Annotated in this window: 105 protein-coding genes, 1 tRNA gene and 3 pseudogenes (1 of these 109 cut by a window edge); 58 read left to right on the forward strand and 51 right to left on the reverse strand. The window is 59.0% G+C overall.

The window, feature by feature from the left end; all coding sequences use genetic code 11:
- From ggt to AB4N82_RS00020, 4 genes are all read right to left on the reverse strand, one after another.
- A partial coding sequence (ggt, locus tag AB4N82_RS00005; RefSeq protein ID WP_460104090.1) for a gamma-glutamyltransferase occupies positions 1-1,589 on the reverse strand: 1,589 nt, incomplete at its 3' end.
- A gap of 249 nt (positions 1,590-1,838) precedes the next feature.
- Positions 1,839-3,098, reverse strand: a complete 1,260-nt coding sequence (locus tag AB4N82_RS00010; protein ID WP_032885511.1) for a cation:dicarboxylate symporter family transporter — start codon at positions 3,096-3,098, stop codon at positions 1,839-1,841.
- 112 nt (positions 3,099-3,210) lie between these two features.
- Positions 3,211-3,636, reverse strand: a complete 426-nt coding sequence (locus AB4N82_RS00015) for a VOC family protein (RefSeq protein ID WP_032885513.1) — start codon at positions 3,634-3,636, stop codon at positions 3,211-3,213.
- Between the two features lie 455 nt (positions 3,637-4,091).
- Positions 4,092-4,508 carry a LysR substrate-binding domain-containing protein gene (locus AB4N82_RS00020; RefSeq protein ID WP_233897001.1) on the reverse strand — a complete coding sequence of 139 codons (417 nt, stop codon included), beginning with the start codon at positions 4,506-4,508 and terminating at the stop codon, positions 4,092-4,094.
- On the opposite strand from AB4N82_RS00020, the gene AB4N82_RS00025 reads away from it, so the two are divergent.
- From AB4N82_RS00025 to AB4N82_RS00055, 7 genes are all read left to right on the forward strand, one after another.
- Positions 4,508-4,684: a hypothetical protein gene (locus AB4N82_RS00025; RefSeq protein ID WP_460104093.1), complete on the forward strand. Its 177-nt coding sequence runs from the start codon at positions 4,508-4,510 to the stop codon at positions 4,682-4,684. The genes AB4N82_RS00020 and AB4N82_RS00025 overlap by 1 nt on opposite strands.
- Positions 4,685-4,957: 273 nt before the next feature.
- Entirely contained in the window at positions 4,958-5,917 is a 960-nt protein-coding gene (gene ltnD, locus AB4N82_RS00030; protein ID WP_460105191.1) for an L-threonate dehydrogenase, read from the forward strand.
- Between the two features lie 9 nt (positions 5,918-5,926).
- Positions 5,927-7,219 carry a 3-oxo-tetronate kinase gene (gene otnK / locus AB4N82_RS00035; RefSeq protein WP_032885516.1) on the forward strand — a complete coding sequence of 431 codons (1,293 nt, stop codon included), beginning with the start codon at positions 5,927-5,929 and terminating at the stop codon, positions 7,217-7,219.
- Positions 7,216-7,854, forward strand: coding sequence for a 3-oxo-tetronate 4-phosphate decarboxylase (otnC, locus tag AB4N82_RS00040; RefSeq protein ID WP_032885517.1), 639 nt, complete (start codon positions 7,216-7,218; stop codon positions 7,852-7,854). Before otnK ends, otnC begins: the two co-directional genes overlap by 4 nt.
- Before the next feature lie 131 nt (positions 7,855-7,985).
- A complete protein-coding gene (locus AB4N82_RS00045; protein ID WP_032885519.1) occupies positions 7,986-9,446 on the forward strand; it encodes a GntT/GntP/DsdX family permease in 1,461 nt (486 codons plus the stop codon).
- 22 nt (positions 9,447-9,468) lie between these two features.
- Positions 9,469-10,251 carry a 2-oxo-tetronate isomerase gene (gene otnI / locus AB4N82_RS00050; protein ID WP_122753774.1) on the forward strand — a complete coding sequence of 261 codons (783 nt, stop codon included), beginning with the start codon at positions 9,469-9,471 and terminating at the stop codon, positions 10,249-10,251.
- A gap of 65 nt (positions 10,252-10,316) precedes the next feature.
- Positions 10,317-11,375 carry an alpha/beta fold hydrolase gene (locus tag AB4N82_RS00055; RefSeq protein WP_460103407.1) on the forward strand — a complete coding sequence of 353 codons (1,059 nt, stop codon included), beginning with the start codon at positions 10,317-10,319 and terminating at the stop codon, positions 11,373-11,375.
- Here the strand turns inward: AB4N82_RS00055 and AB4N82_RS00060 are convergent.
- Both AB4N82_RS00060 and AB4N82_RS00065 read right to left on the reverse strand, forming a co-directional pair.
- Positions 11,372-12,193 (reverse strand): DeoR/GlpR family DNA-binding transcription regulator, encoded by an 822-nt coding sequence (locus tag AB4N82_RS00060; RefSeq protein ID WP_032885529.1) that lies wholly within the window; start codon positions 12,191-12,193, stop codon positions 11,372-11,374. The genes AB4N82_RS00055 and AB4N82_RS00060 overlap by 4 nt on opposite strands.
- Before the next feature lie 84 nt (positions 12,194-12,277).
- On the reverse strand, positions 12,278-13,375 hold the full coding sequence (locus tag AB4N82_RS00065; protein WP_460103411.1) for an oxidoreductase: 1,098 nt from the start codon (positions 13,373-13,375) through the stop codon (positions 12,278-12,280).
- Between the two features lie 102 nt (positions 13,376-13,477).
- On the opposite strand from AB4N82_RS00065, the gene AB4N82_RS00070 reads away from it, so the two are divergent.
- The 9 genes from AB4N82_RS00070 (at position 13,478) to accC (ending at position 22,007) form a co-directional block, all read left to right on the forward strand.
- Positions 13,478-14,413: a LysR family transcriptional regulator gene (locus AB4N82_RS00070; protein ID WP_122764053.1), complete on the forward strand. Its 936-nt coding sequence runs from the start codon at positions 13,478-13,480 to the stop codon at positions 14,411-14,413.
- Positions 14,410-15,273 carry a LysR family transcriptional regulator gene (locus tag AB4N82_RS00075; protein ID WP_122756378.1) on the forward strand — a complete coding sequence of 288 codons (864 nt, stop codon included), beginning with the start codon at positions 14,410-14,412 and terminating at the stop codon, positions 15,271-15,273. The genes AB4N82_RS00070 and AB4N82_RS00075 overlap by 4 nt, the downstream gene beginning before the upstream one ends.
- A gap of 228 nt (positions 15,274-15,501) precedes the next feature.
- Entirely contained in the window at positions 15,502-15,927 is a 426-nt protein-coding gene (locus AB4N82_RS00080; protein ID WP_034105550.1) for a VOC family protein, read from the forward strand.
- Positions 15,928-16,087: 160 nt separating this feature from the next.
- Positions 16,088-16,867 (forward strand): 5-oxoprolinase subunit B family protein, encoded by a 780-nt coding sequence (locus tag AB4N82_RS00085; protein WP_122764052.1) that lies wholly within the window; start codon positions 16,088-16,090, stop codon positions 16,865-16,867.
- The gene (locus tag AB4N82_RS00090) at positions 16,864-17,805 is read left to right on the forward strand and encodes a 5-oxoprolinase subunit C family protein (RefSeq protein ID WP_032885538.1); all 942 of its coding nucleotides are present in this window, start codon (positions 16,864-16,866) and stop codon (positions 17,803-17,805) included. Before AB4N82_RS00085 ends, AB4N82_RS00090 begins: the two co-directional genes overlap by 4 nt.
- The gene (locus tag AB4N82_RS00095) at positions 17,798-18,568 is read left to right on the forward strand and encodes a LamB/YcsF family protein (protein WP_122764051.1); all 771 of its coding nucleotides are present in this window, start codon (positions 17,798-17,800) and stop codon (positions 18,566-18,568) included. The genes AB4N82_RS00090 and AB4N82_RS00095 overlap by 8 nt, the downstream gene beginning before the upstream one ends.
- Positions 18,569-18,808: 240 nt before the next feature.
- The gene (locus AB4N82_RS00100) at positions 18,809-20,155 is read left to right on the forward strand and encodes an MFS transporter (protein WP_095186404.1); all 1,347 of its coding nucleotides are present in this window, start codon (positions 18,809-18,811) and stop codon (positions 20,153-20,155) included.
- Between the two features lie 47 nt (positions 20,156-20,202).
- Positions 20,203-20,625 carry an acetyl-CoA carboxylase biotin carboxyl carrier protein gene (accB, locus tag AB4N82_RS00105; protein WP_122764050.1) on the forward strand — a complete coding sequence of 141 codons (423 nt, stop codon included), beginning with the start codon at positions 20,203-20,205 and terminating at the stop codon, positions 20,623-20,625.
- Between the two features lie 17 nt (positions 20,626-20,642).
- Positions 20,643-22,007: an acetyl-CoA carboxylase biotin carboxylase subunit gene (gene accC / locus AB4N82_RS00110; protein WP_260366527.1), complete on the forward strand. Its 1,365-nt coding sequence runs from the start codon at positions 20,643-20,645 to the stop codon at positions 22,005-22,007.
- 249 nt (positions 22,008-22,256) lie between these two features.
- Here the strand turns inward: accC and AB4N82_RS00115 are convergent.
- From AB4N82_RS00115 to AB4N82_RS00135, 5 genes are all read right to left on the reverse strand, one after another.
- Positions 22,257-22,332, reverse strand: a tRNA-Gly gene (locus AB4N82_RS00115).
- Between the two features lie 60 nt (positions 22,333-22,392).
- Positions 22,393-22,953, reverse strand: a complete 561-nt coding sequence (pgsA, locus tag AB4N82_RS00120) for a CDP-diacylglycerol--glycerol-3-phosphate 3-phosphatidyltransferase (RefSeq protein ID WP_032886611.1) — start codon at positions 22,951-22,953, stop codon at positions 22,393-22,395.
- A 32-nt stretch (positions 22,954-22,985) separates the two neighbouring features.
- Positions 22,986-24,809, reverse strand: a complete 1,824-nt coding sequence (uvrC, locus tag AB4N82_RS00125) for an excinuclease ABC subunit UvrC (RefSeq protein ID WP_122764985.1) — start codon at positions 24,807-24,809, stop codon at positions 22,986-22,988.
- Position 24,810: 1 nt separating this feature from the next.
- On the reverse strand, positions 24,811-25,452 hold the full coding sequence (gene gacA / locus AB4N82_RS00130) for a response regulator transcription factor GacA (RefSeq protein WP_032886613.1): 642 nt from the start codon (positions 25,450-25,452) through the stop codon (positions 24,811-24,813).
- Positions 25,453-25,603: 151 nt separating this feature from the next.
- Positions 25,604-25,969, reverse strand: a complete 366-nt coding sequence (locus tag AB4N82_RS00135) for a helix-turn-helix domain-containing protein (RefSeq protein ID WP_032886614.1) — start codon at positions 25,967-25,969, stop codon at positions 25,604-25,606.
- 82 nt (positions 25,970-26,051) lie between these two features.
- Between AB4N82_RS00135 and AB4N82_RS00140 the strand changes: the two genes are divergently transcribed.
- Complete coding sequence (locus AB4N82_RS00140) at positions 26,052-26,291, forward strand: DNA-binding protein (protein ID WP_122764987.1); 240 nt, start codon at positions 26,052-26,054, stop codon at positions 26,289-26,291.
- 35 nt (positions 26,292-26,326) lie between these two features.
- On the opposite strand, the gene AB4N82_RS00145 is transcribed toward AB4N82_RS00140, so the two are convergent.
- Complete coding sequence (locus AB4N82_RS00145; protein WP_095186524.1) at positions 26,327-26,752, reverse strand: GNAT family N-acetyltransferase; 426 nt, start codon at positions 26,750-26,752, stop codon at positions 26,327-26,329.
- The gene (locus AB4N82_RS00150) at positions 26,753-27,502 is read right to left on the reverse strand and encodes a carbon-nitrogen hydrolase family protein (protein ID WP_122681483.1); all 750 of its coding nucleotides are present in this window, start codon (positions 27,500-27,502) and stop codon (positions 26,753-26,755) included.
- A 146-nt stretch (positions 27,503-27,648) separates the two neighbouring features.
- On the opposite strand from AB4N82_RS00150, the gene AB4N82_RS00155 reads away from it, so the two are divergent.
- From AB4N82_RS00155 to dkgB, 3 genes are all read left to right on the forward strand, one after another.
- A complete protein-coding gene (locus AB4N82_RS00155) occupies positions 27,649-27,783 on the forward strand; it encodes a hypothetical protein (protein ID WP_256585361.1) in 135 nt (44 codons plus the stop codon).
- Between the two features lie 341 nt (positions 27,784-28,124).
- Positions 28,125-29,189, forward strand: coding sequence for a 3-deoxy-7-phosphoheptulonate synthase (locus tag AB4N82_RS00160; protein WP_032886619.1), 1,065 nt, complete (start codon positions 28,125-28,127; stop codon positions 29,187-29,189).
- A 172-nt stretch (positions 29,190-29,361) separates the two neighbouring features.
- Positions 29,362-30,180 (forward strand): 2,5-didehydrogluconate reductase DkgB, encoded by an 819-nt coding sequence (gene dkgB, locus AB4N82_RS00165; RefSeq protein ID WP_095186523.1) that lies wholly within the window; start codon positions 29,362-29,364, stop codon positions 30,178-30,180.
- Here the strand turns inward: dkgB and AB4N82_RS00170 are convergent.
- The 7 genes from AB4N82_RS00170 to AB4N82_RS00200 all read right to left on the reverse strand — a co-directional run bounded on the left by AB4N82_RS00170 (position 30,177) and on the right by AB4N82_RS00200 (position 40,098).
- Entirely contained in the window at positions 30,177-30,599 is a 423-nt protein-coding gene (locus AB4N82_RS00170) for an ANTAR domain-containing protein (RefSeq protein WP_122764988.1), read from the reverse strand. The genes dkgB and AB4N82_RS00170 overlap by 4 nt on opposite strands.
- Positions 30,600-30,733: 134 nt before the next feature.
- A complete protein-coding gene (locus AB4N82_RS00175; RefSeq protein ID WP_122764989.1) occupies positions 30,734-34,351 on the reverse strand; it encodes a transporter substrate-binding domain-containing protein in 3,618 nt (1,205 codons plus the stop codon).
- Position 34,352: 1 nt separating this feature from the next.
- Entirely contained in the window at positions 34,353-34,982 is a 630-nt protein-coding gene (locus tag AB4N82_RS00180; RefSeq protein WP_032886624.1) for a response regulator transcription factor, read from the reverse strand.
- A gap of 281 nt (positions 34,983-35,263) precedes the next feature.
- The gene (locus AB4N82_RS00185) at positions 35,264-35,980 is read right to left on the reverse strand and encodes an MgtC/SapB family protein (RefSeq protein WP_032886625.1); all 717 of its coding nucleotides are present in this window, start codon (positions 35,978-35,980) and stop codon (positions 35,264-35,266) included.
- 16 nt (positions 35,981-35,996) lie between these two features.
- A complete protein-coding gene (gene mgtA, locus AB4N82_RS00190; protein WP_460104102.1) occupies positions 35,997-38,702 on the reverse strand; it encodes a magnesium-translocating P-type ATPase in 2,706 nt (901 codons plus the stop codon).
- 442 nt (positions 38,703-39,144) lie between these two features.
- On the reverse strand, positions 39,145-39,738 hold the full coding sequence (locus tag AB4N82_RS00195) for a GNAT family N-acetyltransferase (protein WP_122764992.1): 594 nt from the start codon (positions 39,736-39,738) through the stop codon (positions 39,145-39,147).
- Between the two features lie 15 nt (positions 39,739-39,753).
- On the reverse strand, positions 39,754-40,098 hold the full coding sequence (locus AB4N82_RS00200) for an FKBP-type peptidyl-prolyl cis-trans isomerase (RefSeq protein ID WP_095186520.1): 345 nt from the start codon (positions 40,096-40,098) through the stop codon (positions 39,754-39,756).
- Between the two features lie 643 nt (positions 40,099-40,741).
- Between AB4N82_RS00200 and AB4N82_RS00205 the strand changes: the two genes are divergently transcribed.
- Positions 40,742-41,629: a nitrilase family protein gene (locus tag AB4N82_RS00205; protein WP_099603168.1), complete on the forward strand. Its 888-nt coding sequence runs from the start codon at positions 40,742-40,744 to the stop codon at positions 41,627-41,629.
- Between the two features lie 14 nt (positions 41,630-41,643).
- Complete coding sequence (locus AB4N82_RS00210) at positions 41,644-42,813, forward strand: hypothetical protein (RefSeq protein ID WP_206073153.1); 1,170 nt, start codon at positions 41,644-41,646, stop codon at positions 42,811-42,813.
- Positions 42,814-43,177: 364 nt separating this feature from the next.
- Here the strand turns inward: AB4N82_RS00210 and AB4N82_RS00215 are convergent, their stop codons facing one another.
- The gene (locus AB4N82_RS00215) at positions 43,178-44,146 is read right to left on the reverse strand and encodes a hypothetical protein (protein ID WP_122764993.1); all 969 of its coding nucleotides are present in this window, start codon (positions 44,144-44,146) and stop codon (positions 43,178-43,180) included.
- A 195-nt stretch (positions 44,147-44,341) separates the two neighbouring features.
- On the opposite strand from AB4N82_RS00215, the gene AB4N82_RS00220 reads away from it, so the two are divergent.
- Positions 44,342-45,838, forward strand: coding sequence for a PAS domain S-box protein (locus AB4N82_RS00220; protein ID WP_095186527.1), 1,497 nt, complete (start codon positions 44,342-44,344; stop codon positions 45,836-45,838).
- A 103-nt stretch (positions 45,839-45,941) separates the two neighbouring features.
- Positions 45,942-46,214 (forward strand): DUF1652 domain-containing protein, encoded by a 273-nt coding sequence (locus AB4N82_RS00225; protein WP_095186519.1) that lies wholly within the window; start codon positions 45,942-45,944, stop codon positions 46,212-46,214.
- Here AB4N82_RS00225 and AB4N82_RS00230 read toward each other — a convergent pair.
- Positions 46,177-47,370, reverse strand: a complete 1,194-nt coding sequence (locus AB4N82_RS00230) for an MFS transporter (protein ID WP_122764994.1) — start codon at positions 47,368-47,370, stop codon at positions 46,177-46,179. The two genes, AB4N82_RS00225 and AB4N82_RS00230, sit on opposite strands and share 38 nt — an antisense overlap.
- A 76-nt stretch (positions 47,371-47,446) precedes the next feature.
- Positions 47,447-47,755, reverse strand: coding sequence for an RcnB family protein (locus tag AB4N82_RS00235; RefSeq protein WP_032886633.1), 309 nt, complete (start codon positions 47,753-47,755; stop codon positions 47,447-47,449).
- A gap of 166 nt (positions 47,756-47,921) precedes the next feature.
- Here AB4N82_RS00235 and AB4N82_RS00240 point away from each other — a divergent pair, with 166 nt between their 5' ends.
- The 3 genes from AB4N82_RS00240 to AB4N82_RS00250 are packed head-to-tail and all read left to right on the forward strand — an operon-like array spanning position 47,922 to position 50,957.
- A complete protein-coding gene (locus AB4N82_RS00240) occupies positions 47,922-48,479 on the forward strand; it encodes a helix-turn-helix domain-containing protein (protein ID WP_032886635.1) in 558 nt (185 codons plus the stop codon).
- A gap of 11 nt (positions 48,480-48,490) precedes the next feature.
- Complete coding sequence (locus tag AB4N82_RS00245; protein ID WP_122764995.1) at positions 48,491-49,837, forward strand: glutamine synthetase family protein; 1,347 nt, start codon at positions 48,491-48,493, stop codon at positions 49,835-49,837.
- A gap of 22 nt (positions 49,838-49,859) precedes the next feature.
- A complete protein-coding gene (locus AB4N82_RS00250) occupies positions 49,860-50,957 on the forward strand; it encodes a DNA alkylation repair protein (RefSeq protein WP_339484132.1) in 1,098 nt (365 codons plus the stop codon).
- A 136-nt stretch (positions 50,958-51,093) separates the two neighbouring features.
- On the opposite strand, the gene AB4N82_RS00255 is transcribed toward AB4N82_RS00250, so the two are convergent.
- Positions 51,094-51,987, reverse strand: coding sequence for a LysR family transcriptional regulator (locus AB4N82_RS00255; RefSeq protein ID WP_032886642.1), 894 nt, complete (start codon positions 51,985-51,987; stop codon positions 51,094-51,096).
- Positions 51,988-52,116: 129 nt separating this feature from the next.
- Between AB4N82_RS00255 and AB4N82_RS00260 the strand changes: the two genes are divergently transcribed.
- The 6 genes from AB4N82_RS00260 (at position 52,117) to AB4N82_RS00285 (ending at position 59,897) form a co-directional block, all read left to right on the forward strand.
- Positions 52,117-53,763, forward strand: a complete 1,647-nt coding sequence (locus AB4N82_RS00260; RefSeq protein ID WP_099603175.1) for a GMC family oxidoreductase — start codon at positions 52,117-52,119, stop codon at positions 53,761-53,763.
- Positions 53,764-53,828: 65 nt separating this feature from the next.
- Positions 53,829-55,451: an MFS transporter gene (locus AB4N82_RS00265; RefSeq protein WP_122764997.1), complete on the forward strand. Its 1,623-nt coding sequence runs from the start codon at positions 53,829-53,831 to the stop codon at positions 55,449-55,451.
- A 226-nt stretch (positions 55,452-55,677) separates the two neighbouring features.
- Positions 55,678-57,627 carry a DNA topoisomerase III gene (locus AB4N82_RS00270; RefSeq protein WP_122764998.1) on the forward strand — a complete coding sequence of 650 codons (1,950 nt, stop codon included), beginning with the start codon at positions 55,678-55,680 and terminating at the stop codon, positions 57,625-57,627.
- 130 nt (positions 57,628-57,757) lie between these two features.
- Positions 57,758-58,198, forward strand: a complete 441-nt coding sequence (locus AB4N82_RS00275; protein WP_032886648.1) for a CBS domain-containing protein — start codon at positions 57,758-57,760, stop codon at positions 58,196-58,198.
- A 9-nt stretch (positions 58,199-58,207) separates the two neighbouring features.
- Positions 58,208-59,053, forward strand: a complete 846-nt coding sequence (locus tag AB4N82_RS00280) for an NAD-dependent protein deacetylase (protein WP_122764999.1) — start codon at positions 58,208-58,210, stop codon at positions 59,051-59,053.
- A gap of 514 nt (positions 59,054-59,567) precedes the next feature.
- Positions 59,568-59,897 carry a hypothetical protein gene (locus AB4N82_RS00285; protein ID WP_032886651.1) on the forward strand — a complete coding sequence of 110 codons (330 nt, stop codon included), beginning with the start codon at positions 59,568-59,570 and terminating at the stop codon, positions 59,895-59,897.
- Between the two features lie 61 nt (positions 59,898-59,958).
- Here AB4N82_RS00285 and AB4N82_RS00290 read toward each other — a convergent pair whose 3' ends face one another.
- On the reverse strand, positions 59,959-60,864 hold the full coding sequence (locus AB4N82_RS00290; protein WP_032886652.1) for a LysR family transcriptional regulator: 906 nt from the start codon (positions 60,862-60,864) through the stop codon (positions 59,959-59,961).
- A gap of 132 nt (positions 60,865-60,996) precedes the next feature.
- Here AB4N82_RS00290 and AB4N82_RS00295 point away from each other — a divergent pair, with 132 nt between their 5' ends.
- From AB4N82_RS00295 to AB4N82_RS00305, 3 genes are read left to right on the forward strand one after another with little or no spacing between them, the layout of a single operon-like run.
- Positions 60,997-61,695, forward strand: a complete 699-nt coding sequence (locus AB4N82_RS00295) for a CoA transferase subunit A (protein ID WP_032886653.1) — start codon at positions 60,997-60,999, stop codon at positions 61,693-61,695.
- 36 nt (positions 61,696-61,731) lie between these two features.
- Positions 61,732-62,391 carry a CoA transferase subunit B gene (locus AB4N82_RS00300; RefSeq protein WP_032886654.1) on the forward strand — a complete coding sequence of 220 codons (660 nt, stop codon included), beginning with the start codon at positions 61,732-61,734 and terminating at the stop codon, positions 62,389-62,391.
- An 11-nt stretch (positions 62,392-62,402) separates the two neighbouring features.
- Positions 62,403-63,584: an acetyl-CoA C-acetyltransferase gene (locus AB4N82_RS00305; RefSeq protein ID WP_095186510.1), complete on the forward strand. Its 1,182-nt coding sequence runs from the start codon at positions 62,403-62,405 to the stop codon at positions 63,582-63,584.
- Between the two features lie 41 nt (positions 63,585-63,625).
- On the opposite strand, the gene AB4N82_RS00310 is transcribed toward AB4N82_RS00305, so the two are convergent.
- Positions 63,626-64,048 (reverse strand): PaaI family thioesterase, encoded by a 423-nt coding sequence (locus AB4N82_RS00310; RefSeq protein ID WP_032886656.1) that lies wholly within the window; start codon positions 64,046-64,048, stop codon positions 63,626-63,628.
- 155 nt (positions 64,049-64,203) lie between these two features.
- Here AB4N82_RS00310 and AB4N82_RS00315 point away from each other — a divergent pair, with 155 nt between their 5' ends.
- On the forward strand, positions 64,204-65,043 hold the full coding sequence (locus AB4N82_RS00315) for a DUF4349 domain-containing protein (RefSeq protein ID WP_122765001.1): 840 nt from the start codon (positions 64,204-64,206) through the stop codon (positions 65,041-65,043).
- On the opposite strand, the gene AB4N82_RS00320 is transcribed toward AB4N82_RS00315, so the two are convergent.
- Positions 65,044-66,129: a DUF1615 domain-containing protein gene (locus tag AB4N82_RS00320; RefSeq protein ID WP_122765002.1), complete on the reverse strand. Its 1,086-nt coding sequence runs from the start codon at positions 66,127-66,129 to the stop codon at positions 65,044-65,046.
- A 245-nt stretch (positions 66,130-66,374) separates the two neighbouring features.
- Between AB4N82_RS00320 and AB4N82_RS00325 the strand changes: the two genes are divergently transcribed.
- The 5 genes from AB4N82_RS00325 (at position 66,375) to AB4N82_RS00345 (ending at position 72,946) form a co-directional block, all read left to right on the forward strand.
- A complete protein-coding gene (locus tag AB4N82_RS00325) occupies positions 66,375-71,201 on the forward strand; it encodes an RHS repeat-associated core domain-containing protein (RefSeq protein WP_460104110.1) in 4,827 nt (1,608 codons plus the stop codon).
- 25 nt (positions 71,202-71,226) lie between these two features.
- On the forward strand, positions 71,227-71,625 hold the full coding sequence (locus AB4N82_RS00330) for a hypothetical protein (protein ID WP_460104113.1): 399 nt from the start codon (positions 71,227-71,229) through the stop codon (positions 71,623-71,625).
- Between the two features lie 289 nt (positions 71,626-71,914).
- The gene (locus AB4N82_RS00335) at positions 71,915-72,334 is read left to right on the forward strand and encodes a hypothetical protein (RefSeq protein ID WP_122765004.1); all 420 of its coding nucleotides are present in this window, start codon (positions 71,915-71,917) and stop codon (positions 72,332-72,334) included.
- A gap of 34 nt (positions 72,335-72,368) precedes the next feature.
- On the forward strand, positions 72,369-72,641 hold the full coding sequence (locus AB4N82_RS00340) for an RNase A-like domain-containing protein (protein ID WP_241150287.1): 273 nt from the start codon (positions 72,369-72,371) through the stop codon (positions 72,639-72,641).
- Positions 72,638-72,946 carry a contact-dependent growth inhibition system immunity protein gene (locus AB4N82_RS00345; protein WP_032886662.1) on the forward strand — a complete coding sequence of 103 codons (309 nt, stop codon included), beginning with the start codon at positions 72,638-72,640 and terminating at the stop codon, positions 72,944-72,946. Before AB4N82_RS00340 ends, AB4N82_RS00345 begins: the two co-directional genes overlap by 4 nt.
- A gap of 218 nt (positions 72,947-73,164) precedes the next feature.
- On the opposite strand, the gene hemB is transcribed toward AB4N82_RS00345, so the two are convergent.
- The 3 genes and pseudogenes from hemB to AB4N82_RS00360 form a co-directional block, all read right to left on the reverse strand.
- On the reverse strand, positions 73,165-74,139 hold the full coding sequence (gene hemB, locus AB4N82_RS00350; RefSeq protein WP_095186450.1) for a porphobilinogen synthase: 975 nt from the start codon (positions 74,137-74,139) through the stop codon (positions 73,165-73,167).
- A gap of 116 nt (positions 74,140-74,255) precedes the next feature.
- Positions 74,256-75,098, reverse strand: a complete 843-nt coding sequence (locus AB4N82_RS00355) for a PhzF family phenazine biosynthesis protein (protein ID WP_122765005.1) — start codon at positions 75,096-75,098, stop codon at positions 74,256-74,258.
- Between the two features lie 3 nt (positions 75,099-75,101).
- A pseudogene (locus AB4N82_RS00360) lies at positions 75,102-75,800 on the reverse strand (glutathione S-transferase N-terminal domain-containing protein).
- A 256-nt stretch (positions 75,801-76,056) separates the two neighbouring features.
- Here AB4N82_RS00360 and AB4N82_RS00365 point away from each other — a divergent pair.
- Together AB4N82_RS00365 and AB4N82_RS00370 are read left to right on the forward strand one after the other, a co-directional pair.
- Positions 76,057-76,758 carry a hypothetical protein gene (locus AB4N82_RS00365; protein ID WP_032886668.1) on the forward strand — a complete coding sequence of 234 codons (702 nt, stop codon included), beginning with the start codon at positions 76,057-76,059 and terminating at the stop codon, positions 76,756-76,758.
- A gap of 44 nt (positions 76,759-76,802) precedes the next feature.
- A complete protein-coding gene (locus AB4N82_RS00370) occupies positions 76,803-77,858 on the forward strand; it encodes a permease (protein ID WP_032886670.1) in 1,056 nt (351 codons plus the stop codon).
- Here AB4N82_RS00370 and mnmH read toward each other — a convergent pair.
- The 4 genes from mnmH to AB4N82_RS00390 form a co-directional block, all read right to left on the reverse strand.
- Positions 77,848-78,981: a tRNA 2-selenouridine(34) synthase MnmH gene (mnmH, locus tag AB4N82_RS00375; RefSeq protein ID WP_122765006.1), complete on the reverse strand. Its 1,134-nt coding sequence runs from the start codon at positions 78,979-78,981 to the stop codon at positions 77,848-77,850. The two genes, AB4N82_RS00370 and mnmH, sit on opposite strands and share 11 nt — an antisense overlap.
- Positions 78,981-80,015 (reverse strand): selenide, water dikinase SelD, encoded by a 1,035-nt coding sequence (selD, locus tag AB4N82_RS00380; protein ID WP_095186453.1) that lies wholly within the window; start codon positions 80,013-80,015, stop codon positions 78,981-78,983. The genes mnmH and selD overlap by 1 nt, the downstream gene beginning before the upstream one ends.
- Before the next feature lie 94 nt (positions 80,016-80,109).
- A complete protein-coding gene (locus AB4N82_RS00385) occupies positions 80,110-80,859 on the reverse strand; it encodes a TerC family protein (RefSeq protein ID WP_032886672.1) in 750 nt (249 codons plus the stop codon).
- A 28-nt stretch (positions 80,860-80,887) separates the two neighbouring features.
- Positions 80,888-81,139 carry a hypothetical protein gene (locus AB4N82_RS00390; RefSeq protein ID WP_032886673.1) on the reverse strand — a complete coding sequence of 84 codons (252 nt, stop codon included), beginning with the start codon at positions 81,137-81,139 and terminating at the stop codon, positions 80,888-80,890.
- A 134-nt stretch (positions 81,140-81,273) separates the two neighbouring features.
- On the opposite strand from AB4N82_RS00390, the gene nhaR reads away from it, so the two are divergent.
- Positions 81,274-82,176, forward strand: coding sequence for a transcriptional activator NhaR (nhaR, locus tag AB4N82_RS00395; RefSeq protein WP_122765007.1), 903 nt, complete (start codon positions 81,274-81,276; stop codon positions 82,174-82,176).
- Positions 82,177-82,180: 4 nt separating this feature from the next.
- On the opposite strand, the gene AB4N82_RS00400 is transcribed toward nhaR, so the two are convergent.
- The gene (locus AB4N82_RS00400; protein ID WP_032886677.1) at positions 82,181-83,338 is read right to left on the reverse strand and encodes an MFS transporter; all 1,158 of its coding nucleotides are present in this window, start codon (positions 83,336-83,338) and stop codon (positions 82,181-82,183) included.
- A gap of 241 nt (positions 83,339-83,579) precedes the next feature.
- Between AB4N82_RS00400 and sstT the strand changes: the two genes are divergently transcribed.
- Positions 83,580-84,800, forward strand: coding sequence for a serine/threonine transporter SstT (sstT, locus tag AB4N82_RS00405; RefSeq protein ID WP_032886678.1), 1,221 nt, complete (start codon positions 83,580-83,582; stop codon positions 84,798-84,800).
- A gap of 63 nt (positions 84,801-84,863) precedes the next feature.
- Here sstT and AB4N82_RS00410 read toward each other — a convergent pair whose 3' ends face one another.
- On the reverse strand, positions 84,864-85,373 hold the full coding sequence (locus AB4N82_RS00410; protein WP_032886679.1) for a DUF1993 domain-containing protein: 510 nt from the start codon (positions 85,371-85,373) through the stop codon (positions 84,864-84,866).
- A 117-nt stretch (positions 85,374-85,490) separates the two neighbouring features.
- On the opposite strand from AB4N82_RS00410, the gene AB4N82_RS00415 reads away from it, so the two are divergent.
- Positions 85,491-86,138 (forward strand): YceH family protein, encoded by a 648-nt coding sequence (locus AB4N82_RS00415; protein ID WP_122765008.1) that lies wholly within the window; start codon positions 85,491-85,493, stop codon positions 86,136-86,138.
- Positions 86,139-87,179: 1,041 nt separating this feature from the next.
- On the opposite strand, the gene AB4N82_RS00420 is transcribed toward AB4N82_RS00415, so the two are convergent.
- Complete coding sequence (locus AB4N82_RS00420; protein ID WP_095186455.1) at positions 87,180-87,998, reverse strand: shikimate 5-dehydrogenase; 819 nt, start codon at positions 87,996-87,998, stop codon at positions 87,180-87,182.
- A 156-nt stretch (positions 87,999-88,154) separates the two neighbouring features.
- On the opposite strand from AB4N82_RS00420, the gene AB4N82_RS00425 reads away from it, so the two are divergent.
- The 3 genes from AB4N82_RS00425 (at position 88,155) to AB4N82_RS00435 (ending at position 89,211) form a co-directional block, all read left to right on the forward strand.
- Entirely contained in the window at positions 88,155-88,508 is a 354-nt protein-coding gene (locus AB4N82_RS00425; protein ID WP_032886686.1) for a hypothetical protein, read from the forward strand.
- Positions 88,509-88,741: 233 nt separating this feature from the next.
- Positions 88,742-88,936, forward strand: a complete 195-nt coding sequence (locus AB4N82_RS00430) for a hypothetical protein (protein WP_032886687.1) — start codon at positions 88,742-88,744, stop codon at positions 88,934-88,936.
- A gap of 92 nt (positions 88,937-89,028) precedes the next feature.
- Positions 89,029-89,211 (forward strand): hypothetical protein, encoded by a 183-nt coding sequence (locus tag AB4N82_RS00435; RefSeq protein ID WP_032886689.1) that lies wholly within the window; start codon positions 89,029-89,031, stop codon positions 89,209-89,211.
- 3 nt (positions 89,212-89,214) lie between these two features.
- Here AB4N82_RS00435 and AB4N82_RS00440 read toward each other — a convergent pair whose 3' ends face one another.
- Entirely contained in the window at positions 89,215-90,282 is a 1,068-nt protein-coding gene (locus AB4N82_RS00440; RefSeq protein ID WP_032886690.1) for an AI-2E family transporter, read from the reverse strand.
- A 160-nt stretch (positions 90,283-90,442) separates the two neighbouring features.
- On the opposite strand from AB4N82_RS00440, the gene trhP reads away from it, so the two are divergent.
- On the forward strand, positions 90,443-91,756 hold the full coding sequence (trhP, locus tag AB4N82_RS00445; protein ID WP_122765009.1) for a prephenate-dependent tRNA uridine(34) hydroxylase TrhP: 1,314 nt from the start codon (positions 90,443-90,445) through the stop codon (positions 91,754-91,756).
- Here the strand turns inward: trhP and AB4N82_RS00450 are convergent.
- From AB4N82_RS00450 to AB4N82_RS00460, 3 genes and pseudogenes are all read right to left on the reverse strand, one after another.
- Positions 91,753-92,574 carry a methyl-accepting chemotaxis protein gene (locus tag AB4N82_RS00450; protein WP_371260722.1) on the reverse strand — a complete coding sequence of 274 codons (822 nt, stop codon included), beginning with the start codon at positions 92,572-92,574 and terminating at the stop codon, positions 91,753-91,755. The genes trhP and AB4N82_RS00450 overlap by 4 nt on opposite strands.
- 36 nt (positions 92,575-92,610) lie before the next feature.
- Positions 92,611-93,432 (reverse strand): annotated as a pseudogene (locus AB4N82_RS00455) (cache domain-containing protein); the annotation flags it as partial.
- Between the two features lie 61 nt (positions 93,433-93,493).
- Positions 93,494-94,813, reverse strand: a complete 1,320-nt coding sequence (locus tag AB4N82_RS00460; protein WP_163034952.1) for a Na+/H+ antiporter family protein — start codon at positions 94,811-94,813, stop codon at positions 93,494-93,496.
- Between the two features lie 239 nt (positions 94,814-95,052).
- On the opposite strand from AB4N82_RS00460, the gene AB4N82_RS00465 reads away from it, so the two are divergent.
- A complete protein-coding gene (locus AB4N82_RS00465; RefSeq protein WP_032886695.1) occupies positions 95,053-97,200 on the forward strand; it encodes a methyl-accepting chemotaxis protein in 2,148 nt (715 codons plus the stop codon).
- Between the two features lie 13 nt (positions 97,201-97,213).
- Here AB4N82_RS00465 and AB4N82_RS00470 read toward each other — a convergent pair whose 3' ends face one another.
- From AB4N82_RS00470 to AB4N82_RS00485, 4 genes are read right to left on the reverse strand one after another with little or no spacing between them, the layout of a single operon-like run.
- Positions 97,214-98,566: a sensor histidine kinase gene (locus AB4N82_RS00470; protein WP_122765011.1), complete on the reverse strand. Its 1,353-nt coding sequence runs from the start codon at positions 98,564-98,566 to the stop codon at positions 97,214-97,216.
- Positions 98,563-99,231, reverse strand: coding sequence for a response regulator transcription factor (locus AB4N82_RS00475; protein WP_032886699.1), 669 nt, complete (start codon positions 99,229-99,231; stop codon positions 98,563-98,565). The genes AB4N82_RS00470 and AB4N82_RS00475 overlap by 4 nt, the downstream gene beginning before the upstream one ends.
- Positions 99,231-99,542 (reverse strand): PepSY domain-containing protein, encoded by a 312-nt coding sequence (locus tag AB4N82_RS00480; protein ID WP_032886701.1) that lies wholly within the window; start codon positions 99,540-99,542, stop codon positions 99,231-99,233. The genes AB4N82_RS00475 and AB4N82_RS00480 overlap by 1 nt, the downstream gene beginning before the upstream one ends.
- Complete coding sequence (locus tag AB4N82_RS00485) at positions 99,542-99,844, reverse strand: PepSY domain-containing protein (RefSeq protein WP_032886703.1); 303 nt, start codon at positions 99,842-99,844, stop codon at positions 99,542-99,544. The genes AB4N82_RS00480 and AB4N82_RS00485 overlap by 1 nt, the downstream gene beginning before the upstream one ends.
- Positions 99,845-100,002: 158 nt before the next feature.
- Between AB4N82_RS00485 and AB4N82_RS00490 the strand changes: the two genes are divergently transcribed.
- From AB4N82_RS00490 to codA, 5 genes are all read left to right on the forward strand, one after another.
- Complete coding sequence (locus AB4N82_RS00490) at positions 100,003-101,082, forward strand: patatin-like phospholipase domain-containing protein (protein WP_122765012.1); 1,080 nt, start codon at positions 100,003-100,005, stop codon at positions 101,080-101,082.
- 76 nt (positions 101,083-101,158) lie between these two features.
- Positions 101,159-101,515 carry a 6-carboxytetrahydropterin synthase QueD gene (gene queD, locus AB4N82_RS00495; protein ID WP_003173033.1) on the forward strand — a complete coding sequence of 119 codons (357 nt, stop codon included), beginning with the start codon at positions 101,159-101,161 and terminating at the stop codon, positions 101,513-101,515.
- A gap of 328 nt (positions 101,516-101,843) precedes the next feature.
- A complete protein-coding gene (codB, locus tag AB4N82_RS00500; RefSeq protein ID WP_122681507.1) occupies positions 101,844-103,112 on the forward strand; it encodes a cytosine permease in 1,269 nt (422 codons plus the stop codon).
- Positions 103,109-104,314: a PucR family transcriptional regulator gene (locus AB4N82_RS00505; protein WP_095186459.1), complete on the forward strand. Its 1,206-nt coding sequence runs from the start codon at positions 103,109-103,111 to the stop codon at positions 104,312-104,314. Before codB ends, AB4N82_RS00505 begins: the two co-directional genes overlap by 4 nt.
- Positions 104,315-104,341: 27 nt before the next feature.
- A complete protein-coding gene (gene codA / locus AB4N82_RS00510; RefSeq protein WP_122681509.1) occupies positions 104,342-105,577 on the forward strand; it encodes a cytosine deaminase in 1,236 nt (411 codons plus the stop codon).
- A gap of 9 nt (positions 105,578-105,586) precedes the next feature.
- Here the strand turns inward: codA and AB4N82_RS00515 are convergent, their stop codons facing one another.
- From AB4N82_RS00515 to AB4N82_RS00535, 5 genes and pseudogenes are all read right to left on the reverse strand, one after another.
- Complete coding sequence (locus AB4N82_RS00515; protein WP_122765013.1) at positions 105,587-107,737, reverse strand: lipase family protein; 2,151 nt, start codon at positions 107,735-107,737, stop codon at positions 105,587-105,589.
- Between the two features lie 14 nt (positions 107,738-107,751).
- Positions 107,752-108,526, reverse strand: a pseudogene (locus AB4N82_RS00520) (hypothetical protein).
- Positions 108,519-109,355: a DUF4123 domain-containing protein gene (locus tag AB4N82_RS00525; protein ID WP_122765015.1), complete on the reverse strand. Its 837-nt coding sequence runs from the start codon at positions 109,353-109,355 to the stop codon at positions 108,519-108,521. Before AB4N82_RS00525 ends, AB4N82_RS00520 begins: the two are co-directional and overlap by 8 nt.
- A complete protein-coding gene (locus tag AB4N82_RS00530) occupies positions 109,355-111,373 on the reverse strand; it encodes a type VI secretion system Vgr family protein (RefSeq protein ID WP_122765016.1) in 2,019 nt (672 codons plus the stop codon). Before AB4N82_RS00530 ends, AB4N82_RS00525 begins: the two co-directional genes overlap by 1 nt.
- A gap of 305 nt (positions 111,374-111,678) precedes the next feature.
- A complete protein-coding gene (locus tag AB4N82_RS00535; RefSeq protein WP_122765017.1) occupies positions 111,679-112,665 on the reverse strand; it encodes a diaminopimelate epimerase in 987 nt (328 codons plus the stop codon).
- A 349-nt stretch (positions 112,666-113,014) separates the two neighbouring features.
- On the opposite strand from AB4N82_RS00535, the gene AB4N82_RS00540 reads away from it, so the two are divergent.
- Positions 113,015-114,166 (forward strand): MFS transporter, encoded by a 1,152-nt coding sequence (locus AB4N82_RS00540; protein WP_122765018.1) that lies wholly within the window; start codon positions 113,015-113,017, stop codon positions 114,164-114,166.
- Positions 114,167-114,170: 4 nt separating this feature from the next.
- Here AB4N82_RS00540 and AB4N82_RS00545 read toward each other — a convergent pair whose 3' ends face one another.
- On the reverse strand, positions 114,171-114,637 hold the 3' portion of the coding sequence (locus AB4N82_RS00545; RefSeq protein ID WP_177434325.1) for a type III secretion protein. 451 nt of this gene lie beyond the right edge of the window; 467 of the gene's 918 nt are visible here — the last part of the coding sequence; its start codon lies off the right edge, out of view — the gene reads right to left on this strand; it ends in the stop codon at positions 114,171-114,173.

Below are 114,637 nucleotides of genomic sequence, written 5' to 3' on the forward strand. Positions count from 1 at the left end.
GCCTGGATATCACCATTGAAGCCCTGGTTTGCAAGGTTATAGCCTGCGCCTTCAACTTCCGTCGCCAGTTGCCCCGAGATCGGTGCATAGGGTTCCCAGAAAATCGTGTTGGCAGGCAGCAACTGGTGGTGAAAACGCATCGCGCCCACCGAATCTTTCAGCCCAAGGTGGAAGTCATACAGGTTACTGACGACCTGGAAGATGGAGGTAAAAATCCGCGAGCCACCGGGTGTACCGATCACCAAGGCGACCTTGCCGTCCTTCAGGAAAATCGTCGGCGTCATCGAAGACAAGGGCCGCTTTCCGGGTTCGATGGCATTAGTGTCGGTGCCCACGACGCCCATCTGATTGGGCACTCCTGCCAGTGCCGAGAAGTCATCCATCTCATCATTGAGCAAAATGCCGGTTTTTTCCGCGACGACGCCGGAGCCGAAAAAGCCATTGAGCGTGTACGTGTTGGAAACGGCATTGCCCCATTTATCGACGATTGAGAAGTGCGTGGTCTGGGGCTTCTCCGGCGATTCAATATTCAGGCCGGCGACGACCTTATTGGTGTCCGAAGGGATCGATAGATTGACCTGCGACGCTCGGCCCGCCAGGTAGTGTTCGTCGATCAATTCATGCACCGGCACCGTGTAAAAATCCGGATCACCCAGGTACTTTGCCCTATCAGCAAATACCCGCTTTTCGATCTCCGCCACTAAATGCATATAGCGAACGGAGTTAAGCGGCACGCTCTGGAAATCCTCGCGGCGCATCTCTTTCATCTTCAACAGTTGCACCAGCGCGACCCCGCCAGAGCTGGGCGGTGGCGCGGTGACAACCTGGAAGCCATTCCAGTTGGCTTGTATTGGGGTACGCCACACGGATTTGTAATCGGCCAGGTCCTGCGCGCTGATCAAGCCGCCATTGGCACTCATATCGGTCACGATCAGCTCTGCGGTTTTACCAGCGTAAAAGCCTTTCGGCCCCTGCGCGGCGATGCGCTTGAGAACCGCCTCAAGTTCAGGTTGCTTGAAGGTAGTGCCTGCCTGCAGCCTGCCGAAATGTTCAGCGAAGTTGGTTTTACCGGCGAAGCGTTTGGCGTTTTCACTTGCAGCAATACTGGCCAGTGCTTCATCGACGACGAAGCCATGGTGTGCGTAGCCAATGGCGGGCTCGATCAGGTCCGCCCATTTGAGTTTGCCAAAGCGCTTGTGAGCCTCCCACATACCCGCGACAGTGCCGGGTACACCTACCGAGCGGTGTCCGATCACACTGCCTTGCGGCTGGTCGGCAGCAATCACTTTTTTACCCGAGCTGTCGACGAACATATGCCGCGTTGCTTTCAGCGGCGCACGCTCGCGGTAATCGAGAAAATAGGGTTTGCCCTTGTAATAGACGGTCATGAAACCGCCGCCGCCGATATTTCCAGCTTCGGGGTAGGTCACCGCCAGGGAAAAGGCAACGGCAACGGCCGCATCCACGGCATTCCCGCCTTTGGCAAAGATTGCGTTGGCGGTGTCCGCAGCAAATTGGTCAGGTACGGCCACGGCAGAATGCGTCAACGCCGTGCGTGGGCTGGCAACCGCCAGTTGGTAAGTTCCCATAAATAGCAACACTATCCATACTGCGACGCAGCGACGCGTCCGATAGAACACTGATTTCTTGCACATAGCCCACCTGTTTTTTTTATAAATAATGGCAGCACAGTGGCAACTAACAGGGCACGATTCCTTATCTGAACCGAGCACCCCGGCGCCTGAAAAGAATGAACACGCAATAACTTCTTATAGGTTTATCAGCCCAAAAAAGAGCCCTCGACGCGATTAACGTGGAAGGCTCTTGTGTGTCGCTGATTAAGCGTTCTGCTCGACCCTTATTGAGCTTTTTCGCTCCAGGGGCGCTTTCTCCCACTTGGCAATGACCAGGGGTGCAATTGCATTACCCAGCACGTTCAAGGTAGTGGTACCGCTGTCGATGATCCGGAAGATCCCGGCAATCAACGCGACCCCCTCCAGCGGCAGCCCGGCAGACGCCAAGGTGGCCGACAGAATGATGATGGCAAACCCAGGCACACCGGCGGCGCCCTTCGACGTCAGCACCATTGTGACCACCAGCAAAATCTGCTGAGTCAACGACAGATCAATGCCATAGAGTTGGGCAATGAAGATTGTCGCCACACCAAGGAAGATCGAAGCACCGTCCAGGTTAAACGCATAACCCACAGGCACTACGAAGCTGACGATGCGCCGAGGCACGCCATAGGCTTCCAGCTTGGTCATCAACTGTGGCATGACCGCCGCAGAGGCTGCGCTGGAGAAGGCCAAAATCAGCTCATCACGGAAGTACTTGATCAACTTGAAGACGTTTTCGCCGATCAGGTAGCAAATGCCTCCGAGCATCAACAGAGCAAAGGTAATCAGCGCCAGGTACACCACGCCGATCAACTTGAGCAACGGCAGCAACGAGGCAAATCCGAAGGTCGCCACCGTGGCGCCGATCATGCCGAATACACCGATCGGTGCGTAGGCCATGACAAACGACACGACTTTGAACATCGCATCGGAGAAGCCCTGCACCACTGCAATAACCGGTGCGCTTTTCTCTTTAGGCAAGGTGTTCAACGCCATACCCAGCAGCACGGCAAAGAACAGCACCGACAGCAACTTCGCTTCCGACATCGCGACAATCACGTTATCGGGCACGATGTTTTGCAGGATGATCAGCGCGCCTTTCGACGGCTCCATATGCACGGCTGCCGCGTTATGGGCGATCCCTGCAATGTCGGTACCCTTACCCGGCTCAAACAGGTTGGCAAAGCACAAGCCAAGCACGATGGCGAGGCTGGTGATTGCAAAGAAGTAGATCAACGACTTTGCGCCCATGCGCCCAAACGATTTGTTATCACCGCCCCCGGCAATGCCGAGGATCATGCAGCAGAAAACAATCGGCACGACGACCATCTTCATCATCTTGATGAAGATGTCTCCGAGTGGTTTAAGGATTTCGGTACTAACCCATACTTGATTTTCCGGATGGGTATTGAAATACCAACCCACGAGCACGCCAAGCAAAAGCCCGGCAACGATTTGCCAAACTAAGGGGATACGTTTCATGTCTAGCCTTTTTGTTGGAATGAAAGGACTGCTTTAGGCAGTAGCTAGATTCATGAGCTTCCAGCTCATTTATGTTTTCCTGGCGCACTCTTTAGCGTGCGCCAGGTTTTTATTATTTAGCGAACAGCTGGCTCATATCCTTGAACGCCTTGAACTCCAGCGCGTTGCCGCACGGGTCGAATAGGAACATGGTGGCTTGCTCGCCGACCTGGCCTTTAAAGCGAATGTAGGGTTCGATCACAAACTTGGTTGCGCGCGCTTTCAAGCGCTCGGCCAGGGCTTCCCATTGTGCCCACTCCAGGATGATGCCGAAGTGCGGAACCGGTACATCGTGGCCGTCTACCGGGTTGCTGTGCACGCTTTCCTGCGACGCAGTTTTAGGGTGCTCATGGATGACCAGTTGATGGCCGTAGAAATCGAAGTCTACCCACTGGTCGCTTGAACGACCTTCGGAAAGACCGAACACCTCACCGTAGAAGTGACGAGTGGCGGCCAAGTCATACACAGGGATTGCGAGATGGAAAGGAGAAAGACTCATCAGGACTCCGATAACAATTTTTATTGGTTTGTGGTGCCGGGCACCGTGGTCGCTGCCCGACGGCTTTTTTTGAAGGTGGATTTATGCTAAAGCGCTACCAACCTAAAAAAAATCAATATAAATTTTTCACAAACACAATTTTATTTTGTTAATCGGATGTCTCTTTTTACTGCTGCCAGCCTGCCTGAATCGCACGGGTTATTTGATCGACAAAGACTCTTGTCTTCGTCGGAACCAGCCGCCCCGGCGGCATCACTGCATAGATTCCGCCCACCTCTGCGCCTTCCCATTGCGCGAGTATTTGCACAAGCGTGCCGTCGCGCACCGCCGCGCCAGCCAGCCAGTCAGGCGTCAGAATGATCCCAACGCCCTACACCGCCACCTGTAAAAGCGACTCCGAGCTGTCGGATATCAGCGGGCCCGTCGGCCAAAAAGTTTTTTGCTGGCTGCTATTTTTAAGTACCCAGTCCGGCCAACTGGAGTGGCTGCAGAATCCAAGCTCGCATGCTCGGCCAACGCTTCAAGGGATTGGGGCTGGCCATGGGACGCGATATAGCTGGGAGCGGCGTAAAGGCGGTTACGGAAAGGGGCAATCTGCTTGGCCACCAGCGTGCTGTCGCGCAGCACTCCAACGCGAATCGCGACATCGAAGCTTCCGCCACACCATCCACGTACCTGTCGGCAAACCGCGCATCCACACGTATTTTCGGATGCTGGGCGATAAATGCGGGCAACAGCGGCGCAACCCATCGGCGGCCAAATGTGATGGGCAGTGACACCCTGAGCAAACCCGGGGGCTGGTGGCTTCTTCGGCATCGAACCGAATGCAGATTATCTTTCGTTGAGTCTGGGTAAGGCCGGTATTCGTGCATTGACGACAGGCCTCTTCGAGTCGGCCAAAACCCACAACGTGCATGTGGCCACGGTCACTGTGGCCGCGTTCGTCGAACCGGAATCCGAGGAGGCGGTTGGCATTGCAAAGGCGTTCTGGGACCTGCACAACCAGAAAACGTCGAACTGGACCGCAGAAGTCACCTACTCGCGTTAATTCCTGGCGTAGCACCGCACAGCCTTCCAGTGAGCACCGCCAAAAGCCGTGCTCACTTTGCGTTTCAACGCCTGTGTTCTCAACGCTGAAGCCTGGCAGCGACCCGCGGCGATGTTAAATATTGTTAAATCAAAAAATAACTTCACATAATCTGATCATTGGTGGATTATCTATTCAACCCGCATGACACCCTGACAAAAAAACAAAACAGGATGGCAACGATGTTCGACACCTCCCCGAATAAGCTTCCCGCCCCTTACCTGTATCTGGACGATCGCCTGCACCTCTGCGGCGCCCACGTACCCACAGCCTTGCTACGGAGCCTCCATGAATAACAAGAATGTTGGTGTTATCGGCTTAGGCGCGATGGGGCTGGGCATTGCCCGCTCGTTGTTGCGCAGCGGCTTCAACGTGCATGCCTGTGATGTGCGAGAAACCGTCACGCAGCAGTTCGCCAGTGAAGGGGGCGTTGCCTGCAGCTCGCCTGTCCAGATGGCCGCCGCGTGCGATGTGATCATCACCGTCGTGGTCAATGCCGAACAAACCGAGACGGTCCTGTTTGGTGAACATGGCGCCGTCGCCGCCTTGCGCCCTGGCAGCCTGGTGATTGGTTGCGCCACGGTGGCCCCTACCTACGCGGTAGACCTGGGCCAGCGCTTGATCAACGCAGGGTTGCTGTACCTGGATGCACCGATCTCCGGTGGTGCAGCCAAAGCGGCGGCCGGTGAGATGACCATGATGACTTCCGGCCCAGCCGAGGCTTATGCAAAAGCCGATGACGTGCTCACGGGCATGGCCGGCAAGATCTATCGTCTGGGCGATGCCCATGGCCTGGGCTCAAAGGTAAAGATCATCAACCAACTGCTGGCCGGCGTGCATATCGCCGCTGCCGCAGAAGCCATGGCACTGGGGCTGCGTGAAGGCGTCGAGGCCGATGCACTGTATGAAGTGATCACCCACAGCGCGGGCAATTCCTGGATGTTCGAGAACCGCGTGCCACACATTCTCAAGGCTGATTACACGCCGCTCTCGGCCGTCGATATTTTCGTCAAGGACCTGGGCCTGGTGCTGGATACCGCACGGGCCAGCAAGTTTCCGCTGCCATTGTCAGCCACCGCTCACCAGATGTTCATGCAGGCCTCCAGTGCCGGGTTCGGGCGTGAGGACGATTCGGCGGTGATCAAGATTTTCCCTGGCATTGAGCTCCCGACTGCCAAGACCGAAACCGAATAAGGATTGCCCATGAACCTACCTAGCGCACGCCCGTTGCTGGGCTGCATCGCCGACGACTTCACCGGGGCCACAGACCTGGCCAATATGCTGGTGCGCGGCGGCATGCGTACTGTGCAAAGCATCGGTATCCCCAGCGATGAAGTCGCTGCGACGCTGGATGCCGATGCGATCGTGATTGCGCTGAAGTCGCGTACTGTCCCGGCGGCGCAGGCGGTAGCCGACTCCCTGGCCGCCCTTGAATGGCTGCGCGCACAAGGGTGCGAGCAGATTTTCTTCAAGTACTGCTCCACCTTCGACTCGACGGCCGCCGGCAATATCGGCCAGGTCAGCGAGGCCCTGCTCAAGGCGCTGGACAGTGATTTCACCCTGGCCTGCCCGGCGTTTCCGGAAAATGGCCGGACCATTTTCCGCGGTCATTTGTTTGTGCAGGATCAACTGCTCAATGAGTCAGGCATGCAGCACCACCCGCTGACCGCGATGACCGACGCCAACCTGGTCCGCGTACTGCAATCACAAACCACCCAAAAGGTTGGCCTGCTGCGCTACGACACCATCGCCCAAGGTGTGTCACACGTGCGCGAACGGATTGCAGAGCTGCGCGCCCAAGGCATAGGCATGGCCATCGCGGATGCCCTAAGTGATCAAGACCTGCACACCCTCGGCAGCGCTTGCAGTGATCTGCCGCTGTTAACCGGCGGTTCCGGCCTGGCCTTGGGCCTTCCCGACAACTTCCGCCGGGCCGGCAAACTTCGCGACTTCGATCCAGCCTCCTTACCTACCGTACCCGGTGGCGAGGTGGTGCTGGCAGGGAGCGCGTCGATTGCCACCAACGGCCAAGTCGCCGCGTGGATCGAAGCCGGACGACCGGCGCTGCGCATCGACCCTCTAGCCCTGGCGGCGGGTGAGTCGGTAGTGGCGGATGCCGTGGCGTTTGCCCTGAGCAACCCACACACCGTACTGATCTATGCCACCAGCCCTGCGGATGAACTCAAGGCGGTGCAACAGCAACTGGGCGCCGAGCGCGCAGGCGAATTGGTAGAGAACGCCCTGGGAGAAATTGCCCAAGCCCTACGTCAGGCCGGCGTAAGACGCTTCGTGGTCGCTGGCGGTGAAACCTCTGGCGCCGTAGTCACCGCCCTGGGCGTGCGCCTACTGCAGATTGGCACGCAGATTGACCCCGGTGTTCCCGCGACCCTCAGCAACACTGCCGAACCGCTGGCGCTGGCCCTAAAGTCGGGCAATTTCGGCGGTAGAGACTTTTTCGACAAAGCACTTAAGCAACTGGCAGGAGGTGCGCAATGAGCAACGAAAACGCCTTGCGCGAAGAGATCTGCATCGTCGGTCACAGTCTTTATCAGCGAGGGTACACAGTCGGCAGCGCTGGCAACATCAGCGCGCGCCTGGATGACGGCTGGCTGATCACGCCAACCGATGCGTGCCTGGGCCGCCTTGACCCTGCGTTGATCGCCAAGGTCGACCTTACGGGCAAATGGGTCTCTGGCGACAAACCGTCAAAAACCCTGGCCTTGCATCGCCAGGTTTACGATCGCAACCCTGGCGTCGGTGGTGTGGTGCATACCCATTCCACACATTTGGTGGCCCTGACGCTTGCCGGTGTTTGGCGCCAGGATGACATCCTGCCCCCGCTGACGCCGTATCAGGTGATGAAGGTCGGGCATATCCCGCTGATCAACTATCAACGCCCCGGCGCGCCCGATGTGGCGGACCAGGTCGCGCGCCTCGCCAACAGTGTGCGTGGCGTAATGCTCGAGCGCTTGGGCCCGGTGGTCTGGGAAAGCTCAGTTTCCAAGGCCAGTTACGCCCTCGAAGAACTCGAAGAAACCGCACGGCTGTGGCTGATGAGCAACCCGCGTCCGGCGCCGCTGGATGCTGCAGCGCTGGCCGAGCTTAAAAGCGTTTTCGGCGCGCACTGGTAGGCGCCGCTCCCACCCGCAACACCCTTAACAATAAAAACAACAGGACCTTCCAGCATGACCACTATCAAGTTTCGTGTTGATGTTTGCAGCGACAAAAAACCATCCTGCGTTTTCCATGAAGGGCCGCGCTCATGAGCCCGCTTATCCTGATGGCAACCGCAGGCCTAGGCATCGCCTTGCTGCTGTTCCTAGTGCTCAAATACAAATTCCAGCCGTTCGTGGCGCTGATGTTGGTCAGCATTATGGTGGCCCTGGTGGCGGGAGTTAAACCTGCCGATCTGGTCGCCACCATTGAAGGCGGCATGGGCAAGACCCTCGGCCACATTGCGATCATCATTGCCTTGGGCGCGATGATCGGCCGCATCATTGAGTTGTCGGGCGGTGCCGAGGCGCTGGCCAAGACCCTGATTGAACGCTTCGGTAATCGACGCACGCCCCTTGCCTTGACGATTGCCGGTTTCATTATCGGCGTGCCGGTGTTCTTCGAGGTGGGGGTGATCATCCTCATGCCGCTGGCCTACGGTGTGGCTCGTCGCGCTCGCAAGCCGTTGCTGATGTTCGCGTTGCCGATGTGCGCAGCGCTGCTTACGGTGCATGCATTTCTGCCACCGCACCCAGGTGCGGTCGCCGCCGCCAGCCAACTGGGTGCGGACCTGGGCCGGGTGCTGATGTTCGGGCTGCCGCTGACGGCGTTCCTGTGCTACGTCGGCTATCGCGTGGCGGGGCGCATGACGCGCCGCTTCTACCCGATGTCCGATGATATCCGCGCCGAAGTCTACGGCCCGCACGTCACCAACGACGACCTGCGCGCCTGGCAAGACGGCAAAACCCAAGAGGCGCAACAAGGTGCAGAGACCGTCTCGCACATGGGCCTGGAGGAATCCACCAGCAGTATCGTGGCCAAGCTGCCACCCGCCCCTGCGCCGGGTTTCGGCTTGATCGTCAGTTTGATCCTGTTGCCGATCGTGTTGATTTTGCTGGGTACGCTGGCGACGTCACTGCTGCCTGTCGAATCAACCCTGCGCGGCATCATGACCGTGCTCGGTGCGCCCCTGGTGGCGCTGCTGCTCGACACCTTGCTGTGTGCCTGGCTGCTCGGTTCCCGTCGCGGCTGGAGCCGTACCCAGGTCTCCGATGTAATTGGCTCGGCGCTGCCGGGTGTGGCCATGGTGATTTTGATTGCGGGTGCCGGTGGCGTATTCGGCAAGGTACTGGTGGATACCGGCATCGGCGCGGTGGTCTCCGACCTGCTGCGTACCACCGGGCTGCCGGTGCTGGCCTTGGGCTTTTTGCTGACCATGTTGCTGCGCGCCGTGCAAGGCTCCACCACCGTGGCCCTGGTAACCACCGCAGGTATCATCAGCCCGTTGATCGCCACGCTTAACCTGACGCCCAACCACATGGCCCTGCTGTGCCTGGCTATGGGCGGTGGCGGGCTGGCGATGTCGCACATCAACGACGCCGGCTACTGGATTTTCACCAAGCTGGCCGGCCTCAACGTGGCAGACGGCCTGCGGACCTGGACGGTGATCACCACCCTCCTCGGCACGCTCGGCTTCCTTATCACCCTGTTGATCTGGCCTTTTGTCTGATCGTTTTTCATCAGGAGTTCACATGCCTCGCTTTGCTGCCAACCTAAGCATGCTTTACCCCGAACACGCTTTTCTGGAGCGCTTCGCAGCGGCTGCGGCCGATGGTTTTGATGCCGTGGAGTATCTGTTCCCCTACGAATACAGCGCCCAGGTACTCAAACAGCACCTGAGCGACAACGGCCTGGTTCAAGCCCTGTTCAACGCGCCGCCCGGCGACTGGGCGGCGGGTGAACGCGGCATCGCCACCCTACCGGGCCGCGAAAGCGAATTTCGCGCCGGCTTCGACCGTGCCCTGGAATACGCCGCCGTGCTAGGCAATACCCGCATCCACGTGATGGCCGGCCTGCTGCCCTCGGAGCAGCACCGTGAGCGCCATCACGCGGTGTACCTCGAGAACCTGGCTTACGCCACCGCCCAAGCACGTCAGGCTGGCGTGACGGTGTTGCTGGAACCGATCAACACTCGCGACATGCCGGGGTTTTTCCTCAACCGACAGGACCAGGCACACGCGATCTGCAAGGAGGTCGGCGCAAGCAATTTGAAGGTGCAGTTTGACTGCTATCACTGCCAGATCGTCGAAGGTGATTTGGCGGTCAAACTGCTTCGCGACATCAACGGCATTGGCCATATTCAGATTGCCGGCGTACCCGACCGACACGAACCGAACCTGGGTGAATTGAACTACCCCTACCTGTTCGAGCTGATTGACGAGTTGGGCTACGACGGCTGGGTCGGTTGCGAATACCGCCCCAAGAGCGACACCTCGGCAGGGCTGCAATGGTTGCGGGACTGGAAAGCGCGCTAAGTGATCAAGCCCCTGCATACCTTGGTGCGCACGGGCTCCTAAAACAAAAACAATAGGAAATACCCATGCACAGATTCAGTCCACGGCCCGCGGTCGGGCTGTTGTTGTCCCTGGCGTTGATCAGTTCCGCCGTCGGCGCCGCGTCGTTACCGGCCGCGACCGAGGGCGATTGGATCGCCCCGCAGTTCACCTTTCACACCGGTGAAAAACTCGCCAACCTCAAACTGCACTACATCACCCTCGGCAACCCCAAGAACCCCGCCATCCTCTACCTGCATGGCACCTACCGGCCCGGCAGCGATGTGCTGAGCAAGGATTTTGGCGGCGAACTGTTCGGCCCCGGGCAGCCGCTGGACGCCAGCAAGTACTACATCATCTCCACCGACGGTATCGGCGTGGGCCAGTCCAGCAAACCCTCCGACGGCCTGCGCGCAAAGTTTCCCGAGTACAACTACACCGACCTGGTTCAAGCCCAGTATCGATTGGTTACCGAAGGCCTGGGGATCAAGCACCTGCGGCTGATCATCGGCAACTCCATGGGCGGTATGCAAACCTGGATGTGGGGCCAGACTTGGCCTCAGATGATGGACGCGCTGGTGCCCATGGCGTCCCAACCCACCGAGATGTCATCGCGCAACTGGATGATGCGCCGTTTGCTGGTGGAGTCGATCAAGCAAGACCCGGCCTGGAACAACGGTAACTACAGCGCGCAACCGCCGTCCCTGCGCCTGGCAAACGTTGGCACCAGCGGCGGCACCCTCGCCTATCAGGCGGCGGCACCGACCCGAGCGCTGGCCGACAAGTTGGTGGATGAGCGCTTGAATGCCGCGCAAACCGCAGACGCTAATGACTTCATCTACCAATGGCAATCCTCCGCCGACTACAACGCAGCCCTGGGTCTGAACAAGATCCAGGCGCCGGTGCTGGTCATCAACTCGGCGGACGATGAGCGCAACCCTCCGGAAACCGGACGGTTGGAAGCGTCGATGAAAGAGCTCAAGCATGCACGGCTGCTGCTCATCCCCGCCAGTGCCGACACCCGTGGCCATGGCACCACGAGCATGGCGAAGTTTTACAGCAAGGAGCTGGGGCAATTCATGCAAGAGACTGAAAAGGCGCGTTAGGCTGGCTGGGGGTCGGACGGCAACATCAATTCGACCCCTTGCTTGCGAATCCCATCCGCCGCCGCAGGCGCCAGTGCGTCATCACTGATGATCACATCGAACTGCTCCAACCCGGCAATTTTGTACATGCTGAACGTGCCGTACTTGGAGCTGCTGGCCACCAGCACCACTTGGGACGCCGATTGCATGGCCACCTGCTTGACCTCCACCTTCAGCGCCGACGGTGTGGTGATGCCGCGTCGCAGGTCCCAGGAGCTGGTCGAGATAAACGCGATATCCGTCACCACCTGACGCAGTGTCGCCACCGCCAGGCCGCCGACACAGGAATGATTGGAATGGTCGAGCTGCCCACCGGTATGAATCACAGTCACGTGGGGTGCATCCATCAACGCCTGAACCACGCCGAAGTCATTGGTCACCACCGTCATGCCACTGAGCAGTTTGATATAGGGCACGATCTCCAGGGTGCTGGTGCCGGCATCCAAATAAATAGTCATGTCCGCCAACAGGAGACGGGCCGCGAGTTTGGCCATCGCTTGCTTCTGCGGCAACTCAACCACGGCCTTGACCTGGTGGCTGGGCTCACTGTGAAGCTGGCTGGCAATGCGCACACCGCCCGTCACCGAATACGCCAGGCCTTCCTGCTCAAGCAACGCGATATCGCGGCGCACCGTCATGTGTGAGCAGTCGAACATCTCCATCAACTGGTGAACACTCAGCACATGCTGTTTGCGCAACTGACGCAAGATCAACTCGCGACGCTGTTCAGGAATCATCGGCGCGCCGCTTTCGGCGGCCACGTCCTTCTGGCTTGGCATTCGGTGCTCCAAAGGCTTAGATCGGGTGGCGGTGATTGGCGTACATAGTAGCGAATCCACCCGCCGATCTGTAACTCACTGCACCTAATTCAGCTCGCTGTCCTTGATGTGGGCAATCGGCGCAAGCAACGACGGATCGAAGGGTTCCGGCGCGCGTCCCTCCAGCAACCGTTGTACAAGGTCCGGATTGGCCAAGGCAGCCTTGCCGACAGCGACAATATCTGCGCCAGCCTGCAGGGTTTGTTCAACGCTGCTCAAGTCCTGCACTCCGCCATTCGCAATCAACGCGACACCAGGCGCATAACGGCGAGCCAGCGTTACCAGGCTTGCCTCGTTACCGCTGAAGGCCGGCTGCCAGGCTTGATGCTCCGTCACATGGATGAAGTCGACCCCAGCGTCAGCCAAGCTGCCGAAGATCGTCTGTGCGTCATGTTCCCCACCCGCCCATTTGTGCTGAAAGTCATTGACCTTGCCCTGGGATATACGCACACCGACCGGCGAGTGCCCGACCACCTTCTTCACCGCTGCAATGACCTCAAGCGTCAGGCTCAAGCGCTGGCGAACATCACCGCCCCATCGATCTTCGCGTTGATTGGAGTAGCCTGTCATGAACTGATCCAGCAAGTAGCCGTTGGCACCATGGATCTCAACGCCGTCAAAGCCCGCGATTCCAACAGCCCGTTTAGCCGCCTGGGCAAACCCCTCAATGGCATCCGCGATAGCTTCATCGCTCATGGCCTGGGGCACTCGATACGCCCCCTCGCCGTAATAGAACTTCATCTGTTCGCCTTTCGGGCGAATGGCCGAAGGGCCAGCAGATTGCTCAACAAAACGGTTCGCCTGGCTCAATGCACCGGCGTGCATGATCTGCGCGATTGCTGCGCTCTCATGGCGATGAATCGCCTCGACTACCTCGCGCCAGGCAAGCGCCTGTTCGCTGTCCGTGATACCGGGCTGGTTCAGGTAGCCCTGGGCATACTGCCGATCGGTGTAGATCCCCTCCGTGATGACCAAGCCAAAACCGCCACGGGCAAAACGCTCGTAGTATCGCGCCATCGCAGGTGTGGCATTGCCGCTCCCGCTCGCACTGACGCGTGTCATAGGAGCAAGCGCCATGCGATTGTTCAGCTTAAGAGCGCCCATATCGAATGGCGTTACAATGCGCGAGTTTAGTGCTGTCATGATTTGCCCTCAATTATTCGCCAGCCACGACGATAAGCGTGGCAATCGCCCATTAGAAGCGCACGCTTGCAATAAGGCGCCTTAACGCAAACGGTTATAACCATGCAGATTCCCGAGATAGAGGTGTTCGCTAACGTCGCCATCAGCAGCAGTTTGTCCGAGGCTGCGCGGCGGCTTGGGCTGTCGGCGATGACCGTCTCACGGCGTCTGGCGGCCCTGGAAAAAGAGCTGGGTGTGCGCCTGGTACACCGCACCACACGCTCCGTCGCACTCACGCCGGAAGGCGAAATGTACCTGCCTTACGCAAAGACCATGCTTGAGGCCAACGAAGCTGCGCGGGCCACGTTGAAAACCAGTGCGGGCAGTGCCAGCGGCACATTGAGGGTCACCGCGCCTAGCGTCTTTGGCCAAACCGTCATCATGCCGCTGCTGCCAGCCCTGCTGGCTGACCACCCAACCCTCAAGGTCGACCTGACGCTATCGGATAGCATCATCGACATCGCCGGGCTCGGCATTGATGTGGCCATTCGCATCGCCACGCTGCGCGACTCGACATTGGTGGCTACCAACCTTGCGCCCAATCCGCGTGTCGTGTGCGCAAGCCCGGCCTACCTGGCGCAATGGGGCACACCGACGGTGCTGCATGACCTCAATCATCATCGATGCATCGCGTTGCACGGAATGCCCTATTGGCCGTTCACCAACGGCGAGAACGCCGTGGCCATTCGAGCTCAGGGCGCGTTTTCCGCCAACAGTGTCGAGGCGGTGCGCACTGCAAGCAAACAAGGTCTGGGCCTGGCCATGCTGACCTATTGGGATATCCGCAACGAACTTGCTGAAGGCTCACTCGTAAAGGTGAACCTTGAGGATGTGCTGCCCGAGCAACTGTCGATCACGGCGGTGCTACCGACACGTCAACATGTTCCGCACAGAGTGCGCGTGTTCGTTGAGCACCTGGAAAAAGTACTCAACAATACACACAGCGAACCAGACGACCTTCTGCGCCAACACCCCATCACGAATCCAGGTGCACCATGATCAGAGAGTTGAAGACATTTATATGTGTTACGCAGCGGGGCACGTTCGCAGCGGCTGGCCAGCAGGTTGGGCTGACGCAGTCTGCCGTCAGCGCCCAGATCAAAAGCCTTGAGGACAGCTTGGGCGTCAAATTGTTTGACCGTACCGGACGCTCAGCCACGCTCAATTCAGCAGGCCAACGTGCCATTCCCCTGGCCGAGGAAATCCTGCGGCTTTTCGGTCGAATGGGTGCCGCAGACAGCGGCAATGACTTCCACGGCGCACTGCGAATCGGCGCGATCGGCACGGTTCAGACCGGGATCCTGCCGCAGGCGCTGGTGGCTTTGAAGTCACAGGCGCCTTTCATCGAAACCAACCTTGTGCCGGGTGTGTCGTTGAACCTGCTCAGCCAGGTGGACGCTGGCGAGTTGGACCTGGCCATCATGATCAGACCGCCTTTTTCCCTACCCAAGGATCTGCATGCCGAAGTCATCGCGCGCGAGGCTTTCGTATTGATCACGTCCAAAGATGTAGTGGGCGACGACCCGCTGGCGATTCTGGCGGAACAACCCTTTGTGCGGTATGACCGAGGCTCGTTTGGCGGGCGGCTGGTCACCCAGTTTCTCAAGCAGCAAAAAATCCATGTGCATCAGGCACTGGAGCTGGATGAACTGGATGCCATTGTCAAAATGGTACGCAGTGGGCTCGGCGTTTCGCTGGTACCCAAGGCGGGGCTATGGCTCGAACATGCGGATGACGTCAGGGTGCTGGAGTTGCGCCAGCTCACGTTTTTCAGGGAGATCGTACTGGTCTCAAAGTATCGGCAAAAACATTCACCGCTGTTCAACATCTTCCGGACCTGCGTCCTTGATGCGGCGTGATGCCTTCCGAATTCATATGAGCAATAGAAAATCAACCGCGGCACCGCAAGCTGTTGAGCGTTTGTACGACCCATCGTGGTGCAACATGAACAACAATGGTGCAAAAGCCTGCACTAACGATTTACTCATCGAAATAATTCGTGCTCAGGACTCAGAATTTGCGCTTTTCCCCACTGTGTTTCCGGATAAGAATTGATTCAGATCAAAACAAATCAATAGGAAATCACCGTGAGCCTCTCCCCTTTCCATCTGGCAATTCCCGTCTACGATCTGGCCGCCACACGTCACTTCTACGGTGAGGTGTTCGGTCTTTCCGAAGGTCGCTCCAGCGACCAATGGGTAGACTTCGATTTCTACGGCCATCAACTGGTCATCCACGAGCACCCAAAGACAGCGTCGCAGGAAAGCGTGCACAGCAACCCGGTAGACGGCCACGACGTACCGGTTCCGCACTTCGGCATCATCCTGGAGTGGGCGCAATGGGAAGCGCTGGCAGAGCGCTTGAAAGCGCGCGCAACCAAGTTCGTGATCGAACCCTACATCCGCTTCCAGGGCCAAGTCGGCGAGCAGGCCACCATGTTCCTGTTCGACCCATGCGGCAATGCGCTGGAGTTCAAGGCGTTCAAGGATATGAGCCAGCTGTTCGCCAAGTAAGACGTTGTTCAAGCGACCGTCGCCATTAGAGCGACGGCGCACTCTCAAGCCGTGAAGCCTTGCTGTGTTGCGCCGGATACCTGTGAAAGCTCGTGCTTTCTCTGTCTCGCTGCACGCGCGTGGCCGATGCTTAGCCTGCCGCATGAGGATAGAGAACACTATGTCCGACCTCAGTTGCATTTTGGATGAGCAGCCGAGAGCGCCGCTCTCCACCGTGAAATGGCACTTTGAGCCGTGCGGTGATCGCTGCGTAATCCTTATATTTGGCAGCGTATTTTCCATTGACCTCAACCGCCAGGCCGCCTCGGTCGGAAGCCAATTACGCACTCTGGGCGCACACGGTCAACTGCCAGGCGTCACGGATGTTGTCTCTGCGATGGTGACCGTCGGCGTTCATTACTCTCCTGAGTCAATTGCCAGTCTTTTCCCCGGCGTATCGCCTTACGAATCGATCTGCAAACTTGTGACCGAGCGTCTCAAAGACCCGCACAGTGCTGCCGCAACGACAGTCACCCGCCTCGATATTCCCGTGTGCTACGACCCGGAATATGCCCCGGATCTTGAAGACATTGCACAGGCCTGCGGCCTGACCACCAACGAGGTCATCGCCGCTCACTCGGCCGACTGGCTGGATGTGCTGATGGTCGGTTTCGCGCCAGGCCATCCTTACATCGGCATGCACGACAACGCCCTGTCGCTGCCGCGTCGCGCAACACCGCGCACGCTTGTAAAGCAAGGCAGCATCGGCATCGCTAACCGACAAAGTGTGATTTACCCGGCTGATCTCCCCGGCGGCTGGAACCTCATAGGGCGTACACCGCTGCCCATGTTTTCTCCCTTGAGTCAGCCGCCGTGTCTTTTACAGGGCGGCGACCAGATTCGATTTGTACCCATTACCCGCCATGAATTTGATCTGTTGGCTCGGGAGAACACGAAGTGACCATCAAGGTAATCAAACCCGGCATGCTCTCAACCTTCCAGGACACCGGTCGCCATGGGTTCCAGCATTGGGGCGTACCTGTGACCGGCGTGATGGATGAAGATGCGCATGCCCTGTGCAACTTGCTGGTCGGCAACCCTCGCACCTTCAGCACGTTGGAAATGACCCTGCAGGGCCCGACGCTGCATTTTCAGGCCAAAGCCGTGATCGCACTCGCTGGCGCAGACCTTGGCGCCGAGTTGGATGCGATCCCGCTCAAGCCCGGCGTGGCTGCCCTGGTGTCTCCCGGCAGCACCTTGAGTTTCGGCAAACGGCGACAGGGCGCCCGCAGTTACCTCGCGGTAGGGGGCGGCTTTTTGCTGCACCCGCTGATGAACAGCACCAGCACTTACTCCCGGGGCGGGTTCGGCGGGCTGCGCGGCCGCGCACTTCAAGCCGGGGATTTGATCCCCATCTGCTCATCGTTTGCCAACCCGCCACGCCTCAGCCCCCGCTCCCACTTTGGGCTGTACGAAGCGGTTGCCTGCGAACAGATAAGAGTGATCGCCGGAAGAGAATGGAAAGACTTTTCCGCCGAGTCCCAAGCGCACTTCTTGAACCATGACTATACCTTGAGCGGTGACTCTGACCGCATGGGCTACCGACTCGATGGCACACCGCTGGCGTTGTCTTCGCCCAAAGAACTGCTATCGGAAAGTGTCACGTTCGGCACCGTCCAGGTGCCCCCTAGCGGCAAGCCGCTGATCTTGATGGCCGACCGACAAACGACCGGCGGATATCCACGTATCGCCCAAGTAGCCAGCGTCGATCTGCCAAGGCTCGCGCAGTTACTGCCGGGCGATAAGTTGCGATTCTCTCTTATAGATTTGAGCGCCGCCGAAACCTTGCTGCTCACCCGCGCTCGCACGCTCAAAGCGATGGAGGCCTTCAATGCCTGAAATAGATTTCAACAGCGACCTTGGCGAAGGCTTCGGCATTTATCGCGCAGGCGACGATGCAGCGATTCTGCCCCACCTCACCTCAGCCAATATCGCCTGCGGGTTTCACGCTGGGGATTCGCGCTCGATGCGCTCAACGGTGGCGCTGGCCGCACAGCTGGGTGTGGCAATAGGCGCCCATCCAGGCTTTGACGACCTGCAAGGTTTCGGTCGCCGGATGATGACGCTGTCCGAGGATGAAGTGTACGAACTCATCGTTTACCAAGTCGGTGCGTTGCTGGGCTTTACCAAAGCGGCCAAGGTCGAACTGCGCCACGTCAAACCCCATGGTGCGCTTTACAACTTCGCCGCGGTGCACCGCCCCACTGCCGATGCGATCTGCCGGGCAGTAAAAGACATTGATCCGAGCCTGATTCTTTTCGGCTTGTCGGGTAGCTCCTTAGTCACCGCCGCCCAAGCCTGTGGTTTAACCGTGGCACAGGAAGTGTTTGCCGATCGCAGCTACCAGGAGGACGGCACACTGACGCCCCGCAGCCAGCCTGGCGCAATGATCGAAAACCTCCACGAGGCCATCGATCAAGTCATGAACATGCTGCATTTAGGCGAAGTGCGCACCACCCAAGGGACCTGGGTACCGGTGACGGCACACACGCTTTGCCTACACGGCGACCAGCCTGGCGCTGCAGCGTTTGCCAATGCGATCAGGCAAGCCCTGCTCAAAGAAGGCATCACCATTCAAAAACCCGCGCGTGCGCGTACCTGAGTGACACCCACAACGTTTACCCATAATAAAAAGGAAACAGCCATGCCTCGTGAATCAAACCCCTCGTTTTAACTGCCGAGCTTAAAACCTCGTCTGAGAGCTGAATAGTCAATGACGGATGCGTCTGGGCGCCTGCATGCCCGGATGAACTGTGCACTGTCGGTTTTCAGTACGTCACTTTCAAGGCAGGCCCCTCTGCCACTTAACTCTTTTGGCCAATGGCCAGAGTGGAAGGTATTTATGTCTCGTGTTCTCTCTGAAAATACGCACTCGTCGCACCTCGACGTCGAGGCACACGCCACCAGCGGTACAACGCAGTCAGCCGTCATTGCCAAGCGCGCAGCCATGGCCTCGGCCACCGGCACCGCCGTTGAATACTATGAGTTCAGTATCTACGGCTATATGGCGACCATCATCGCACCTCTGTTCTTTCCGGGTGACAACCCTGCCGCTGCACTCCTCGCCACACTGGCGGTGTTCGGCATTGCCTTTGTCATCCGCCCGATCGGCGGCGTGCTGCTCGGTCGCCTTGCCGATCGTATCGGTAGACGTCGAGTGCTGCTCAGCACCGTGATCGGGATGGGCACCGCAACTGCACTCATTGGGGTATTGCCCACCACCGCACAGATCGGACTGGCCGCCCCTATCCTGCTGGTGCTGTTGCGACTGTCCCAAGGTTTCTTCGCCGGTGGCGAAGTGGTAGGCGCCGCGGCGTTTGTAGCGGAATCTTCTCCTAACGGCAGACGCGGGTTCTTCGGTTCATTCACACCGCTGGGGGTTGCCGTGGGTGGCGCAACCGGGGCGATTGTCTGCGGTATCACCACCGGACTGCTCAGTGGCGAGCAGTTGCAGGCATGGGGCTGGCGCATCCCGTTTTTCTTGTCCATCCCGCTGGTTATGTTCTCGTTTTATATGCGGCACAACGTTGAAGAAACGCCGGAATTCAAAGCTTTCCTTGAGAAGGAAAAGCCACCGGTAGCGCCGGTCAAAGAGGTATTCAGCAAAAACCTGCCGGCACTACTGCGGGTCATCGTATTCGCGTCGGCACAGAATGCGGGTTACTTCATCGGGATGGTGTTCATGAACATCTACCTCACGACGTACCTGCACTTCGACAAATCCAAAGTCTACTGGGTGATAGCAGTGATCAGCCTGTGCATGGCAGCGATGATGCCGTTCTGGGGTGGTTTGTCAGACCGTATCGGTCGTAGGAAGGCGCTGAGTATCGGCTTTCTGGGCTACGCGATTCTGGTGATTCCCATGATGATCCTGATGGACAGCGGCAGCCTCTGGATCGCCGCACTGGCCATGTTCGTCGCGACCCTGCCTATGCCGATCGTTCAATCGGTTGGCTACCCGACTTACGCAGAACAATTCCCGACACGTGTGCGCTACACGGCCATGGCGATCAGCATCAACTTGGGCGCCATCCTGGGCGGCGGGATCACCCCCTACGTGGTCACCTCGATTATCACCAAGACCGGCAATTTACTGGTACCGGGCTATTTCATGGCAGGCGCGGCAGTGTGTGCCTTATTAGCGATTCTCACCTTGCGTGAAACCTCCAAGGGCAACCTCCTTAGATAGTTCGACGCCACGTTACGCCCCCAACCCAAGCATAAGGTTGCAGCAGCATGGACATTGAAAAAGTAAAAGAACTGGTCAAGTTGATCGAAGGATCAGGCTTGGCGGAGATTGATTTCAAAGAAGGCAGCAATCGGGTCCGTCTTCGTCGAGACCGTAAACCGGCCGCCGCTCCCCAGGCGGTCGCTCCCTCGCCACTATCCGAGTCGCAGACGGTACAGGTCGAGCCAAAACCCGCCGGCACGTTCATCACGGCACCGATGGTGGGCGTGTTCTACCGCAAGGCCTCGGCGACTTCGGCAGCGTTTGTTGAGATTGGCCAATCCGTGGCAAAAGGCGATGTCCTGTGCATTGTGGAAGCCATGAAAATGATGAACACGGTGGAGGCAACCTGCGGTGGGGTCATTGAGGCAATCATGGTCGAAGACGGTCAGCCCGTTGAATACGACCAGCCCATGTTCAACATTGTTTGAGCGACGCGGAGGTCAGAATGAGTGAAGTCGCAAAACTGCAAAAAGTAGTCATCGCCAACCGTGGTGAAATTGCTTTGCGTATCGTGCGTGCCTGTAAAGAACTGGACATCAAGACCGTCGCGGTTTACTCGACGGCCGATACCGAATTGATGCACGTGAAACTGGCGGACGAAAGCATCTGCATCGGCCCGCCACTGGCCACGAACTCGTACCTGAAAGTCTCGAACATCATCGCCGCGGCTGAAGTGACCGGCGCTGATGGCATCCACCCGGGCTACGGCTTCCTCGCGGAAAACGCCGATTTCGCCGAACAGGTGGAAAAATCCGGGTTTGCTTTCATTGGCCCGAAAGCCGAAACCATTCGCCTGATGGGCGACAAGGTATCGGCCAAGGACGCCATGATCGCAGCCGGCGTACCAACCGTTCCTGGTTCCGACGGCCCACTGCCTGAAGACGAGGAAACCGCTCTGCGCATTGGTCGCGAAGTCGGTTACCCAGTGATCATCAAGGCCGCCGGTGGCGGTGGTGGTCGCGGCATGCGCGTGGTGCACAAGGAAGAAGACCTGATCGAAGCGGCCAAGCAGACCCGTTCCGAAGCGGGTGCCTGGTTCGGCAACCCGATGGTCTACCTGGAAAAGTACCTGACCAACCCACGTCACGTGGAAGTGCAGGTTCTCTCCGACGGCCAAGGCCACGCCATCCACCTGGGCGACCGCGATTGCTCGCTGCAACGTCGTCACCAGAAGGTGTTGGAAGAAGCGCCGGCACCAGGCCTGGATGAAAAGGCTCGCCAGGAAGTTCTGGCTCGCTGCGTCAAGGCGTGCATCGACATCAACTACCGTGGCGCCGGTACCTTCGAGTTCCTCTACGAAAACGGCCGCTTCTACTTCATCGAGATGAACACTCGTGTGCAGGTAGAGCACCCGGTTTCGGAGATGGTCACCGGTATCGACATCGTCAAGGAGATGCTGAGCATCGCCGCTGGCAACGTGCTGTCCTTCACCCAGGACGACGTGAAGATGCATGGCCACTCCCTGGAGTGCCGCATCAACGCCGAAGACCCGAAAACCTTTATCCCAAGCCCTGGCCTGGTCAAGCATTTCCACGCGCCCGGCGGCAACGGCGTACGTGTGGATTCGCACCTGTACAGCGGCTACAAGGTTCCGTCCAACTACGACTCGCTGATCGGCAAGCTGATCACCTGGGGCGCCACCCGCGACGAGGCCATGGCCCGTATGCGTAACGCCCTGGACGAAATCGTGGTTGATGGCATCAAGACCAACATCCCGCTGCATCGGGACCTGGTTCGTGATGAAGGCTTCTGCGAAGGTGGTGTGAACATTCACTACCTGGAACACAAACTGGCGGATCAGCATGGGTGACAAGCCGTCAAAGTTGCTGAGTTCCTGTTAGGAAGTCAGCACCTAATGCTCCTACGGTAACCTGAAGAGGCAAGCCAACATACGATTTCCAGGCGCCCCGTAAAAACGCCGTAAGACATCACTCAAACGTACGGGATTACCCTGGTTTACAGTGGTTTTGCGCAGAAACGAAAAAAGACGCCGAAGCGTCCATTCCATAACTCACAGGCAAAAAAAAGCCACTCTATTGAGTGGCTTTTTCGTAATGCTTGGAGCGGGAAACGAGACTCGAACTCGCGACCCCGACCTTGGCAAGGTCGTGCTCTACCAACTGAGCTATTCCCGCTTGGTGATGCGCATTCTATAGAATCCTGAGCACACGTCAACCTCTTGATTCAAAAAAGTTTTATTTCTTTTCAACAGTAGTGCGCAGATGTGGCCAGGCAGCGCGCAGATACTGGAGCATTGACCACAGGGTCAGACCAGCGGCGATAAGCAGCAAGGCGTAGCCCAGCAATACCCAAAAGGAGAAATCGGACGGGTTCGCCAGCAGGATGACCAGCGCGAGCATTTGCGCGGCAGTTTTCCATTTCCCCATGTTGGACACGGCTACGTGGGCGCGGGCGCCAATTTCGGCCATCCATTCGCGCAGAGCCGAAACGACGATCTCACGACCGATGATCACCGCGGCCGGCAGGGTCAGCCACAGATTACCGTGCTCTTGCACCAGCAGGACCAGAGCGACAGCCACCATCAGCTTGTCGGCCACGGGGTCCAGGAACGCGCCAAAAGGCGTGCTCTGCTCCAAGCGGCGGGCCAGGTAGCCGTCAAGCCAGTCGGTGGCAGCCGCAAAGGCGAACACCGAACTGGAGGCCAAGTAGCTCCATTCGTACGGCAGATAGAACAACAAAATGAAAATCGGGATAAGCAAGACGCGTAGAACGGTGATCAGATTAGGGATATTCATCGGCACAACTGGCTACGAGGTGGAAAGGCATTCTATTCGCTGTGCAGATTCGCATAAATCAGCTCAGCGAGCTTTTTACTGATACCGGGTGCTTTGGCTATCTCGTCAATGCTGGCACGGGATAGCTCCTGCAAGCCACCAAAATGTTTAAGCAAGTCGCGACGTCGCGTCGGGCCGACCCCGGCCACCCCTTCCAGAGTTGAGGTTCGCCGGGTTTTGCCACGGCGGGCGCGGTGGCCGGTAATGGCGAAACGGTGAGCTTCGTCGCGAATCTGTTGAATCAAATGCAGCGCGGGCGAATCGCCCTTCAAAGTGAACTCATGGGCGGCATCATTCAAGTACAACGTCTCGAAACCCGCTTTGCGTGTGGCCCCCTTGGCCACGCCGAGCAGGATCAGGTCAGGTACCGCCAGCTCGTTGAGCACGTCGCGGGCCATGGACAGTTGCCCCTTGCCGCCGTCGACCAGAAGGATATCCGGCAACCTGCCCTCCCCGTCCTTCAACTTACTGAAGCGGCGCGTGAGAGCCTGGTGCATGGCGGCGTAGTCATCGCCGGCGGTCACGCCTTCGATGTTGTAGCGCCGGTAGTCGGACTTGATCGGCCCTTCCGGACCAAACACCACACAGGAGGCTACGGTGGCCTCGCCGCTGGAGTGGCTGATGTCGTAGCACTCCAGACGCTGTGGTGGCTCGTCCAGATTGAGGACTTCGGCCAGGGCGTCGAAACGTGCGGCAACATGCTGCCGGTTGGCCAGGCGCGCACTCAGGGCCTGCTCGGCATTGGTCACCGCCAATTGCTGCCAACGCGCGCGGGTGCCGCGTACGCGGTGGCTGATGTCCAGCTCGCGGCCACGCAGTTCGTGGATCGCCTCGATTAAGGTGGGGAAGTCTTCGTGCACTACGTTGACGATCAGCTCCGACGGCAGGTCGCGCTCAGGGCTGCTCACGTAGTACTGGCCCAGGAAGGCGGCCATGACTTCGGCTACTTCCTCGTCGATACCGGTCTGCGGGAAGAAGTTCTTGCTGCCGAGCACTCGCCCGCCGCGCACACTGATCAGGTGCACACAAGCGCCGCCCGGGTTGACGAAGGCCGCGATCACGTCAACGTCGCCGGTGCCACCTTCCATGCTTTGTTGGTCCTGGACACGGCGCAGCAAGGAGATCTGGTCGCGTAGCTCCGCAGCCCGCTCAAAATCCAGGGTGCTCGCCGCCTGCTCCATGGCTGCCGATAGCTCATCGGTGAGCGCATTGCTGCGTCCTTCTAGGAACATCACCGAATGGCGCACATCCTCGGCGTACTCCGACGGTTCCACCAGGCCCACACAGGGCGCCTTGCAGCGTTTGATCTGATATTGCAGGCAAGGCCGCGTGCGATTCTTATAGAAACTGTCTTCACACTGGCGCACAAAAAAGGTTTTTTGCAGCAGGCTCAAGCTTTCACGAATTGCCCCAGCGCTGGGATAAGGCCCAAAGTACTTGCCCTTCGCCTTCTTCGCCCCGCGGTGAATGCTCAGGCGCGGGAAATTACCGTCCGATAAAAACACATAGGGGTAGGATTTATCGTCACGCAGCAGAATGTTGTAGGGCGGCCGCCATTCCTTGATCAGCGTCTGCTCAAGCAACAGCGCTTCGGTCTCATTGGCGGTGATGGTGGTTTCGACCTGGGCGATGCGCGCTACCAGAGCGGCGGTTTTCGGCGCGAGACCGCTCTTGCGAAAATAGCTCGCCAGACGATTCTTCAGGTTCTTGGCTTTGCCGACGTAAAGCAGGCGGGCCTCGCTGTCGAACATGCGGTACACGCCAGGGCGGCCACTGCAGGTTGAGAGAAAGGCACTCGGATCAAACGGTGTGGTCATGTCAGGCGCTGGCGTCCACCATGCCGTGGCGCACCGCGAGCAGGGTCAATTCAACATCACTGCTGATGGCGAGCTTCTCGAAAATGCGATAGCGGTAGGTATTAACGGTCTTGGGTGAGAGGCACAGTTTGTCGGAGATCGTCTGGACCTTCTGGCAACCGACGATCATCAAGGCGATCTGGATTTCCCGCTCCGACAGTGCATCAAACGGCGAGTCGCTGACAGGCTGGAAGGACTTGATGGCTAACTGCTGAGCAATCTGCGGGCTGATGTAGCGCTGGCCGGCAAACACCAGGCGAATGGCTTGGACCATTTCCGCCAATCCTGCCCCTTTAGTGAGGTAACCCGCAGCACCAGCCTGCAGCAGACGTGTCGGGAACGGGTCTTCCTCGCACACAGTCACCACCACGACTTTGATGTCCGGATGGCTGCGCAGCAATTTGGTCGTTGCACCAAGACCGCCGATCCCAGGCATCTTGACGTCCATCAACACCACATCGGGTTTCAACTCCCGGGCCTTAATCAGGGATTCCTCCCCCGACTCGGCCTGGCCGACTACTTGCAGGCCATCGATGTCAGCCAGCATTCGTGTAATGCCTGTACGAACGAGATCATGGTCATCGACTACTAGCACCCTAATCAAGCAGACACCTCGCGAAATGGTCTTATAGGTTGCCGAACACCTTAGCAAAAAACCAAGGCGCAGACCTAGTTGCACGCGTCATATATATGGAGTTTGGTTAAGCGACGGCCACCCGCCGGGAGGCGGATGGCTCAATTTGCTGGGCGAAGCGTCAGGAATCCTGGGGGTTTGGCTTGGCTTTTCCATTCATCGACGATGAATGCTCGGCCAAAGTAGAGGTCAGGCGACGGATCGCAGCCTGGTCTTCCTTGAACATTGCGCGGTAATCCCCGAGTACCTTCTCTTCGATGTGGCTCAGGTTTTCCAATTGAATCGGCGTGGCTGCGCCAGTCAAAACGTACAGCACATCCACACCTCTCGCGGCGACGCGAGACAAGTAGTCCGCTTTAGGTGCACGTCCTCCACTTTCGTATTTACCTTGTGCGTTGGCTTCAACGCCTCCGATTTCACCAAATACTTTTTGCGACAGACCAAGTCGCTCCCTTTCTTGCCTCAAACGCAAACCGATTCCACTCATTTGGATGTATGATCCTGTTTGGCACACCCCAAGAGGTGACACTCTCATCCCTTATTTAAACAAACTTGAACGGTTTTGAACTATGCCCGGAATCCGTACCGCAGCACAAGCCAGGGCCTGGCTGGAACACCAAGGCAAGTCAGTTCAAGCGTTCGCTCGAGAACATGGCGTCGATCCGGCAACCACCTATCAAGTGCTCGCTGGGCGCAAAAAGGGACGGCGTGGGGAGGCCCACAAGGTAGCGGTCCTTTTGGGTATGAAAGAAGGGATTATCCTTTCTGAGGCTGATGGCCAAAACGCCGATCAGGAAGTCAACTCCTGAAGCCAGTATGCGCTTATTAGGATTGAACGCATGGTTTAGCTGCAAACACGCTCCATACGCAAGAAGTAGTCTTCTTCTCCCACGATATTGAATCCCATACGCAGATAGAGTTTTTTGGCCGGATTCGTCTTGAACACGGTCAGGCGCAACAGGCCCAGCACCTGCGCCTTGAGCGTCATCTGCGCCAATACCCAACTCCCGGCGCCGATCCCGCGACAGTCTTCGAGCAGATGCAACTCCCGAATGTAGAGCGCCCGGCTATCACGGCTCAGACTGATAAACCCCAAAACGGTGTCGTCCCGGCAAATCAGCCAGTTTTCCCGACCTGCCCACGCGGTGTCGAAGCCATCGTTGGACCACCACAACCCGTACTGAACGTAATAGCGGGCCATGGCTTGTTGGGTCAGCGTTCGTGCAAAGGACAGATCCTGGTCGGTCGCAGCGCGCAGGTGAAAGGCCATTTACAGAGCTATCACTTGGCTGGTCCAACGCTCGGCGTGGCGACTCGCGATCAGCAGCGCATTCCCTACCCCGGGCACAACAGCAAGCAAACTGCCATCGGCGGCCCAGATCGCACTGCGACCCGCGCAGGCCCAGCCACCCGAAGGCCCACCATGATTCGCCATCAACACCAGCAAGCCATATTCAGCGGCGTAGCCTTGGAGCAGCGCACTGTCAGTTGCGTAGCCGCCTTCACTGATCAGCACACCGGCGGCATAGACAGTGGCGCCCGCTTGCGCCGCAGCACGCGGATGACTGGCGTGGGAAAAGTCTGCACACACCGCCAGTGAAATCCGGTCAGCCCCAAATTCAACAACAGCACCGCCCTGCCCTGGGACAAACGCGGCTTCTTCGCCGTCATGCAGATGTTGCTTGGTATAGACCGCCAGGGAGCCGTCCGCGCCCAGCACCAGAGCACCGATCAACACACCCGCCTCTGGCGCCAGTCGGATCGGCATACCCACCACCGCCGTCAGTCGCAGCTCCTGCGCCATTTCACGCAAGGGCGCCAGCACCCGATCCTCTGGCGCAATCGCCAGTTCAGCGGCCAGCGACGGCTCATAGCCCGTCAACGACAACTCGGGGAACACCAGCAATTGCACCCCCTGCTCCGCTGCAGCACGCATAAATGCCAGGTGGCGTTCGATGTTGGCCGGCACATCGCCCGCAATGGAAATGGATTGAGCAGCAGCAAGGCTGAAGGCAGTCATGGTCGCGTCCAAGCAATCGGTATGTGAGTGTGACCAGCATATCGGCACTCACCCCATAGCCGTAAGTACCCCCATACAATAGAAATTACTGATTGAATCTCCCTGCTTGCCTCTAGTAAGCTCCGACCATCATTTGGAGACACACCATGTTGCAACTCACCCACACTCAGGTTTGCCCTGCTGCCAGCGCCCAGCGCTCGGTGTCGGCTACCCGTGTGAACGGTTCGAGCGCACTGGTCAGCTTTTATTTTGGGTATTGGTTTAGCCACTGGCGCGCCTGATACCTGAAATCGGCGCCCACTACTCAAGGGGTCGCCTACCAGAGAAATCTAACCCCCGGTCGGCTCCCCGACCGGGGGTTTTGTTTTTCAGGCCTCCATACACTTTTCAACTTGGTCAAGAACACTTAAAGGAATCACGACATGAACTACGCCACCTATTACCGCTACGACACTTGCACTGCATGGCGATTTAGCAAGCTCCGCTCGGGACAGCCTGCCGCCTCCGATCGGTCACCTATTGGTGGCAAGCCAACACACGTAGCCGATACGGCCAATTGTCGAACACCCCAGTAGGCCAAGCGCGCGGGAATAGCCCGCCGCTTGACCAGGAAGCCTTGAATATGAACTCCTCCGTCGCCGCTCTACCCGTTGCCGCTCTGACTTGCGCCAATGAAACCCTGACCCAGCGTCTGCCCAGCTCCCTTGAGCTCAAGCACCAACTGCCCCTCAGCCCGTTCCTCACTGAACAGATCCACGCCCATCGCCAAGCCGTGCGCGCCATCCTCAATGGCGAAGATTCCCGCTTGCTGGTGATCGTCGGCCCATGCTCGATCCACGACCCGGAATCGGCCATGGAATACGCCCGCAACCTGAAGAAACTGGCCCTTGAGGTCAGTGACCAGATGTTGCTGGTGATCCGCGCCTACGTCGAAAAACCACGCACGACGATCGGCTGGAAAGGCCTGGCCTACGATCCTCGCCTGGATGGCAGTGATGACATGGCCGCCGGTTTAACCCTGTCACGCGAATTGATGCGCGAGATGCTACGCCTGGGCCTGCCCGTCGCCACTGAACTGCTGCAACCCATGGCCGCCGGCTACTTCGATGACCTGCTCAGCTGGGTGGCGATTGGCGCGCGCACCACGGAATCGCAGATCCACCGCGAAATGGCCAGCGGCCTGGGCATGCCCGTGGGCTTCAAGAACGGCACCGACGGCGGCGTCGCGATTGCCTGTGACGCCATGCGTTCGGCGTCCCATCCGCACCGTCACTTCGGCGTCGATAGCCAGGGCCACCCGGCCATCATTCAGACCTCAGGTAACCCCGATACCCACCTGGTGCTGCGCGGTGGTCACCGTGGGCCGAACTACGATGCTCAGAGCGTGGCTGAGGTGAAGCACGGCCTGACCCAATCCAAGGTCATGCCACGGATCATGGTCGATTGCAGCCACGCTAACAGCGGCAAGGATCCACTGCGTCAGCCGGCCGTCTTCAATGACGTGCTGGAGCAACGCTTGCAGGGTGACACCTCGCTGATCGGCATGATGCTCGAAAGCCATTTGTTCGAAGGCTGCCAGCCGTTGAGCCCTTCGATGAAATACGGTGTGTCAGTGACAGACGGCTGCCTGGGCTGGACCGCCACCGAGCAGTTGTTGCGTGCGGCTGCCGAGCGCCTGCGCGCTTAAGATTGATCGTTCAAGGCGCTGCTACAGTGGGTACAGCGCCTCATGCCCCAGCCCCCACACACTTGCCATTCGTGACATTCAGTCAAGAGTCCTTTTCGGATTCGACTGTGTTTGCGAAGGAACGACGAGGGGATACTTGACTCCATTGCCTACAGCCCTAATGGAGTTACTGATGTCTATCCTCACGCAAAAAGTCCCCGCCTTCGGCCTCGGCACCTTTCGCCTGCAAGGCCAAGTGGTGATCGACTCCGTCAGCACCGGCCTTGAACTGGGCTACCGCGCCATCGACACCGCGCAAATCTACGAGAACGAAGCAGATGTCGGCCAAGCTATCGCCGACAGTGGCATCCCAAGGGATGAGCTGTTTATCACCAGCAAGATCTGGATCGCCAATTTCGCCGAAGGCCAACTGATCCCAAGCCTCAAGGAAAGCCTGCGCAAGCTCAAGACCGATTACCTGGACCTGACCCTGATCCACTGGCCATCGCCGGAAGACCAAGTGCCCGTCGCCGAGTTCATGGGGCAGTTGCTGGAAGCCAAACGCATGGGCCTGACGCGCCAGATTGGTATTTCCAACTTCACCATCGACCTGATGAAGCAGGCCATCGCAGCCGTGGGCGCCGAGCACATCGCTACCAACCAAATCGAACTGCACCCCTACCTGCAAAACCAGCACGTCGTGGATTTTGCCACCGCCAACGGTATCCAGATCACCTCGTACATGACTCTGGCTTACGGCGAAGTGCTCAAAGACCCCGTGATCCAGCAGATCGCGAAGCACCACCAAGCCACCCCGGCACAAGTCGCCCTGGCCTGGGCCATGCAGTTGGGTTACGCGGTCATCCCTTCGTCAACCAAACACGCCAATCTGGAAAGCAACCTCAAGGCCATGCAGCTGACCTTGAGCCCTGCCGATATGGCGCAGATTGCCGGGCTGGAACGTGGCCACCGCTTGACCAGCCCCAAGGGCATCGCGCCGAAGTGGGACTAAACCCCGGCCACCGCTTTGCGCGATAATTCGCGCAGCCACGGCAACACCCGCAGGCCGACCGTGGCCTCGGGTGGGTCGATAATGTCCATGAAATGTTCGAGATTGACGTTGTCCGGCACACCGGGAAGCCGTACCACCACCGCCGATGTTGCGCCGCAGGGTGCCCCCAAATCCAGGTGATCGTAGACCAGTACATGGCGCACCTGGGGCTGGGGCCCGCAGCCATGGGTTATCAAACCCGCGCTGATAATCAGCACGTCAAAGGGTTCGGCTGGGATAGCCGTGAGTATCTGGACTTCTTCGAAGGTTTGTACCGGCACGATCCGGTGGTACCCCAACTGATTGAGCATTTTTTCGATGTACAACCGTTGCAGGTGTTGTTCATCAGCAATCAGGATGGTCAGTGCTTTGTTCGGCATGGCAAACACCTGGGCAGGCAGCGCTCGTCAGTGAGCGCCGCCTATTTTCCAGACATATCCCGAAGACAAAATCAGGCATATTCCCGCTTCGCGTAGGAGTTCTCCCAAATCAACCGAATGGCCCTCCTCCTCAGTCAAGCCTGATTGCCATAACGACTCAGGCCGTGCTGCAACTGTTCGATGGCCGCGTCTACGGACTCAACTGCAGCGTCCAACGCCCCCCTATCACGCCGCTCACATGCGCCCTCCAAGGTCTCGCAGCAGGAGGTCAGCACCTCAGCCTTGACCAAGCGCGCGCCTCCTTTGACACGATGAGCCAGGTCGTGAAGCTTGGCGAAAGCGCCTTGCCCTTTCAGCGTCGACAGCAAAGCACGGTCCTCTTCGAGGCTGTCCAGTAAAGGCGTCAGCAGTTCGCTGAGAGCATCGTCATCGCCCTGCGTCAGCGTGAGCAGCGGGCTTAAATCAAACGCTGCTCCGGCGTTATCCGTGGCGACTCCGGCGGTCCGTGGTGCCAAGGCCAAGCGCAAGTCCTCAAGGCCGGTAGGTTTAAACAGGCAACCGTCCATGCCTGCTTGCCTGCAGCGTTCAGCCTCTTGCGGCAGTGCGTTGGCGGTGAACCCAAGTAACAGGCACGGCGTCAACCCAAGCTGGTGCTCTTGTGCACGAATGTCACGCGCCAACGCGTAACCGTCCTTGAAGGGCATATTGCAATCGGTGATCACGCCATCAAAATGTCCGGCCTGCCACAGTGCAAATCCTTGGGCACCGTCCTCTGCCGAAGTGATGCGATGCCCCAGAAAACTCAGTTGTCGAGCCAGCAACAAGCGGTTGGCTGGGTAATCATCCACCACCAGAATGTTTAACCCACGGGCGGGCGGTATATGCGGGACCGGTGCAGAGACCGGCACGGCGGTGGTCATCGCAAGCGCCAATGTCACGTCCACTCGCGTGCCCTTGCCCAGCACGCTGCTCAAATGCAGTTGACCGCCCATCATCTCGCACAGGTTACGGCTGATCACCAACCCCAGACCCGACCCACTTCGCCCTGGCTGCTCATTATTACTGCCTTGGATAAAGGGGTTGAACAAGCGCTGCTGGTCTTCGGCGCTGATGCCAATGCCCGAATCCTCCACCCACAACCGCACGTTCAGTTGGTCACTGTCCAACACAGGTACGCCCTGGGCGCCCAACGACACTTGACCGGAGGCGGTGAACTTGATCGCATTGCCCAATAAATTGGACACCACCTGCTTGAAGCGCAGCGGGTCGACGATCACGGGTCGATCTATCAACGGGTCAAGTTCCACTCGCAGCAACAGGCCCTTGTCCCTCGCCAACCCCTCAAACACCCGCGCCACGGAGGCCAACAGTTCGTGCAGATTGGCTGGCTCCAGGCTAAGGGAAAGGTGGCCGGATTCGATCCGTGCAATGTCGAGAATATCGCCGATCAACTCCAGCATGCCCCGGGACGCCACCGACGCGACCTCCAGCGCATCCCGGTCAGCCCTGCCCTGTTCGGCATTCTTCAGCGCCAGCTCGATCATGCCGATCACTGCGTTCATGGGAGTGCGGATTTCATGACTCATGGTCGCCAGGAACGTAGTCTTGGCACGATTGGCCGCGTCAGCCTCCTCCTTCGCTTCCTGCAACTGGCGCAACAGGCGCTGGCGCTCGCTGACATCCACCCAGCCCGCAATCATGCCCACGACACTGCCATTGCTATCGCGGTACGGGAGCATCCACTGGTAAATGGTCAGAACGCCACCACCCGGCACCTTGAGCACGCGGTCATGGATCTGCGGCTCACCCAACTCCATCAAACGCAAATAATCGGCATGAAACGAACGGGCCTGGGGCGGGTTACCTGTATCGGTTTCCACCACTGTCTTACCGATGACGTCTTCCAACTTGAACCCGAATACATCGAGATAGGCGTTATTGCAGGCCATCAAGCGACCCAGGCGATCACGCACATAAATGGGGTGCGGCGTGCCATCAATCAGCACACTCATAAAACGCATCTGGTCGCTCAAAGCACGTTCGGCCTGGGCGCGTTTGCGAATCAGATTACGCAGGTAGAACACCCAGCCCAGCGTCACCAGCAACAGCAGCGCGGCTAAGCCGAACCCTTGGATAATCATATTGCGGTGACGCATCCAGTAGTTGTCTTCGATGATGATCTCGCTGCGCCAATGGTTGGTCAGCTCATCCATTTCTTCGGGTGAAATGCTCAACAATGCCTTGTCGAGGATCGAGTACAACTCCAGTTCGCTGCGGTTGACTCCAAACGTAATCCGCGCAGGCTCCCTCCCGACCGTACTGGTGATACGCAAACGCTTAAGGTAATGGCGCGCGATCATGTAGCGCGCGCTGATCAGCGAAACCGCCGTCGCATCGACGCTGCCATTGGCCACCCATTCCATTGCCTGCTCAGGGTTCTGCGCGTCGACAAACCCGATATTGGGATAGTCCTTGGCGATTTGTGCGACCAGGCTGTCGCCGCTAACGATTGCCAGGCGCTTGCCGGGCATATCTTCCAGGGTCACCAGTTGCTCGTCGTCGGCACGCACCACCAACACATAGGGGTTGGACAGGTAAGGTCGGGTAAAACGGATCTTTTCGGACCGCTCGGCACTCGGGGTGACGACCGCCAGCATGTCCACACGACCGGCGCTGGCCTGATCAATTTGCGCGGGCAACGAACTGCCGCGCTCCACATCGAACTTCAAGCCTGTGCGCAAACTGATGCGCGACAGTACTTCGGCGCTCAACCCTTCGAATTGCCCCTGCCCGTTGAAAAAAGACAGCGGCACAAACTTGTCGAGCACCGCGATTTTCACCCGGGGGTTCTTCTCCAGCCAGCGTTGCTCGCTTTCACTTAAGCGCAGCTGATCCGCCTCCAGAAACCCGCTGCCACCGGCACTCCAACGACGTAGGATTTCCAGCTGCTGGCTGGCCGGAACGTCGGCCAAAGCAGCGTTGATGATGCCCAACAGGCGTGTATTGTCCTTGGCGAATGCGAACCCGAAAGGGTTGACCTCCAGTGCGGAAAAATCCGCCATGCGCACGTTGTTGAGGTGGTTCTTGTTGATCAGATAACGAGTGCTGATAGCGTCCCCCAGGTACACATCGGCCTGGCCGAACGCGACAGCACCTATGGCTTCGAAGGCCGAGGCAAATAAGAGCAACTGTGCATTGGGATAAAACGTCTGAACGGCGTCGGGCTGCATGTAGTGGTAGAGCATCGCCACGCGCTTACCCGAAAGGTCAGCTTTCAGCGCCTGGCTTTCCCCTGCGCGCGTTACCAGCGCAGGTTGGTCATTGGCGTAAGAACGGGACAGTACCAACTCCGAGTCAGCCGCCTCATAGCCATTGGCCGACCCGACAAAATCTACCTCGCCGGCCTTGAGGGCATCGATTACCTCATCGCGGGTGTCGTACCGCTTCACGTCGATCGAGACATTCAGTGCCTGGGCGACCAGTGCCGCATAATCGGCGGTGATGCCCTCCAATTCATCGTTGTTGCTGCTCAGGTCAAAGGGGGCGAAATCAGGGGCCGACACGCCCATCGACAGCGTGCGCCGCTCGCGCAGCCAGCGCCAGTCGGCCTCGTCCAACACTACAGAAGGGTTTGCAAAAGTGGAGTGACCCAGCAGTCTCAGGTCGCGGGGTGCTTCGATGGCCATCGCCGCCCAAGGCAACAGCCCCATCAGCAGGATGGCCGCGTGTTTCGCCAGCCGGGAGGTAATCATTTCAGATCAGATGATTGCGCTGGGCAAACTTGGACAGATGAACCACCGAGGACATGCGCAACTTCTCCTTGAGCCGCGTTTTGTAGGTACTGATGGTCTTATGGCTCAACAGCATGTCCTCGGCGATCTCCTTGTTACCCAGGCCCAGCGCCAGCTTTTGCAACACCGTCAATTCGCGGTCAGACAGCGCCGCCACCAACTCCTGCTCAGTGGACTGCAAATCGTCGCGACGCACCGAACTGGTGGGCAGGCTGGGGAAGCAACTGTAGCCAGACCTGATCGCCCTGATCGCCTTCTGCAGCTCATCAAGTTCACCTGTCTTGGCGACAAACCCCATCGCACCAGCGCGCATGCAACGAGTCGAAAAGAACACCGCCAGATAAGAGGTCAGCACCAGGATCCTGCAAGGCAGCTCCAGCGCCTTGATCCGGCTGATCACCTCCAACCCACCGAGCTTAGGCATCGCCAGGTCAAGAATGATTAGATCAGGGCGGGTTTCGCGAGCAATCTGCATGGCGTCAGCGCCGTTACCCGCCTGGTAGATTTTGTCGAAGCCCTCCTGCTTCAGCAGATATTTGACGGTGGCGCGTATAAAAGGGTGGTCATCCACTATTAAAGCTTTGTTGCTCATAAGACTCCCCTGAGAAGATCAGTACGCTTACATATCACGCGAGACCCAACTACCTGTGAAAAGTAACAGTTCCGACAAACGGTGCTGATTACTCCCTACAACAACTCAGGCAGTAAAGGCCCCTCCTTTTGAAAAAAACAGTAAACACGTAAAGCCGCGCCTTGATTCCTGAGCAGGCGCAAGCGCGCAACCTTAACAACCGACTGTTTTTTCCAATGAAGGGATAATCTCGACTAAATGTAGGACTTTTCCTCGGCACAGCAAGGTTGAGTCATCGAACGTTACTCGGTGGTACTCGGGCTCCAGAAGGCCTGTACCACCAGGGTCGACCTGGAAATCCGCACCACCAGGGCGTCCAACTCGTCACCGTCGACCGACGTCACCGCCAGTGTGGCTTCGATTTCCACCTCCTCGGTGCCGAACGGACGCACGTCGACATCACTGGCAGGGTAGTTACAGCGCGCGAGTTCGGATTCCAGCAACGCCAATACCGCGGTTTGCTGGGTACGTCGGGCAATCACATACAGGATGTTGGTGACTTCCGCCGACACCACATCCAGCGGCTGGCGGTTGATGTTATTGACGATTGGCCGCAGCAAGGTATTGGCCGCCAGCACAAACAGCGTGCCCAGCAACGCTTCGAGCACCAGGTCGGCACCGGCACACGCCCCCACGGCCGCCGACGCCCACAGCGTGGCGGCGGTATTGAGGCCACGCACATTGCCTTCTTCGCGCATGATCACGCCGGCACCAAGAAAGCCGATGCCCGACACCACATACGCAACCACTCGCACCGCGCCTTCCGCCCCACCGAGTCGGTTGGCCATGTCGACAAAAATCGCTGCCCCCACCGCCACCAGCACATTGGTGCGCAGGCCCGCCGTGCGCTGCCGGTACTGGCGCTCGAAACCGATCAGGCCACCGAGGATAAACGCGGCGGTGAGGCTGACCAGGGTGTCGATCAGGGAGTTGAGGTTGATGTTGTTGATTGCTTGCATAGGAGAGCTTCCCTATTCATTGCCAGCCAAACTTACGGATGTAATAGCCCTTCACCGCTTGGGTCAGCGCCATGTACGCCAGCAGGATCACCGGCAAAAACACAAAGTACAGCGACGGCAGCGCCTGTAATTTGAAGTAGTGCGCCAGCGGGCCCATTGGCAGGAAAATCCCCACGGCCATGATCACGCCCGTCATCACCATCAACGGCATCGCCGCACGGCTTTGCAGGAACGGGATTTTCGGGGTGCGAATCATGTGCACGATCAGCGTCTGGGTCAGCAGCCCCACCACAAACCAGCCCGACTGGAACAGCGTCTGATGGTCTGGTGTGTTGGCATCGAACACGTACCACATGAGTGCGAACGTGGTGATGTCAAAGATCGAACTGATAGGCCCGAAAAACAGCATGAAGCGCCCCACATCCCCCGGCTGCCAGCGTTGCGGCTTGGCCAGCATCTCGTCATCGACGTGGTCGAACGGGATCGCAATCTGGGAAATGTCATACAGCAGGTTTTGCACGAGCAGGTGCATCGGCAGCATCGGCAGAAACGGGATAAACGCACTCGCCACCAGCACCGAGAACACGTTGCCGAAGTTGGAGCTGGCGGTCATTTTGATGTACTTGAGCATGTTGGCAAAAGTGCGGCGGCCCTCCAGCACGCCCTCCTCCAGGACCATCAGGCTCTTTTCCAACAGGATGATGTCGGCCGCTTCCTTGGCGATGTCCACCGCGCTGTCCACCGAAATACCGATGTCCGCCGTGCGCAGCGCCGGTGCATCGTTGATGCCGTCGCCCATGAAACCCACCACATGCCCGTTGGCCTTGAGCAGGCGCACGATGCGCTCCTTATGGCTGGGCGTCAGCTTGGCGAACACATTGGTGGTTTCCACGGCCCTGGACAACTCAGCATCGGTCATGTCTTCGATGTCGTTGCCCATCAACAGACCTTGTTGCTCCAATCCCACTTCGCGGCAGATTTTTGCAGTGACCAGTTCGTTATCACCGGTCAGTACTTTGACCGCAACACCGTGGGCTTTCAGGGCTTTCAGCGCAGGCGCGGTGCTTTCCTTGGGCGGGTCGAGGAAGGCCACATAGCCGATCAATGTCAGGTTGTTCTCATCTGCCAAGCTGTAGGTGTCGCGCCCAGGTTCCATCGGTTGCGCGGCCACGGCCACCACACGCAGGCCTTCTTCATTGAACGCTGCGGTCACTTGGCGAATGCGCGCCAACAGCTCATCGGTGAGTGCTTCGTTGGTGTCGCCGTGGCGCACGCTGTTGCACACCGAGAGGATCTCCTCCACGGCGCCCTTGCAGATCAGCAGGTGCGGCAAGCCTTGCTCGGCGACGACCACCGACATACGGCGGCGGTTGAAGTCGAATGGGATCTCGTCGACCTTATGGAAGGCGGTGCCGACTTTAAGCTCGCGATGCACCTCCACATGTTCCAGCACCGCCACGTCCAGCAGGTTCTTCAGGCCAGTCTGGTAGTAGCTGTTGAGGTAGGCCATTTCCAATACGTCGTCGGATTCTTCACCCCACACATCCACATGGCGCGCCAGGAAAATCTTGTCCTGGGTCAGGGTGCCGGTCTTGTCGGTGCACAGCACGTCCATCGCGCCGAAGTTCTGGATCGCGTCCAGGCGCTTGACGATGACCTTCTTGCGCGACAAAAACACCGCGCCCTTGGCCAGGGTGGACGTGACGATCATCGGCAGCATTTCCGGGGTCAGCCCCACGGCAATCGACAGCGCGAACAGCAGCGCCTCGGTCCAGTCGCCCTTCGTGAAGCCGTTGATAAACAGCACCAACGGCGCCATCACAAACATAAAGCGGATCAGCAACCAACTGACTTTGTTCACCCCATGCTGGAACGAGGTGGTAGCGCGATCAGTGGCGGTCACGCGCTGGGCCAGGGCACCGAAGTAGGTGTTGTTGCCGGTGGTCAGGATCACCGCCGTCGCCGCACCGGACACCACGTTGGTGCCCATGAACAGGATGTTGTCCAGATCCAGAGGATTGCGGGTATTGGCGTCCTGATGCTGGGCGAACTTCTCCACCGGCATCGACTCACCGGTCATCGCCGCCTGGCTCACAAACAGGTCCTTGGCACTGAGCACGCGGCAATCGGCGGGAATCATGTCGCCGGCCGACAGCACGATCAGGTCGCCGGGCACCAACTGCTTGATCGGCAACTCGACGCGCTTGGCCTCATCACGACGCAGCACCGTGGCGGTGTTGCTGACCATGGCTTTCAAGGCATCGGCGGCCTTATTCGACTTGGCCTCCTGCCAGAAACGCAGCAGCGTCGAGAGCACCACCATGGAGAAAATCACCGTGGCGGCCTTCATGTCTTCGGTCAGCCAGGAGATCACCGCCAGCAAGGTCAGCAACAGGTTGAAGGGGTTTTTGTAGCAGTGCCACAGATGCACCCACCACGGCAGCGGCTGCTCGTGCTCGACTTCATTGAGGCCGTGTTGCACACGCAGGGCATCGGCTTCCTGGGTGTTCAAGCCCTCGGCATGGCTGCCCAACGTGCCGAGCAATTGCGCGGTGCTGCTGTTGGCCGCGGCCACCAGGGTTTGCGCCAGGGTCGGCGGCACTTCGCGGCTGACGCTGGCGTCGGTGACGGTTTCGAGCATGGCCAGGCGACGGAAGTGCCGGGCGATGTGCCGGGTCCGCAGGAAGCCGGCGAAGAACTCTTTCAACAGAGTGAGGTTCATGGTGTTACTCCTGCGCGAGGAAAAACCGTCGTGCAGGTACTGCCGCTGCGCACCACGCCTGTCAGACAGGCGCAGTCAGCTTAGCCCGCCCGCCGCAAAAGGCAGGCGCGTCCGTAGCAACCTGAGGTCACTCAGGTGCTGGTCAGCGTCGATGAAAGAGGATCGAGACAGCACCAGAACTTGCCGCTGTCGGGATGCCGCTTCTCGCTTTGATGGCGAGACAACGGCATCGGATAAATGCGCGTTACCTTGCCAAGCCTATGCCGGTTACCGAAACCGGCCGACTACTGTCACTCGAACAAGTACCCACTGAGGGTCTCCGCTATTGATGAAAACGCGCGAAGCTTACGCCCCGACTTCAGGAGAGTAAACCGTAGGAAAGTTTCCGCATGATGAATAAGAAGATTCTTCAGGATGGGTTCAGGTAGGCGTTTTCCTGAGCTCACTGAGGATCAAAATGTGGGAGGGCGCGATCCTGAGCAACCAATGCCAGATACTCATCAAGCTGCCCTTCGGCCAGAACCTTGACCTGGATCGACACATGGTTCACCTGGCGGCCCATCCTGATTCCCTCGCGGGTGCGCACCTCGACATAGCCGAGCTTCGGCCAGAAACGCTCGGCCTTGGTATTGCCAACAACCACTGTCAGCCGCAGCCACCGAGCGCCATTTTCGATCGCCCAGGCTTGAAGATCCGCATGCACCTGCTGCGCCAGTCCAGTGCCATGAAAACGGGCATCCACCAGCAGCAGACCGATATGCCATACGCCATCTGCGAGCAAATCGGCCGCAATATTCACTACGGCGACCAGTTGCCCGTCCGCACCGCGATAACCCAACCAGTAGATCCAGCTGCAACGCCAGCCCGGCGGAAGCTGGTTCTGCAACGCTTCGTGCGCTTCGGTTGGCGTGGCAGGCTCGCCGTTAACCGCCATGAAGTAATCCGGCGCCCGTTCAAAAAAACGCTGGAGCTCGGCCTCATCGCCGGCACCCAGTTCAACTATATAAACGTCCTTGATGGTGCAGTTGATATCCATATCGCTCGACTCTTCTCATTCATCCCGCGTCAGTACTTCCAACAACTCGATCTCAAAGCGCAGATTGCTGTTGGGCTTGATATGCGCGCCCATGGAGCGCTCGCCATAAGCCAGATGCGCCGGCACGTACAACGTACGCACACCACCCACCTGCATGCCCATCAAGCCCTGGTCCCAACCTTTGATGACACGACCGGTACCGATCACACACTGGAACGGCTTGCCCCGCTCCCAAGACGAATCGAACACCGTGCCATCTTCCAAGGTGCCTGTGTATTGAGTGGTGATCAGCGCGCCCTTGACGACGGCTTTGCCGGTGCCAGGGCGGGTGTCGGTGATCTGGAGTTCGTTGTTGCTCATGGGGGTTCTCGTTGAAGGCGTAGAGGGTGGGTTTTTCCCAGAATTGGGTGGGATTGGCAAGTGCAAGAGAACCACTGAACGCCCGCATGTTCTGCGTGGGAACCATTTAGATCAGGGGTTAAACCCATGGACCAAATCGTCCCCGCCCGCCCCAGAACTGCAATTTTTCACTACCACCCCAGACCTCAGCTTCGAAAACGCCCTGACCCACGCCAGCAATGTGCTGTGTTGCGCCACCGTTGCAGCACAGAAGGCTGGTGATCAACTGGACGGTACTCATACACGCTGATGCTTTCCGCCATGCACCTGGCGGACATGGCCAGTGTGATGGTGGATCGGTCACTGGAGTGTATGCAGCCGCGCTAAAGGCACAATCGGCCTCCGTGGAGAGGGAGTTTGCTCCCTCTCCACAAAAAGCCTTTGCGCCAACGTACTCCGCGTCGTGCGGATCAGTTGCTTGGCTACAACCGTTCTCCCTTCAAGGACTTATTCCTCGGAGTGTGGTTTCAGCACAGACCGCTAAATCAGAGTTAGAGAACTTAACTACAACGCAGCAGGAACCATCCGACTTTTCTCCAAACATCTCATCGCCTTTTATAAACATCCAACCAGCTTTGGTTGCATAAAAATAAGAGGTCAACCCATGAGCGAACCAACAAGCCCTGCCCGCGTCGCCGTCATTCAGTTCGATCCTCAGGTGGGCGTGCGCAATCGAAGTGAAAACTTACGCCAGAGCCTCGTGCTGGCCACCGAAGCAGCAAACGGCGGTGCCAATCTGATCGTACTGCCCGAGCTTTCCAACTGCGGGTACTTCTTCAGCAGTCGCCAAGACGCCTTTGATCATGCGGAGACGGTACCCAGCGGGCAGAGCATGCGGGAGTGGATAGATTTTGCCCGTCAGCACAACGTGTATCTGGTGGCCGGTCTTAGCGAGATCGACGGGATGCAGCTGTTCAACACCGCGGTATTGATAGGTCCCGGTGGGTTTATAGGCAAGTACCGCAAGGCCCATTTGTGGAACCTGGAAAAACTCTGGTTCACCCCTGGAGATACAGGATTTCCGGTATTCGAAACGCCGATTGGTCGCATCGGCCTGCTGATTTGCTGGGACATCTGGTTCCCTGAGGTACCGCGCATTCTCAGTCAGCAAGGTGCCGATATCATTTGCAGTCTGAACAACTGGGTGTGGACGCCACCACCTCTTTTCGATGACGCCGGAAAGTGCATGGCGTCGTATTTGACGATGACAGCAGCCCATGTGAACAACGTGTTTATCGCTGCCGCCAGCCGCATCGGTGAGGAGCGGGATGCGCGCTACCTTGGATGCTCGCTGATCGCAGGAACCAATGGCTGGCCGATCGGCGCAGTAGCATCGGCAAATCGTCAGGAGATTTTGTTCGCCGATATCGACATCACCAGCGCCCGCAGCGCACCGATCTGGAACAGTCTCAACGATCTGCAAAGAGACCGACGCCATGATCTTTACGATCAGATGCTCGGATATTCCAAACACTCTGCCCTGCCTCGCTGAAAAGAGGGCATGCCATGGAAACCTTATTTGCCAAAAAAACCTTAACTGGCTCAAGAGCCGATACTACGGTTCTCATCGTAGGCTTGATCGTCAGCTCGCTGGTGCTGTGGGTCGTATTCAGCCATCGAGGCTCCTGGCCGGGATACAGCGAGATGATTACAGGCTTCCCCCATCCGGCCGCCTGGTTGCGGTGGGTAGTGGGAGATATCAGCGAGGTTGCCTTCTATAAACATGAACTTGCATCACTTGGCCTGTTGAGCGGCGCTTACCTGGCATGGTGGGCGAGCAAACGCGAAAAAGCCTGGCAGGGTTTTTCCATTTGCTATGGCAGCGGATTATGGCCTTGGCTGATAACAAGTTCTTTGATCGGGTTGCTGCTAAGCAACGTGCTGTGGGGTTGGAGCGTCACCGTCGAAACCTGGCAGCCAACATTTGCGGCGTTTGTTTCGTTGCCAGCCGCGATGGTGTTGATGTTTGGCGGGGGTTGGAAAGTCGCACTCAATGGTGCGGTGCTGGGCGCGTTGCTGGTTACACCGGCGTGCCTACTGATCGTCAATTTCGTGTGCATTCCATTGGGATTGCCGGCAGTTATCGGTAATGTGCTTGGAATGGCGTCTGGAAGCGTTATCGCGTTTGCACTGTGTCGCCGAGTGCCCTCGTTGGTGCGTTCAGACTACATCGCCCCCATCAGGCCATCACCCACTCCACCGCAATCGTATGGCGTAATCTGGAGCCTGCGCCGAGTGTTGGCGGACTTTTCCGAAGCGCCGTTTTTCGGGAATGAGCTAGCCAGCCTCGGGCTGTTAGCCGGGGTATTGCTCGCCTATGCACTCAACCCCATGAGTCCGGCCTATGGTTCAGGCTTGCTTCTACACTTGCTAGGTGCGCAGGCACTGACTTCTGCCATCGGGGTCGTGATCTGGCGACGCCAATGGATCAAGCGGGGTTGGTATCCAACCTATGTTCCGTTGGTATCTGTGGTACCCGCAGCCGTACTTACCCATGGTGGCAGTTGGATGGTGATTGGCTCTAGTGCAATGCTCGGCGCACTGATCGCACCACCATTGGCCTGTGCCATCGCATCTAAGTTGCCTGCTCACTTTCATCCGTACATCGGCAATGTGATGTCGATGGCATTGAGTACGTTGATGATTGTGCCGGTAGTAGGATGGTTGGGAACTTGACGGACGTGGGGGTCGATCGGTTGCCGAAGTGCATGCGGCCGCATTAAGCAAGTACGCTTCAAGCAATACCCTGTGGCGAGTGAGCGTACCCGCTTGCCATAGGGATAACAGCAACCCTGTAAAGCCACTGACAAAATCGACTCCAGAACCTCGCCCCAAGCATCCTTGCACCTCGCATAGTGCTCCGCATACGTCTGCGAACGCGCCTGCACAAGAGAGAAGTATCAGTTAGACGCCTTTGCTTGCGCTCTAATGTCACCTTTGCGTGATGCGCGTAACAAGGTCGCCCGTTTACGCGCATCACCATCAGGTCGAGCGTAGCTTTAACCCGTAAAGCGGCGTCCCTGCCACCTTATCGCCGGCCTTAAGCCAACGGCACGCGACGGTTAGTCAATGCCATGCGCCCTACAAAGAAGCTCAACGCCGCACCCAGCAACAGCATCGCCAGCGTACTCCAGGCCGCGCGGGACAATTGCTTGGCTGCGACTTCACCTGCTTCACGGGCCTTCTGTTCAGCCTGCTGTTTCAGCTCGTCAACCTTCTGCATGGCTTGCTGATAAGCCTGGGCATAGTTGTCGACGATCTGTGTGGCTTCTTCCTTGCTCTTGCCGGTACGGGCAGCAACGATATTGACCAAGGCTTCTTTGTCAGCCGCGTTAAGCGCTGGCTCACCGGAGGCTTTGACGCGCTCAAACCACTGCTTCAGCGCATCGCCGGCCTGGGCAGGATCGGTCGCTGCGGTAGTCGCTGTCTGCTTGCCATCGGCGGCAGCCTGGTCGGTTTTCTGCCCAACATTGGCCGGGTCCAGCTCAGGCTTGCCGCTTTGCTTGAGCAAGGTGTCCAGTTCGCCTTGCAGGCTTTTCCAGTCCAGTTGGATGCCCTGCTCGTTCAGTTGCTGCTTGACGCTATCGCTGATGCCAGGCGCGGCGGCGGCAATCCCGCTACCGGCAGCAGACAAGCCTTTCCCAACCACGTTACCGGCGGTGCCAACCACACTGGCGGCCAAGCCTGCCAACAGCCAGGTGGTAAGCAAGGTGGTGACGGTCCAGGTCAGCACGCCGTGCAGGCCGCCACGATCCGGGGCCGTGCGGCCGGCGACGAAGGCACCCACACCGATGGCAAGTAATGTGGAGACAAACAGCCAGATCCCGGCCCCCGTGCCGAAACCGCTCAGCGGGTTACCGGCTTGCATCGGGTTAACCGCACTGGCACCGATGGCAGTGCCCAACACACTGAGGACCAGGTAGGTCACCAGGGCAATTGCACTACCGGCGAGCACCGAGCTCCAGGACACACGAAACAACGAGCGATTGGTTTCATAGACAGTGGTCATACAGAGGTCCTTCACATGTTGTTGAGGCAAGGCGAAATGCCTTGATGGATGGAGTCTGGCGAAACGACATACGTTCAGTCATGGCCCAAATGCACCAGTGCGCCTGGTGCATTCGCACTCCCCCGTACTCAGTTTCTTTGCACTATCGTGAAGGCAGGATGTCGTACGTCCATGCGCCCCTACACCGGAGAAATCATGACCCAGGATGTACTTGCCAAAGAAACCAACCGCCGCCAACTGCAGCAGATTATCTCCGGGCTCTCCGATGGGATTATCCTCGCGGAAGTCGACCAGACCATCCTGTGGGCCAATGAAGCCGCGCTGACCATGCACGGTGTGGATGACGTGGAGGCACTGGGTGCGAACGCCCAGGCCTACGCCGAGCGTTTTACCCTGCGTTATCGCAATAACCATCCCGTACAGCCGGATAGTTACCCATTGGCCCGCGCGGCGGCAGGCGATGAATTCAGCGACGTGGTGGTGGAAGTCACGCCCATCGCCGAGCCGGACAAAACCTGGGTCCACCGCCTGCGCAGCCTTGTGATCACTGACTCCCACGGCGAGCCGGAGTTACTGGTGTTGATCCTCAGCGACGCCACCGAATGGGCCAGCGCCGAGCAACGCTTCGAAAAAACCTTCAACGCCAACCCCGCGCCCGCGGTGATTTGCCGCTTGAGTGATCTGCGCTACATCAAGGTCAACCAGGGCTTTTTGGAGATGACCGGCCACAACCGCGACCAGGTCATCGGCAAGTCCGTGTATGAGCTGGATGTGCTGGAGCAGGCCGAGCGCAAAGACCTGGCCATCCAGCGCTTGGGCGAAGGCGCGACCATCCCGCAGATGCAGGCCGAACTGAAACTGCCCGAAGGCGGCAGCAAACTGGTGATCGTCGCCGGCCAGCCGCTGGACATGAACGAAGAAGACTGCATGCTGTTTTCGTTCACCGACCTTGAGCCTCGACGCAAGGCCGAAGTGGCCCTGCGCCAAAGTGAAGAACGTTTCGCCAAGTCGTTCCGCCTCACGCCGGTGCCCACGTTGGTGTGTAACGCCGCTAACCGCCAGGTGGTGGACGTCAACGAAGCCTTTATGAACATCACTGGCTATATCAGCGAAGAACTGATCGGTAAGTCCATCGAAGACATCGACTTTATCGACAGCCCCCAGGCAGGCACACAGTTGTTCACTACCCTGGAAAAAGCCGGCAACCTGGATGGCCAGGACCTCAAGGTGCGCAAAAAGGGCAACGAAGTGATCGACTGCGTGGTTTCCGCCGACACCGTGATCATCCAGGACGTGCCCTGCTACCTGCTGGTGCTGATGAACATCACCGAACGCAAGCGCTCGGAACTGGAGTTGGTGGCGGCCATCGAGGAAGTGATGCAGGACGCCTCTTGGTTCAGCCAGACCCTGATCGAAAAGCTGGCTAACGCCAAGAGCGTCAACAGCCCCAACCTGCCTAACGTCAACTTCACCGACCTCACCGCCCGCGAGCGCGATGTGCTGGGCTTGATCTGTGAAGGACTGGCCGACAAAGAGATCGCCTCACGCCTGAAACTGGCGCCCAACACCGTGCGCAACCACGTGGCCACGGTGTACTCCAAATTGGGGGTGCACAGCCGCAGCGCGGCCATCGTCTGGGCCCGCGAACGCGGGCTGTTCGCGAGTGAACTGCGCCTGAAAAACAAGCCCTGACAGTGCAAATGCACTAGTGCAGCTAGTGCGAATTCAACTTATGGCGGGGCGGCGTAAGCAATAACCTTCAAGGCATCGAACTGGATGCCCTGAAGGAACACGCATGTTTACCCTCGCCCAACTGCGAAATTGCATCGAAGAAGGCCTGTCGCCACTGACCTGCGAGTTCACCCTGTGCCGGGATGCGTCCTTGACCCTCAAGGTCTACGACGCCGATACCGGCCGGGTTGATCTGGTGGTTACCGGGATCAGCACCAACCGGCTGCAGACCCCGATAGAAGTGGAAAAAATGGTGGAAGAACTGCGCTACGAACTGCAGAGCAACACCATGGGCAAGCTCACGCTGAATGACTTCCCTTCAACGACGAACCAATGAAATAGAACACACCGCCGGCCACGATAAACATCCCCAGCATGTAGAACATCATGTGGGCCGGCAGGTTGGCCAGTACCAGCCCACACAACACCGGCCCCAGGGCTGCGCCGAGGTTGGACAGGTTCTGCGCGCCGTAGTACATGCCCCTCAAATGGTCCGGGGCAATCCGGTCGATAAACATGTATTCGGCCGGGAACACGATAATCTCCCCCACCGTGAACACCGCCATTGCCAGCACCCACCACAGCACGCTGGTGGACAGCGCAAAGCCGATCAGCCCCAACATGAACATGCTCAAGCCGAAGATGAGCCACTGGCTCAAATGACGGTGTGATATGCGCCGGCCGATCACATATTGCAAAGCGATCACCATCACCGCGTTGGTGGTGAGCACGGCGCTGATCACGGTGTAAGTGTGTTGCGCTGTGGTGGTGATCACCAGGTACTGCGACAGGTAGGCCGTGAACTGGCCGAACACGACTGCACTGAGCACACCGCCCATCGTGAAGCACACCAGCCGACGGTCCTGCAGCAATACACGGCCAACGGCAAGAAACGACACCGGCTTTTGCGCCACGTCCACTGTGGTTAACGTGCGATCGCCCCAGCGCCAATACAGCAGGAAAAACCCCGCCCCCAGCAGCGCCGATAACATAAACGGCAGGCTGATATCCATCTTCGCCACCATCGCACCGAAAAACGGCCCGACCGCGTAGCCAATGTTGGTAAGGGTGTACTTGATGGAAAACACTTCGCTGCGCGCCTCTTCCGGCAGCAGGCTCGCAAAGCCGGCCTTCACCGCAATATCGATGACCGCGTACGCAAGGTTGATCAGGATCAGGCAGCTATAAAACGTCCAGATGTTCTGCGCCACCAGCGTGCCAATAAACCCCAGTACAAACAGCACGCTCATCCAGAGCAATAACCGATAGCTGTTGATGCGGTCGACCAGAAAACCGCCATACACGCTGAGCAGCGAGCCGACGATCAACGAGCTGCCGATCACCAGGCCAACTTGCGTGATGTCGAGGGTGAAATGATGGGTGAGGTAGATCACCAAGTAGGGAAACGTAATCGCCTTGGCCAGCGTCAGCAGCAACGTGGCGCTCAGCAACAGGTTAACGGTGCGGGGGTAGTTTCTTATTGTGGCAAGCATCCTGCTCTCATTCTTTGAAGGTAACGCGACCATTGCGGTCGGCTACCTTAACGCAAGAACAAGGCAAAAAGGAGGGTCACTTCTTGACGGGTGTGATCTCCAGAATGGTGCCGTTGGTGGTCTTGAGCAGTACGTATTTATCGCCCACCCGCGCCCATTGGCTTTCGTCCTCGGGCTGCTTGAGACCGCGCTTTTTCCAGTCGCTCACGGCCGACTCCTTGCGCATCAGAATATCCGGCGCGCGATCGCCTTCCTTCAGGTCACGGGTGTTGATGTTGGAAGGTTGCACAGTTTCCTGAGGCGTATCACCGGCCTGTACCACAAAGCTGGCGGTGGACAGGCTGGCGGCGACCAACAGGCAGGCAGCTAGGGTTTTAGACTTCATGGGTGCTCCTTCAATTAATGACACGTACCCAGGTTCGGACCGCGAGGGTTCGCAATCATTCAGCAAAGAACGCGGCTTAAAGACATCTACCGACGACTTCACCGCCCCCATTGCCTCCATGAAATAAAACCTGTAATTTTTCATGAAATTTCTCGATATAAATTTCATGAACCAGCAAGAAGAACTCGACGCCCTGGCGATCCTGATCCACGACCTGCGCAAGCACAAGAAGCTGACCCTCGCCCAACTCGCGCAAAAGATCGAGCGTTCGGTAGGCTTTCTGTCACAGGTGGAACGCGGCCTGTCACGTCCGACCGTGGCGGACCTCACTGCCATCAGCCACGCCCTCGACGTGCCCACCACGTATTTCTACAGCCAGCCCAAACCCAAGGCCATTGACTGGATCACGCGCCCCAACGAGCGGCGCACGGTGTATTACGCCAATGGCATCACCGACATCCTGGTCTCCCCCAGCATGAATGGCGCGTTTTCGATGCTCGACAGCCTGCTTGCTCCCGGTGCCAACAGTGGTGAGCAGACCATGAGCGACCGCGCCGAGCAGGCCGGTTTTGTGCTGGAGGGTGAATTAACACTGTGGGTCGAAGGCGAGGCCGATTCGGTCACCCTCGGCCCTGGCGACAGCTTCCACCTCGCCAGCTTTGCCCATTGCCGCTACGCCAACTTGACTGACCTGCCCGCCCGCGTGTTGTGGGTTTACAACTAGGAGCTGCACCCGTGAAAAGCCATGCCGCCACGTTACTGGCCGAAGTACGGACCTTTCGCCAGAACCACCCCGACGTGCGCTACGTCGACCTGATCGCCCTGGACATCCCCGGGCATTTCTACGGCAAGCGTTATCCCATAGAAATGCTGGAAAAGGTCGCCTCCGGCAGCCCGCTCAAGTTGCCACAGAACGCGGTGCTGCTGGGCGCCCAGGGCGGGTTGTTCAAGATCGGCGATTACTGCTTCAACGACGGCGACCCAGACGCCAACCGCCGCCTGGTGCCGGGCACGCTCAAGCCGGTGAACTGGGAATCGCAGCCCTTGGGCCAGATGTTGATCACCTCGGACGGTACCGACGCGCCGATCGAGTTCGAACCTCGCGAAGTCTTGGCCAAGGTGTTGGAACGCCTGCACCACAAAGGTATTCACCCGGTGGTGGCCTTCGAGCTGGAGTTCTATCTATTCGACAAGAAACTCGACAACGGCCTGCCGCAATTTGCCCGTGACCCACTGAGCGATGACGCCGACGACCAGCCCAACCTGCATATCGAACGGCTGTCACGCTTCAACGATGTACTCGACGATATGGCCCAGACAGCCAAGGACCAGGGCATCGACATCACGGTGATCACCGCCGAACTCGGCCCCGGTCAGTTCGAGATCAACTTCGGCCACCTCGACGACGGCCTGCGCGCCGCCGACTGGGCCGCCCTGTTCTGTCGCAGCACCCGGGGCGTGGCACTCAAACACGGCTACCGCGCCAGTTTCATGGCCAAGCCCTACCTGCAATTTCCCGGCAGCGGCATGCACGTGCATGTCAGCCTCTACGACGGCGCGGGCAACAACCTGCTGGCGGCGCATCAGCAACAACCGTTGCGCCATGCGGTGGCCGGCTGCCTGGAATTACTGCCCCACTGCATGCCGATCTTCTCGCCCAACCACAACGCTTTCCGCCGCCTGGGCGGCACGGTCAACGCTGCCACCCGCGCCTGCTGGGGGTTTGAAGACCGCGACGCGTGCGTGCGCATCCCTGAGTCTGACCCACGCAACCTGCGCATCGAACACCGCCTGGCCAGCGCCGACGCCAACCCGTATTTGGTGCTGGCGGCGATCCTCGTCGGTTTGGAACATGGCCTGGAAGCCAAACAGCAGCCCATCGCGCCACTGAACGAGGACCGCGCCAGCGGCACCGACTTCCCAGTGGAAATGCTTGATGCCGTGCGCGCCATGCAGCATCAGCCAGTATTGCGCGATAAGCTGGGCGCCGAATTTGTCGACGTGTACTGCGAGAACAAACGCCAGGATCACCTGGCCTTCCAGCAAGAGATCCACGCGCGGGAATACCGCTGGTTTCTCTGACTCAACCGCCATGGAATCACCGATGACCGACCAAAGCGCCCCGGCCCTCAAGGAAATCTTCAACGTCGAACGCCTGCAACACATCGCCACTGAAATGACGGCGGTGTATCCCGCGTTCGACGCCAAAGGTTTCCTCAAACACGCCACCGCCGGGCTGGACGAGTTGTCGGTGATGCAGCGCATGGCACGGGTCAGCGAAAGCCTGCACACGGTGATCCCCCTGGATTACCCCGAAAGCCTCAAGCTGCTTTACGCCCTGGCGCCACGCCTGAACAGTGGGTTTGTCAGCCTGTTTCTACCGCACTACGTGGCAAGTTACGGCCTGGCTGACTTCGAGCGCTCCATGGCGGCGCTCAAGTACTTCACCACCTTTGGCTCGGCCGAGTTCGCGATAAGACACTTCTTGCTGCACGACTTCGAACGCTCCCTGGCAGTGATGCAGGCATGGTCGCTGGATGACAACGACCACATACGCCGCCTGGCCAGCGAAGGCTCGCGGCCCCGTTTGCCATGGTCGTTTCGCCTGACCGAAGTGCAGGCCAACCCAGCGTTATGCGCCTCGATCCTCGACAACCTAAAGGCCGATCCGAGCCTCTACGTGCGCAAGTCCGTGGCCAATCACCTCAACGACATCACCAAGGACCATCCGGAATGGGTGCTCAGCCTGATCGAAGGCTGGAACTTGGATAACCCGCACACTGCCTGGATTGCACGTCATGCGCTGCGCAGCCTGATCAAACAGGGCAACACCCGTGCGCTGACCATCATGGGCGCCGGCGCCAGGGCCGAGGTGACGCTCCATAACTTGAGCGTGACGCCGGCGGTGATCAATCTGGGCGAGCGGATCAACCTGTCGTTCAGCCTGGAATCCACCGCGGCCACTGCGCAAAAACTGGTGGTGGATTACGCCATCGACTATGTAAAAAGCGCCGGACATAGCGCGAGCAAGGTGTTCAAGCTCAAGGCGTTTACGCTGGGCGCGGGAGAACGACACAGCCTGCGCCGCGAGCAACATATTCGTGAACTGACTACACGCAAGCACTATCCCGGTCGGCATAGGGTGCATGTCATGGTGAATGGAGAAAGGCTCGGCAGCGCTGAATTCGAATTGCGCGATTAACCCGATGTTTAGCCAACACCGCCGATCAATGTGGGAAGGGGCTTGCCCCCGATAGCGGTGTATCAGCCAGCCCATCTGGCGGCCGGCCCACCGCTACCGAGAGCAAGCCCACTCCCACAGTTTTGCTTCGGTTTCTTCAGGTCGACTCGCCGAGCAACAGTGGCTGTTCCCGCGCGCACAACTCCACCACGTAATCCCACAACACCCGCAGCCGTACCGACTTGTGCAGCTCCCTGCGCGAGCTGATCCAGTAGCTGCGCTGGATCCCCTCCCCCGGCAGCAACGCCACCAACTCCGGATCGCCGGCAGCCATGAAGCACGGCAACACCGCAATGCCCAATCCGGAGCGCGCAGCCTGGTGTTGTGCGATCACGCTGGTGCTGTGAAACACCACCTTGGGGTTACGGCAGAAGCTGCTGAGGAATTTCAGCTCCTGGCTGAACAACAGGTCGTCGACGTAATCGATCCAGGAATGGGCAGCGAGGTCTTCGCGTTTTTCGATGGCAGGGTTGCGGTCCAGGTAAGCGCGGCTGGCGTAAAGGGCCAGGCGGTAATCGGTGAGTTTGCGGGTGACCAGTTGGTCGACGCTGGGGCGTTCGAGGTGGATGCTGATTTCCGCTTCGCGATTGAGGATGCTGACAAAGCGCGGCACCGCCACCAGTTCCACTTCCAATCCCGGATAACGTTCAAACAGCCCGCCCATGCGACTGGCGAGAAACATCACGCCCAGGCCTTCAGCCACGCCGAGGCGGATCTTGCCCAGCGGCGCGGCGGAATGCGTGAGTTCGTCTTCGGCCAGCAGCGCAACGTTTTCCATGGCTTCAGCGTGTTTGAGCAGGGCCTCGCCCGAAGGCGTCAGTTCGTAGCCCTGGGCGTGTTGCACGAAAAGCGCGGTGCCGAGGCTTTTTTCGATGGCCTCGATATGCCTGGCCACGGTGGCGTGGGTGGTTTTCAGGCGCTGCGCGGCAGTAAGCAGACGACCACTGCGTTGGAGCTCAAGAAAGAACCGTAGGTCGTTCCAGTCGAACATATCGCCTCCATTCAATCAGCCAGGGCAACGCTGTTTAAAAACGCACAGCAGCTGGGTAAAAACTAACATTTTTAAGACGAAAACTAACAACTAGGATGGAACCAATAAGAAAAACAAGCGAGGCCTCAGATGCCCATTGCAGCTGCACAATACGATTACGTGGTAGTAGGTGCCGGCCCCGCAGGCTGCCTGCTGGCCAATCGACTGTCCGCCAACCCTGCCCACCGCGTGCTCCTGCTCGAAGCCGGTGGCCGCGACAATTACCCCTGGATCCACATCCCCGTCGGCTACCTCTTCTGCATCGGCAACCCACGCACCGACTGGTGCTTCAAGACCGAAGCCCAGGAAGGCCTGCAAGGCCGTGCCCTGAGTTACCCGCGCGGCAAGGTGCTGGGCGGCTGCTCGTCCATCAACGGCATGATCTACATGCGCGGCCAGGCCCAGGATTACGACGGCTGGGCGGCGCAAGGTAACCCGGGCTGGGCCTGGAAAGATGTGCTGCCACTGTTCAAGCAGAGCGAAAACCACTTTGCCGGTGGCTCGGAATTCCACAGCGACGGCGGTGAATGGCGGGTCGAGCAGCAGCGCCTGTCGTGGCCGATCCTGGATGCATTTCGTGAGGCGGCAGCGCAAAGCGGCATCGCCGCTATCAATGACTTCAACCAGGGCGATAACGAGGGCTGCGGTTACTTCCAGGTCAACCAGAAAGCCGGCGTGCGCTGGAACGCGGCCAAGGCGTTTCTCAAGCCTATCCGCCAACGTCCCAACCTCACCGTGCTGACAGAAGTCGAAGTCGACCGCGTGGTCCTGGAAAACGGTCGCGCTTCGGCGGTGGTCGGGCGTCAAAACGGTCAGCAGATGAGTTGGAAAGCGTGCAAGGAGATCGTGCTGTGCGCCGGTTCCGTGGGCTCGCCAGGCATTCTGCAACGTTCAGGCATCGGCCCATCCAGCGTACTCAAGCCTCTGGGCATTGATGTGCTGCATGAACTGCCTGGCGTTGGCGGCAACTTGCAGGATCACCTGCAACTGCGGCTGATCTACAAGCTGGAAAAAGCCCGCACCCTGAACCAGATCGCCGGCACCGTGTGGGGCAAAATGGGCATGGGACTGCGCTACCTGTACGACCGCAGCGGCCCGCTGTCGATGGCGCCCAGTCAGCTCGGCGCGTTTGCCCGCTCCGGCCCGGAACAAACCTCGGCCAACCTCGAATACCACGTGCAGCCGCTATCCCTGGAGCGCTTCGGCGAGCCGCTGCACGCATTCCCGGCATTCACCGCCTCGGTGTGTGATCTGCGCCCGCAGAGCCGTGGCCGTATTGATATCCGCTCGGCAAACCCGGCGGATGCGCCGCTGATACAACCCAACTACCTCAGCCATCCGCAAGACTTGCGCGTGGCCGCCGACGCGATTCGCCTGACCCGACGCATCGTCGCTGCCCCCGCCCTGAGCCAGTTCAAGCCGGTGGAGTATCTGCCCGGTGACTCGCTGCAAACCGAGGAGGAACTGCACGAAGCCGCCGCCCGTATCGGCACCACGATTTTCCACCCGGTGGGCACTTGCCGCATGGGCAGCGACAAAGACGCCGTGGTCGATGCGCAACTGCGGGTGCATGGCGTGCCCGGCCTGCGCATCGCCGATGCCTCGATCATGCCGCGCATTACGTCCGGCAATACCTGTTCACCGACGCTGATGATCGCGGAAAAGGCCGCGCAGCTGATCCTTTCGCCGAACACAAGGAGTCTCGCCCCGGAGAAAGAACTGGTTCATGCAATCTGAATAGCGGCGCCAAACCTGGCGCCGACAGTGGAACAACAATAAATAATCACTGTGAGGGCTACCCGATGTCAGAACACGCTCAAACCCTGGGCTCGACGAGAGACGCGAGCGCCAGCAACGACTCCAAAAAGGTCATCTTCGCCTCGTCCCTTGGGACGGTGTTCGAGTGGTATGACTTTTTCCTCTACGGCGCGCTGGCGGCCGTGATCAGCAAGCAGTTCTTTGCCGGGGTCAACGACACCACGGCATTTATCTTTGCCTTGATGGCTTTTGCAGCCGGCTTTGTGGTGCGTCCGTTCGGCGCGCTGGTGTTCGGCCGTCTGGGCGATATGATTGGGCGCAAGTACACGTTCCTGGTGACTATCATCCTGATGGGTGTCGCCACCTTCTGCGTCGGTTTGCTGCCGACCTACGCCAGCATCGGCATTGCGGCGCCGATCATTCTGATCGTGCTGCGCATGCTGCAAGGCCTGGCGTTGGGCGGTGAATACGGCGGCGCGGCGACCTATGTGGCCGAGCATGCACCCGCCGGCAAACGTGGCTTCCATACCAGTTGGATTCAGTCCACCGCTACCCTCGGCCTGCTGCTGTCGCTGCTGGTGGTGCTGGCCTGCCGCTACTTCACCGGCGACCAGTTCGAAGTGTGGGGCTGGCGCATTCCGTTCCTGTTTTCCATCGTACTGCTGGGCATTTCCACATGGATCCGCATGAGCCTGCACGAATCGCCGGCCTTCCTGAAGATGAAAGAGGAAGGCAAGGCCAGCAAGGCGCCAATCCGCGAGTCCTTCGGCAAATGGGAAAACCTCAAGGTCGTGCTGATTGCGCTGTTCAGTATTAACGGCGGGCAAGCGGTGACCTTCTACGCGGCGCAGTTTTACGTGCTGTTCTTCCTCACCCAATTCCTGAAGATGGACCCGGCATTGGCCAACATGCTGCTGATCATCAGCGTGGTGATCGGCGCGCCGTTCTTTATCTTCTTTGGCTGGCTGTCGGACAAAGTCGGGCGCAAGCCGGTGCTGATGCTCGGCCTGCTGCTGGCTACCTTGCTGTACTTCCCGATCTTCAAGAGCCTAGCGCACTACACCAACCCGGCGATGGACCAGGCCAGTACCCAGGCACCGATCACCGTACTGGCCGACCCAGCCACCTGTACCTTCCAATTCGACCCCGTGGGCAAGGCAAAATTTGACAGCCCGTGCGACAAGGTCAAGACCTTCCTGGTCAAGCAAGGCCTGCCCTACAGCAGCGCCGCCGCCCCCGCCGGCAGCCCGGTGCAGGTGAGCGTGGGCGACGTGCGTATCGACGGTTTTGACGAAAAAGCCCTGCGTGGCGCGATAACCTTGGCCGGTTACCCGACTTCGGCGGATGTGGCTCAGGTCAACAAAGTCATGGTAGTGGTACTGATCGTTGCGCTAATCCTGATCGCAGCCATGTGCTACGGCCCGCTGGCGGCCCTGATGGTGGAACTGTTCCCGACGCGTATCCGCTACACCTCGATGTCACTGCCATACCACATCGGTAACGGCTGGTTTGGCGGGTTCCTGCCGACCGTGTCGTTTGCGCTGGTGGTGTACACAGGGGATATTTTCTACGGCTTGTGGTACCCGGTGGTGATTACCGGGGTGAGCCTGATTGTCGGGCTGTTCTTCCTTAAAGAAACGCGGCATGTGGATATCGATAACAACTGATCTACAGAACGGCGACAGTCCCCTGTGGGAGGGGACTTGCTCCCGATAGCAGTGGTTCCGTCACCGTTGCAGTGACTGATAGACCACAATCGGGAGCAACCCCCCTCGCACACTGGCTTCGCAGTGCCCACATAATTTGCTGTATATCCATCCAGATAAAGGTTGATCAAATCCCTTCTTTTGCCCATTCTGCTCCCCATTCATCTGTGTAACGAATGGGCTGACCATGCGGCTGTACCTCTGTGAAAAACCCTCCCAGGCCAAGGACATCGCGGCCGTGCTCGGCGCCAGTCGCCGGGGCGACGGCTGCTGGCTGGGCAATGGGGTCACCGTCACCTGGTGCATCGGCCATCTGCTGGAAACCGCTCCGCCCGATGCCTATGACGCCAAGTACAAGCGCTGGGTACTGGCCGACCTGCCAATCGTCCCGGAAAAATGGAAGATGCTGGTCAAGCCCAAGACCGCCAGCCAGTTCAAGGCGGTCAAGCGCCTGCTGGGGGAAGCGCAGGAGTTGGTGATTGCCACCGACGCCGACCGCGAGGGCGAGATGATCGCCCGGGAGCTGGTGGAACACTGTCGTTATCGCGGGCCGATCCAGCGTTTGTGGCTGTCGGCACTGGATGACGCCTCCATTCGCAAAGCCCTGGCGGCGCTCAAGCCGGGTGCAGAGACCTTCAGCCTGTATCACTCGGCCCTGGGCCGCTCCCGCGCCGACTGGCTGATCGGTATGAACATGAGTCGCCTGTTTACGCTCCTTGGGCGTCAGTCCGGTTATCAAGGTGTGCTGCCGGTGGGTCGGGTGCAAACCCCGACTTTGCGTCTGGTGGTGGACCGCGATCGCAGCATCGCCGATTTCGTCCCCGTGGCTTATTGGGCCATCGATGTGGACCTGCGCCACGAACGCATGACCTTCACCGCCCAATGGCGGGCTGCCGAAGATGCCTGCGACGACCAAGGCCGCTGTCTGAACCCGCAACTTGCCCGAGAAGCCGCCGATGCCATGACCCGCGCCTCCAGCGCACGCCTGGTAAAACTGCGAACCGAACGCATGCGCGAAGTGGCGCCCCTGCCCTTCGACCTGGGCACCTTGCAGGAGATCTGCTCCAAGAAGCTCGGCCTCGGCGCCCAGGAAACCCTGGACATCGCCCAATCCCTCTACGAAACCCACAAAGTCATCACCTACCCGCGCAGTGATTGCGGCTACCTGCCGGTGAGCCAACACAGCGACGCACCAAAGATTCTCGCCGCACTGGGCCGTGCCGATACGGCAGTCAACGAACTGATGCCCTATATCGACCCCCAACGCCGCTCGCGGGCCTGGAACGACGCCAAGGTCAGCGCTCACCACGGCATCATCCCCACGGGCGCTGGCAAGGACGTCGGGCAACTCACCGGTAAACATCGCGCGGTGTACACGCTGATTCGTGCGCGCTACCTGGCGCAGTTCCTGCCCAACCATGAATACGATCGCACCCAGGCGGATTTCGACTGCGCAGGTTTCGCATTGCGCGCGGTCGGCAAAGTCGTGATAGAGCCAGGCTGGAAGCGCGCCCTGCCCGAAGCGTTGGCGCCGACCAGAGGCCGTGAGACACCTGCGCCACAGGCCTTACCGACGCTGACACAGGGCCGGGACTACGCAGTGGACAAGGTCAACCTCAAGGATTTGTGGACTCAGCCGCCCAAACCCTTTACCGAAGGCGACCTGATCAAGGCAATGAAAAACGTCGCCAAACTGGTGGAAGACCCGCTCCTCAAGCAAAAACTCAAGGACACCACTGGTATCGGCACTGAAGCGACCCGCGCCGGGATTATCCAGGGTTTGCTTGATCGAGGTTACCTGGTGAAGAACGGCAAGGCGCTGTCGGCTACCCCGGCGGCGTTCAGCCTGATCGACGCAGTGCCCCGCGCCATCGCCGACCCCGGCACCACCGCAATCTGGGAACAAGCGCTGGACATGGTGCAAAGCGGCGAAATGAGCCTGGAAGAGTTCGTCGCCAAGCAGGCGGCCTGGATGAGCAAACAAGTGGCGCGATGCAATGGTATGCGCATGACCATCACTGGTCCGGCGAGCCCCGCAGGTCGAGGCACAGCCCCGTGGAAAAAGAAACGCAAGAGCGCCCCCCGCAAGACCGCTACCGGACCAAAGCGCGCCAAAAAGCCGACAACTGCGGGGTAAACCGCAAAAAAATCCGGCGAATGACGTTTTTCGACGGGTTTAACGCCGCTTTGGACCTTGCTCCCGCGCAGGCCGTCTAGGATTCTTTAGGGCACCTTGACTACCTGATAACAACACCGGAGTGGCCGCCATGAAAACTGTCGCAGAAGTACTCAAAGCCAAGGATCTTAAAAACCAGGACGTCCACACCATCCAATGGGACCACACCGTGTTTGAAGCGCTGGTGCGGATGTCGGAGAAAAACGTCGGGGCCTTGCCGGTCGTCAAGGAAGGCGTGGTGGTGGGGATCATCAGCGAGCGCGATTACGCACGTAAGCTCATTCTCAAAGGTCTATCGTCGGTAACGACGCGTGTCGATGAAGTTATGAGTTCGCCGGTGATATGCGTCGACCCTCACAAAAAGGTCGATGAGTGCATGAATATCATGACCGACAGTCACCTTCGCCACCTGCCTGTGGTCGAAGAAGGTCAGCTGTTGGGCCTGTTGTCCATCGGCGATCTGGTGAAGGAAGCCATTGCCGACCAGGCAGACCTGATTAAACAGCTGGAGCAGTACATCCGCGGCGAATAGGGAGACCCCATGCTCGACAGCCAGGAACACCAGGAAGACCACCTCGACATCCTGCTCCAGGCCATGGCCGAACGGCGCTTTCTGGTGCTGACCGGTGCAGGGATCAGTACGTCATCGGGAATTCCCGATTACCGCGACAGCGAGGGCGTGCGCCGAGGCAAGGCACCGATGATGTACCAGGAGTTCCTGGCCACGCCACAGGCTCGTCGCCGTTACTGGGCACGCGCGATGTTGGGGTGGCCAAGGGTACGCATTGCCACGCCGAACAAAGCGCACATGGCGCTGGCGACGCTGCAGCAACGCCAGCGCATCAGCGGGCTGATCACGCAAAACGTCGACACGCTGCATGACCAAGCCGGTAGCCACGACGTGATCGAACTGCATGGCAGCCTGCACAGGGTGCTATGCCTGGACTGTCAGCAGCGCAGTGATCGCAACGTCATCCAACGGTTGATGGAAGCCGAGAACCCCTATCTGGCGGGCGTTGATGCCGTTCAAGCGCCGGATGGCGATACCCTCCTCGACCCTGCGTTTGAAGAGCGCTTCCAAGTTCCCCGATGCCCCTATTGCCACGGTCAACGACTCAAGCCGGACGTAGTGTTTTTCGGTGAAAACGTCGCCACGGCAACGGCCGCCGCAGCGATGGCTGCGGTGGAACATGCCGAGGGGTTGCTGGTAGTAGGATCGTCGCTGATGGCCTATTCGGCATTTCGTCTGTGCAAGGCAATGGTCGAGCAAGGCAAACCGGTGATCGCCATCAACCTGGGCAAGACCCGTGGGGATGAGTTGTTGCAGATGAAGGTCCAAGCGTCGTGCGAGGTGCTGCTGCCCTTGCTGGCAGAACGGCTTATCTGAAGTGTGGAACGCTCACCTCTGGAATGCTCGCCACCAAAGCCTTCGGAAATCGAACCAAACCTCCAAAAAGTGACGCCCAAGTCACGTTATCCCGCATTTCCCCGTCCCCACAACGATTTATGTAGTGAAGAAAAATAATCACTACATAACCGTTGACGTAACCTTTTTGTCCTTGCATTATCGAGACGTCTCCCGGATCGGGAGCGTTGGTAACAAGCGTTTTGAAAGAGCTCGTCTGACCGCCGAGCTGTTTTTTCCGGATGTGCACTGCCCACAAGGCAGATTGATGAAGCTGACCCACCCCGGAGGGATGGGTACAAGGAGCTCAAACGCTGCTTGTCTTCGTTATGAAACCATTGCGTAGCAGTTCATCAGCAAGACTACATGCATCAGGTTCAAGACCCTGCCCGTACTCGGCAGACCGTCACTGACGCCCGGTTTTCAGAACCGGAGACAACTAAGCAGTTTTAACGGAATTAACTGATAGATCGCCAACTGGTCAAGGGGCTTACACATGAATCTGAACAACCAACCAACTATCGATGAATTGGCTGAGATGTTCGCAGCGCAGAAAGACACACTCGACGACCATATCTTGTGGATTGGCAAATCGGGCGAAGTGCAACTTGACTGCCTGGAGCCCAATACCGAAGAAGCCGAGTTTGACCGCAATAACCGTGAACTGGCAGCGCGCCTGAAGGTGTACCGCCGTGGCCAGGGTTATGTCGGCAAGAAGGCCGCGGCTGATCGCAACTTTATCGAGCAGGTCTTTCATACACTCAATACCGAATGGCAGAACCTTAAAGGCCAATCGCAAGTAAAAGTGATTGATAGATACTGCTGATCACTCAGCATTAAATATTAAAGCCCGATCGTTAGTTCGAGCGGGCTTTTTAATTACTGCCTTATAACAACGCCGGAAACCGCCCCTTCCCCGCTTCATCCCGAAAAATATCAAACAATACTTGCGCCGCCGCCGACAGCTCATGCCCAGGCTTGGTCAGCACACCAATCGGCCGCTCAATCACCGGGCTGTTTAAGGTGATGCAATGAGCGCCAGCCTCTTCCATCTGCTGGGCACACAACGCAGGCACGGCGCTGACGCCGAGGCCATTGGCAACCATCTTGCCAACCGTTGCCAGTTGATGGCTTTCCAGCGCCACGGGCAGTTTCATCTGCAAGGCGCCCAAGTGCTCTTCCAGCATCACTCGTACCGTGGACGGTCGCTGCAACGTGATGAACGGCTGCTCCAGCAACGTCGCCCAATCGATCTCGGCACATTGCGCCAAAGGCGAATCACCCGGCACCACGGCAATAAAGCGATCCAAGTACAACGGTGTAAATGCCAAAGACGAGCCTTCCGACGGCTCAAATGCGACGCCCAGCTCCACCTGACGGTCGCGAACCATCTCCAGCACTTGCTCATTGATCAAGTCATGCACTGTCACATTCACTTGGGGGTAACGTGCACGGAATATCTTCAGGATCGGCGGCAGCAAATTGCCTGCAAACGATGGCATCGCCGCCACCGTGACCCGACCGCGTTGCAGCGTGAACCGTTGGCGCAGTTCATCTTCGGCATTGTCCCAATCCGCAATCAGCCGGCGCGCCAGGGGCAACAGGGATTCACCTTCCGGGGTCAGTGCAACGTTGCGGGTGTTACGGCTGAACAAGCGGCCACCCAATCCTTCTTCCAAGCCCTTGATCGTCAGGCTCAGCGCCGATTGAGAGAGATGCAAGCGCTCGCAAGCGGCGGCAAAACTCAGGCTCTGGGCCACGGCGAGAAACGCCCGCATCTGCTTAACGGTCATGACGCTGCTCCGAGGGGGAATGAACTATGCTGTTTTTTAAATCAATCAACCTTAAAAAACAACTTAACAAATCAATCCGTCAGCGCAACACTCGGTTCACTGGCTGGACCACACACAATAAAAGAGGTGCATATGGCAGGTTTCGATAAACGCGTAGCGTCCTATGAAGAAGCGCTGGCAGGCCTGGAAGACGGCATGACCGTACTCTCCGGCGGTTTTGGCCTGTGCGGCATTCCAGAAAACCTCATCAACGAGATCAAGCGCAAAGGCACCCGCGACCTGACCGTCGTTTCCAACAACTGCGGTGTCGACGGTTTCGGCTTGGGCGTGCTGCTGGAAGAAAAACAGATCAGCAAAGTGATCGCCTCCTACGTGGGTGAAAACGCTCTGTTCGAGAAACAGCTGCTCAGCGGCGAAATTGAAGTGGTCCTCACCCCCCAGGGCACCCTCGCAGAGAAAATGCGCGCAGGCGGTGCCGGTATCCCGGCCTTCTTCACCGCCACCGGTGTTGGCACCCCCGTCGCCGAGGGCAAGGAAACCCGCGAATTCAATGGTCGTCCGTACCTGATGGAAGAATCCATCACCGGCGACTTCGCCATCGTCAAAGGCTGGAAAGCCGACCACTTCGGCAACGTCATCTATCGCCACACCGCCCAGAACTTCAACCCGCTGGCCGCCACTGCCGGCAAGATCACCGTGGTCGAAGTCGAGGAAATCGTCGAACCGGGCGAGCTGGACCCGGCGCAGATCCACACCCCTGGCATCTACGTCGACCGGATCATCTGCGGCACGTTCGAGAAGCGCATCGAACAGCGCACCGTGCGCAAATAATCCGCCTCCAGCCCTAAGAATAAGAGGAACACAACCATGGCTCTGACCCGCGAACAAATGGCTCAACGCGTCGCCCGCGAAATGCAGGACGGTTTCTACGTGAACCTCGGCATCGGCATTCCGACCCTGGTGGCCAACTACATTCCCGAAGGCATGGAAGTCATGCTGCAATCGGAAAACGGCCTGCTGGGCATGGGGCCGTTTCCTACCGAAGAAACCATCGATGCCGACATGATCAACGCCGGCAAGCAAACCGTGACCGCGCGTATCGGCGCATCGATTTTCTCCTCTGCCGAGTCTTTCGCGATGATTCGCGGCGGCCATGTCGACCTCACCGTGCTTGGCGCGTTTGAAGTCGACGTACACGGCAACATCGCCTCGTGGATGATCCCTGGCAAATTAGTCAAAGGCATGGGCGGCGCCATGGACCTGGTGGCAGGCGCGGAAAACATCATCGTGATCATGACTCACGCGTCCAAGGACGGCGAATCCAAGTTGCTCAGCCAGTGCAGCCTGCCGCTGACCGGCGCCAACTGCATCAAGCGTGTCCTGACCGACCTGGCGTACCTGGAAATCGAAAATGGCGCTTTTGTCCTCAAGGAACGCGCACCAGGCGTCAGCGTTGAAGAGATTGTGAGCAAGACCGCCGGTAAACTGATCGTCCCGGACCACGTTCCAGAAATGCACTTCCAGTGAGGACAGATTCCATGCAAGACGTCGTGATTGTTGCTGCCACCCGCACGGCCGTGGGCAGCTTTCAAGGTTCCCTGGCCAGCATCCCGGCGCCGGAACTGGGCGCCGCCGTGATCCGTCGCCTGCTGGAGCAGACCGGCCTGGACCCGGCTCAAGTGGATGAAGTGATCCTTGGCCAGGTACTTACCGCAGGCTCAGGCCAGAACCCGGCGCGCCAGGCGTCGATCCTCGCCGGCCTGCCCCACGCCGTGCCCGCCCTGACCCTGAACAAGGTCTGCGGCTCAGGCCTCAAGGCTCTTCACCTCGGCGCCCAAGCCATCCGTTGCGGCGACGCAGACGTGATCATCGCCGGCGGCATGGAGAACATGAGCCTTGCCCCGTACGTATTGCCCGCGGCACGTACCGGTTTGCGCATGGGCCACGCCAAAATGGTCGACAGCATGATCACCGATGGCCTGTGGGATGCGTTCAACGACTACCACATGGGCATCACCGCCGAAAACCTGGTGGACAAGTACAACATCAGCCGTGAAGCCCAGGACGCGTTCGCTGCCGCATCGCAGCAAAAAGCCAGCGCGGCCATCGAAGCCGGGCGCTTTGCGGACGAAATCACACCGATCCTGATCCCCCAGCGCAAGGGCGACCCCGTGTCCTTCGCCGTGGATGAACAGCCGCGCGCCGGCACCACCGCCGAATCCCTGGCCAAGCTCAAACCAGCGTTCAAGAAAGATGGCAGTGTCACGGCCGGCAACGCCTCAAGCCTCAATGACGGCGCCGCAGCGGTGCTGCTGATGAGTGCCGACAAAGCCAAGGCCCTCGGCCTGCCGGTATTGGCGCGAATTGCCAGCTACGCCAACGCCGGCGTCGACCCGGCGATCATGGGCATCGGCCCGGTCTCGGCCACCCGTCGATGCCTGGATAAAGCTGGCTGGAAACTGAGTGACCTGGACCTGATCGAAGCCAACGAAGCCTTCGCCGCTCAAGCGTTGGCAGTGGGCAAAGAGCTGGAATGGGACGCCGAAAAGGTCAACGTCAACGGCGGCGCCATTGCCATCGGACACCCCATCGGCGCTTCAGGCTGCCGCGTGCTGGTGACCCTGCTGCATGAAATGATCAAGCGCGACGCCAAGAAAGGCCTCGCAACGCTGTGCATCGGTGGCGGCCAAGGCGTAGCCCTCGCCCTCGAACGCGGCTGATAATGCAGGAGGGGGCTTGCCCCCCCTCCCACATTAGATCTTCATTGGGTGTCAGACTGAGGCACCGCAAACACCGCATTCGCCCGCGCCACAACCTTCTCCCCCACCTGCAAACTCACCGTCCCAAATGCCATCTGCCGCCCACGCTTGTGATGCTCCAAGCGCACGGTAATCCACTCGCCCACCTGCACCGCCCCCAGGTAATCCACGGTCATGCTCGCAGTAATCAGCGGCAACGGCGGCTCACTGGAAAACGCCATCGCGTAGCCCATGCCGATATCCGCCAGGGTTGCCAAGACCCCGCCATGCACCGTGCCGCGCCCATTGGCGTGGCGATTGTCGGCGCGCAGGCCGACTTCCAGTTGCAATCCCTCCCCCCGGCAATACGCAGGGCCAAGCAGGTCGAGCAATGGGCTGCTACGAGGCAGAGGGGCAAAACCTTCAGGCACGGCGCGAGCAATCATGGCAGTTCTTCCTTGGCGTCAGGTTTGACATGTACGCCACGCTCCAAACGGTAGCCATCACCATCAACTGCGCAAATCTTGCGCGATGCTTTGCGTTAATCCGCCAGACCCGCTTTAATCGCCGCCAATTTCCCCGCACACCTCAAGGAACTGCAATGCGCCATCCGGACGGCAACCTTAAATCGCTTCGCGTGCCACTGTTGATCTTGCTGACCGGCCTGGCCCTGGCCGGCTGCTCGCCCAAGGATCACTCTCGCGCCACGGTGATCAACGGTGAACAAGGCAAAGCCGGTGCCCAATTGGCCTATGAGCATGAATTGACCCTGGCCCTGCCCGGCGCCCTGCTCGCGCCAAGGATGCAGGCCACCCGTGAGGCGTGTGAAACAGCGAGGTTTGGCGCGTGCAATATCCTGGGTATTACCGAAGACGGTAGCGGTGGCGAGATCATCTTGCGCATCGCACCAACGGGTGTGGAGCCGATAGTCGCCATGGCGGCTGAAGGCGGCACACTTGGCCAGCGCATCACCACCGCCGAAGACCTGGCCGACGCAGTTGCCGATGTAAACCGCCGCCAAGCCCGCCTGCAGGCCCACCAACAACGTCTCGACGAACTGGCCAAGCGCAAGGACATCACCGTTAGCGACCTGATCGCCTTGAGCAAGGAACAGGCCGGCATTGAAAACGACCTGCAGGAACTTGCCCAGATTGCCGCCGGCCAGCAACGTCGTCTCGACACCAACCGCGTCACCTTGAACTTCCGCTCATCCGATGGCGCGAACCAAGCTTCACGCTTCAGCCGGATGTTCAGCAACCTGGGGACTAATCTGGTAGAGGGCACCGCAGATGCCTTGGAACGCGCCAGCTATGTGCTGCCGTTCGTGATCCTGGCGTTCCCGGTGGTGTGGTTGTGGGTTTGGCTGTGGCGTAAGTTTGTCGTGAGGGGCAGGCGTCCTGTGGCCAGTGAGCGTCCTCTGGCCCCCTCGCCACAAAGGTGATCAGCGCTTCATACAGCGCTGAAACCGCTCATCCACCCGCTTGGCAAACCATGCCGTGGTCAGGTTGCGAGTGATCTTTGGACTCTTGAGCACGATGCCCGGCAGGATCGCCCGAGGCATCGGTTTACCAGCAGCCTTGTGAGCCAACGCAAATACACGCTTGTAAAGGGTGGTGTCCTCAAAATCCAACTGCTCGCCCTGCTCCAGTTGGCTGCGGATGCTGGGGTTACGCATGTCCAGCTTGGCGCCCAGGGAGCGCACCGCCAGTTCGGTGGTGCCCGGCAGCAGTGATCCATAGCGGATCAAGTCCCCATCCAGCGCCAACTCAGCCCCTGAAGCACGGCTGACCGCTGCCTGAAACGCCGCATTGCGGCTCGCATACCAGCCCGCGTTGAAGTCGGCAAAACGGTACAGCGGCTGGTCGTAATTCACCGGATAACCGAGCAAGTGGGCGATGCCAAAGTACATGCCGCCACGCCGAGTGAAGACCTCCCGACGAATCGTGCCGTCCACCGTGTAGGGATAACCCCGCGCCTGTTTCTGCGCAAAGTCGATGCTGACCTGCATGGGGCCAGCGGTGTGCACAGGGTTGAAGCCACCAAACAACGTATTGCCCAAGGGCACCATGCTGATGAAGTCGTCGAAGATGGCGCTGAGGTCTTTCTCCGTACGTGCCGCACTCAACCGGTCGGCGTAGGACTTTCCGGTGGGCGACTTCAATTGCAGCGCGCTGCGCACCACGAAGGCCGGCACATGCACTTTGCCGGCGCGGCGCAGGATTTCGTCCTGGGCGATCTTGCCCATATTGGGTACGGGTGGGTCCACCTGATAAGTGGACTCCTGCTCAGTCACCGCCAGCACAGCGCAAATATTCTCGGTGCTGGGGTAGATCTTTTGGGTGTCGAAAGCGGTGTAGATGTCTTGGGCCCAACCATTGCGATCCGCCACCTTGGCTGGAAGCAGACGCACGATCTGCGCCTTCACCTCGGCCTCGCTGCGCTCCGGTTGCTGCGGACCGCGTGAAGTGGAGCAACCGGCCAGCACCAGCAAGGGGATGAGGCACAGGATCAGGCGGCGTGGGGACATGGGGCTTCCTTGAGGACGATGGGCCAAGCGTTGCGGATATTGACCGGTAAGTCTAACGCGGGTTCGCGTCCCTGCCTGCTGTATGACCGAAGGCGGGAAAACGCCGCGGAAACTTCCCACGCAAGCGCCGGATAAGCGCTACTCCCCGCTGCGGAAAACGCCTGCAAAGTCCCTCGCCTGAATACACAGTGCGAGGGATTGCAGATGTTTTTTTTCGTTAAGGCCCCAACTGATGGGGCTGTCTTTTGATTCCCGTCATTGCCAGCTTTGTCCTGGCACCCATGGATCCCGAGGCGCCGGATGTTGAGCGCGTCTTTGGGGACTTCCGTCATTGCCTGAACACCTTTGATACCTGGGCCGAAAGCTTCTGGAGCGGTTCGGCATTGGAAGTCGAGCAGGTCTTCAAGGTAGGGGACGAGGTGGCGCTGGTCGCGCCGGTTTCTTCCAAAGCCCCGAGCAAAACAGTTGCGATGTGCAGTGCCCAAGGCTCGTTGACCTTGGTGCATATGTTCGAAAGCACGCGCTTCGTGCCTATCGGCAATACGCCGGTGATGCTGCAAGCCATCGCGGCGGACGGCAGCCCGATGGGTCTGCCGCTGTATCGAACCATCGGCCCCAGCGGCATCCTCGAAATCACCGAGTGTGATCGCAATCAGCTCTACCAAATCACCTTCTATCCCAACGTTTCCAAGGATCACGTCAAGACGCTGTATGCGTCTTATCAAACGGTGATTGCGGGGTTGGAGGGTCGTCTGCGGGATGAGTGGACCGAGACGTTCCATCCCCAATGGCAAGACTTTGCCAACGCCACCCCCTTGGAACGCAGCGCGATGCAGGGCGTGGCGTTTTCAACCGGGATGGCCAAGGCGCTCTACAACCTGTGGGACAACATCACCCAGCTCTATGACCTGCTCGCCGATCTCAAAGCGAATAGCGAGAAGCTGCTGCACTACCTCTCCCAGGCCGAGCTTGATGAGCTGCTGAAACAGGGTGCAGACGCGATTGCCAAGGGCTTGCTGGTGCTGAGCGATGAGCCACTGCTGTTCATCTATGTCTCGGCGATCGTCAGTTGGATACGTCTGCTACCGCCGCCAGACATGTATGAATTACTGGGCGAGATCACCGGTGAAGTGCTGATCAACCTGCTGCTGATGTGGGCGACGGCGGGCACAGGTGTGGCGGTACGCGTGGGTGCGCAGACGCTGAGTTCGATCAAATCCGGCCGCGCGCGGGCGTTGTTGGAGTTGCTGGCCAAGCAGCTTGTGGGGCCGAAGCTGGATGCCCATGCCGAGGCGCTCAAGCCGTTGTTGTTGAGCAGTGCGGCGACGCCGATCAAGGCGGTGCCGGTTGCACCGTTGAAGGCTGGGGATCAGTTGATTTCCAACCCGGTGCCGGCGGTTCGTAACAGGACACAGAAGACGGCGTTGGTCAGGCAGGAGCCTGTCGATGATGTGCCTGCTGTATCGACGAATCCGAAGGGCGATGCAGCGGCTTCTTCGGATAAGACGGTAACCAACGGCTGCCCCGTGTCGATGGTTACCGGGGAGGAATTGCTCACGCTCACCGATGGCACGTTGGACGGGATTTTGCCGTTCGAGTGGACGCGGTTGTATCGCACCAGTGCGGTGGAAGTGGATTGTGGGCTGGGGTTTGGATGGAGTCATTCGCTGGCGCATCGGCTTGTTGTGTCGGGCGATTCCGTGACGTGGACGGACCATGAAAACCGTTCAACCACCCTGCCCTTGCCGACGGTGGCTCGCCCCTCGATCACCAACAGCCTGGCCGAAGCAGCGATCTATTTAGGCGCGTCGCCGGATGAGTTGGTGTTGGCCCAGGCGTCGCGGTTTTATCACTTTCGCAACGGGGCGTTGGTCTCGATCAGTGATGCGTACGACAACCGGCTGCGGATTTCCCGAGACTTTTCAGGGCGCATTGAACGGCTGGATAACGGTGCGGGTTCTTCGCTGTTCTTGCGTTACGAGTCAGACCGCATCATGGCGGTGGACTACCAGGTTCAGCGGGCCAAGGGACTTGAGCCTTACGCCTGGATCACTGAACAGAGTGTTGTTTCCTACGCCTATGACGACATTGGCCGATTGGTTTCGGCGACCAATGCGGTAGGCGAAAGCGAGGTTTACCGCTACGACGATCAGCACGTGATTCTTGAGCGCGGTCTGGCCGGTGGGGCGAGTTTCTTTTGGGCGTGGGAACGGTCCGGCAAAGCGGCGCGATGTGTCCGGCATTGGGCCAGTTTTTCGCAGATGGATACGCGGTATGTCTGGGGGGACGACGGCAGTGTTGTCGTTCACAACGCCGATGATAGCCAGGAAGTTTACGTCCACGACGACCGCGCACGGCTGGTGCAGCGCATCGATCCGGACGGCGCTAAGCATTTCAAATCCTACGATGCCCAGGGTCGACTGACGGTCGAGCAGGATCCGCTCGGTGCAGTAACGGCGTATCAGTACGACGATGCCGGACGTTTGGTGGCGCTGTTTCCTGGAGACGATGAGCCAACGTCCTACGAGCATGACAATGGCTTCGTACGGGTTGTAAGGCGTGGCTCAGCGGTCTGGAAGTACGAGCGTAACGACCAGGGCGACGTTACCCGTAGGACCGATCCCGACGGCCATATCACCGACTACAGCTACAACAAATACGGGCAACTGATTGGCGTTTGGCATCCCGATCACAGTTGTCAGCGGTTGGTGTGGAATGAACGCGGCCAACGGGTTGAAGAGCAACTGCCCAATGGTGGGATCAAGCGTTATCGCTACGACGACCTGGGCCGGCAGATTGCCCGCGAGGATGAACATGGCGCGCTGACCCAGTATCAGTGGGATGCAGTCGGTCGATTGGTTCGTATTGTCCTGCCCGGCGGCGCAACGCGGGAATACAGCTACAACCCCTACGGAAAAATCACCGCCGAACGCGATGAATTGGGGCGCATCACACGTTACGAATACGCCGACGGCCTGCACCTGATCAGCCGTCGCATCAATGCCGATGGCACTCAGGTCAACTATCGCTACGACAACGTCCGTCTACTGCTGACCGAAATTGAAAACGAAGTCGGCGAAACCTACCGGCTGGATTACCACCCCAACGGCCTGATCCAGCAGGAAGTCGGGTTTGATGGGCAACGCACCGCCTACGTCTACGACCTCAACGGCAACCTGCAGGAAAAAACCGAACACGGCGACGACGGCAGTCAGCTCGTCACGCGTTATGAACGCGATTACGCCGGCCGCCTCGTAAGAAAAACGCTACCCGACGGCAGCAAGACCGATTACGCCTACGACCGCCAAGGCAATCTCCTCAGCGTCGACGACGACCACTGGGCGCTGGCCTACGAGTACGACCAGCAAAACCGCCTCACCGCCGAGCATCAAGGCTGGGGCACCTTGCGTTATGGCTACGACGCCTGCGGCCAACTTCAACACCTGCGCCTGCCGGACAACAACCGCCTCACCTTCAACCACAGCAAAGGCGGCCACCTCGCCACCGTCGAACTCAACGGCAAAACCCTCACCTCGCACCTGTTCAAAGCCGGCCAGGAACACCAACGCCAACAAGGCCAACTGCTCAGCCACTACCACTACGACGACCAACACCGCCTGCACGCCCATGCCGTAACGCAGCAAGAACACCACCTGCTCCAACGCCAATACGACTACGACAGATCCGGCAACCTCACCCGCCTGCTCGACACCCGCAAAGGCGAACACCACTACCACTACGACCCACTAGGCCGCCTCACCCGCGCCGATCACTCCCAAGACCTACAGGAACGCTTCGGCCACAACCCGGCCGGCAACCTGCTCATGCACGACCGCCCCGGCCCCGACATCGTTGCCGGCAACCGCCTGATGATCCAAGGCGACCGGCATTACGACTACGACGCCTTCGGCAACCTCATCCGCGAACGGCGCGGCCGTGGGCACGCGCTGGTCACCGAATACCGCTACGACTGCCAACACCGGTTGATTGGCATTACCCAGCCTAACGGCCAAACCGCCAGCTACCGCTATGACCCGTTCGGGCGGCGTATCAGCAAAACCGTCGACGGTTTAACCACGGAGTTTTTCTGGCAAGGCGACAAGCTGATTGCCGAGCATCGTACGGATAGCCACCGCAGCTATGTCTACGAACCCGACAGCTTCCGCCCGTTGGCACTGCTGGAAGGCTTGGGTCCTGAGGAAACCAAGCCCTACCACTACCAACTCGACCACATCGGCACACCGCAGGAACTGACCGATCCAAACGGCGAAATCGTCTGGTCCGCGCACTACCGCGCCTACGGCCAGATCAGCCGCCTCGACAGAGGAAAAATCGACAATCCGCTGCGCTTTCAGGGTCAGTACTTTGATCAGGAAAGCGGACTGCATTACAACCGGCATCGCTACTACAATCCGGATGTTGGTCGTTACCTGACGCCAGATCCGGTGAAGTTGGCGGGGGGGATCAACGCGTACCAGTACGTGCCTAATCCTACGGGGTGGGTGGATCCGCTGGGATTGAGTACTTGTCCTAACGACAGATGTGAACCTAATGCGACTTCTGCCCATCCGAAGCCGAGCGCCAATGAGGGTACCCCCGCCCTGCCCCAACTCGCTCGGACTGAACGACAGGCAAAAATAGACGAACTGACACAAGCAAATGCGAAACGAAAAGTGCTGAATTGGGAGCAAGAGTACAACATGCACGCTGCTGAAAAGCATGGTCCAGAGATACCAGACCATGCTTTGAAGCAACGATCCATCGACGGCACAAATCCAACCACTGGGAAGAGAGCACAAATTAACTCCAGTTCCCAATTTAAATCTTGGAAAATGCAGCTTCACGCTATAAATAAAGCGCTAGGCAGGATGCAGGGCAACTCGCCATCGCCTACAGGAATTGACATGAAGGGCAACCCAGTGGTGGTGGTTGAGTTACCCGACGCTGGACGAGGCTACAAACCCAACAGCAGGGACAAAAATAACCCTAGGTACATTGAGAGCATGGACAAAGCGGAGATCAGATTTGATAGAAAAAATCCAACTCGACCATTTACCGCATTTCCTAAGTGAGTAAGCAATGCTTAAATGCCCATTTATGAACACCCCTTACGTCCCAAATATCTCTCATATATTAGGAGCGCTATCGATATACGACCTCGAGGACACTATTGGAAAAGAATTACGGAAATACGACCCCAATAATAAAACAGACAGAGAAACAATCATAAGCTCCTATATTCTCAAAGAACTTATATATCTATCATATAGACATCGCTTCATATTGATATCTGCATTAAAAGAGGCACTCGAAAAACCCGACTTTGACTTCGCTAAAGAATTCGAAAGCGATCATGAAGAACATATAACTATGGCCTGGAATGAAACGGAAATAGAAAACCCCCGAGGCTTCTTCGCAGACATCTATCGTCTAGCTAATGAAATCTGGAAAGACGACCTCCAAAAAGCCAGCCTCGAAGACCCATCAACTTGGTAACAACACCGCCACTCCCACTGACAAATCGCAGTCGCTGTGGTGAGCAGGCTTGCCCTGCGCCGGGCTGCGAAGCGCCCCCTAAGGACGATGCGGCGCTCAGGTGGAACGGCGTCGCCAAGTTAGGGGCTGCTCGCAGCCCAGCGCAGGGCAAGCCTGCTCACTACAAAGGCCCATCCGCCGAGTTCGCCCCGTGTGACGTCAAATCCACGCTTTGCCAACTCCATAATCATCCGACTCAACAAGTAAAATCGGTACGCGTTTTACACTATATCCTATCAAGGAGGAACAAATGCTATTTCACCCTTCTTCAGACCAAATACCTTTCGACGCCAGCTTGTACTATTTCGTGGGGATTTTTGATATTTACGACCAAGAAGAAACTAAGGGAAAAGAGCTCGCCCGCTACGACCCCAACAATATTGAAGACAGGGAAAACCTCATACTGAAATACTGCCTAGATCCGTACAACAAACTCTCTTATCGCCACAGATACAAATTAGTGGAAACTTTATCGCTCGCTTTAAATACCAAAAACTACAATTTCCACTCATGCTTTGAGGATAACCCAGAGGACCATTCAACAATGGCTTGGGATGAAAACCAGATAGATAACCCCCGAGTTTTTTTCTCAGAAATCTACCGTTTAGCCATCGACATATGGAAAAAAGACTTGCAAAAGGCAAGCCTCGAAGACCAATCGACTTGGTGATACGCCAGCGAGCGCAATTGATTTAGAGCCAAATATACCAGCAGCATCGACATTCAGAACCTTAGAGGAAGCAGAAAGCCTTGTTTCTAAAACCTTGATTTCTCGCCACGAGGAAATATCAAAATTTTTGAAAGGAAATAAAGACAAACACATTATTAGAGAACACTCGACCCAGACGGTAGGACTCAGTTTAATAAAAGGCACAACAGAGTCAGTATCCGTCTATAAATTCATATTAGTTTTGAAGCGCAAATCTAAAATGCCGGATGGTTACCTCCTCCTAACTGGATATCCAATAGAAAAATGAACAACCAATTAACTGAGCTTCAGCAATTTTTCGGTGGCTATTTCAATCAAGACTGGCCGGAAGATCATGCTTCGGCAGACGAGGTAATCGACACGTTTCTGCTCGAATCTTCTAAAGATGTAATATTGACGGTGCGAAATGAAATCTTAGACCTTATCGCTTCTTATACGAATGAATCAGAATTCCAGGAAAATCTATTGCACGAACAATATTGTTTCTATTACTACCCCTATCAATGGGCAACCGGGCCACTATGGCTGGAGCATGTGATCCGAAAGTTTGATAATTACTTACTCGAAAAATAATTCGACCTAAATATCAACTTATGAAGTAGTGAAAGCCTTAAACAACCTGATTAATTAGAAAGATCTGCTAATACGGGCCGCGAAGCGGCCCTGGTTATGACACTGCAGTTCTTCAGGTAGATCGGTAGTGTCGGTATGGGGGGCTGCTACGCAGCCCAACGCGAGCAAGTTCGCTCGCCACATCAAGAGGTTGCTTCGCACAGTGTTAAACGCCGCCCTCAGATCCCAGCCAACGCCAAGTCCATCGCAAAGTAAGTAAAGATCAAATCCGCACCCGCGCGCTTGATCGAACCCAACGTCTCACGCACCACCCGATCCTCATCGATCGCACCCGCCTGGGCACCAAACTTGATCATCGCGTACTCACCGCTCACCTGGTAAGCCGCCACCGGCAGACGTGAGGCTTCGCGGATGTCGCGGATGATGTCGAGGTAGGCACCGGCCGGTTTGACCATCAGAGCGTCAGCGCCTTCCTGTTCGTCGAGCAGCGATTCGCGCACGGCTTCGCGGCGGTTCATGGGGTTCATCTGGTAGCTCTTTCGGTCGCCTTTGAGGGCGCTGCCGCCGGCTTCGCGGAATGGGCCGTAGAGGGCCGAGGCGAATTTGGTGGAGTAGGCCATGATCGGGATATGGATGAAACCGGCGTCATCCAGCGCGCGGCGGATGGCCTGGACCTGGCCGTCCATGGCGGCCGACGGGGCGATCACGTCGGCGCCGGCGCGGGCGGCGGCTACGGCTTGTTTGCCGAGATTGACCAGGGTCGCGTCATTATCGACATGGGCGCCGTGCATCACGCCGCAGTGGCCGTGGTCGGTGTATTCGCAGAAGCAGGTGTCGGACATTACGATCATTTCCGGCACGGCGTCCTTGATGATCGAGGACATGCGCGAGACCAGACCACGTTCTTTCCAGGTATCGCTGCCGTTGGCGTCCAGGTGGTGAGACACGCCAAAGGTCATCACCGACTTGATACCGGCACGGGCATAGCGCTCGATCTCGGCAGCGAGCTTTTTCTCAGGGATGCGCTGCACACCCGGCATGCTGGTGATCGGTACGAAGTCGTCGATTTCTTCTTCAACGAAAATCGGCAGCACCAGGTCGTTGAGGGTGAACTCGGTTTCCTGGAACAAACCACGCAGCTCCGGAGAGCGGCGCAGGCGGCGTGGGCGGGCTTGGGGGAACTGGCTGGTCATGGTTTTCCTGACATAAAGGCTAAAACTTTGGGGCGAAAGCTTATGCCCCCAGGCCCCGGCAGCACAAATACCAAGGGGCCAACAGTGTATTGCGACGCTCGTAATAATGTATTGATCTAGAGCTGTAGACGCCCTTCGATGCACACCGCAACAGCGCCGCCGATCCAGATTTCATCGCCCTGGCGTTCGACGCTTATACGCCCCGCGCGCCCCATGGCTGTGCCTTGACTGACCACGTAGCGCTCCGGCGCCAGGCCTTCACCCAGCAACCATTGGGCAACGCCTGCATTCAGGCTGCCCGTGGCCGGATCCTCCGGCGCGCCGTCGCCTGCGACAAAGCCACGCACTTCAAATTGGGTATCCACGTCGTCTTGTTCAGGGTTACAGGGGGCAATCACGCCTACGGCCAGCCCTTTCAGCTTTGAATAATCCGGCTGCAAAGCCAGGACTTGATCACGATCCGCCAACATCACGGCGAGCCACCCCGCCCCATTGTCGACCCACTGGCTGCGTAGGATGCAGCCCGGCTCCAGGCCCAACCCTAGGCGAATACGCTCCAGCAGGTCTTCCTCCAGCGGCCCCGAACGCAACAACGGCGGCGCGATAAACGCCAGTTCATCACCTTGACGACGGATTCGCACCAGGCCGATTTCACACTCCTGGATGATCTCTTCGCCTTTGGGCACCCCGCCCGCCGTCAACCACGCGTGGCAACTGCCCAACGTCGGATGCCCGGCAAACGGCAGCTCATGCACAGTGGTGAAAATTCTCACTCGGTAGTCAGCACGAGGATCGCGCGGTGTGAGTAAAAACGTGGTTTCACTGAGGTTGGTCCATTTAGCGAAGTCCGCCATCTGTTGATCGCTGAGGCTGTCGGCCCCCAAAACCACCGCCAGCGGGTTGCCCTTGAGCGACACGCGGCTGAACACATCCAGTTGTTTGAAATCGAAAGTCGGCATGCTTCAGCTCGGAATATTAAGGCCACGGATCACTGCCGGGCGGGCAACAAAACCATCCAGCGCGCGCAGTACGTTAGGGAAGTCGGCGATGCCTACGATATCGCCCTATTCATAAAAGCCGATCAGATTGCGAATCCATGGGAAGGTAGCAATGTCGGCGATGCTGTAGTCATCGCCCATGATCCAGGTGCGACCGAGCAGGCGTTTTTCCAGGACTTCGAGCAGGCGGCGGGATTCGGCGGCGTAGCGGTCGCGGGGTCGCTTGTCTTCGTAGGCCTTGCCGGCGAATTTGTTGAAAAAACCCAACTGGCCGAACATCGGGCCGATGCCGCCCATCTGGAACATCAGCCATTGAATCGTTTCATAGCGTGTCGCAGGATCTTCGGAGAGCAACTGGCTGGTTTTTTCTGCCAGGTAAATCAATATCGCGCCGGATTCAAACAGCGCCAACGGCTGGCCAGCCGGGCCGTCGGGGTCGATGATCGCGGGGATTTTGTTATTGGGGTTCAGGGACAGGAACTCGGGGGACAACTGGTCCTGGGTCTCGAAACTGACCTTGTGCGCCTCGTAAGGCAGGCCCAGTTCTTCGAGCATGATCGAGACTTTTACCCCGTTGGGCGTGGGCAACGAGTACAGTTGCAAGCGCTCGGGGTGCTGGGCAGGCCATTTGCTATTGATTGGGAATGCGGCAAGTGGGTTCATCAGGAAATCCCTGGCTAGGCAGAAAGTCCCCATGATAGACATCTCCCCGGTGTCCTGCATGGGTCATCAATGCGCAACATTAGCGGGCTATTATCCCGCGCAGGCGAACCAATACGCCTGCCGGCACTCATAAGTGCGCTTAAACGGTGAATGGAGGCGCCTCGCTATAACGACACGGAATACCGCAGGACGCCACCGGCGTCATTGGGGCCAGGCTTGTCCGCCTTAACGTGACGCACGAAGACTCGAACCTATAATGAAGATCAAGCCTCTGCGCCTTGTGCAACGACTCAAACACTATTCGTATGTCATGTTGCCGCTGCTGCTGGTCAGCGGCGCCATGGTTGCAGCCCTCGATGCCCGTGAAAGCCGCGCCCAACCGGTGGACGGTGTGCAAACCCTGGTGTTCCTGCGCCACGGCGAAAAACCCGCCGGCGGACTCGGCCAGCTCAATTGCCAGGGCCTGAACCGCGCGATGAACCTGGCCACCCTGCTGCCGGAAAAATTCGGCAAGGCCAACTTTGTGTTTGCTGCCAACCCGACGCGCAATGTCGAGGAAGGTGAGCTGGACAATTCCTACAGCTACATCCGCCCACTGATGACCATCAGCCCCAGCGCCATCAAGTTGGGCCTGCCGGTGAATATCAAATTCTCGGCGAATGACACCAGCGACCTCGCCGATGAGCTGGTCGAAGACAAATACCACAACGCCACCATCTACACCGCCTGGTCCCACGGTTACCTGCCGGAGTTGATCAATAAGGTGGCGAGTGAAGCGTCCGGCGAAAAACACACAATTACCGACGATTGGTCGGGCAGTGACTACGACACGCTGTATGTACTGACGCTGACCTGGCACAACGGCAAGGCCTCGCTGCTGAGCCGCAACTACAAGCAGGGCTTGAACGACGGCGATGAAACCTGCCCGGAACCGACACAGGTGAGTGCCGATAGCTGACAGCGTATGATGCGTCGCTATTGACTCACCGGCGGATCATCAGCATGTCTAAACTCTCCTCCACCCAGCCCGTACGGGGCTGGTCGTTCTGGTGGAAACCAGCGCTGTTCCTCTTGGTGGCCTGCATAGGCCTCTATTACGTGAAGTGGTCGCCCTACTACTTCAAGGCATTTGTAGCGGCCGACAATCACAGCATCGGCGCCTCGATTCTCAACGATCAACAAAGCTCGCCCCTGGCGGCAGCGCTGGCCTATGCCCAGGTGTATTTCCTGGCGATCTGGAAAGCCGCGGTGCTGGCGGTGATCCTGGGCTCGCTGCTGCAAGTGCTGATCCCCCGTGACTGGCTGCTGCGCCTGTTCGGCCGCGCCGGCCTCGGTTCGACCGTGCGCGGCGGGTTATTCGCCTTGCCGGGGATGATGTGCAGTTGCTGCGCGGCGCCGGTGGCGGCGGGCATGCGGCGCCAGCAGGTGTCGGTGGGCGCGGCGCTCGCTTTCTGGATTGCTAACCCGGTGCTCAATCCTGCCACCCTGGTGTTCATGGGCTTTGTGCTCGGCTGGGGATTTACCGCGTTGCGGTTGGTGGCGGGAATTGTGCTGGTGGTGGGCGTGTCGTTGGTGGCGCAGCGCATTGCTCGCCCGGACCAGATGCCTGAAGCGGCGTTGGACGCTGTCGCCGACGTCAGCACCATCGAGGCGCAACCTTTCCTGAGCCGCTGGTTGCGCACCCTGTGGCAGCTGTTCTGGAACACAATCCCCATCTACATCCTGGCGGTGCTGATCCTGGGTGCTGCGCGGGTATGGCTGTTCCCCCATGTGGACGGCGCCATGGCCAACAGCCTGGTATGGCTGGTGCCGCTGGCGATTGTCGGCACGTTGTTTGTGATTCCTACAGCGGCTGAAATCCCCATCGTACAAACCATGATGGCCCTGGGCATGGGCACCGGCCCGGCCGTGGCCTTGCTGATGACCCTGCCGAGCGTAAGCCTCCCGTCGCTGTTGATGCTGCGTAAGGATTTCGATGCGCGGGTGCTGGTGACGGTGGCCGGGTTGACCATGCTGGTGGGAGTGGTGTGTGGGCTGATCGGGGCGGTCATTCTTTAGTTATGTGGTTAGGCTGATGGCGGTTGCGCGAGCGAGCCCCACGCTCGCGCAAGTATTCCACCACCGCTGCCTGCTCCCCGGCAAACTCGATCCGTGCACCTTTCTTCTCACGTTGAAACGCGTACATAGGGTCGTAGTACTCACGCAACCCCACGATCCAACCCCGATGCAAGTCCACACTACCGCTGCGGGCCTGTTCAGCCAGGGCCGCTTGCATCAGCGCGTGCAAACGCTGATAGCGCTCGCCCCCCAGACGCTTGTGGATATTGGCCAGGCTCTGGGTCAGCCGCTCGGCAAACCGCTCGAAACCCGCTTCGCCAAACGCTACGGCGAACTGCGCACACAGATCGGTCACGTACTCGCGTAATACCCGCTCTACACGGTTTTCCAGGCTTTCTTCCAGCCACACCATTGGATACACCTGCATGCCCCGGTGCAGGTTCAGCGGCAAGGCGCAGCTGCCGATCATGCGGCTTTCGTCCTCAAGCACAAACTGTTCGATGCCACGTGCGCGTTTTTTCAGAACGTCCACTGCCAGGCGGTTTTCGAAGTCGATGTTGGACGGCTGGCCGGTGGCGCGCTTGCCGAAGCTGGAACCACGGTGATTGGCGTGGCCTTCCAGGTCCAGGCCATTGTTCAACTGATTGATGACCTCGGTCTTTCCGCTGCCGGTCAGGCCGCCCAACAGCACGAAATCACACTGTTCGACCGCTTGCTCCACGGTCTCCAACAGAAACGTGCGCATGGCCTTGTAGCCACCGCCGATCCGCGGATAGTCGATACCCGACTCGTCCTTGAGCACCTGTTTCACCAATTGCGAACGCAGGCCGCCACGAAAGCAATACAGGTAACCGTCCGGGTTGGCCTGGGCAAACTCGGTCCAACGTGCCAGGCGCTCTTCAAGCACCTTGCCGCTGACCAACTGGTGCCCAAGGACGATTGCCGCCTGCTGGCCTTGCTGCTTATAGCAAGTGCCGACGCGCTGGCGCTCGTCATCGTTCATCAGCGGCAGGTTGACCACGCCGGGGAACGCGCCCTTGATGAACTCCACCGGCGCGCGGGTATCCATCATCGGCCGGTCGTTGAGGAAAATGTCGCGGTAATCGGTGATGTCAGTTGCCATCAAAACACCTCTACCGCGTTGGTCTGTCGCTCAACCAGTGCGCCGATCGGCTCCAGGCTCAGGCCCAGTTCCTTCGCCACCGCGTGGAACTCGGCATCACCTTCGAGGGTGACGGCGATCAACAGCCCGCCACTGGTCTGCGGGTCGCATAGCACGCGTTTGTGCAACTCCTGCACGCGCCCGATTTTACTGGCGTAGCTGTCAAAGTTGCGCAAGGTGCCGCCGGGTACGCAACCCTGGTCCAGGTAGTACTCGACCCCGGGCAGGCGTGGGACTTTTTCATATTCGATGCGTGCAGTCAGGCCACTGCCGTCAGCCATTTCCACCAGATGGCCCAACAGGCCAAAACCGGTGACGTCGGTCATGGCTGTCACGCCGGCCAGCTTGCCGAAACGGCTACCGGGCTTGTTGAGGGTGCACATCCAGTCGCGGGCCAGGCCGATGTCAGCCTCGCGCAGCTTGCCCTTCTTTTCGGCAGTGGTGAGGATGCCGATGCCTAAGGGCTTGGTCAGGTACAGCTGGCAGCCAGCAGTGGCGGTGTCGTTGCGCTTCATATGGCGCTTTTGCACGATGCCGGTCACGGCCAGGCCGAAGATCGGCTCCGGCGCGTCGATGGAGTGGCCGCCTGCCAGGGGGATACCGGCGGCGTCGCACACCGAACGGCCACCGCGAATCACTTCCCGGGCAATCTCCGGCGCCAGCACGTTAACCGGCCAGCCGAGAATGGCGATGGCCATCAACGGGTCGCCGCCCATGGCGTAGATGTCGCTAATAGCATTGGTGGCGGCTATGCGGCCGAAGTCGAAGGGATCATCGACAATCGGCATGAAAAAGTCCGTGGTGGAGACCACACCGCGCTCGTCGTCGATGGCATACACCGCCGCATCGTCCCGCGAGGCATTGCCGACCCACAGGTTGGGGTCGAGGTTCTGTGCGCCGCTGCCGGCAAGGATAACTTCCAATACCTGGGGCGAGATCTTGCAACCGCAACCCGCGCCGTGACTGTACTGGGTAAGGCGAATCGGCTGGTTCATGGTGGACCTCAAAGTAACAAGTGGGGGGAGTCTACCAGACAGCAAAAAGCCGGCTGGGCGCTTGCGAGCACAGCCGGCTTTCAGGTTTCAGCGATTACTGGCGGGCAGCGAGCAAACGCTTGTGACGGTTGCGTCGTGCGATGTTCAAGCATTCGATGGCCGCCGAGAAGGCCATGGCTGCGTACACGTAGCCTTTAGGCACATGGGCGCCGAAGCCTTCGGCGATCAGCGTCATGCCGATCATGATCAGGAAGCCCAGGGCCAGCATCACCACGGTCGGGTTGTCGTTGATGAATTTGGCCAACGGCTCAGCCGCCACCAGCATCACGATCACCGAGGTCACCACGGCAATGATCATGATCGGCAAGTGCTCGGTCATGCCCACGGCGGTAATGATGCTGTCGATGGAGAACACCAGGTCGAGCAGCAGGATCTGCCCGATCGCCGCGGCGAAGCCAATGGCCACGGTGTTGCCAACCGACGCTTTCTCTTCAGGTTCCGGGTCCATGCTGTGATGGATCTCGGTGGTGGCCTTCCACACCAGGAACAGACCACCGGCGATCAGGATCATGTCCTTCCACGAAAACGCCTGGCCGAGTACTTCGAACACCGGTGCCGTCAACTGCACGATAAACGCGATAGTGCTCAACAGGCCCAGGCGCAATATCAGCGCCATGCTGATACCGATGCGCCGTGCCTTGGCCCGGTGCTGCTCGGGTAATTTGTTGGTGAGGATCGAAATAAAGATCAGGTTATCGATGCCCAGCACGATTTCCATGACGATCAGGGTGGCCAGTGCAACCCAGGCGGTGGGGCTGGCGGCCAGTTGTAAAAGGTAATCCATAGGTCAGTCCTGAGGTTGTGCCGGGAAATTAAGCTTCTTTACTGTTCGAGTCAGACTCGTTTTCTTCCTGATCGTCCTTTTTTTGCGGACTGATAAGGCCTTGTGTCGCTTCACTCAATGCCTGCTCGGCAGCCTTGTGGGTGTCATCGATGGCTTGCTTGGCCGACTCGGTAGCCTTGCCCAAGACCTGCTGCGCACTTTTCTCGACCTGATCGCAACCACTGATCATTACCAAGGTAAGCGCAAGCAACGATGCCGCGCCCAGGGAATTGAGCTTCATCATGTATTCCTCGTTAGAACCATTGGGTCCAAATAGTGGCCCCGCGATAGCGAGGCATTCTATGCACGCGAACACTTCAGTAAAATTCGTATTTTTCTAGCATATACTTCGTTTTTTACGAAGTGATGGCTGCCATGCTCAATTACCGACAATTGCACTACTTCTGGGTCGTGGCCAAAACAGGCAGCATTGTGCGCGCCTGTGAGCAACTGAACCTCACGCCCCAGACCATCAGCGGGCAGATCAGCCTGCTGGAGCAAACCTTCGGTCTCGCGCTGTTTCAACGAGTCGGCCGCCAGTTGGAGCTGACCGAAGCCGGGCGCCAGGCTCTGCCCTATGCCGAGCACATGTTCCAGACCGGCAATGAATTGGAAGCAATGCTGCGCGCGCAACCCGATCAACAGCAGATTGTGTTCCGAGTCGGTGTGGCGGATGTGGTGCCCAAGTCCATCGTCTACCGTCTGATCGCGCCGACCATGGAGCTGAGCGAGCCGCTGCGCATCACCTGCCGCGAAGACAAACTCGAACGCCTGTTGGCCGACCTGGCGATCCAGCGCCTGGACCTGGTGATCTCCGACAGCCCGATGCCGTCGCACCTCGACATAAAGGGCTACAGCCAGAAATTGGGGGAATGTGGCATCAGCTTTTTTGCCACTCAGGCATTGGCCGACCAACATGGCGGCGATTTCCCACAGTGCTTGCACGGCGCGCCGCTATTGATTCCAGGCGCGGAGACGGTAGTGCGCAGCCGCTTGCAACGCTGGTTCGCCGAGCAGCAGATCCAGCCGAAGATCATCGGCGAGTTCGATGACAGCGCCCTGATGCAGGCGTTTGGCCAATCCGGCAGCGGGATTTTTATCGCTCCCAGCGTGATCGCCGAGGAGGTGGTGCGCCAGTACGGCGTGGCGCTGATCGGTCAGACCGATGCGGTCACCGAGTCGTTCTACGCGATCTCGGTGGAACGCAAGGTCAAGCACCCCGGCATCGTGGCGATTACCGAAGGGGCAAGGCGCGAGCTGTTCACCGCCCTGCCCTGAAGACTCAGGCCCCGGACGCGACCGGCTGTTTGGCGGTCATCAGCCACAGCGCCAGCAGGATCGACACCAGGATAAACCCGGACGCCGCAAAGCCCAGACTGCCCAGGCCAAAGGTGTCGATGACGTGCCCGCCGACCAACGCCCCCAAGCCAATCCCCAGGTTGGCCCCGGCAATGTTGAGCGACGCGGCGAACGCCGGCGCATGGGGCGCGGCCTTCATCAGTCGTACATGGCTGACCAGGAACATCGCCGCTTGGGTCACACCCCACACCGCCATCGCTGCCGCCAGGCCGACGGTGGAGTGAATCGCCGGCACCAATGCAACCATGCCGGCGATCATGAAACCGCAGAACACCATGGACGCGATCAACGGGTGGCGATCCACAGCGCGGCCGCCCAAAGAGTTGCCAATCAGCCCGACAGCACCAAAGCCCATCAGGCACCAGCCCACCAGTGTCCCGTCGAAACCGGCCAGGCGTTCAAGGATGTCCGCCAGGTAGGTATAAGCCGTGAACATGCCGCTGAACACCAGGATCGACAGCAGGATATGCCCCTGCATCAAGGGGTTGCGCAGGATCTTGAACTGCGAGCGCAGTGTCACTTCGTCGTTTTTCGGTTTCGTCACTGGCAAGTAGATAAACAGCAGCAAAGCCTTGGCCAACGCCACCACAGCCAGGATGGCGAACGCGGTACGCCAGCCGAACATATCGGAAATCAGCGTGCCCACCGGGATGCCAAATACCGTGGCGCAGACAATGCCGAAGCCGATCTTTTCAATGGCACGCCCGGCGTATTCCGGGCCGACGATGTCCACCGCCGTTTCGCTGGCCAAGGCCCAGAACACCGGCAAGCCCAGGGCCGGAATCAGACGCGCCACGGCCATTACCCAGATATTCGGCGCCAGCGCGGCCACGGTGTTGGCTGCCGCGAACATGATCAGGATGGTGATAAACAGGCGCTTGCGCGGGAAACGAGCGCAGTACGCCGTTAGGAACGGCCCGAACGCCGCTACGGTAAACGCGAACAGCGTCACCAGCAGCCCTGCCTGGGACACGCTGACATTCAGGTCCCGGGCAATCGACGGCAACAGGCCGACGATGATGAATTCTGTGGTCAGCACGGTAAAGCCGGCGGCCGACAGCAGCAGGATGGGAAACAGCATGAAAACTCCAGAAACAACGACATCAACGACAGCCCGGAGGGCCCGCTGACGGATAGGAAAGTTGAGAGGGGGAGAATCTTAACAGAGTATGTCCGGAGTTGAACAAGGCTCGCCGCCGTGGGTGACGGAATGCCGCACTAAACGGGACATGTCCTACAGCATGCTAGACTCGCCGCCTGCTTCCTACAGCGCTTTCGCCTGCAATGCTGCGCCCTACTAAAAAAACTAGAGACAACTGTTTATGACTCCTGCCCCTTCCCTCCTCCAACGGCTGACACGCGTCAGCCTGGTCACGCAAATCGTCATCGGTTTGATCGCCGGCATTCTGCTGGCATTGCTGTTGCCTGAAGCCGCCAGAGCCACCGGATTTATCGGCAAAGTGTTTGTCGCCGCGCTCAAGGCAGTCGCGCCGATATTGGTGTTTGTGCTGGTGATGGCCTCGATAGCCAACCATAAACACGGCCAGGAAACCCATATCAAACCGATTCTGTTCCTGTATTTGCTGGGCACATTCGCCGCCGCCGTGGTGGCGGTGATTGCAAGCATGTGGTTTCCCTCGCCGTTGGTGCTCGTCACCCATGACGCCGCCGTCAGCGCTCCCGGCGGTATCGACGAGGTGCTGCAAAGCCTGCTGCTCAGCGTCGTGGACAACCCGATCAGCGCGCTGATGAACGCCAACTTCATCGGCATCCTGGCCTGGGCGATCGGCATGGGCATAGCCATTCGCCATGCGGGCGAAACCACCCGCACCGTGCTCGACGACCTCTCCAACGGCGTGACCCTGATCGTGCGCGTAGTTATCCGCTTCGCCCCCCTGGGTATTTTCGGCCTGGTCGCCTCGACCCTTGCCACTTCCGGTTTCGGCGCCCTGCTCGGCTACGCGCACCTGCTGCTGGTGTTGATCGGCTGCATGCTGTTCGTGGCCTTGGTGGTCAACCCGGCTATCGTGTTCTGGAAGCTGCGCCGCAACCCCTATCCGCTGGTGTTGATGTGCCTGCGCGAGAGCGGTATCACCGCGTTCTTTACCCGCAGCTCCGCAGCGAACATTCCGGTAAACCTGGCGTTGAGCAAACGTCTGGGCTTGCATGAAGACACCTATTCAGTGTCGATCCCGCTGGGTGCCACCATCAACATGGCCGGCGCCGCGATCACCATCACCGTGCTGACCCTGGCCGCCGTACATACCCTGGGCATCAATGTCGACCTGCCGACCGCCGTGCTGCTTAGCGTGGTCGCGGCCGTGTGTGCGTGTGGCGCATCAGGCGTGGCCGGGGGTTCGCTGTTGCTGATCCCGCTGGCGTGCAGCCTGTTCGGTATTCCGAGTGAAATCGCCATGCAGGTGGTGGCCGTCGGCTTCATCATCGGTGTGCTGCAGGATTCGGCGGAAACTGCGCTCAACTCCTCCACCGATGTGCTGTTCACCGCCGCTGCGTGCCTGGGCAAGGAAGAGCAACCGGCTTAACGTTCGCGCACAAAAAAACCGGGGCGATTCCAGAGGGAACTGCCCCGGTTTTTTTATGGAAGCTTAGAACGCGCCCATGTAGTCACGCTTGCCCACTTCAACGCCGTTATGGCGCAGCAAGGCGTAAGCGGTGGTGACGTGGAAGAAGAACTGCGGCAGGCCGTAGGTCAGCAGGTAGGACTGGCCGCTGAAGCGCTTCTCTTTCGGGGTGCCTGGGCGGGTGATGATCTCGATACCTTCTTTGCCGTCGACTTGCTCAGGCTTGATGGTGTCGACAAACGCCAGGACCTTGGCGATCAGCGCTTGCAGGTCGGCGAAGGTCACTTCGCTGTCTTCGTATTTAGGCACTTCGATCTCGGCCAGGCGCGCAGAAACGCCTTTGGCGAAGTCGACGGCGATCTGCACCTGGCGCACCAGTGCGAACATGTCCGGGAACAGACGCGCTTGCAACAGAGCGTTGGGTTCGATGTTCTTGGCAGTAGCGTGGGCTTCGGCCTTGTTCAGCACATCGCTGAGGGCGTTAAGCATTTGCTTGAAGACTGGGATGGAGGCGGCGTACAGGGAAATAGTCATGACAGTCTCATCGGTAATGGCAGGGTTGGAACCAGCGGCGATTATAGCCATGCCCGGCGCTTGTCTTTTATTTTTTCAGGATTACGCTAGTGGCCTTCACTGCATAGGGAACGCGCGATGACCGCCGAGCACGACACCGACACCCCTGAGCCGCGCCTGAACAGCACGGAAATCCGCATTCTGGGCTGCCTGATCGAAAAACAGGCAACCAACCCGGAGACCTACCCCCTGACCCTCAACGCCCTGGTGCTGGCCTGCAATCAGAAGACCAGCCGTGAACCAGTGACAAACCTCAGCCAGGGCCAGGTCGGGCAAAGCCTGCGCGTACTGGAAGGCCAAGGCTTTACCCGCCTGGTGATGGGCAGCCGCGCAGACCGTTGGGAACACCGCGTGGACAAGGCACTGGAGTTGGTACCGGCGCAGGTGATCCTGATCGGGCTGCTGTTTTTACGTGGCCCGCAGACCGTCAATGAACTACTGACCCGCAGCGGACGCATGCATGATTTCGAAGATGCCGAGCAGGTGGTGCACCAACTGGAACGCCTGATTGCACGCGGGTTGGCGCTGCTGGTGCCGCGTCAGTCGGGGCAGCGGGAAGATCGGTATACCCATGCGCTTGGGGATCCGGCGGATATCGAGGTAATCATCGCGGCGCGAGGGAATCCTGTGGAGCGCGGGGCTGGAGTGTCTGTGGAGCGTATTGAAGAGCTGGAAGCGCGGATCGCAGCGCTGGAAGAGCGCCTCGCACAGCTGGAACAGGCATAACTCGGTAAAAACTGTGGGAGGGGGCGGTTCAGTTGGATCAGATTTGACTGACACACTGCTATCGGGAGCAAGCCCCCTCCCACAGTTGAGTGGATTCCAGTCCGGCAATGTGTTGATCGTGAATGCGTAAAGTTAAAGCTAAGTAACTGCACCCCTGAAGATCAACATGTGAAAGGGGGCTTGCTCCCGATGGCGGAGCTTCAGTCGGAACAGCTTGTACTGACTCAGCACTATCGGGAGCAAGCCCCCTCCCACAGTTGAGTGGATTCCAGTCCGGCAATGTGTTGATCGTGAATGCGTAAAGTTAAAGCTAAGTAACTGCACCCCTGAAGATCAACATGTGAAAGGGGGCTTGCTCCCGATGGCGGTGCTTCAGTCGGAACAGCTTGTACTGACTCAGCACTATCGGGAGCAAGCCCCCTCCCACAGTTGAGTGGATTCCAGTCCGGCAATGTGTTGATCGTGAATGCGTAAAGTTAAAGCTAAGTAACTGACCCCCTGGAGATCAACATGTGAAAGGGGGCTTGCTCCCGATGGCGGTGGCTCAGTCGGAACAGCTTGTACTAACTCAGCGCTATCGGGAGCAAGCCCCCTCCCACAGTTGAGTGGATTCCAGTCCGGCAATGTGTTGATCGTGAATGCGTAAAGATAAAGCTAAGTAACTGCCTCCCTGAAGATCAACATGTGGGAGGGGGCTTGCTCCCGATGGCGGTGGCTCAGTTGGAACAGCTTGTACTGACTGAGCGCTATCGGGAGCAAGCCCCCTCCCACAGTTGAGTGGATTCCAGTCCGGCAATATGTTGACCGTGAATGCGTAGAGATAAAGCTAAGTAACTGCCCCCCTGGAGATTAATATGTGGGAGGGGGCTTGCTCCCGATGGCGGTAGTTCAGTCGGAACAGCTTGTACTGACTCAGCGCTATCGGGAGCAAGCCCCCTCCCACAGTTGAGTGGATTCCAGTCCGGCAATGTGTTGATCGTGAATGCGTAAAGTTACAGCTAAGTAACTGCTCCCCCTCCCACAGTTGATTACCAGCGATCTTCAGCTCCGGGCAAAAGCCACAGCTTTTTCGAACTGTTCCGGGGTCGGCCGCACGCCCGTGTAGAGCACAAACTGCTCCAGCGCCTGGATTGCAATCACTTCCAGCCCAGTAATGACGCGCTTACCTTGAGCCCGTCCACGCACGATCAACGGCGTTTCGGCGGGAATCGCCACCACGTCGAACACAGTCTCGGCGTTATCAACCGCATCCGCTTCAAACGCCAACGCATCTGCCTCGGCGCCGCCGGTCATGCCAATCGGTGTCACGTTGACCAGCATCTGCGGGCACAGGTCGCCCAGTTCAGCCAGCCACTCATACCCCAGGCTCTGCGCCAGCGCCTTGCCCGCTGCTTCATTGCGCGCCACGATTACGCCATTGGCATAACCGCCGTCACGCAAGGCGCTGGCCACGGCCTTGGCCATACCGCCGCTGCCGCGCAGGGCGAACGTGGAGTCTTTGGGCACATCGTGCTTTTTCAGCAATTGCTCGATGGCGATGTAATCCGTGTTGTAAGCCTTCAGATGCCCGCCGGTATTGACGATGGTGTTGAGGGAGGCGATGGCTTGAACCGAATCGTCGAGTTCGTCCACCAAGGCAATAGCGGCCTCCTTGAACGGCATCGACACCCCGCAACCACGAATGCCCAACGCCCGGATACCGCCTATCGCTCCCGATAAATCTTGGCTGCTGAACGCCTTATAGTAGAAATTCAGACCCAACTGTTCGTACAGGTGGTTATGAAAACGCAGGCCAAAATTCCCGGGGCGGGCCGACAATGACATGCACAGCTGGGTGTCCTTGTTGGGGTGCATCTGCATGGATAACTCCTTTGAGTAAGCAAATCGGTACAGACCTTACACAACCTTTACCTAGCGGCCGTGCTGTTTTTCAGAAATACGTTGTCTTAAAAGTATCCCCGCGACATTACTTGAGTCTATTGACTGCAGACCACAAGCGCAGGGGCCAACCGAGGAATGACCATGATTCGTAAACTCCCCAAGATCGCCTTGCTGGTAGGTGCACTCGCTATGGCCGGCCAAGCCTCCGCCCACGGTGGTGGATGGGGTGGCCCGGCCGTCTTGGGTGCACTGGTCGGCGCCGCCGTGGTGGGCTCCGTGGTTGCCAGCCAACCCCGTGAGGTCTATGTGCAGCAGCCGGTGTACGTGCAACCGCAGCCGGTGTATGCCGCGCCGCCACCGGTCTACTACGCACCGCCTCCACCTGTGTACGTGCAGCAAGAGGTGTATTACCGCCCGGCCCCCGTCTATTACGGCCCACCGCGTGGTTATTACGGCCCTCCCCACGGCTACTACCGTCACGGCTGGTAAGCCCTTATCTTCATGTTCGAAACAGGCCTCGCCCAACAAGCGAGGCCTTTTTTGTACACAACGACCGGATTTATCGTGCCAAGGTCGCTCTGAGGACAATGGCCAAGCGACAATCGCGCACTATTCAGTTCGAAAGTCTACTTGCCCGACCGGGGCTCACGCTGTCATGTTTGTGTCACGACACACTCCCACTATCGATGCAGTCCACCCAATAACAACAAGGACGACAGACCATGCCCACACAAAACCCGCACCGCACCGCTGGCCTCTGTACGTCCAGCAAGGTTTACAGCGCCCTCACGGAACTCAAGCACCTGGAAGGCCACCGCACTGCAAAATTCCTGGCGTTGCTGGCGGAAAACCTCGTGCGCAAAGGTCTGCTCAATGAGCAGGAAGTGGTGAGCATGCTCGATCAGGTAGTCGACTGACGTCTCTTGTTGATGTCGACTATTGAGCCAGGTGATTTTTCTTAAGCCGCCAGGCCCCTTAAGGTGACCCCCATAGCGATTGGAGGCCCCTTATGCCAACTGTTCAAATCATGTCTGTCATCGGCAGCGCCGTCCCCGCCCCTCTTCGGGAGCTGGGTTTGCTTGCCTGCTGGTACCTGGTACGCGACGGCGAAACCATCAGCGGACCACTCACGTCCCTGTCCGCCGCCGAAAAACAACTGCAAAACGCCTCGAATTTCCGGCTCCACGCCTGAGACTTATGGCAATGGCAGCTTGACCCGAGGCTTACTTTCGACAAACAGCGCCCAACTGGACATGAACAGCGCCGCCACCAGCGGCCCGATCACAAACCCGTTGAGGCCAAACACCGATAAGCCGCCCAGCGTCGAGATCAGGATCAGGTAGTCCGGCATCCTGGTGTCTTTGCCCACCAGGATCGGGCGCAGCACGTTGTCCACCAGCCCAATCACAAACACGCCAAACAAGCTCAACACGATGCCCTGCCAGATCGAACCGCTCAGCAGGAAGTAGGCGGCCACAGGCCCCCACACAATCCCCGCGCCCACCGCTGGCAGCAACGACAGAAACGCCATCAATACCGCCCAGAGCAACGCACTGGGAATGTCCAGGAACCAGAAAATCAAACCACCCAGTGCCCCTTGAGTCACGGCCACCAACACGTTGCCCTTGACCGTGGCACGCACCACCCGATTGAACTTCAGCTGCAACCGGCGCTTCTGCGGCTCGGCCAGCGGCACTGCCGTGCGCACTTTGCGCACCAGTTCCGGACCGTCGCGCAGCAGGAAAAACAGCAGATACAGCATGATGAAAAAACTCACCAGAAAATCAAACGTTCCCTGCCCAAAGCTGAACGCCTGAGACGCGAAGAACTGGCTGCCCTGCATCGCGCTCTTAACGATATTCTCACGCAGCCCCTCAAGGTTACCCATGCCAAAGCGGTCCAGCAGGTGCTGGAAGTAAGGCGGCAGGAAGTGCTTGAACTGCTCGATATAACCGGCCACGTCGAGCTTGCCACTCTCGATGTTTTTGTAGAGCGTCGCGCCCTCTTGCACGAGCAAGGCGCTGGTGATGATCACCGGCAGGATCGCGATCACCAGGCACACCATCAAGGTACTCAGGGATGTAAGGTTGCGGTTCCAGCCGAACCGCTGCTGCAGGCGGCGCTGCATGGGGGCAAAGATGATGCCGAGGATCACGGCCCAAAACACCGCACCGTAGAACGGCAGCAATATCCAGATAAAGGCGATGGTCACCAGGACCAGCAGCAGCAACAGGGTTTTGAATTGCAGGTTGGTTTGATTCATGTTCGATCCATGTCAAAAAAGCAGGGCGCGCGTATGCGTCCCGGTGCTTAGTCCCCCGCAACTCCTGGGAGTGCCATCTTTGTTGAGGTAAGCGTAGACCCAGATCAATAAAGCCTTGCGCCGCTTCAACTACCCTCGCGCCTTTTTGCGACCCAAGCCCATGCCTCCTATCATCGCCCCCGAACTGCTCGCCCCCGCCGGCACCCTGAAAAACATGCGCTACGCCTTCGCCTACGGCGCCGATGCGGTGTACGCCGGCCAGCCGCGCTACAGCCTGCGCGTGCGCAACAACGAATTCGACCACGCCAACCTCGCCCTCGGCATTGAAGAGGCTCATGCACAGGGCAAGCGCTTTTACGTGGTGGTCAACATCGCGCCGCACAACGCCAAACTCAAAACCTTCCTCAAGGACTTGGCCCCGGTCATCGCCATGGGCCCGGACGCACTGATCATGTCTGACCCTGGCCTGATCATGCTGGTACGTCGGCATTTTCCGATGATGCCGATTCACTTGTCAGTGCAGGCCAATACGGTGAACTGGGCCAGCGTGGAGTTCTGGCAGCAGCAAGGGATTTGCCGAGTGATCCTGTCGCGGGAATTGTCACTGGAAGAGATCGAAGAAATCCGCCAGCAGGTGCCGGCCATGGAGCTGGAGGTGTTTGTGCACGGTGCCCTGTGCATGGCCTATTCCGGGCGCTGTCTGCTCTCGGGCTACATGAACAAGCGCGACGCCAATCAAGGCAGTTGCACCAATGCCTGTCGTTGGAAATACCAGGCCACACCGGCGGTGGAGAACGCCATGGGGGATATCGTCCAGGAGTATCAGCCGACCCTCGGGATTGGCGCACCGACTGATCAGGTGTTCCTGTTGCTGGAGGCCAACCGTCCCGATGAGCAAATGCCCGCCTTCGAAGACGAACACGGCACCTACATCATGAACGCCAAGGACCTGCGCGCGGTGCAGCACGTAGAACGCCTGACTCACATGGGTGTGCATTCGCTGAAAATCGAAGGCCGCACCAAGTCCCACTTCTACTGCGCACGCACCACCCAGGTGTATCGCCAGGCCATTGATGATGCAGTGGCCGGTCGCGCGTTTGATCGCGGCTTGATGATTAATCTGGAGTCCTTGGCCCAACGCGGCTACACCGAGGGTTTTCTGCGCCGCCATGTGCACGATGAATACCAGAACTACCAGAACGGCAGCTCAGTGTCCGAGCGCCAGCAGTTTGTGGGCGAGTTGACCGGCGAGCGCCGGGGCGACCTGGCCGAGGTCAAGGTTAAAAACCGCTTTGCCGTGGGTAATCACCTGGAGCTGATGACCCCCGCCGGCAATTTCCACTTTGACCTGGTCGACTTGCGCAACGCCAAGGGCGAAGCCATCGAGGTCGCGCCGGGGGACGGACACACAGTGTATGTGCCGCTCCCGGCCCAGATGGACTTGCGCTTCGGCTTGCTGATGCGCGACGTTTAAATCCGGAACTGCCCGACCAATTGCCCCAAACGATGCCCCAGATCCGCCAGGCTGCGAGAGGTCTGGGCGCCCAATTGGGTTTCGTCTGCCACGCTGTCCACCGCCACGGCAATCTGGTGCACGCTGCGGTTGATCTCTTCGGCCACAGCGGTCTGTTCTTCGGCGGCGCTGGCGATTTGTGCGTTCATTGAATTAATGGTGCCGATCAACTGGGCCATGGTGTCCAGGGATGCGCCAGCCTGATTGGCCTGGGCCGAAGTGCCGTCACCGGCATCGCTGGAGCGGCGCATCGCGTCCACGGCGGCGACCGTGCCTTTTTGCAGGCGGTCAATCATGCCCTGGATTTCCTGGGTGCTGGTCTGGGTGCGACTGGCGAGGGCACGTACTTCGTCGGCGACCACCGCAAAACCACGGCCGGCCTCCCCTGCCCGCGCGGCTTCAATCGCCGCGTTCAGGGCCAACAGGTTGGTCTGCTCGGCAATCGAACGGATTACGCTCAATACGCTGACAATCGACGCCACATCCTGCTGCAGGCTGTCGAGGGATACGCCGCTGCTGCGGATATCGCTCACCAGTGCATGGATCTGCGCGATGCTGCCGTCCACCACCCGCTTGGCGGCCTGGCCTTCGGCGTCGGTCTGTTGCGCCGCCACGGAGGCGCCCTGGGCACTGCGCGCCACTTCTTGCGCAGCCGAGGACATCTGGTTGATCGCGGTGGCCACCTGGTCGGTCTCGTGGCGCTGGCGTTCCATGGCCTGCTCCGAGCGCTGGGCCTGGTCGGACACCTGGCTCACCAGCCCGGTCAGTTGCGCGGTCATTTCAGTGATCTGGCGCACCAGGCCGTGGATCTTGTCGACAAACCGGTTGAACGCGCCGGCCAGCTCGCCCAACTCATCCTGGCTGGTGATGGCCAGGCGGCGGGTCAAGTCGCCTTCACCGGCCGCGATGTCATCAAGGTTGGCTTTCATCAGGTGCAGCGGACGCAGGATGGTATTGGCCAGCAGCATGCCCACGGCGGCAATCACCAACAGCACCACCGCGGCCACGCCAAGGATGCTCAGCAACACGCCTTCCATGCGCTTTTCTACCTTGGCCTCGACCACTGCCACCTGGGCTTCGATGCCGTCCAGGTTCACCGAGGTACCGATGACCATGTCCCACTTGGGCAGGTATTCGGTGTAGCCGAGCTTGGGCACCAGTTCGGTCTGGCCGGGTTGGGTGGAGCTGTATTGCAGGTAGTGGCTGCCGTCCTTACCGACCTTGACCAAGTCGCGGTTGACGTAGACGCCGTTGGGGTCACGGTTGTCCTTGAAACTCTTGCCCACGCCGTCGGGGCTGTTGCCCTTGAACAGGCGGATGGTCTCGGAGTCGTAGCCGAAGAAGTAACCGTCCTTGCCGTAGCGGGTGTTGGACAGCAGCTTGACCACCTCGGCGCGCGCCGCTGTGTCGCCAGGTGCGGCAGCGTCGTAAAGCGGCTTGATGGTGGTCATGGCCACTTCTACATAACTTTGCAGAGTGGCCTTGGCGTCGTTGAGCAGGCGCTGGCGGGTTTCATCCACCTCGTTGCGCGCCTGCCCCTGGAGGATCCATACGGTGGTCAGGCTGATCACCACGGCAAACAGCAGCACCGGCGCGATCGCGAGGGACAGTACTTTGGCCTTCAAATTCAGACGCATGGCTTTTCTCTCTTATTAGGCGACTTGAGAGGTTATCGACCAACGTCAATGAATCTGTAGATCAGAGCGTCATCGCCGCAAACCAGCCAAATGCCAGCAACGGGATGTTGTAGTGCAGGAACGTCGGCACCACGGTGTCCCAGATATGGTGATGCTGGCCGTCGATATTCAGGCCGGAGGTCGGGCCGAGTGTCGAGTCCGACGCCGGTGAACCGGCGTCGCCCAGCGCACCCGCCGTACCGACGATGCACACGATGGCCATCGGGCTGAAGCCCAACTGCACACACAGCGGCACAAAAATCGCGGCAAGGATCGGCACCGTGGAAAACGACGAGCCGATGCCCATGGTCACCAACAGGCCCACCAGCAACATCAACAACGCACCGACCCCACGGCTGTGGCCGATGAACGCCGCCGAGGTCTCCACCAGCGAGCGCACGTCGCCGGTGGCCTTGAGCACCTCGGCAAAGCCTGAGGACGCAATCATGATGAAGCCGATCATAGCCATCATCTTCATGCCTTCGGTGAACAGGTCGTCGGTGTCGCGCCAGCGCACAATCCCCGACACCGAGAAGATGAGGAAGCCGGCCAAAGCGCCGATGATCATCGAGTCCAGCCACAGTTGAATGATGAACGCCGAGGCAATCGCCACGCCGGCCACCATCAGGGTCAGCGGGTTGTACTGAACGGCCACTTGCTCGACCCGCTCGATTTTTTCCAGGTCATACACACGTTTTTTGCGGTAGCTGATAAACACCGCCACCAACAGGCCAACCACCATGCCCAGGGCGGGCAGGCTCATGGCGTGGGTCACGTTGACCTGACTGATGTCCACCCCACTGTTGGCCACATTGGCCAGCAGGATCTGGTTAAGGAAGATGTTGCCGAAGCCCACCGGCAGGAACATGTAGGGGGTGATCAGGCCGAAGGTCATCACGCAGGCAACAAGGCGGCGATCCAGTTGCAGCTTGGTCAGCACGTACAACAGTGGCGGCACCAGCAGCGGGATAAACGCAATGTGGATCGGCAGGATGTTCTGCGATGCAATCGCCACTATCCACAGCAGGCCGATCAACAGCCATTTGACGTGGCTGCCGCCGCTGGCTTCCTGGCGGTCGACCAGCAACAGCGCCTTGTCCGCCAGGGCGTGGGCCAGGCCTGACTTGGCAATCGCCACCGCGAAAGCGCCGAGCAATGCGTAGGACAACGCCACGGTCGCGCCGCCGCCCAAACCGCCGTTGAAGGCTTTGAGCGTGGCTTCGATGCCCAGGCCACCGGTCAACCCGCCCACCAGGGCGCCGACAATGATGGCGATGACCACATGCACGCGGGACAGGCTGAGCACCAGCATGGTGCCGACCGCGGCGATGACTGCGTTAATCATGGTTACCTCAAGCAGAAACATAAAAAACAGGCATGCCCGCGCCCAGGTGGCCATTGGCTGGCGACCCGCGTGCAGGCTTTAAGGAGGTCTTATTAGAGGGCGCGCACTTTGCAGCAGGTAGGGCTACATGTCAAAAAACGACACCGATTTCAGATTTAAATTGATTGTTTGAATAAAGAAGCCTTCACAGCGGCCGATAAACTGACTCTATGTGCTTTCAGGTTAAGGATGTCCCGATGTCGCTCAGGCAGCTCTCCATTCAATGGAAAATCACCCTGCTCGCCGGTCTTTGCCTGCTAGGGATCGTGACCCTACTGGTGGGTTTGTCGCTGTATCGCATGGCGCAAAGCTCGGAGCAGGTCCAGGCGTCCAGCATGCAGATGCTCAACACCTCCGCCCAGGCACGCATCGAAGCCCAGGGCGAAGCGCAGGCGCTGGGTATTCGTCGACAGTTCATGGATGCCTACCAATACGGCCACGGTTTTTCCCGTCAGGTCCTGTTCCTGCGCGAACAGGCCGAAAAGCGCTTCCTCGATGCCTTCGACACCCGCGAAGACCTGACCCGCCAGGTCAAGGCCGCGCTGCAGGCCAACCCGGACTTGCTGGGTTTGTCCCTGGTGTTTGAAGCCAACGCGCTGGACGGCAAGGACGAGTTGTTCGCCGATCAGGCGGAGCTAGGCAGTAACAACAAGGGCCGCTTCGCCCTGTACTGGTCTCAGCCGACTCCGGGCACACTCACCTCGATGGCGCTGCCTGAAAGCGACATGGCCGACACCAGCATTGGCCCCAGTGGTGAACCGGCAAACGCCTGGTTCACGTGCCCACGCACCACCCTCAAGCCATGCGTGATCGAACCCTACTTTTATATGATCAACGGCCAGAACGTGCTGATGACCAGCATCGTGTTCCCGCTGATGGTCAACGGCAAAGTCATCGCGTCGCTGTCGGTGGACATCAACCTCAACAGCCTCCAGGCCGTGAGCCAACAGGCCAGCAAAAAACTGTACGACGGCCAGACCCAGGTGAGCATCCTCAGCTCCACCGGTTTGCTCGCCGGCTACAGTGCGGATGCCACTCAATTAAGCAAACGCCTGGATCAAGTCGACACCGTCAGCGGCCCTAAAGTGCTCAGTGCATTGGCCAGCGGCCCACAGATCCGCAGCCTGCGCACCGACCTTCAGCTCAAGGTGCTGGCGCCGTTCGCGCCGATCCCCGACGGCAAACTGTGGGGCGTATTGCTGGATGTGCCGGAAAAAGTCCTGGTCGGCCCAGCCGAAGCACTGAAGGCGCAATTGGATGCCGACAACGCGCGTGGCACGTTGCTGGAACTGGGCCTGGGCCTGCTGGCCGCGGTGATCGGCCTGATACTGGTATGGCTGATGGCCCGCAGCGTGACGCGGCCGATCCTCGGCGTGGCACACATGCTCGAAGACATCGCCAGCGGCGAAGGCGACCTGACACGTCGCCTGGCCTACGACAAGAAGGATGAATTGGGGCAGCTCGCGGGCTGGTTCAACCGTTTCCTCGACAAGCTGCAGCCGATCATTGCCGAAGTGAAACGCTCGGTGCAGGACGCTCGTGGCACCGCCGACCAATCCGCCGCGATTGCCACGCAGACCAGCGCCGGCATGGAACAGCAGTACCGCCAGGTCGACCAGGTGGCTACCGCCTCCCACGAAATGAGTGCTACCGCCCAGGACGTCGCACGCAGCGCGGCCCAGGCCGCGCAAGCCGCACGCGATGCCGACCAGGCCACCCGCGACGGCCTGACCGTGATCGACCAAACCACCACCAACATCGGCCACCTGGCGGCGGATATGAGCACGGCCATGGCCCAGGTCGAAGGCCTGGCCGCCAATAGCGAGAAAATCGGCTCGGTACTTGAAGTGATTCGCGGCATTGCCGAGCAGACCAACCTGCTGGCGCTCAACGCAGCCATCGAAGCCGCCCGCGCCGGTGAGGCCGGTCGTGGCTTTGCGGTGGTGGCGGATGAAGTGCGCAACCTTGCGCGGCGCACCCAGGAATCGGTGGAAGAAACCCGCCTGGTGATTGAGCAACTGCAAAGCGGCACCGAGGATGTAGTCGGTTCCATGGGCAACAGTTATCGCCAGGCGCAGGGCAGTGTCGAACAGGTCGGCCAAGCCGTGACGGCCCTGCGCCAGATTGGCGATGCGGTCACAGTGATCAGCGACATGAACCTGCAGATCGCCAGCGCCGCCGAAGAGCAAAGCGCGGTGGCCGAGGAGATCAACAACAACGTGGCAACCATTCGCGATGTGACCGAGTCGTTGTCGGAACAAGCCAATGAATCGGCGCGGGTGAGCCAGGCGTTGAACAGCCTGGCGAATCAGCAGCAGGGGTTGATGGACCAGTTCCGCGTCTGAGGATTGAAGAGGGTCAAATGTGGGAGGGAGCCGGTCGAATCGTCGCACCGCCCCTTCCACAGGGCAATTCGATCAGCACCTTGAGCCCGCCCAGCTCGCTTTCCTGCAACTGCAACACCCCACCCCACACCTCGACGATATCCCGCACGATCCCCAGCCCCAAACCATGGCCATCAATCTGCTCATCCAGGCGTGTGCCACGGCTGAATACCTGATCGCGCTGGGTTTCGGGGATACCGGGGCCGTCATCCTCAACCGCCAGCAGGTAGCTGTTGGCGGTTTCACTGATATTCAGCCGCACATCGGCATCCGCCCATTTGCAAGCGTTGTCCAGCAGGTTGCCGAGCAGTTCCAATAGGTCTTCCCGGTCCCAAGGCAATTGCAAGCCTGGGGCCGCGTGGTAACTGAGGTCCAGGTGCTCGCCATGGACCATGTTCAGGGTGGCCAGCAAACCGGGCAGTTCTTTTTCACAGTCGAACAAGGCGCCCGGCAAGGTTTCGCCGGCCAGGCGTGCGCGGTTGAGCTCACGGTTGAGGCGCTGTTGAACCTGCTCCAACTGCTCGCGCAAGAGTTTGCTCAGTTTAGGGTGATCCTTGAGCGCCTCGCTCGACGCAGCGCTCAACAGCACCGCCAGCGGGGTTTTGAGGGCATGGCCCAGGTTGCCGAGGGCATTGCGTGAGCGCTTGAGGCTGTCTTCGGTGTGGGCCAGCAGGTGGTTGATCTGCGCCACCAGCGGCTCCAGCTCCAACGGCACTTGGGTGTCGAGTTGCGAGCGCTGGCCCTGCTGCAATTGGGCGATCTGGTTGCGGGCGGTTTCCAGCGGGCGCAAGGCGCGACGTACGGTGACCCGCTGCAGGATCAATACCAGCAGCAACGCCACCAACCCCAGCACCAGACCGATCTGACGCATCAGCCGGAAGCTTTCCCGCACCGGTGTGTAGTCCTGAGCCACGCTGATGGAAATTGATTGGCCAAAGCGTTTGTAGTCCGAGCGCAATACCAGCAACTGCTGGCCTTCCGGGCCCAGTTGCAGGTTGCCCTTGAGCCCCACTTCGGGCAGTCGGGGCAACTCCTGATCCCACAGCGAACGGGAACGCCAATGGGTGTCAGCAAAATCGATACGGAAGTAATGCCCGGAAAACGGCCGCTGATAGGCCGGCGAGAGGCGCTGCTCATCCAACTGTACGCCGTTGGGCCCGCGCACCAGCGCCACCAACAGGTTTTCAGCGTCGTTGCGCAACCCCGCTTCCAGGTAGCGCTGCAAACCGGCTTCGAACAACCACAGACTGGTTTGCGCCAACACCAGGCCGACGATCACCATCACACTGATCAACCCCAGGCTGAGGCGGCGTTGAATCGACTTCATGCAGGGCTGGCGCCAAAGCGGTAACCCTGGCCGCGCCGGGTTTCGATCACGCTGCGCCCCAATTTGCGGCGCAGGTGATTGACGTGGACTTCCAGCACGTTGGAATCGCGCTCTGTCTCGCCGTCATACAAGTGCTCAGCCAGGTGGCTTTTCGACAGGATCTGTTCGGGGTGCAGCATGAAGTAGCGCAACAGGCGGAATTCGGCGGCGGTCAGTTGGATCTCGTCACCGTCGCGCAGTACGCATTGGCGACCTTCGTCCAGGTGCAGCCCGGCGGCCTGCAAGGTGGGCTGGTTGGCCTGGCCGTGGGAACGGCGCAACAGCGCCTGGATGCGCAGGTGCAGTTCTTCGGGGTGAAAGGGTTTACTCAGGTAGTCGTCGGCACCGGCCTTGAGCCCTTCGATCCGTTCTGCCCACGAATCGCGGGCGGTAAGAACGAGCACCGGAGTGGCCAACGCGGCTGCACGCCATTGCGCCAGCACCTCAAGGCCGGGCAAACCGGGCAGGCCGAGGTCGAGGATGATCAGGTCGTAGGGTTCGCTGCGGCCCTGGTAAGCAGCGTCGCGGCCGTCGGCCAGCCAGTCGACGGCATAGCCCTGGCGCTGTAGGCCGGCCAACAATTCATCGGCCAGGGGTACGTTGTCTTCCACCAGGAGCAGGCGCATCAGTCTTCCTCGTCTTTGATCAGTACACCGTTGGTGGCGTCGAGTTTAATCTCACGTACCACACCTTCGGTGGTCACCAACTCCACTTCGTAGGCATATTGGCCGTGTTTTTTCTCAAGCTCGGCTTCCAGCAAACGGGAGCCTGGATACCGCGCCATGGCCTGCTGCAACAGTTGCTCCAGCGGCAGGATCACCCCCTGCTGGCGCAGCGCGAGGGCTTCGTCCTGGTTGAGATCGCGGGCCTGCAAACCTGAGCAGAACACCACCAGCACCAACGCCACTCGACTGCCGGCGCGTAAATTTACCTTCATTACGTATCCTGATGATTCTTGAGAACCTGCCCGGTGAGCGCGTCCAATTCAACATCCCATTCAATGCCGTGGCGATCTTCCAACTCAACCTCGTAGACGTACTTGCCATACGCCTCGTCCAGATCGGTGTCCAGCAGCGTCGAACCGGGGTGCAGGGCCAGGGCCGTGGCTTCCAGTTGGTCAAAGGCGACAATTGTAACAGTGGCGGGCACGGTCAGTGGCTTGTCGGGGTCCACGGCTCCGGCCTGGGACGCCGCGGAGGCGATGATAGCGGCGGCGACCAGAGCAGTGAGGCGTTTCATGATAAGTCTCCATAACACGAAGTTAGTCCTACGCCAGCCACGGTATATGCCGCAACTTAACTGAAACTGAATTGCCACCATGGCAATTTCGGGAAAGGCCTTTTCCCACAACCCGCGAGATTTCCTATACTGCCCCGCTCGCTTCAACAGAGACCGGTATGACAGCCATTCACATCAAGTTTCCCGCCCTGACCCTCAAGGCCGGCACGCGCGCCCTCGCCCGCATCCGCGAACAAGGCCTTAAGCCTGCCGACGTAGGCATCCTCCCCGGTGCGGCTGGCGGCCCCAAGGCTTTGGGCATCCAGGGCCTGGACTTGGCGCTGTTCGGCGACTGGCTGCCCCGCGCACCACGGGAGCGGGCGCTGATAGGCGCATCCATCGGTTCCTGGCGCTTTGCCAGCGCCTGCCTGCCCGACCCGGTGCAAGGCCTGCTGGACCTCGGCCGCTTGTACAACGAGCAGCGTTTTGCCAAAGGCGTGACCATGGCCGAGGTCACCCAGAGCTGCCAGCGCATGCTCGACGACCTGCTGGCCGGCCGCGATGCACGCGTACTGGACAATCCCGACTATCGCCTGAATATCATGGTGGTCAAAAGCCACGGCCTGCTTGCCGACGACCATCGCGGGCGCCTGGGTCTGGGCCTGTCAACGGTGATCGCCGACAACCTGCGCGGCCGCGCGCGGCTGTCGCGGCATTTCGAACGGTTGATCATCCATGACCCGCGCCAACTGCCACCGGTGCATCCACTGAAGGATTTCCCATCGCGGTTTCTTGAACTGGATGCAGGCAACCTGCGCCAGGCACTTCTGGCGTCGGGCTCGATCCCGATGGTGATGCAAGGCGTGCGCGACCTGCCCGGCGCAGGCGCTGGCACCTACCGCGACGGCGGCCTGCTGGACTACCACCTTGATCTTCCCTACCACGGCGATGACATCGTGCTGTACCCGCACTTTACCGATCGGGTGATCCCCGGCTGGTTCGACAAAGGGCTGCCATGGCGGCGCAGCAATCAGCAGGGATTGCAGGACGTGTTGCTGCTGGCGCCGTCCAAGGACTACCTGGCCCGCCTGCCCCACGGCAAACTGCCGGACCGCAGCGATTTCAAACGCTTTTTGGGCGACGACAGAATCCGCAATAAGTACTGGCAAACCGCGATGAGCGAGAGCCAGCGGTTGGGGGATGAGTTTCTGCAACTGGCGGATAACGGAGGCCTGGGCGAGCGCTTGCAGGCGCTTTGACCCAGCGGTATGCGCGGCGCGTGATCAAGCTGTTAAACTCGCCGCCTGCCAGATACCTGACCGAGCTGAAAATACTGTGGAAATCTTCAAAGAGTTTACCTTCGAATCCGCCCACCGCCTGCCGCACGTGCCGGATGGCCACAAATGCGGGCGCCTGCATGGGCATTCGTTCAAGGTGGCGATTCACCTGAGCGGCGACCTGGATCCCCACACCGGCTGGATTCGCGACTTCTCGGAGATCAAGGCGATTTTCAAGCCACTCTATGAACGCCTCGACCACAACTACCTCAATGACATCCCAGGCCTGGAAAACCCAACCAGCGAAGTGCTGGCCAAGTGGATCTGGAATGAACTGAAACCACTGCTGCCAGAACTCAGCGCAATTCGCATCCATGAGACCTGCACCAGCGGCTGTATCTATCGCGGCGAGTAAGCCAGCGATGTGAAAAAAACCACCCATGCGGTGGTTTTTTTGTGGCTGCCTCACTTACAGCCATGCGTCCCGACGGTAAGGAGCACTTGCGCCGACGGCCGGACTCAAGCCCAGCGATCACACACGCTGTCCGACTGATCCATTTTGTATCACCCCTGCACTGCTTTCGTGCCCGACTGGGCACAGCGAACATTCTTTTCTGCGCTTCTGCCCTGTTTGGCTATAAATACTGTGCACCGTGCACAGCCGCCGCCGTGCGCCCGTCACTGCTGCGGATTTGGCACGCGCGGTGCAATAGGCCTCGTCACTCATTCAGGGAGCAAGGCACATGACGCAGCAAGAAACGGGCAACGATTACCCTTTAAGCGAAGTCCCCATGCATGCGCGCAAGGGCCTGGCGTCAACCGCCATGGTGCTGTTGGGCTTTACGTTTTTTACCGCGACCATGTTTGCCGGCGGCAAGCTGGGAGTAGCGTTCAGCTTCACCGACATGCTCGGCGTGGTGGCCCTGGGTAACCTGCTGCTGGGTATTTACGCCGCAGGCCTGGGCTACATTGCCTTCAAGAGTGGTTTGAACTCGGTATTGATGGGGCGATTCTGCTTCGGCGAAGTGGGCAGCAAACTCAGCGACTTGATCCTCGGTTTCACCCAAATCGGCTGGTACGCCTGGGGCACCGCCACTGCTGCCGTGGTGCTGGGTAAATATTTCGAGCTGAGCCAGGGCAGTGTGCTGGCCTTGATGGTGTTGTTCGGTTTGGTGTTCTGCGCGACAGCCTACGTGGGCTATCGCGGGTTGGAGATTTTGTCCTACATCGCGGTGCCGGCCATGGGCCTGTTGCTGTTTTTGTCGATGTGGGTCGCCACGATGAAAATCGGCGGGCTGGACGGGTTGCTGGCGGTGGTGCCGACCGCTGAACTGGACTTGTCGACGGCAATCACCCTGGTGTTCGGCACCTTTGTCAGTGGCGCGACCCAGGCCACCAACTGGACGCGGTTTTCACGCTCAGCCAGGGTGGCGGTGCTGGCCAGCCTGATCGGTTTCTTTATCGGCAATGGCCTGATGGTGTTGATCGGGGCCTATGGCGCCATCGTCTATCAGCAACCGGACGTGGTGGAAGTATTGCTGCTGCAAGGCTTTGCCATGGCGGCGATGGCCATGTTACTGCTCAACATTTGGAGCACTCAGGACAACACCATTTATAACTTCGCCGTGGCCGGCTGCAATCTGCTGCGCACCAAACGCCGCAAAACCGTGACCCTGGCTGGTGCGGTGATCGGCACATTGCTGGCGCTGCTCGGCATGTACGACATGCTGGTGCCCTACCTGATCCTGCTGGGCACGGTGATCCCACCCATTGGTGGCGTCATCATGGCGGACTTCTTCTACCGCTATCGCGGCCAATACCCGCGCCTGGCTGAAGCGCGTCTGCCGGCGTTCAACTGGCCGGGGCTGGTGGCGTATGCGGTGGGCACCGTGCTGGCATTCAACTCACCCTGGGTCGCGCCGTTGGTGGGGATCGCTGCCGCGTCGCTGACCTACATCGCGCTGACCGCCGTACTACGCGTGCGTGTACCGCTGGCTGACGCCCAAGCATGAGCCTGACCCTTGCCGACGTACTGGCACTGCCCGGACTGGAATCCATGCGCCTGCGGGCCGGTGAAGCCAGCCTGGATAACCGCGTTCGCTGGCCGTACGTGGCGGAAAACAGCGGGATCGCCGAGTGGGTACTGGGCGGCGAACTGGTGTTCGTCACCGGCATCAACCACCCACGGGATGAAGCCAACCTGCTGCAACTGCTGGACGAAGCGTGTCAGCGCCAGGTCGCCGGATTGGTGATTCTTACCGGGCCGGCATATATCCAGGCGATCCCCCAGCGTTTACTCGACGCCGCCGAAGCCGCCGGCATGCCACTGATCGAACAGCCTTATTCGTTGAAAATGGTACTGGTGACCCAGGCTATCGGCTCCGCACTGATTCAGTCCGAACAGCTGGGGCGCTCACGCCATGATGTGCTGGAGCGCTTGCTGACCGGTGACTATCAATCCCTGGATCTGCTGCTGCACCGCGCCGTGCAATTGGGCATGTCCCTGGCGGGGCATTGGCAAATTGTGCAATTGCAACTGGAAGGCAGTGAATTGCTGTTCGCCCAAGACGACGCGACGCGGGTGGAGGCGCAACTGGCCCGACAGCACGATGCAATCAGTCGCCGCTTGCGTCAGTTGTCGACCGCGCTGCCGATACTCGGGCGGGCCGGACAATGGACCCTGTTGCTACCGGCGCCGGATGCTGGCGCGGCCTCGGCCAACCGTCAGCAATTGGCCCAGTGGCTGAAGCCCCTGAACCTGCGCCTGGCACCCCTCAAGCTATTTATCGGCTTGAGCGCAGCGCGCCATCCGGCCGAGCGCCTGGCTCAAGCACAGGATGAAGCGCGCCAGGCCCTGGCCGCCGCACGACGGTTCAGCGAGCGGGCCGGATTGTGCGTGTATGACGAATTGGGCGTGCTCAAGTTGCTCAGCGGCGTGCGTGATCGCGCCCTGCTCGACCAATTTCTCAATGAGCGCCTCGGCCCGTTGCTGCGCCACGACCTGCACCATGGCCCCAGCCTGATGCCGACCCTGGAAGCCTGGTTTCACGAGAATGGTAACCTGATGGCCGCCGCCCAGCGCCTGGCCGTACACCGCAATACCCTGACCCACCGCATCCAGCGCATCGAAGCCCTGTGCGGGCTGACGCTGGATAATTCATATGACCGCCTGGACATCGGCATTGCCCTGATGATCTGGCGGCTGTCTGCCTGATTGTTTTTAGCCAAGAGGAACTTGCCCATGCACATCATCAACGCCCGCCTGCGCAACCGTGAAGGCCTGCATGATCTGCACCTGGAAAACGGCCGGATCGCCAGCATCACCCCACAAGCGACGCCACCCGTCATGAAGGCTGGCGACCTGGATGCGGCTGGCAATCTGGTAATCCCGCCCTTCGTCGAACCCCATATCCACCTTGACGCCACTCTTACCGCTGGCGAACCACGTTGGAACATGAGCGGCACCCTGTTCGAAGGCATCGAGTGCTGGGGAGAACGCAAAGCCACCATCACCGAGGAAGACACCAGGACCCGTGCCAAGAAAACTATCCAGTCCCTTGCCGCTCACGGCATCCAGCACGTACGCACCCATGTCGACGTGACCGACCCCGACCTCACGGCACTCAAGGCCATGCTGCAAGTGCGCGAAGAAAGCACGCACCTGATCGACCTGCAAATCGTCGCCTTCCCTCAAGAAGGCATCGAGTCGTACCGCAACGGCCGCGAGCTCATGGAAGAAGCCATCCGCCTGGGCGCCGATGTGATAGGCGGCATCCCCCACTTTGAATACACTCGCGACCAAGGCGTGAGTTCTGTGAAATTCCTGATGGACCTGGCAGAGCGCACCGGTTGCCTGGTGGACGTGCATTGCGACGAAACCGACGACCCCCATTCGCGCTTCCTCGAAGTGTTGGCAGAAGAAGCCCGCAGCCGCGGCATGGGTGCCCGCGTCACGGCCAGCCACACAACGGCCATGGGTTCCTACGACAATGCCTACTGCGCCAAGTTGTTCCGCCTGCTGGGCCACTCCGGTATCAGCTTCGTCTCGTGCCCGACCGAAAGCATCCACCTGCAAGGCCGCTTCGACAGTTTCCCGAAACGCCGAGGTGTCACGCGGGTCAACGAACTGCTCGAAGCGGGCATGAACGTGTGCTTCGGACAGGACTCCATCGTCGATCCCTGGTACCCGCTCGGCAACGGCAACATCCTGCGGGTGCTCGAAGCCGGTTTGCACATCTGCCACATGCTCGGCTACCGCAACCTGCAAAGCGCACTCGACCTGGTGACCGACAACAGCGCCAAGGCCATGGCCCTGGGTGATCGCTACGGCCTTGAGCCTGGACGCCCAGCCAATTTGTTGATCCTCTCGGCGGACAGCGACTACGAAGTGATTCGCAGCCAAGGACTACCGCTGTACTCGATTCGCAACGGCAAGGTGTTGATGAAGCGCCAGCCCGCGCAGGTGGAGTTTGTGTAAGCACGGGGATCATACGACTGAGTCGATATCCAGCGATTGCGCCCTCCCCAGCTCGCTTGGCGTGGCGGGAGGGATACTGGCGACCTGAGGCAGTGCCTGGTTTTCACGATGACGGAACCAGCGCTTCAGGCTCGGCGGCAGCGCTGCAGAGTGGGCGTGGCTCCCGTAGATATCACGGGCATCGAGGCGACGCCAACGCAGGGTTTGCAGGCGTTCGCGACTGGTGTGCAGGCGGTCGATCTCGGCATTCAAAGGCTCGTGATATTCATAGGACCGTGCGTTGGTCGGGCGATGTCGGGTGAGTTCACGCCGCTTGTCTTGCAGTTGTTTGCGCATGGTCGCCAGGGCATGGTCGAGCAGTTCAAACTCGCGCTGGGTCACCAGAGGGCCGTTGCTATCCAAAGCTTGTTGCCAGCGCCGCAACGTCGCCCAGGCAGCAGGGATGTAGCTGGCGGTCATGAAGTGCTGTTTGTATTGCACCAGTTGCCTGATCAAACCTTCGCGGTCGGGCATGTCACCTCGCACTTGCAACGCTCGACTGTGACCAGCCTCTTCGATGGACTCACAACCAGGCTTCCACAATACCGACGAATGCGTGCCATCCGGGAGCATGATCGGCATAAAGTGCTGCTGCTCGCCATGATGTTGGTAAGGGTTGCCGCCAATACGTACCAAGCCGGCTGCGAACAGCAGACCACCTGCGGTGGGCGCGCTGAATAGCGTGACGGCGCCAGGGATCCAGAGCTTGGCGGTGGTATTCATCCAGGGCGCAGGGACGCTGGGAACGGGGTCGTTGTGGTTGACGATGCGATGGTGGACCAGCGTGGATGCGCCGCGAGTGAACTCGGAGTCGGCGGCGCGGGGAGCGCCGTAGGTGTAAAGGAGGACGTTGTAATTGGCATCGGGAATTCGACGTAACCCTTCAGCCAGGAGCAACGCAATCGCGCCACCCAGGCTGTGGCCACAAATCACAATGCGCTGGCCGGTGTGAAACTGATCAAGGTAGCGTAGTACGAAATCACGCACCGCTTGGTATGCCAGATAAAACCCTTCATGCGCCTTGCCAACACCCTCCGCGAAAAGCACCTGGTGGGCGTTGGCATCTCGCAACCCATCAGCTGAACTGGCAGTGCCTCGCACCGCTATCAGAATTACCTCATCGTGGTGAGTGATGAACGCCTGGGTATCAGTGCCGCCTTTTTCGTCATCGAAGAAATGCAAGCGCGCGGGGTGTTCCTGTTCATCCCCCAGTTCCGGGCGATTCTGTGGGTATAACGCAGGATCAAAGGGCAGGATTTCGAAGCGCCTGGAGTACGGGACTTCCTCATAGAGTGGATAGAAACGCTGTGTTTGCTCCGGATCAACCCGCCACGCTTCCTGATGCCCTGAAAGCTGCTCGGCAAATAGATTTCCGACACTTGGGTCTAGCGGAAAACGCACTTCATCCTGGGGTTTCTCCGGTGGCACCTGTCCGAAGTTGCAATAACTCAGTGATGCAAACAATGCCAACTGGTAAAGGTTCAAGGCACAGAAATCGTCTTGAGTGGAAAGCATTGGGCGCAGGGCTCGAAGCGGGCGTACTTCGAGAACGGTGTGGTTGTTGGGGAAGAGCACGACCCCGAACAAGGCTGGCTGAGGTGGGCCGAAGCCGAGGTCTGCCATCATTTTTAGGGCGTGGCGTTGGGGGCGATGAGTACGAGGAGCTATCGGAGGTAAGTGGGCGACATGGCGAACGAGATCGCGCACCTCGACTTGATAAAACCTATTGGCATACTGTTTCGCGGGATTGTTTTCGATACGGCGACCGTCAGCCGCAGCAAATCGGGTTTGTTCTGCACGAAATTGGAGCTCGGTGATGGGAAGCTTATAGGTAGGACGTATCATTAGCCGCTGATACGGTAGATCTACTCCAGAATACAAATCGTCAAAAACAAGAACCACAGGGCCGCAATACACATCTCCTAGTTTGGCGAAACCTTCCCCATTCAGCCGGCCTTTGTATTGCTGTCCAGTACTGTCGTGGACAGTGTAGGACAGACCGCCATACGTCACTCCAACCCCAAGTTCATCTACTAGACAGAAACTTACCCAATGCCCTCGCAATGAGCAGGCGGGCTTATTGTCACTAAAAAAAGGTTGCTTCCTTGCGTCCAAACTCATGAGCTTTCTCCTTGCTACTTGCACGATGGATAAACATCACAGATGCGGCCATCCGGCATTTTAATCGGCTTAAAGTTGGTCGTATCTCCATTGCAAAAGGCGTCCAGATCTTCGAAGCTTTTCCCCCTACACCGCTTCCAGCCACCAGGAACGGCAACCCAGCTATCGTCAAAAGCCGGCTGTTCCTCCTCCGTTAAAGTCAGCACCACCCTAAGCGTTTTACCCGGTAGCTCATCGCGCTGTGCAACACCCCCTGCGGGCGTTTTTTGCAGTTGACCTGCCGCGTCCAGTGAACGGCATTGCAGAATCTTCCTGATCCCATGAAGAGGGCCTACCGTTCGAAACCACCACTGACATTGACCCGGCAGCTCCTGAACACCGGACTCAGGCATCCGGGGCGAATCCAGGCGATCGATAATGGAAATACCCGCAATATCCCCCCCCAACATCCCCATCCCGTTTCCCCCATTTCGCATAAAAATCAAACTCGACGCCACGCAACACCAGCGGGCATCCCTCCACCGTTTCAGTTAGCGGCAATTGATAACTCACCCGACTGGCCGCAGGTTTGTATTCGGTAAAAAAGACCTTCCGCTCTGGCCGCTTGCCTCGACGCCTTGGCAAGGTGCAGGTCTCACCCGTGGCGGGCCTGTAGTTGGCGGCTGTTTTAAGTTTAAATTCCGGTGGTAGATCCACCTGCAGCGTAAAGCTTTCGACCGGCTTTACCGCACACCCCGAAAGCCCCGCCATCCCCAGCGCCAGCAGCACACCCAAGATCCGCCTACTCATCGGTTTTCTCCATCGAGCGCCACAGCTGCAACGTCCGCTGGAAATGATCTTCAGGGGTTTCTCCGACGGTTGGCTGCCATCGAATCACACTGGCGCGACTGGCCTCTTCCAACCGTCGCACTACCAGAAACTCCAACTGCTCCGGCCGGTTCCATTGCCAGGCCCGAGCCTGTTCGAGTACCTGGGTCAGCCATACCCTGGGGTCTTGGAATTCGACCAGCGCTGCCAGACTTTCACTGTGCTCCGCCAGCAGGTAACGCAGGATATTGGCGTGCAAAATGGCGTAGGCATTTGGGTTAGGTATGTTCAGCCAAGGAGCTGGATCGGGCACCGGATGATCACCGGGAGCAGGGTTACTGCCATAGTGCCAACGGTCTTCATGCCAGTAACACACACTGATCAGCGGGCCAAGGAATGCTGGCCATTGCTCAACCTTCAGGTAGTTGAGTGCACGCGCCAGCGTACGATTATCGTGAAATCGGTACAGCGCCTGATGCCCCTCGGGCCCGACCAGCAGCCGTTCGCGCCAATGCCGCGTCACGTCCGTGAGGTCCACGTTTGGCAAACTGCCCAACCACCCCCAATTCATCTCCGGCTTTTGTAGAAGATCGAGCAGCGCGGGCTCGCCAACCTGATCCAGCAACAGGATCAAGGGGCCAGCCGTGGCGATTTCCGCCAGCGGGGTTTGTGCGTAGAGGCTGCAATAGTCTGGAAAGCCTCGCGCTGCCAACATCGGCTGGCGGGCTGCGTTACTGCCTTCAAGTATCAAGCACAGCCTGCGCCCAGCCTGCAGCTGCTGGCTCATCCATTGGTTTGGAAGGTTGTCCATCAAGCAGCCCTCTCACTGATATCGCACAGGCCTTCGCGGCAGCGTTCGCACACTGGACAGAAGTCCGCGCCCAGTTGCTTGGCCAAGTGCATGATGACGCCCTGGACAACGGAGACTTCAGGGGCTGTAGCAATCGACACAGAACTCGCCGACCCGGTCGCGGACGGTGTGCCACCGAGGGTAATGGGCCGACTACTGAAAATACCTCCCGCCTGGATCACCAGGTGCTCTCCGCCCGCCTTGAAGCTCAGGTGTGCGCCGGCGTCGATCACCAAGCTGGCACCGGCCTTGAGATGCACCTCTTGGCCAGCTTCGATCACGAGGGTCTGCCGGACATACGTCTGGCTATCGCCCTGCACGTCCAGGTGGTCGCTGGCTTTGAGAACAACCTTACGATCACCCGTCACATGACGATGCTCCTCACTTTCCAGGTGAACCGTGCTTAACCCCCGGATGATTTCCCGTCGCTCCCCATCCACTTCCAAGCGAGCGTCATGGCCCACCTGTTGCTCAAAATCCCGTTGAGCCCGAACGTAGATGAGCTCCTCGCCACGACGATCTTCGAGGTGCAACTCGTTGGAACCTTCACCGCCCAGGGTGCTGCGAGTGCGCAAGACACTGCGGGTCTTGTGTTGCGGCAAAGGATAGGTAGGCATGTGCAACGCATTCGGCAGGCAACCGTGGATCAACGGCTGGTCCGGGTCTCCTTCAAGGAAGGTCACCAGCACTTCCATGCCCACCCGTGGGAGCATCGTTGCGCCAAACCCATCACCGGCCCATCCTGACGCCACTCGCACCCAACAACTGCTTTTGTCATCGGTCTTGTCCAGCCGGTCCCAATGAAATCGCACTTTCACCCGACCGTATGCATCGCAATGCACCTCCTCACCGGAAGGCCCGGTGACCGTTGCGGTCTGGGTCCCGTTGATGGTCGGCTTGAGGTGTTTGAGGGGCGGTCGATGCGTCGCACTCCAGGGTGTCGCCGTGAAGCGATTGCGATACCCCTGAAATGTACCCACTTCCTCTGCCGCTTCCTCCAGCACCTGAGGTTGATAACCCTCGTGACGGACCGAAGTGATTAACCAAAGGTCATTGCAGAGCGGGTCTGGATAGTCTTGCAATTCAAGGAAATGCCCACTGCGCAATACCGGCTGGTCGCTCTTGCCCAGCGCGCGAAAACGGTCGCGTTGATGGCGCTCCAAGCCTCTGCGTGCCAGGCGCGAACCCCGTGCATGACCGCTAAAACCTGCTGGATAGCAGTAGTCTTCAAGGGTTTGCGCTGCGGTCGAGCCTGCGGTGGTCTGTAAGCGCAAGGAGGGATGTTCAAAGTCATGATCGCGGCGCACCGTTTGCCCACTGCGGGCGCCCAGGCGCACATCGAAACGCTGGATAACCCGCGTATCAGCCTGCGGCCCGCCGGCAGGTGAATAACGTTGCACGGGCAAGCGGCGGAATACGGTCTGGTCATCGCCAAATACCAACACATGCGCGCCCTCGCTGTGACGGAAGTGGTAATGAATGCCCTCCTCTTCACACAGCCGCTGGATGAAATGCAGGTCGGTTTCCGCGTATTGCACACAGAACGTACGAGGCGGATACACCACCGGCCCCAGCTCAAAGGCATAGCTGTCGGCCAGAATGCCGTGGTGCTCAAGGACTGTCGCGATGATCTGGGGAACGCTGCGCTGCTGGAAAATCCGCTGGTCGCGCCGATGACCAAGGTAGGCGAGGCGCGGCGCCAACGTCAGGTGATAGCGGGTGAGCCGCCGGCCAGGATCATCGCGGCCAATTGCGTAAATCTGCCCATGCAATCCTGTATCCGTGTCGCCGAACGCCAGGTATGCAGGCTGGTGAAGCAAAGCCTCCAGATCCAGTGAAGGATTTTCGCTGACCACCTGCACCTGAATAAAAAATGGTTGATCAACGACCTCCTGGCCTTTGAACGCCAACACTTGAAAGTCACTTTTAATACCTGGAAGGATCAAATTGAAACGTGACGAAAAAAACGCACTAACCATCCGTTGTTACCCGCCAAATCTATTTATTACCGTACTGAAATACTTCCCCCGTCAAACGTAGAAAAGTTACCGAGAGAAAGCGCCTGAACGCCATGAAGCTTAGCGATTTCAGGAAAAAATCGACCTCGGAAAAATAAAAGAGAAGTTTCGTACAACGAAGTTTGAAGGGTCTTTTACAAGATATTAATTCTATTCAACCAAACACTTCTTAAAGACAAGAAATGCCCTACACCAACTTTCGTCTAATCAATTAATTGATCGTGAAACAGCTGACACCCCCTTGGGCATCAGCGATTCAAAAAGCTTTACGCCTGAGGCCGCGCGGTCCCGAACAGACTGACGCTCTGCAGTGTGTCGTTCTGCGTATGCAGGCGTACCGGCGCAGTGCCACCAGGCATCACGACGGCGACTTCACCGCCCTCAACCCAACCCGCTCGCCAAGCCGCACAGGCCACGGCACTGGCGCTGGTTCCGGAGGACGCCGTAGGGCCTTCTCCCCGTTCGAACACCCGGGCAATCACTCGGTTGCGGGAGTGCCTGGCGACCCATTGCAAATTGATCCCGGCCAAACAGGGGCGACCGCTGCCAGCCGGAGGGGCGAAGGCTATCGCCTGCAAGGGTTCATACAACGCGGGTTGCTGCATCTGTAGGTTATTCGGCAAAGCTGACACCTGATCGACCAAGGTCACACAATGAGGGTTACCTACACGCACAAACTGACTGTGTGTCCACCGCGGATCGATCGCCGCCAACGCCCTCACGTAACTCAGTTCAGTGCCGGCCAGAATTGTCTGCTCCACCTCTTGCGCACCAACGGCTGACGGCCCAAATCCAGGCAAACCCAAGGCCAGCCAAAATCCCGAGAGGTGCTCGTAGACGGCAGGCTCGACACGAGTCACCACCGGCGACACTGCATCAGGCTTGTCATGATGCACTCGCAATTCACACGCCTCAGTCATCAAGCCCTGGTCAGTGAGGGCCTGGGCGAAAATCGTCAACCCATTGCCACTGCGCTCAGCCAGGGAGCCGTCGGTGTTCACGATCAATAGGTCAAACGGCGGCTCGGCCTGGAACGGGCCAACCAACAAACCATCACAGCGGTGGGGCTTGGCATTGATGGGACGCGGCGTCGAATCCCAATCGCATTCAGACGTTATGGCTCGGGTTGCCCAACGCTCGCGAGCACGCACGGCTTGCGCGGCGCTGTCGGGCACCTCAATGCCCTGGCTTCGTAAAAAAGTCGGGCTGGTCACGCCATAAATATTGCCTCGTGCGTCATAGAACAGGGTCATGGTGCTAGTCGCCTTCCAATTTTCATCGGTTCGTCCGCTCACTTGCCTACAGGCTGAGCCAGCAGCGTATTACACAACGTAGCGTTTGTGGGAGGCGGCCTGGAAGGTGGTAATCCACCACGAGAAACCCGGGGTTCACCGGTTCCCACAGGGATTACGCACCTTCCAGGCCGCCTCCTACGAGCTCAACACCTCCTGTTGTGGCTGCCGACATCCATAGGGTTCCCGGTTTTTAAAAATTAACCTGAGTACAGGTCATCTCCGGGGAACCCGGCTCGCCCCCCAAGGCCCGATGTGCAAGGATGTCGCGTCGGACACCGTTCGTTGAACGCAAAACCAAGGATTTTTCATGACTGCCATTCCCACCTCCGCGCCCGTGATCCCCGGGCGGTTGGAGCAGATGTCGACACGTATTGCATTTTTTATCGCCGGCTTCGGCATTGCTGCGTGGGCGCCGCTGGTGCCGTACGCCAAGGCTCGTGCAGAACTGAGTGAGGGCACCTTGGGTCTGCTGCTGTTGTGCCTGGGGGTGGGGTCTATCATCGCCATGCCGGCCGCCGGCGCATTGGCATCGCGCTATGGTTGCCGACGCGTGCTGAGCGCCGGCACGATCATGATCTGCCTGGCCCTGCCCATGCTGGCCACGGTCAGCTCGATACCGTTACTGATCGCCGCGTTGTTCCTGTTTGGCGCGGGCTTGGGCACTGTGGACTCCACGGTGAACCTGCAAGCCGTGATTGTTGAGCGGGCCAGTGGCAAAACAATGATGTCGGGCTTCCATGGTTTGTTCAGCCTGGGAGGTATTGTCGGCGCGGCGGGGGTTGCCGGGTTATTGGGACTGGGGTTGTCGCCTCTCCAAGCGACCCTGGTGGTGATCGTCATCATGGCGGCGGCGCTGCTCAAGGCCGGTCCGCATTTGCTGCCCTACGGCAGTGAAAGTTCGGGCCCGGCATTTGCTGTTCCCCACGGCGTGGTGCTGTTTATCGGCTGTCTGTGCTTTATCGTGTTTTTGGCCGAAGGCGCCGTGCTTGACTGGAGTGCGGTGTTCCTCAGCGCCGAACGCGGACTTGACGAAGCCTACGCTGGCCTGGGTTACGCAGCGTTCGCCCTGACCATGACCGCCGGCCGTTTGACGGGTGATGCCATCGTACGGCGCCTGGGCGCTACGCGGGTGATCGTGATCGGGGGCGCACTGGCCACCGCCGGCATGTTGCTGGCGACGCTGCTTCCTGCCTGGGAAACCGCTCTGCTGGGCTACGCATTGGTAGGCGCCGGGTGTTCGAATATCGTACCGGTGCTGTATACCGCCGTCGGTAAACAGACAGTGATGCCAGAGCACATCGCCGTGCCCGCCATCACTACCCTGGGGTATGCCGGGATTCTTGCCGGCCCCGCCGTGATCGGTTTCATCGCACATGGCAGCAGCCTGAGCAGCGCCTTCGTGCTGATCGCATTGTTACTTGCGGGTGTGTCCCTCAGCGGCAAAATTCTCAAGGTGTAAACCATCAGCGCGCCTTGCGAGCTTCGTCTTGTTCCAGCCAACGATCGAGACTTTTGTTGCTGAGCCAGCCTTCCTTTTGAGGAGGCCCAAATAGTCGCGTTCCGTTCGCGCGCTCCAGTGAAGGCAGTAACCCTGGCCGCTCTAGAATGTTCTTTGCGGTGTAGACGCAAAGCTCGCTGTACTTGGGCCTGGGCATGCCGGTGGACGGCTCCAGCACTGGGATACCCTGCGGGTCAACGGCATACGGGTCCTGCATGACCGCCTTGAGTGTGGCGATTTCGACGTACTGGTGCTGCTCAAACAGAAACGTCCGGTCCTGGGATTTGTCTCTCAGTTGCTCGAAGTGGCCCTGCAGGGCCTGCACCACCTGGGTGTTACTCTGGGCATGGAACGGATCCTGGCTGAACACGCTCGGAGAACTATTGCCCTGCAATGTTTGGGCGGCGGCCCTGAGACTGTCACGAGTAATAT

The sequence above is a fragment of the Pseudomonas sp. H1_D04 genome, from assembly GCF_054683855.1.

Excerpts from the sequence above, each read along its gene's own strand:
- AB4N82_RS00525 (WP_122765015.1), bottom strand. The coding sequence starts at position 109,355 with ATGGACAACCTTCCAAACCAATGGATGAGCCAGCAGCTGCAGGCTGGG.
- AB4N82_RS00240 (WP_032886635.1), top strand. The coding sequence starts at position 47,922 with ATGAACCAGCAAGAAGAACTCGACGCCCTGGCGATCCTGATCCACGAC.
- AB4N82_RS00415 (WP_122765008.1), top strand. The coding sequence starts at position 85,491 with ATGACCGCCGAGCACGACACCGACACCCCTGAGCCGCGCCTGAACAGC.
- AB4N82_RS00450 (WP_371260722.1), bottom strand. The coding sequence starts at position 92,574 with ATGACCGCGCAACTGACCGGGCTGGTGAGCCAGGTGTCCGACCAGGCC.
- AB4N82_RS00020 (WP_233897001.1), bottom strand. The coding sequence starts at position 4,508 with ATGCACGAATACCGGCCTTACCCAGACTCAACGAAAGATAATCTGCAT.
- AB4N82_RS00200 (WP_095186520.1), bottom strand. The coding sequence starts at position 40,098 with ATGAGCAACAACGAACTCCAGATCACCGACACCCGCCCTGGCACCGGC.
- codA (WP_122681509.1), top strand. The coding sequence starts at position 104,342 with ATGCACATCATCAACGCCCGCCTGCGCAACCGTGAAGGCCTGCATGAT.
- AB4N82_RS00420 (WP_095186455.1), bottom strand. The coding sequence starts at position 87,998 with ATGCAGATGCACCCCAACAAGGACACCCAGCTGTGCATGTCATTGTCG.
- AB4N82_RS00285 (WP_032886651.1), top strand. The coding sequence starts at position 59,568 with ATGAATCTGAACAACCAACCAACTATCGATGAATTGGCTGAGATGTTC.
- AB4N82_RS00210 (WP_206073153.1), top strand. The coding sequence starts at position 41,644 with ATGGAAACCTTATTTGCCAAAAAAACCTTAACTGGCTCAAGAGCCGAT.
- AB4N82_RS00470 (WP_122765011.1), bottom strand. The coding sequence starts at position 98,566 with ATGAAGTCGATTCAACGCCGCCTCAGCCTGGGGTTGATCAGTGTGATG.
- AB4N82_RS00440 (WP_032886690.1), bottom strand. The coding sequence starts at position 90,282 with ATGAATCAAACCAACCTGCAATTCAAAACCCTGTTGCTGCTGCTGGTC.
- AB4N82_RS00390 (WP_032886673.1), bottom strand. The coding sequence starts at position 81,139 with ATGAAGCTCAATTCCCTGGGCGCGGCATCGTTGCTTGCGCTTACCTTG.
- AB4N82_RS00475 (WP_032886699.1), bottom strand. The coding sequence starts at position 99,231 with ATGCGCCTGCTCCTGGTGGAAGACAACGTACCCCTGGCCGATGAATTG.
- AB4N82_RS00465 (WP_032886695.1), top strand. The coding sequence starts at position 95,053 with ATGTCGCTCAGGCAGCTCTCCATTCAATGGAAAATCACCCTGCTCGCC.
- AB4N82_RS00160 (WP_032886619.1), top strand. The coding sequence starts at position 28,125 with ATGAACTCCTCCGTCGCCGCTCTACCCGTTGCCGCTCTGACTTGCGCC.
- AB4N82_RS00230 (WP_122764994.1), bottom strand. The coding sequence starts at position 47,370 with ATGCTTGCCACAATAAGAAACTACCCCCGCACCGTTAACCTGTTGCTG.
- AB4N82_RS00225 (WP_095186519.1), top strand. The coding sequence starts at position 45,942 with ATGTTTACCCTCGCCCAACTGCGAAATTGCATCGAAGAAGGCCTGTCG.
- AB4N82_RS00540 (WP_122765018.1), top strand. The coding sequence starts at position 113,015 with ATGACTGCCATTCCCACCTCCGCGCCCGTGATCCCCGGGCGGTTGGAG.
- AB4N82_RS00515 (WP_122765013.1), bottom strand. The coding sequence starts at position 107,737 with ATGAGTTTGGACGCAAGGAAGCAACCTTTTTTTAGTGACAATAAGCCC.
- AB4N82_RS00085 (WP_122764052.1), top strand. The coding sequence starts at position 16,088 with ATGTCCGACCTCAGTTGCATTTTGGATGAGCAGCCGAGAGCGCCGCTC.
- accC (WP_260366527.1), top strand. The coding sequence starts at position 20,643 with ATGAGTGAAGTCGCAAAACTGCAAAAAGTAGTCATCGCCAACCGTGGT.
- AB4N82_RS00355 (WP_122765005.1), bottom strand. The coding sequence starts at position 75,098 with ATGCCGACTTTCGATTTCAAACAACTGGATGTGTTCAGCCGCGTGTCG.
- AB4N82_RS00065 (WP_460103411.1), bottom strand. The coding sequence starts at position 13,375 with ATGACAGCACTAAACTCGCGCATTGTAACGCCATTCGATATGGGCGCT.
- AB4N82_RS00255 (WP_032886642.1), bottom strand. The coding sequence starts at position 51,987 with ATGTTCGACTGGAACGACCTACGGTTCTTTCTTGAGCTCCAACGCAGT.
- AB4N82_RS00275 (WP_032886648.1), top strand. The coding sequence starts at position 57,758 with ATGAAAACTGTCGCAGAAGTACTCAAAGCCAAGGATCTTAAAAACCAG.
- AB4N82_RS00480 (WP_032886701.1), bottom strand. The coding sequence starts at position 99,542 with ATGAAGGTAAATTTACGCGCCGGCAGTCGAGTGGCGTTGGTGCTGGTG.
- mnmH (WP_122765006.1), bottom strand. The coding sequence starts at position 78,981 with ATGGCAACTGACATCACCGATTACCGCGACATTTTCCTCAACGACCGG.
- AB4N82_RS00250 (WP_339484132.1), top strand. The coding sequence starts at position 49,860 with ATGACCGACCAAAGCGCCCCGGCCCTCAAGGAAATCTTCAACGTCGAA.
- AB4N82_RS00180 (WP_032886624.1), bottom strand. The coding sequence starts at position 34,982 with ATGAGCAACAAAGCTTTAATAGTGGATGACCACCCTTTTATACGCGCC.
- AB4N82_RS00100 (WP_095186404.1), top strand. The coding sequence starts at position 18,809 with ATGTCTCGTGTTCTCTCTGAAAATACGCACTCGTCGCACCTCGACGTC.
- AB4N82_RS00425 (WP_032886686.1), top strand. The coding sequence starts at position 88,155 with ATGACCATGATTCGTAAACTCCCCAAGATCGCCTTGCTGGTAGGTGCA.
- AB4N82_RS00170 (WP_122764988.1), bottom strand. The coding sequence starts at position 30,599 with ATGCCGAACAAAGCACTGACCATCCTGATTGCTGATGAACAACACCTG.
- pgsA (WP_032886611.1), bottom strand. The coding sequence starts at position 22,953 with ATGAATATCCCTAATCTGATCACCGTTCTACGCGTCTTGCTTATCCCG.
- nhaR (WP_122765007.1), top strand. The coding sequence starts at position 81,274 with ATGCTCAATTACCGACAATTGCACTACTTCTGGGTCGTGGCCAAAACA.
- AB4N82_RS00310 (WP_032886656.1), bottom strand. The coding sequence starts at position 64,048 with ATGATTGCTCGCGCCGTGCCTGAAGGTTTTGCCCCTCTGCCTCGTAGC.
- AB4N82_RS00010 (WP_032885511.1), bottom strand. The coding sequence starts at position 3,098 with ATGAAACGTATCCCCTTAGTTTGGCAAATCGTTGCCGGGCTTTTGCTT.
- trhP (WP_122765009.1), top strand. The coding sequence starts at position 90,443 with ATGCCTCCTATCATCGCCCCCGAACTGCTCGCCCCCGCCGGCACCCTG.
- AB4N82_RS00400 (WP_032886677.1), bottom strand. The coding sequence starts at position 83,338 with ATGCTGTTTCCCATCCTGCTGCTGTCGGCCGCCGGCTTTACCGTGCTG.
- AB4N82_RS00295 (WP_032886653.1), top strand. The coding sequence starts at position 60,997 with ATGGCAGGTTTCGATAAACGCGTAGCGTCCTATGAAGAAGCGCTGGCA.
- AB4N82_RS00300 (WP_032886654.1), top strand. The coding sequence starts at position 61,732 with ATGGCTCTGACCCGCGAACAAATGGCTCAACGCGTCGCCCGCGAAATG.
- AB4N82_RS00095 (WP_122764051.1), top strand. The coding sequence starts at position 17,798 with ATGCCTGAAATAGATTTCAACAGCGACCTTGGCGAAGGCTTCGGCATT.
- dkgB (WP_095186523.1), top strand. The coding sequence starts at position 29,362 with ATGTCTATCCTCACGCAAAAAGTCCCCGCCTTCGGCCTCGGCACCTTT.
- uvrC (WP_122764985.1), bottom strand. The coding sequence starts at position 24,809 with ATGACCACACCGTTTGATCCGAGTGCCTTTCTCTCAACCTGCAGTGGC.
- AB4N82_RS00335 (WP_122765004.1), top strand. The coding sequence starts at position 71,915 with ATGCTATTTCACCCTTCTTCAGACCAAATACCTTTCGACGCCAGCTTG.
- AB4N82_RS00270 (WP_122764998.1), top strand. The coding sequence starts at position 55,678 with ATGCGGCTGTACCTCTGTGAAAAACCCTCCCAGGCCAAGGACATCGCG.
- AB4N82_RS00205 (WP_099603168.1), top strand. The coding sequence starts at position 40,742 with ATGAGCGAACCAACAAGCCCTGCCCGCGTCGCCGTCATTCAGTTCGAT.
- AB4N82_RS00530 (WP_122765016.1), bottom strand. The coding sequence starts at position 111,373 with ATGGTTAGTGCGTTTTTTTCGTCACGTTTCAATTTGATCCTTCCAGGT.
- AB4N82_RS00430 (WP_032886687.1), top strand. The coding sequence starts at position 88,742 with ATGCCCACACAAAACCCGCACCGCACCGCTGGCCTCTGTACGTCCAGC.
- AB4N82_RS00060 (WP_032885529.1), bottom strand. The coding sequence starts at position 12,193 with ATGCCAAGCCAGAAGGACGTGGCCGCCGAAAGCGGCGCGCCGATGATT.
- AB4N82_RS00330 (WP_460104113.1), top strand. The coding sequence starts at position 71,227 with ATGAACACCCCTTACGTCCCAAATATCTCTCATATATTAGGAGCGCTA.
- AB4N82_RS00155 (WP_256585361.1), top strand. The coding sequence starts at position 27,649 with ATGTTGCAACTCACCCACACTCAGGTTTGCCCTGCTGCCAGCGCCCAG.
- otnC (WP_032885517.1), top strand. The coding sequence starts at position 7,216 with ATGAGCAACGAAAACGCCTTGCGCGAAGAGATCTGCATCGTCGGTCAC.
- AB4N82_RS00235 (WP_032886633.1), bottom strand. The coding sequence starts at position 47,755 with ATGAAGTCTAAAACCCTAGCTGCCTGCCTGTTGGTCGCCGCCAGCCTG.
- AB4N82_RS00385 (WP_032886672.1), bottom strand. The coding sequence starts at position 80,859 with ATGGATTACCTTTTACAACTGGCCGCCAGCCCCACCGCCTGGGTTGCA.
- AB4N82_RS00485 (WP_032886703.1), bottom strand. The coding sequence starts at position 99,844 with ATGAAACGCCTCACTGCTCTGGTCGCCGCCGCTATCATCGCCTCCGCG.
- AB4N82_RS00045 (WP_032885519.1), top strand. The coding sequence starts at position 7,986 with ATGAGCCCGCTTATCCTGATGGCAACCGCAGGCCTAGGCATCGCCTTG.
- AB4N82_RS00175 (WP_122764989.1), bottom strand. The coding sequence starts at position 34,351 with ATGATTACCTCCCGGCTGGCGAAACACGCGGCCATCCTGCTGATGGGG.
- AB4N82_RS00305 (WP_095186510.1), top strand. The coding sequence starts at position 62,403 with ATGCAAGACGTCGTGATTGTTGCTGCCACCCGCACGGCCGTGGGCAGC.
- AB4N82_RS00315 (WP_122765001.1), top strand. The coding sequence starts at position 64,204 with ATGCGCCATCCGGACGGCAACCTTAAATCGCTTCGCGTGCCACTGTTG.
- AB4N82_RS00265 (WP_122764997.1), top strand. The coding sequence starts at position 53,829 with ATGTCAGAACACGCTCAAACCCTGGGCTCGACGAGAGACGCGAGCGCC.
- AB4N82_RS00150 (WP_122681483.1), bottom strand. The coding sequence starts at position 27,502 with ATGACTGCCTTCAGCCTTGCTGCTGCTCAATCCATTTCCATTGCGGGC.
- AB4N82_RS00140 (WP_122764987.1), top strand. The coding sequence starts at position 26,052 with ATGCCCGGAATCCGTACCGCAGCACAAGCCAGGGCCTGGCTGGAACAC.
- AB4N82_RS00055 (WP_460103407.1), top strand. The coding sequence starts at position 10,317 with ATGCACAGATTCAGTCCACGGCCCGCGGTCGGGCTGTTGTTGTCCCTG.
- AB4N82_RS00185 (WP_032886625.1), bottom strand. The coding sequence starts at position 35,980 with ATGCAAGCAATCAACAACATCAACCTCAACTCCCTGATCGACACCCTG.
- otnI (WP_122753774.1), top strand. The coding sequence starts at position 9,469 with ATGCCTCGCTTTGCTGCCAACCTAAGCATGCTTTACCCCGAACACGCT.
- sstT (WP_032886678.1), top strand. The coding sequence starts at position 83,580 with ATGACTCCTGCCCCTTCCCTCCTCCAACGGCTGACACGCGTCAGCCTG.
- AB4N82_RS00015 (WP_032885513.1), bottom strand. The coding sequence starts at position 3,636 with ATGAGTCTTTCTCCTTTCCATCTCGCAATCCCTGTGTATGACTTGGCC.
- hemB (WP_095186450.1), bottom strand. The coding sequence starts at position 74,139 with ATGACCAGCCAGTTCCCCCAAGCCCGCCCACGCCGCCTGCGCCGCTCT.
- AB4N82_RS00280 (WP_122764999.1), top strand. The coding sequence starts at position 58,208 with ATGCTCGACAGCCAGGAACACCAGGAAGACCACCTCGACATCCTGCTC.
- AB4N82_RS00345 (WP_032886662.1), top strand. The coding sequence starts at position 72,638 with ATGAACAACCAATTAACTGAGCTTCAGCAATTTTTCGGTGGCTATTTC.
- AB4N82_RS00070 (WP_122764053.1), top strand. The coding sequence starts at position 13,478 with ATGCAGATTCCCGAGATAGAGGTGTTCGCTAACGTCGCCATCAGCAGC.
- mgtA (WP_460104102.1), bottom strand. The coding sequence starts at position 38,702 with ATGAACCTCACTCTGTTGAAAGAGTTCTTCGCCGGCTTCCTGCGGACC.
- AB4N82_RS00195 (WP_122764992.1), bottom strand. The coding sequence starts at position 39,738 with ATGGATATCAACTGCACCATCAAGGACGTTTATATAGTTGAACTGGGT.
- AB4N82_RS00075 (WP_122756378.1), top strand. The coding sequence starts at position 14,410 with ATGATCAGAGAGTTGAAGACATTTATATGTGTTACGCAGCGGGGCACG.
- AB4N82_RS00365 (WP_032886668.1), top strand. The coding sequence starts at position 76,057 with ATGAAGATCAAGCCTCTGCGCCTTGTGCAACGACTCAAACACTATTCG.
- codB (WP_122681507.1), top strand. The coding sequence starts at position 101,844 with ATGACGCAGCAAGAAACGGGCAACGATTACCCTTTAAGCGAAGTCCCC.
- AB4N82_RS00290 (WP_032886652.1), bottom strand. The coding sequence starts at position 60,864 with ATGACCGTTAAGCAGATGCGGGCGTTTCTCGCCGTGGCCCAGAGCCTG.
- AB4N82_RS00215 (WP_122764993.1), bottom strand. The coding sequence starts at position 44,146 with ATGACCACTGTCTATGAAACCAATCGCTCGTTGTTTCGTGTGTCCTGG.
- accB (WP_122764050.1), top strand. The coding sequence starts at position 20,203 with ATGGACATTGAAAAAGTAAAAGAACTGGTCAAGTTGATCGAAGGATCA.
- AB4N82_RS00370 (WP_032886670.1), top strand. The coding sequence starts at position 76,803 with ATGTCTAAACTCTCCTCCACCCAGCCCGTACGGGGCTGGTCGTTCTGG.
- AB4N82_RS00410 (WP_032886679.1), bottom strand. The coding sequence starts at position 85,373 with ATGACTATTTCCCTGTACGCCGCCTCCATCCCAGTCTTCAAGCAAATG.
- AB4N82_RS00490 (WP_122765012.1), top strand. The coding sequence starts at position 100,003 with ATGACAGCCATTCACATCAAGTTTCCCGCCCTGACCCTCAAGGCCGGC.
- selD (WP_095186453.1), bottom strand. The coding sequence starts at position 80,015 with ATGAACCAGCCGATTCGCCTTACCCAGTACAGTCACGGCGCGGGTTGC.
- AB4N82_RS00260 (WP_099603175.1), top strand. The coding sequence starts at position 52,117 with ATGCCCATTGCAGCTGCACAATACGATTACGTGGTAGTAGGTGCCGGC.
- AB4N82_RS00220 (WP_095186527.1), top strand. The coding sequence starts at position 44,342 with ATGACCCAGGATGTACTTGCCAAAGAAACCAACCGCCGCCAACTGCAG.
- otnK (WP_032885516.1), top strand. The coding sequence starts at position 5,927 with ATGAACCTACCTAGCGCACGCCCGTTGCTGGGCTGCATCGCCGACGAC.
- AB4N82_RS00435 (WP_032886689.1), top strand. The coding sequence starts at position 89,029 with ATGCCAACTGTTCAAATCATGTCTGTCATCGGCAGCGCCGTCCCCGCC.
- AB4N82_RS00145 (WP_095186524.1), bottom strand. The coding sequence starts at position 26,752 with ATGGCCTTTCACCTGCGCGCTGCGACCGACCAGGATCTGTCCTTTGCA.
- AB4N82_RS00320 (WP_122765002.1), bottom strand. The coding sequence starts at position 66,129 with ATGTCCCCACGCCGCCTGATCCTGTGCCTCATCCCCTTGCTGGTGCTG.
- AB4N82_RS00505 (WP_095186459.1), top strand. The coding sequence starts at position 103,109 with ATGAGCCTGACCCTTGCCGACGTACTGGCACTGCCCGGACTGGAATCC.
- AB4N82_RS00535 (WP_122765017.1), bottom strand. The coding sequence starts at position 112,665 with ATGACCCTGTTCTATGACGCACGAGGCAATATTTATGGCGTGACCAGC.
- AB4N82_RS00135 (WP_032886614.1), bottom strand. The coding sequence starts at position 25,969 with ATGAGTGGAATCGGTTTGCGTTTGAGGCAAGAAAGGGAGCGACTTGGT.